Source organism: Aeromonas sp. sia0103 (assembly GCF_963895295.1).
In the GTDB taxonomy this organism is placed as follows: domain Bacteria; phylum Pseudomonadota; class Gammaproteobacteria; order Enterobacterales; family Aeromonadaceae; genus Aeromonas; species Aeromonas encheleia.
In genome coordinates this window covers 1-113,904 of the sequence record NZ_CAWQKG010000063.1, presented here as the reverse complement: position 1 = coordinate 113,904, position 113,904 = coordinate 1, and the positions used below count along the sequence as shown (strand labels likewise).

Here is a 113,904-nt window from a genome sequence, read left to right as displayed (position 1 = left end):
CTTCTCTCCATCAGGTGGCAGCTTGCGCTGCCACACACGCTTACCAGGTCTGGGTTGCCTTGAAGTCATCCAGCAACGCAGTCAGCTTGCCAACGATCGCGTCGTTGTAGTCGGCCTTGGCATTGATTTCAGCCATCAGCTCGGCATGCTGGGTATTGGCGTAAGAGAGCAGAGAGGCTTCGAAGTCGACGATCTTGCTCAGTTCGACATCGGCGAGGTAGCCCTTCTCGGCGGCGAACAGCACCAGAGACTGGTGAGCCACGCTCATCGGGGAGTACTGCTTCTGCTTCATCAGCTCGGTCACTTTCTGACCATGGTCCAGCTGCTTGCGAGTCGCATCGTCCAGATCGGAAGAGAACTGGGCGAATGCCGCCAGCTCACGATACTGGGCCAGCGCGGTACGGATACCACCGGACAGCTTCTTGACGATCTTGGTCTGAGCGGCACCGCCCACACGGGATACGGAGATACCCGGGTCAACTGCCGGACGAATACCGGAGTTGAACAACTGAGTGGTCAGGAAGATCTGGCCATCGGTGATGGAGATCACGTTGGTCGGAACGAACGCAGACACGTCGCCGGCCTGGGTTTCGATGATCGGCAGCGCGGTCAGAGAACCGGTCTGGCCAGTCACGGCACCCTTGGTGAACTTCTCGACGTACTCGACGTTGACGCGGGAAGCACGCTCCAGCAGACGGGAGTGCAGATAGAACACGTCGCCCGGGTAGGCTTCGCGTCCTGGCGGACGGCGCAGCAGCAGGGAGATCTGGCGATAGGCTACGGCCTGCTTGGACAGGTCATCATAGATGATCAGCGCGTCTTCACCGCGGTCACGGAAGTACTCACCCATGGAGCAGCCGGCATAAGGAGCCAGGTACTGCAGGGCGGCGGCTTCGGAAGCAGAGGCAACCACCACTATGGTGTTGGCCAGTGCGCCGTGCTCTTCCAGCTTGCGCACCACGTTGGCGATGGTGGAGGCCTTCTGGCCAATCGCAACGTAGACACACTTAATGCCGGAGTCTTTCTGGTTGATGATGGTGTCGATCGCGATGGCGGTCTTACCTACCTGACGGTCACCGATGATCAGCTCACGCTGGCCACGACCGATAGGGATCATGGAATCGATGGCTTTCAGACCGGTCTGGACTGGCTGGTCAACAGACTTACGCTCGATAACGCCCGGGGCAATGACTTCGATCGGCGAGTAGCCGTCGTTGTCTACCGGACCCTTACCGTCGATCGGCTGACCCAGGGTGTTGACCACCCGGCCCAACAGACCACGACCGACCGGCACTTCCAGAATACGGCCGGTACCTTTGACTTTCATCCCTTCCGCCAGGTTGGCATAGGGACCCATTACTACGGCACCAACGGAGTCACGCTCCAGGTTCAATGCCAGAGCGAAGCGGTTGCCCGGCAGCTCGATCATCTCACCCTGCATGGCATCGGCCAGGCCGTGGATACGAATGATACCGTCGCTCACAGAGACGATGGTACCTTCGTTACGCGCTTCGCTTTTGACATCAAACTGCGCAATGCGCTGCTTGATCAGCTCGGCGATTTCAGTGGAATTCAGTTGCATGCTCTAATACCCCAATCAAGATTGCAGCGCATCGGCCATGCGATCCAGCTTACCGCGGACAGTGCCGTCGATAACCAGATCACCGGCCTTGATGAGCACCCCGGCCATCAAGGACGCATCTGTGCTGCAATTCAGCTTCACTTTGCGCGCGAGACGTTGTCCCAGAGAAGCCTGAATATTGGCTTTCTGCTGGTCGGTCAGTTCGATCGCCGAAATCACGTCAGCCTGAACTTCTTTGTCCAGTTCAGCCTTGAGCGCTACAAATTCAGCAACGACAGCCGGCAGCACACCCAAGCGACCATTCTCGGCCATCACCCGGATCAGGTTCTGACCATGCTCGTTGAGCTGCTCACCGCAGACGCCCACAAACAGGTTTGCAAGCTCTTCGGCAGCCATGGAGCCGTTAACCAGAACGTGGATGGTCTCGTTCTCTGCAACTTGTGCAGCGAAGCCGAGCATCTCCAGCCATTGGTCAACCGCCTTGTGCTCAACGGCAAACTCGAAAGCAGCCTTGGCGTAGGGGCGAGCGATAGTAGTCAGTTCAGACATAGCCCCGTTCCCGTTACAGTTCTGCTACCAGTTTGTCGACGATGTCGCTGTTGGCAGCCTGGTCGATTTGGCGTGCCAGGATCTTCTCTGCACCCGCGATGGCAAGAGCAGCAACCTGCTTGCGCAGTTCTTCTTTGGCACGATGACGTTCAGCTTCGATCTCTGCACGGCCCTGAGCCAGGATTTTTTCCCGCTCTGCTTGAGCGCCGACAGCGGCCTCATCAATGATCTGGGCCTTGCGTTTGTTGGCCTGATCGATGATTTCGGCAGCCTGGTGCTTGGCTTCTTTCAGCTGATCGGTGGCGTTGGCCTTGGCCAAATCCAGATCTTTCTTGGCACGCTCGGCAGAAGAGAGACCATCAGCAATTTCTTTCTGACGGGCTTCGATGGCAGCGATCAACGGCGGCCATACGTACTTCATGCAAAACACTACGAAGATGAAAAAAGCAATTGCTTGGCCGAGGAGGGTGGCGTTGATATTCACAGCCGATGTCCTCTTAAGTTAGTTAATGGGTTATGCCTGGAGAGTCGCAACGACTTAGCCAGCAACCGCAAACATCACATACAGACCCAGACCAACGGCAATCATCGGGATCGCATCTACCAGACCCATAACGATGAAGAACTGGGTACGCAGAACAGGGATCAGGTCAGGTTGACGAGCCGCACCTTCCAGGAACTTGCCACCCAGGATACCGATACCGATGGAGGCGCCGATAGCCGCCAGACCCATCATCATTGCAGCAGCGATGTACAGCAGGTCCATGTTCAAGTTTTCCATGAGGATCTCCATTTATTTAGATGTAATTGATTGTATAAAAAGGATTATTTGAGTTGCATCATCAATGGTCTTCTTGTGCCATCGACAGATAGACGATGGTCAGAACCATGAAGATAAACGCCTGCAAAGTGATGATCAGGATGTGGAAAATTGCCCAAGGCACGGACAGGATCCACTGTGACCACCAGGGTAACAAACCCGCAATAAGGATAAAGATCAGTTCGCCAGCATACATGTTGCCGAACAGTCGCAGACCCAAAGAAACAGGCTTGGAAATCAACGTGACGGTTTCAAGGATGAAGTTAACCGGGATGGCAGCGGGGTGATTGAAAGGCTGAAGCGTCAGCTCCTTCACGAATCCGCTGATACCCTTGACCTTGATACTGTAATACAGGATCAAGAAGAACACGCCCAAAGCCATGGACATGGTGATGTTAACGTCAGCAGAGGGAACCACACGCAGATAGGGAACACCCATCAACTGTGCAGCGTGAGGGATAAAGTCAACGGGGATCAGATCCATCAGGTTCATCAGGAAGATCCACACAAACACCGTCAGGCCCAAAGGTGCGATGACCTTGTTGCGACCATGAAAGATGTCTTTGACGTTACCATTCACAAACTCGACCAGCATCTCCACAAAGCACTGCAGCTTACCGGGTACACCGCTGGTAGCCTTGACGGCCACGCGGCGGAACAACCAGATAAACAGGGCGCCTAGCAAGACGGAAAATATCATAGAGTCGATATTCACCGTCCAGAACCCGGACCCGACTTGCAGGTGGGTCAGGTGGTGGGAGATATATCCCTGAGGAGTCAGGACTTCTCCGGTTGCAGACATGAGTTTTCCTAATAGTGGTTGTTAAGCGTGAATGAAACTATCCACTGTACAACGAGGGCGAGGATATAAGTGGCGAAGAACGAGACGGTGTCGACCTCGATCCCGGAGCCAAACATCAGGGCGAAAAGTCCTGTTGTAGTAATGAGCTTAATCCCTGCCCCACCATAAAAGTCCCGCAAAACCAGGCCCACACTCTCCTTCGTCACCTTGCGGCGCAGAACCCAGAGTGTAAACAGGGCTTGAGGAACCCAGTACATTCCGCCCCCATAGAGGGAGGAACGTCCGGCGAACGCCCCCGCCTGATAAAACCAGACGGAACTGATCGCCAGGATCAGGATGAGCTGACAAACGAGCATAGCCAAGGCTAGCGTCAAACCTTCCAAGGCTATTTTCTGTTTCACCAACCTACCCCTGAACATTACAGAACTGTAAAAAATCGGGATCCGAAGACCCCAGGTTCACAGCTCTAAAAGCCGGTCAAATTATACCCGTGAAGACAGCTATTGCAACATGGCAAAAATCCTTAATTTTTGCGGCTTTCCGCGCGAAATTAAGGTTATGTTCATATCAAAAGGAATGGATGTTTTATTACTACAAAAAGCGTAAAAATCACGATTCTGACAGGCCAAAATAGCACAGTAAGCGGTCCAAATCCGCTAAGTTATCGTAACTTATTACTAACTTACCGCTATCCTGCTTGCCCGGTTGAAGTTGTACCTGATTGCCAATTTTTTCTGAAATCTGGCGCTCGATGTAACCGAATTGGGGATCGCGGACGGGTTCAACCTTGGTTTTTGCCGGATCCAGCGCTTTTTGCACCAGTTTCTCGGTATCTCGTACGGTCAGCCCCTTCTGGGCGACCAGCTTGGCCAGCTCGGATTGGGCCGGGCCGCTCAGGGCCAGCAGGGCACGGGCATGGCCCATGTCGAGGTCGCCGTGCTCGACGAACCGCTTCACGTCCTCGTTGAGCTGGTTGAGGCGCAGCAGGTTGGTCACAGTGGTGCGGGACTTTCCCACCGCCTCGGCCACCTGCTGGTGGGTCAGCTCGAATTCGGTCAGCAGCCGCTGCAAGGCGACCGCCTCTTCGATGGCGTTGAGATCTTCACGCTGGATATTCTCAATCAGCGCGATGGCCACCGCGGCCTCATCGGGCACGTCCTTGACGATGCAGGGCACCACCTCGAGCCGGGCCAGCTGGGAAGCGCGCCAGCGCCGCTCACCGGCGATGATCTCGAAACGGTTCTCGCCGATGGAGCGTACCACTATCGGCTGAATCACACCTTGCGCCCGGATCGAGTTGGCCAGGTCTTCCAGCGCATCCTGCGACATGTCCTTGCGCGGCTGATACTTGCCGGACTGCAGCCACTCCAGCGGCAGCTTGCGCAACTCGCCCTGGTTGGTGGGCGCCATGGCCTGCTCGGTACGCTGATCGCTCATCACCTGTTTCTGGCGGGCGGCCGTGCTGGTGCTGAGCAGGGCATCCAACCCCTTGCCCAGCCCACGTTTCTTCAGAGTCATATGCGCTCTCGGTCTGCGGTGATCGGCTGTGGTTCCTGCTCCTGACGACGCAGGATCTCGCCAGCCAGGGCCAGATAAGCCTTGGCCCCCACCGATGATTTGTCATAGTGCATGGCCGGGGCACCGAAGCTCGGGGCCTCCGCCAGTCTTACGTTGCGGGGGATGATGGTGCGATAGACCTTGTCCCCGAAGTGCTGTTTCAGCTGATCGGACACATCATTGGCCAGCCGGTTGCGGTGATCGAACATGGTGCGCAGCACCCCCTCGATCTTCAGCTCCGGGTTGACCACGGCCGCCAGCTTGCTGATGGTGTCGACCAGGGCGGTGAGCCCTTCCAGCGCGTAATACTCGCACTGCATGGGCACCAGCACGGAGTCGGCGGCGGCCATGGCGTTGACGGTCAGCATGTTGAGGGAAGGCGGGCAGTCGATGAAGACGTAGTCGTATTTGTCCCGCACCGAGGCCAGCGCATTGCGCAGGCGGAGCTCGCGGGCGAAGAATTCCATCAGACGGATTTCAGCCGCCGTCACGTCGGCATTGGCGGCGATGAGGTGATAGCCACCCGAGGTCTCGGTGATGATCACCTCGTTGATGGGGGCATCGTCGATCAGCAGTTCATAGGCGGTGCGTTCGACTTCGTACTTGTCGACACCGCTGCCCATGGTGGCATTGCCCTGCGGATCCAGATCGATCACCAGCACCTTGCGCCGGGTGGCGGCCATGGAGGCGGCCAGATTCACACAGGTGGTAGTTTTACCCACTCCACCCTTCTGGTTGGCTATGGCAATGACTTTTCCCACACTATCCCCTAAATGAATACGGCGGCCCTATTCGGGCTGGATGGCTTTAAACTCCAGCAGATGACGTTCACCTTCCAGTTCCGGCACCACCAGCTGATGGGTGGCGACCAGACGGATGCTGGCGGGCAACTGCGCCAGTTCCTGCTCGGGATATTGTCCCTTGAGTGCCAGGAAGCTGCCCTGAGGCGACGGCAGATGGTGACACCAGGTAAGCATGTCCTCCAGGGAGGCAAAGGCCCGACTGAGCACCCCATCGAACCCCACTTCCGGTTGATACTCTTCAACCCGGGATTTGACTGGCGTCACATTGGTCAGTCCCAGCTCCTGGATCACCTGGCGGATGAAGTTGATCCGCTTGCCCAGGCTATCGAGCAGCACGAACTGCTTGTCCGGGTTGATGATGGCCAGCGGCAGGCCGGGCAGGCCGGGGCCGGTGCCCACATCGATGAAACGCTCACCGTGCAGGTGCGGGCTCACCACCAGGCTGTCGAGGATATGCTTGACCAGCATGGCGTCCGGATCTCGCACCGAGGTGAGATTGTAAGCCTTGTTCCACTTGTGCAGCAACTCGACCAAGTGTACCAACTGGCTCTTTTGATGGTCGGTGATAACAATACCGGCCTGCATGAGCAGGCCGTTCAATCTTTCCAGCATGGGGATCCTCAGGCGGTTTTACGCAGCAGGCCGTGTTTCTTCAGGTGAACCAGCAGGATGGAGATGGCCGCCGGGGTGATGCCGGAGATGCGGGAGGCCTGACCTATGGTCTGCGGCCTGGCATCGCTCAGCTTGGCGATCACCTCGTTGGAGAGACCATTCACGTCGCGGTAGTTCATGTCCAGCGGCAGCAGAGTGTTCTCATTGCGCAGCTGCTTCTCCACCTCGTCGTGCTGACGCTCGATGTAGCCGGCGTACTTGATCTGGATCTCCACCTGATCCGCCGCCGCCGTATCTTCCAGCGCCGGGCCCACCCCTTCGATGGCCATCAGGGCGTCGTAGGTCACCTCTGGCCGACGCAGCAGCTCTTCCAGGCTCTGCTCGCGGGTCAAGGGGGTGTTCACCAGGGCGTTGACCGCCTCCAGTGACGGGTGTTGCGGGTGGATCCAGGTCGAGCGCATGCGCTGACGCTCCAGCTCAACCTGCTCCATCTTGGCGTTGAACTTGCTCCAGCGCTCGTCATCCACCAGACCCAGCTCGCGGCCGACGGCAGTCAGGCGCAGATCGGCGTTGTCTTCACGCAGCAGCAAGCGGTATTCGGCGCGGCTGGTGAACATGCGGTAGGGCTCGCGGGTCCCCAGGGTGGAGAGATCGTCCATCATCACGCCCATGTAGGCCTGATCCCGGCGGGGGTGCCAGGCTTCTTTGCCCTGGGCACGCAGACCGGCGTTCAAGCCGGCCATCAGCCCCTGGGCCGCCGCCTCTTCATAGCCCGTGGTGCCGTTGATCTGGCCGGCGAAGAACAGGTTGGCGATGCACTTGCTCTCCATGTTGGCCTTGAGATCCCGCGGATCGAAGAAGTCGTATTCGATGGCGTAGCCGGGACGGGTGATATGGGCATTCTCGAAGCCGCGGATCGAACGCACGATCTGCACCTGCACATCGAATGGCAGGCTGGTGGAGATCCCGTTCGGATAGAGTTCGTGGGTGGTCAGGCCTTCCGGCTCGACGAAGATCTGGTGCGCGGTCTTGTCCGCGAAACGGGTGATCTTGTCCTCGATCGACGGGCAGTAACGGGGGCCTATCCCCTCGATCACCCCGGCGTACATGGGGCTGCGATCCAGGTTATTGCGGATCACCTCGTGGGTCTGCTCGTTGGTGTGCGTGACGTAACAGGGCACCTGGCGTGGGTGTTGGCTGGCATCGCCGATAAACGAGAAGACCGGGCGGGGATCGTCACCGTGCTGCTGCTGCATCACGGAGAAATCGACGGTGCGGGCATCGATGCGCGGCGGCGTGCCTGTCTTGAGACGATCGATGCGCAGCGGCAGCTCACGCAGCCGCTGGGCCAAGGCGATCGAGGGAGGATCCCCGGCGCGGCCGCCCTTGTAGTTTTCCATGCCGATGTGGATCAGGCCGTTCAGGAAGGTGCCGACGGTCAGCACCACCGTCTTGCCGCTGATGCGGATCCCGCTCTGGGTGACGACACCGGCGACACGATCCCCGTCCATGATCAGATCATCACAGGCCTGCTGGAAGATCTTCAGGTTCGGGTAGTTCTCCAGAGTCTGGCGTACCACGGCCTTGTAGAGCAGACGATCTGCTTGGGCGCGAGTGGCTCGTACCGCCGGTCCCTTGGAGGAGTTGAGGGTACGGAACTGGATCCCGCCAAGATCGATGGCTCGCGCCATGATCCCGCCCAGGGCGTCGACTTCCTTGACCAGGTGTCCCTTGCCGATCCCGCCGATCGCCGGATTACAGGACATGTGCCCCAGCGTATCGATGTTGTGGGTCAGCAACAGGGTATTGAGACCCATGCGGGCGGCCGCTGTCGCTGCTTCGGTTCCTGCGTGACCGCCACCGACGACGATCACATCAAATTGTTCATGGTATTGCATTGGGGATCACCTTGATCTGCACGCCTGAAGATCTGTATTTGCCTGGGCTGAGGGCGGATCATTCTATCCGTTTCGCATCCTGAGGGGAACGTCTACTTCAGGATCAGTATGGATGAAGGATCCGGTAATTAGATCTTAAGGATCTTTAGATCGATCTTTTATTGGATCTTTTATTAGGATCCAGGGTTTCTGTTGATAAGCACTTTTTGATCATAAAGATCATCTGGTTAAAGACGATCCCAGCTTGTGGAAAAGCTTGGATCCTGGGACCGTGAACAGGGGGATAACCAGTGATTTTATACACAGGCGGCTGGCGGACTGGATCTCATACATGGGTAACTATAGGTTTTGCAGAGCTTTACACTGTAGTTATGCACATTACCCCCGAGTGTTGTGGGTAACAATGTAGAACAACTCGTTCGGATCAATCTGTTAATAACCTGGTGGATAGGGGTCTGGGGATAAACGGGGAGATCAAGGCTTTTCTGCCGGATCTCCCAGGCCCTGATCAGGCGATCATCTGCATCCAGTCCTGGATCCAGGCTTCGGCGGCATCTTCCGGGATCTCGTGCTGGGTGACATCGATGTCGAGACGATCCCCGATCCGGCTGGCGCCACACTCGGCCAGCAGCTGATCCAGCGTCCTGCCACCCTGGCAGAAGGTGTCATAACTGCTGTCACCGAGCGCGATCACGCCATATTTCAAGGCATTAAGATCCGGATGCTGGTCGGTAAGATCCTTGACGAAGGGCTGCAGGTTATCGGGAACATCACCTGCGCCATGGGTGGAGGTGACCACCAGCAGGATGGCATCAGGCTCTGCCAGCACCTCGGCGAGGCTGGCCGGGTTGTGGATCTTGGGCTGATGACCCGCCTGTTCCAGCAGGCTGGCGACATGATCTGCGACATATTCGGCGGCGCCCAGCATGGAGCCGACGATGAGATTGAGTTTGGCCATGGAATGGATCCTGAAAGAATGCGGAGAGTGCAGAACCGGATTCTACCGCCAAAGGATGTGGATAAATATGGATAAAGCTTGGGGATAAAGGATCCTTCCGGCTTTTTCATGCAGAGGCGGGTTTCACCGCTATTTTTGATCCTTCCCAGAATCCCGCCATCTGGCTCAATGCATGAATGAGTCCTTCTGCTCAAAATCCCGCCTCATTGATACGTTAAGTAACAATGCGGATGCAAATGATTAGCAATTAATGAATCGATTCGATCATGGCTCCTGTAGTAGCATGACGCTGCTTTATTCGCCTAAGGAACCGGGCTAACCGGCAGGATTGGGCGGTCATAATAAGAAACCAAAATAACTTATTGATATTTGAGACATTTAATATGATTGCGCAAGATAACAACTCAACTGCAACTATGCGGAAGAAGGGTGTTCAGCACCTGCTGCCGCTCTCCTTTTTACTAGCCAGTCTGCCGGTTCTGGCAGCGGAACAAGCCGATAAGGAATTACCCAAGGTCAGCGAGACCATGGTGGTGACAGGTACCGCCATGAAGATCGAAGTGCCGATGGCCGAGACGCCCCGTGCCGTCTCGGTGGTCAATCGCGAGGAGCTGGATCAGCACGCCGTGCTTCAGCTCGATGAGTCCGTGCGCTACCGCTCCGGCGTGCTCACCGGCCTGTATGGCTCGGACAACAACACCGACTGGTTCAAGATCCGTGGCTTCGATGCCGCCTCCTACCTGGATGGCAACCGCCAGTTCAGCACCGGCTACTATGTGTGGACGCCGGAGCCCTTCGGCCTGGAAAGCGTGGAAGTGCTGAAGGGACCGGCCTCCATCCTCTACGGCGAGGCCCCTCCCGGCGGCGTGATCAACTCCATCAGCAAGCGTCCGACCGCGACCCCGCAAGGATTGGTCAATCTGCAGCTGGGCAACCGGGATCTGCGCCAGGTTGGCGTCGACTTCTCCGACGAGCTGACCGACAACAGCCGCTATCGCATGGTTGCACTCTATAAAGAGCGTGACGGCGTGCTGGATGGCACCTACAACGAGCGCTCCTATCTGGCGCCAAGCGTCACCCTGGATATCTCGGATCGCACCAGCCTCACCCTGCTGGCCAGCTTCCTGCACGACGAAGGGGTGCCGACCAACGGCTTCTTCCCCGTCTATGGCACCCTCAACACCGAGGGCGGCCAGATCGATCCCAGCACCAACCTGAGTCAGCCGGATTACGATCGCAACCGCAACACCCAGATCTCCACCGGTTACGAGCTGGCCCACCAGTTCAACCAGACCTGGGAGTTCAAGCAGAACGTCCGCTTCAATTACAACGATCTGCTGCTGCGCCAGACCTACATCTTCCCGACCTACGAAGGCACCACCGCCTACCGTGGTCTGGTCTACCGCGATGGCGACACCAAGAGCGCCACCATGGACAACCAGCTGGTGGGTTACTGGAACACGGATCGCACCGAGCAGACTCTGCTGCTGGGGATCGATCTGCAGCGTCACGTGAACGAAGGGGTCGAGGCCGACAACTACGCCATGGGATCCATCGATACCATGAACCCGGATTACGGCAACTTCCCTGGCTTCGATGAATCCACCGCCACCTATCAGAAGAACACCAAGGGCCAGAGCGGCCTCTATGCCCAGCACCAGATCCGTTGGGACGATCGCTGGTTGTTGACCGCCGGCGGCCGCTTCGACTATGTGGAGACCCACAACATCAGCGAAGCGGCCAGCAAGAACGAGAAGCAGTACGATGACAACCTCTCGCTCTCCGGCAGCCTGATGTACCTGGCCGACAGCGGCCTCTCCCCTTACTTCGCCTATGCAGAGTCGTTCGAGGTGCTGCCGGGGATAGATCCCAACACCAAGAACTCCTACAAGCCGCTCGAGGGCAAGCTGTACGAGACCGGCATCAAGTACGCGCCGAGTTTCCTCGATGGCTACATCAACCTGGCGCTGTTCGATCTGGAGCAGACCAACTCCCTGGTCTCCACCGGTTCCGGCCAGCAGACTCAGGCAGGCAAGGTCAAGTCTCAAGGCGTAGAGGTTGAGGGGAGCGTGCAAGCCACCGAGGCACTGCGCCTGACCGCGGCTTATACCTACACCGATGCCAAGACCAACGACACCGGCAACGGTGATCGCCAGGCCAGCCTGATCCCGCGCCACCAGGCCTCCTTCTGGGGTAACTACAAGGTGCAGCAGGGTCCGGTCTCCGGGCTGGAAGTCGGCACCGGGGTGCGCTATATCGGCTCCAGCGTCGGCATAGGTGCGGTGGATGCCAACTACAACCCCATCTATGGTTCGGCAGAAGTGCCGGCCCAGACGGTGTGGGATGCGATGATCGGGTATGACTTTGCCAAGAACTGGCGGGCCCAGATCAACGTCAACAACCTGCTGGACGACACCTATGTGGCGAGCTGTGATTACTACTGCTACTACGGTGAACCGCGCAGCATAGTCGGATCTGTCAACTACCGCTGGTAAGATACAGGCCGGGCGGGGGCCTCAAGCTCCCGCCCTCCTTCTTTTTGTACACAGGCCTTTCATGGAACTCTTGTCACTGGTTTACCGCCAATATCGTTGGCCCTTCATCGCCATTGCCCTGCTCAGCCTGCTCAGTGCGGTGAGCGGGATAGGCGTCATCGCCTTCATCAATCACTCTCTCATCGAATCCGTAGGGGATCCGCTGTCGGTGCTCGGCCAGCTGATCGGCCTCATTCTGCTGTTGCTGGTGATCACACTCGGCTCTCAATTGGCCCTGACCACACTCGGTCATCATTTTGTCTATCGCCTGCGTGGCCGCCTGCTCAAGCAGCTGCTGGACACCGATGTCGCCCGCATTCGCCAGATAGGGCAGGGGCCGTTGCTGGCCTCCCTCTCCAGCGACATCGGCCAGATCACCATCGCCTTCGTGCGCCTGCCGGAGCTGGTGCAGGGGCTGGTGCTCACCATCGGCTCTGCACTCTACCTTGGCTGGTTGTCACCAGCCCTGCTCGGAGTCACCGCACTCTGGGTCACCCTCACCATGGTGGTGGGCTGGCTGCTGGTCAACCGGGTCTATCGCCACCTGTCCCACATGCGCCAGGCCGAAGACAGGCTCTATCAGAACTACCAGGCCATCATCGCCGGCAGCAAGGAGCTGGCGCTCAATCGCGAGCGGGCGCACTTCATCTATCACCGGCTCTATGAGCAGAACGCGCAGGACTATCGTCGCCACATCATCAGTGCCGACACCTATCACCTGAGCGCGGTGAACTGGTCGAACATCATGATGCTGGGGGCCATCGGCCTGGTGTTCTTCCTGGCCAACGGGCTGGGTTGGGCCAACACCAACGTGGCGGCCACCTTCGCCCTGACCCTGCTGTTCCTCCGTACCCCCTTGTTGCAAGGGATAGGGGCGCTGCCGACCCTGATCTCCGCCCAGGTGGCATTCGACAAGATAGCGAGCCTGACCCTGGCCGAGCCGGATCCCGCCTTCCCGCTGCCACCCGCCCCCCAGGCCTGGCAACGCATCCAGCTGGAGCAAGTGAGCTTTCACTATCAGGGGGAGGGCAGCTTCGCAGTGGGGCCCATCAGCCTCACCATAGAGAAGGGGGAGCAGATCTTCATCATCGGCGGCAATGGCTCCGGCAAGTCGACCCTGGCCATGCTGCTGACCGGGCTCTATCAGCCGGTCTCGGGCCGGATCCTGCTGGATGGTGAGCCGATCACCGATCGCAACGCCTACCTGGCGCTGTTCTCCGCCATCTTCACCGATTACCACCTGTTCCAGCATCTGCTGGGGCCAGAGCCGAAAGAGGCGCTGATCGCCGAGTGGCTGGCGCGGCTGCAGATGGGCAGCAAGCTCGTCATCGAGGACGATTTCATCGCCAACATCGAGCTCTCCCAGGGGCAGCGCAAGCGGGTCGCCCTGCTGCTGGCACTGGCCGAGCAGCGCGAGGTGATGCTGTTTGACGAGTGGGCGGCGGATCAGGATCCCCAGTTCCGCCGTATCTTCTACCAGGTGCTGTTGCCGCGCCTGAGAGAGATGGGCAAGACGGTGATCGCCATCAGCCACGACGATCTCTATTTCTCCCAGGCCGATCGCCTGCTGGAGATGCGCCAGGGCCAGCTCACCGAGCTGACCGGCGCGCGCCGTGAGCAGGTCAGCCAGGATGCCGTCGCCCATCTGGATAATGAAGTGCCGGTCTGACACCGGCACTGACAGGACTGGCACCAAGGCCAGCACAGGAATAGATCATGTTTGAGATGAAAGCCGCCAGCTTCACGATAAGCGACCGTAAGCTGCTGCAACCCACCAGCCTGCGCTTCGAGCAGGGCCAGGTCTATGGCCTCATCGGCCACAACGGCTCCGGTAAATCCACCTTGCTCAAGCTGCTGGCGCGCCAGCAACCCCTGAGCGATGGCGAGATCCTGTTCGACGACAAGCCGCTGTCCGAGTGGGGCAATCGGGACTTCGCCCGTCAGGTGGCTTATCTGCCACAGCACCTGCCGAGTGCCGAGAACCTGCTCGGCCGGGAGCTGGTGGAGATGGGTCGCTACCCCTGGCGCGGTCTGCTGGGGCGTATGCAGGAGGCCGATCACCGTCAGGTCGACAAGGCCATCGCCCTCACCCATACCGAACGCTTCGCCGACAGGCTGGTGGATACCCTGTCCGGTGGCGAGCGGGGCCGGGTCTGGCTGGCCATGCTGCTGGCCCAGGAGAGTCGCTTCATCCTGCTGGATGAGCCGCTGGCCGCGCTGGATGTGGCCCACCAGGTGGAGGTGCTGACCCTGGTGCAGCAGTTGAGTCGTCAGCTCAACCTCGGGGTCATCATCGTCATCCATGACATCAACATGGCGTCCCGCTTCTGCGATCGGCTGGTGGCGCTGCACAGCGGCCGCCTGCTGACCCACGGCGAGCCTTCGCTCATCATGACCAGCGAGACGCTGCACGCCATCTACGGCATCCCCATGGCCGTGATGCGCCATCCGGATCAGGCCCACAATATCGCCATCATCTAGTCGGGGATATCGATGCGTTTACTGAAAAAAACGGGCTGGATCTGCTGTCTGCTGGCTCCGCTGCTGTTGCAGGCCAAACCGGCAACTACCGAGCAGGGAGTGCAATCCATCCCCCGCATCGCGACCGTCGACTGGACGGTGGCTGAAACCCTGCTGGCCCTCGGCATCACGCCGCTGGCCATGGGGGATGTGGACTCCTATCGCGCCTGGGTGGGGGAGCCAGAGCTCCCCGCCGAGGTGGTGGACATAGGCCTGCGGATGCAGCCCAATCGCGAGCTGCTGGCGGAGCTCAAACCCGATCTGATCCTCATCTCGCCGCTGATGGCATCGCTGGAACCCACCCTGTCCCGCATTGCCCCGGTACTATCCATCGCCCTCTATGAACCCGATACCGATCTGTGGCAGCGGCTGCACGAGGCGACCCTGACCATAGCCGCCCTGGTGGGCAAGAGTGCCGAGGCCGAGCACCAGCTTGCCGCGCTGGACAGGGATCTGGCGCAGCTGAAGGCACAACTGCCCGCGGACCTGCCACCGCTGCTGCTGGTGCAGTTTATCGACGAGCGCCATGTGCGGGTGTTTGGCCGCCACAGCCTGTTCGAGGCGGTGATGGGGCGGCTGGGGCTGCGCAACGCCTGGCAGGGGGAGACCAATGCCTGGGGCTTCTCCGTGGTCAGTCTGGAGCAGTTCCTGACCCTGCCAGAAGCACGGCTGGTGGTGGTCGACCCCATCCCGGTGGGGGTGAGCGAGCGGCTGCAGGAGCCCGGGCTCTGGCAGCATCTGCCGCTGGTGAAGCAGGGCAAGGTGCTGCACCTGCCCGCCGTCTGGAGTTTCGGCGGTCTGCTGGCCGCCCGCCGCTTCGCCGAGCTGCTGAGCGAGGCCCTGCAGGAGGACGCGGCCTCCGATCTGGCAACCCATGTGTCCGCCGAGGGGGCCACCCAATGAATCAAATCCTTCCCGTCTCCCTGCTGCGCCCCGGCCTCGTCCTGCTGCTGTTGACCCTGTCGCTGGCCGGTTGGGATCTGGCCCATCAACTGCCGCAGGCGCTCTGGTGGCAGACCCTGTTCTCGCCGCAGCTGGATGATGCCCGCCAGGCGGTGATCCACTTCAGCTGGCTGCCCAGGCTGGCCATCTGCCTGCTGGCGGGCGCCGCCCTCGGCCTGGCCGGTACCCTGATGCAGCAGGTGCTGCGCAATCCGCTCGCCTCACCGACGACCCTGGGGGTCGCCTCCGGCGCCCAGCTGGCGCTGATGATGGTGACCCTGTTTGCCCCGAGCTGGTTGCTGATCGGGCGCGAGTGGATCGCCATGCTAGGGGGCAGCCTCGCCATGGGGCTGGTGTTTGCCCTGGCCTGGCGTCGTCAGCTCAACCCTGTGGTCATCGTATTCGCGGGCCTGGTGATCAACCTCTATCTCGCGGCCATCAGCCTGGGGCTGCTGCTGTTCTTCCAGGAGGAGCTCAAGGGCCTGCTAGTGTGGGGCAGTGGCTCATTGGCCCAGACCAGCTGGAGCGGTGTCGGCTACCTGCTGCCACGGTTGCTGGTGGCCGGCGTGCTGGCGGCGCTGCTGGCTCGCCCCCTGGCTGTGCTGGAGCTGGATGACGCCAGCGCTCGCAGCCTGGGGGTCTCACTCAAGCACCTGCGCTTCGCCGGCCTCGGCCTCGCGGTCTTCATCACCGCCTGTGTGGTGAGCGTGGTGGGGCTGATCGGCTTCATCGGACTGGCGGCCCCTGTGATGGTGCGGATGCTGGGGGTGAGGCGGCTAGGTTTGCGCCTGCTGTGGGCCCCGGTGCTGGGCGCCCTGCTGCTGGCGGCCACCGATCTGCTGCTGCAATCCCTGACCCGCTTCTGGCCCGTGTTGATCCCGACCGGCGCCATGACGGCCCTGCTGGGGGCGCCGCTGCTGCTCTGGCTGATCCCGCGCCTCAGCTTCAAGTCGACGACCCCGAAAGCGGCCATCGGGCTGGTGGTGGCGCGGCATCCGGCGCCGGCGCGTTTCATCGGTATCCTGGTGGCCGGGCTGGTGGTCGCCATGCTGGCCTCCCTGCTGTTTGGCCAGGGGATGAACGGCTGGGGCTGGCCGAGCTGGCTTAGGTGGCAGGCCCAGCTGGAGTGGCGCCTGCCGCGTACCCTGGCGGCCGGAGCTGCCGGTGTGCTGCTGGCGCTGGCGGGCACCCTGCTGCAGCGGGTCAGCAACAACCCCATGGCGAGCCCCGAGCTGTTGGGGGTGAGTGGCGGCACCTTCATGGGCGTGATCGTCATGGCCCTGCTGTTGCCGGCCCTGCCGCTGCCCCTGATGTTGCTGGGGGGCCTGCTGGGAGCCTTCGCCTGCCTGCTGCTGCTGGTGCTGATCAACCGCAAGAACGGCTTCCAGCCGGAGCGGATCCTGCTGTCTGGCATCGCCATCACGGCGCTGTTCGAGCCGCTGCAGGCCATCGCCCTGGCCAACGGCGACATGCGGGTGCAGCAGCTGCTCGCCTGGATGTCCGGCTCCACCTATTACGTCACCCAACCGGTGGCCAGTGCGCTGGCCCTGCTGGCGCTGTTGATGCTGGCGGTCTGCCTGCTGGTGAGCCGCTGGCTCGATCTGATGCCCATGGGACCGGCGGTGGCGACCGCGCTGGGGGTTCGCCTCAGCCGTGCCCAGCTCGTCATACTGCTGCTGGTGGCCGTGCTCACCGCCAGCGCGACCATGGTGATAGGGCCACTCTCCTTCGCCGGCCTGCTGGCACCCCACATGGCCAAGCTGATGGGGCTGGTGCGGGCCCGCTGGCACCTGCTCGGCGCGGCGGGCTGTGGCGCCCTGCTGATGGTGTCGGCCGACTGGATCGGCCAGCAGATCCTGTTCCCCCAGGAGCTGCCGGTCGGGTTGGTCTCCACCTTGTTAGGGGGCGCTTACTTCATGTGGTTCCTGCGCCGGCTCTAGGGTCCTGAATAAAAAACGCACAATAAAAAGCCCGGGACCATGCCCGGGCTTTTTGTGGGTGGCAGATGCCGGCTTACTTGCCGATGCAGAATGTAAAGAGTTCTTTTTCTTCAATAAGTTAGTGACTTATCGGGGGCGAGTCGGGGTAAAACTAACCAAATCAGCACATTGAGAGGTTGATCACAGTTACTGTCCTTATCGTGCAAGTTCCCAGGTGGCCCACCCTCAACTGTGCAGCGATCTCACATATGGCAATAGTATGGCGTTTTAATACCAGCCCATGGTCAGCCTTGCTGAACGGGCCTTTAGACCCTCTAAAATGGCGTTGCTGATGGTTGAAGGGAAGCTTGCCGGCAATTGCTGGGTCACGCGCTCAATAACAGCATCAACGGCGTCGGCCAGTTCTGTCAGGATCTCTTCCATAGCAGAACGCTCAAATCCCACAGCTTTCGCCGTTTGGAAGAAATGGCGCGGGAATATCTGCTCAATGGCGTACTTCTTACCCTTGCTGCTTGCTAGGCCCATAGCGAGCTTGGCGTCCCTTCGGTTGAGGCCTCTGCCGCCAAACACTGGATAGACAGATAGGATGTCGTAAAAAGGGGTCAGGCGAAAACGCCCTTCCGGTTCGATAAACACCGAGAAATTCTTGGCATGGCCATCGGTTGCCGCCAGCAACCAGAACAGCACCTGAGATTTCATGAACAGGTAGCGATCCTGTTCTGGCGTAGTAGAGCCCAGCAGGATTGTCATGATGTCAGTGATCCCCGGGCCTCCATGGCTCTCGTACTTCCGTGCTGACGGAACATTCAATACCTGACAGAAATCTTCTTGGGGAAGGCGCATGATCCAACTGCGATCTGCTGCGTAACGTCTGTCGAAGCGTTCCACAGCAAGAGCTTTGACTTGGCCAACCTGCATCATGAAGCAGTGAGGTACGGGTAGACCAAACTCCTTGGCAATCAGAGTGCAGAGATATTCGTTTTCTACGCTCTGGGAGAGGTCTATCGAGTAGGAGTGGCTTTCAATCTTGCCGATGGGGAGTTTGATAATGTGGGTTGTCGGTGTTGCGTTGAGTGGCAAGTACCAACGGCCATCGAGATAGAGCAGCGCTGTTTTTTCCTGTGCTCCGGCGATGGAGATCCGGAACTCCTCTTGCTCCCTGACCATACCCAAAGGGATTCCTGCTTTGTAGCTGGTCAGGATCTGTTCCAGTTCGTCATCGGAAAGGGCCTTGTAGTCGATTCGCCTGACATCTGGAACATCGTACCCTTCGGTAACCAGCTGTAATGCCCCTACGCTATCCTGGCCAATGCAACTGAGCAGATCAAAGGGCTGGGTTGATACCGCCTGATAGCGTGCAACAACCCTGTTCCTCACCTCCGGATTATCTGGCAGCAGGTTGTCGAAGAAGTTATAGGCTTCATCACCTCTATACGCTTGATGGCGCAATGGCATGGAGAGCGAGATAGGACGGCAACCCGGTTGTGCCAGCCATGACTCATGGTACTGAAAATGATGGGCACCGCTGGTTGCTTTGGCGAATGTGCCCACCCGATAGCCATTCATGTAGACAGCCAGATTGGCCATTACCACTCCTCCTTCCAGCCCGATGCCGGACTATCGGGTGACTGATTTCGGGGCTGGATATCGAGCGACAGCTCGAGCGCTGCGAGGATCTTGAACAGGGTCTCCAGCTTGGTGGACTCAGGGTTGAGCTCGAAGCTGGAGACTGTGTCTTGCCTAATCCCCACTTTCTCGGCCACTTTGCCTTGAGAGAGCTTTTGAGAAAGCCTGGCATCCTTGATACAGGCGCTCAGCTGCTTAGCGCTGGTTACTTTCATGATTCGACAACCTGGTAGCGTGCCTTCTTCCAATTTACACGCTATGGCAGGTATATCAATATTTACCTGCTATAGACGGTAAGTATCATTTACACGCCATAGGCGGTATCTAACATTTATCCCCTATAGCGGGTAAGAGAACAGCAAACGGGGGGAGATGATGTCGAAGTTTCAATCAATATGGGCAGCCAACCAGTCGAGACCTTGCTCTGCAAACGTAAATAGTTGGTCGCTATAGCCAGGAGTAATCACACTGAGAATTATCTCGGGGTCAATATTCAGATAGTCGTGCACCAGCGTATTGCGAAGGCCAATGAGCTTGCTCCAACAGATCAGAGTGTCGGGGCATAGCTCACCACGTAGGACAAGGAACTCGAATGCCTGATAGGCATCCTGTGGGGTATGGCCTGCCAGCGTTTTGGCCCAGTGTTTTGCCACGCCAATACTCGCTTCGATAGAAACCTGCAGGATTCGCTCGGCGGCGCGGTACTCCAGATTGGAAAGGGTGCGCAGCGCCAGAATTGCCCGGATCTCTGACAGCTCGGCCTGGTAGCGCGACAAGCTGGTGCGCAAAGCGCCGATATAAGCGTTATCGCTCATCTCTACTTCTCTACTTAATGCTTATTGATATCGATAACCGAGAGTTTCCCCCAGGACTCATTGCCACTACAGCGCCAGCAGTTCTTCAGTGCGGTACCCAGTAGTCCACTCTGTTTGATCGGATCAAAGGCCACCGCCAGATCCCAGTTAGTGCTAGGGCAAGCTGTCCCCTTGGTACGGTCATTTGGTAGTTTGAGACAGAATACTGGTTAGTATGGTGTCACATGGTTGGGCTTTTGTACGTAACGTCCAATAGCCTGCCGCGCTGCGCTTGGCTGCTGGCTTGTTCGGCGAGTCGAAAAGATGACTCACCTCAAAGCCCAGCTTCTGTAGATTTCCTCCTTTGGCATCCCATTCAGCAGATCAGGAATCGTGGGCAACGTCGCCTAAATACTCAAATACAACTCAAAAGCGACTTTGTGATGACGGATCACACTTAAAGTTTGTGCTGTCAGATCAAAAGGCTATCGAAAGGTCGTGTTTTGATCGTCATGCGGTGGTTTCAAAAAGGTATACCCCATAAAAACTATTCAATATCCTCTCGAAAACAACATTGAAACCACTTATATTGAACCAATAATTCAGAACCAGTTTAAACAGACCGATAGAGGTTTCAATGTTCATACGGGCGTACTTACGTGCATCGACAGTGGAGCAGGATGCCGAGCGGGCACGAGAGCTGCTGATTGGTTTTGCTGCGGAGCATGGCCATCAGATTGCCAGTTTCTATGTGGAGAATGAGTCTGGGGCGACGCTGGACAGGCCTGAGCTTATGCGGCTGATCCGCGACGCTGCAGATCGTGACATTGTGCTGGTAGAACAGATTGATCGTCTGGCTCGTCTCAATCAGACGGATTGGCAAACATTGAAGCAGTTGTTGGCTCAGAAACAGCTCTCCATCGTTTCTCCGGAGCTTCCGACTTCCTGGGTGGCGTTGCAGGGGGACAGCCGCTCCGAGTTCACCTGCGCCATCTTGCAGGCTGTAAATGGCATGCTGCTGGATATGCTGGCAGCCGTCGCTCGCAAAGACTACGAAGATCGCCGACGCAGGCAACAGCAGGGTATTGCCAAGGCCAGGGATGAGGGGAAATATCGCGGTCGCCAGAAAGATGAAAAGAAGCGTCAGCACATCGCACAGTTGCTGAGCACCGGACACAGCTACTCGGTGATCCAGGAAATGTTGGGCTGCTCCCGCCATCTGATTTCGTGCGTGGCAAAAGAGGTACGTTCAGCAAAATAGCGGGTCATTTATCCGAAGCACCCATACGACGCTTTTCGATATACAGCCATGCAGCAAAGGCGCCAAAGCCTATCAGGAATGCAAACAAGATGCTCAGGATGACGATGCTGTTCATGGTGATGACCTCGCAATCAGGTGATCGTGTGACAAAATTCCATGTCACCATGGACTCTGCTCAGGGAAAAATCAACAACGCACTGAAAGTATTGAAGTTTGTTCGCTCGTAACAAACATGGTTGCGTGGAATCACGCAGGATGTGTAGCCATGGAATGAACACTGTCATTCCCAACCAATTCCCGTCCAGTTTCTTTCCACATAACTATCTATCTGGAAAAGTGGTGCGAATTTTCCACATAGTGGAATGCCAGTTCAGAACGAGTTATGTGGAATCCTGATCGAAGACTTCCTATCTATCTGGAAATTTCGTGCCGTTTTTCTCTCTGGAATATTGGTCATCTTGTTTGAAGGGATGATGGACCTTGGTGTGCTGGAATTGATGGGGGCGGATTCCTATCTATCTGGAATTTTGCCCCTCATATTTCAGGATGTCAGCAGTCGGTGGGCCATCCCGTCGAGCAGCAGTTTGGTCTTCTCCCAGGTCGGCATCACCTGACTGAGCAAGCGCCAGAATCGCTCGCTGTGGTTGTGCTCGGCGAGGTGGCAAAGCTCGTGGAGGATGACGTAATCAATACACTCTCTGGGGGCTTTTACCAGATGAGGATTGAGTGTGATCCGGCCATTGGGTGAGCAGCTTCCCCATTGGGTTTGCATATTCAGCAGGCGTAGCGGAGGGCGATCCACAACCCACAAGGCTTGTTCCAGCATGGCATCGAGACGTTTGGCGAAAAGCTCTCTGGCGCGGGTTCTATACCACTGGGTCAGTTGAGCCTTCACTGTCTCGGGTCCTGGCTGCCTGACTGATACTTCCAGCTTGCCTCGCAGCAGTTTGACCCCTTGCACACTGCTTGGTGCAACGATGACCTTGAGCAAGTATTGCTTGCCGAGATAAAGGTGACTCTCGCCACTGACATAACGGCGTGGCGTCACATGTTCCAACTGCTGACGAAAGTCACGCAACTGTTCGTAGATCCAGCGGGCACGTTTTTTTACCGCCGCAAGCACCTCTTCATCTGGCGTTTGCGGCGGGGCCATCACCTCAACCCGGCAGTCAGGATGCACCTTGATCAGCAGTTTGCCGGCCTTGGGTCTGGTGAGCCGTTCGAACCGGATGAGCTCGCCGCCATAGGAAAAGTGCTGGAGCCTATTGGCTATGTTGCCGGAGGTACTCATCTGCAGTTACATCCCACTATGACCAACTCGGGTAATCTGCACGACCATTTCCACCATGCGCTTGGCTTGATCCATACCACAGCCGATGGCCTTGCACTCGGTGAACAGCAATGGCAGCAGCTTCTTGCGAATATCGGCTTCAATATTTTGCGGGTTGATAGAGTGTTCGGCGACCGAGGCATCAACCAACCGGTCGATCTCGAAAGCGAGTTTGACCCACTTTTCTTCAACCTGAGCATCCTGGCTGTCAAACAGTTGTGGAAGGTTCTTTTTGAATACACCGAAGTAGGCCTGAGCATGGCGGTTAGTGCCAAACGCATCAGGCATATCGTTCAGGCGGCGTTCCTGTACCTGCTCTTCAAACTCGCGGAACAGCATGTACTGCTTGAGAGGGTGATCAAACAGTTTTTCCGCCTCTTCAATGGCGAGGCGCAACAAGGTTGAGAAAGACTCCCGAGCATAAGGGTCATCCCTGAGATCCTGCTCAATCATGCGCGTGACGCGAGTCTTGATGATGTCAGTCTCGTTGCGGGTCTTCTCTTTGCTCCACTCTTCCGGCGGTTTTTGCAGTCCCATCTTGCCAACTTCATACACACCACCGGGCTCTTTGACCTCGACACCAACCACATGCTTGTCGAGCAGCTTTTTCACCTGCTGGGCATACTCGTCGTAGTCGACTCGTTCACCTGCATCCTGTTGCACGGTTTGCCGCAGGCTGGAGAACTGCTGCAGCGTCTCTTTGTAATGGCGGCGATCCGCTTCGGTAAAGGCGGTGTCCTCGAAGAACGAGGCCGACTGTAGAGCTACTTTCAGGCAACTGGCAAAGCGGGAGAGTGCCTCATAGAAGTCTTCACGCACCTTGAGATGCACATCTACCAGCTCTCCCTCTACCTCTTCCATTCGGGGTACCAGCACCTGGCGCAGTTGCTCTATGTCCTGCTTGTTCTTTACCCCGGCAAAGATGTTCCACAGGTCCTTGTAGAGCTGTGGCAGACGCTTGTATTCAGAGCTCATCTGGTTGTAGAGGCCGGCGATGTCGTCAAGGTCGTAGCCGCCCTGAGTGCGTGAGGCGAGATCCTGATACTTGGCGATAGTGGTATCTAGCTCCGAGAGAATGCCGCGGTAGTCGATGAGCAAGCCAAACTCTTTGTCCGGGTGCAACCGGTTAACCCGGGCGATGGCCTGGATCAGGTTGTGTTCCTTCAAGGGTTTGTCGATGTAAAGCACCGTATTCTTGGGCTCATCGAAACCGGTCAGTAACTTGTCTACCACGATCAAGAGCTTGAGCGGATCATCCTTGTCGGCGAAGCGTTCGATAATCTGCTTGGTGTAGAGCTGCTCATCCTGGCTACCCACGTTATCTTTCCACCACTGCACGACCAGAGGGAGGGTAGATTCATCAACATCGGTATTGCCCTCCCGGCTATCGGGGGAGCTGATAACAATGGAGGATTCGAACAATCCAACCTCATCGAGATATTGCTTGTACTTGATGGCGGAAGACTTGCTGTCGCAGGCGAGCTGACCTTTCAGCCCTTCCGGAATGTTTTTGTCGAAGTGTTCGGCTATGTCGCGAGCGATTAGCTGGAGCCGGTCATCGGCTTTGTAGAGCTCACCTTTGCGCGTGTATTTACGCTTCAGGTCAGCCTTTTGCTCCTCGGTTAGGTTGGTGGCGATGCGGTTAAAACCGGCATCAATCGCCCTTTCGTTCACATCGAGATCCGGGATGCGTTCTTCATATAGCAGGGGGGTGACAGCCTTGTCCTCAACGGCTCGCTGCATGGTGTAAGCGTGCAGGATGGGGCCAAACTTGTTGGTCGTCTTGTCGTTTTTCAGCAGCGGGGTGCCGGTAAAGGCCACAAAGGCGGCATTGGGCAGGGCCAGTTGCATGCGAATGTTGTTTTCGCCCCCTTGGCTACGGTGCCCCTCATCAATCAGCACGATGAGGTCCGGGCTCTTGTTGACGCACTCAGGCAATTTGGTGGCAGTGTTGAACTTCTGGATCAGCGAGAAAATGATGCGCTCGGTACCCTTGCCAATTTGCTCGGCAAGTCGCTTGCCGGAGGTGGCCATCGCCGCGTCCTTGTCCTTCTTGCCAGCCAGTTCACCACTGGATGAGAAGGTCTTGCTGAGCTGGCTTTCCAGATCCACCCGGTCGGTCACGACAATGATGCGGCAGGCTTTCAGCGCATCATGCAAGATCATCGCCTTGCTCAGGAAGACCATGGTGAACGACTTGCCTGATCCTGTGGTGTGCCAGATCACCCCGCCTTGGCGGCCGCCATCAGGGCGCTTGTGGCTGATCCGCTCGATCAGTCGCTTGATGCCAAATACCTGCTGATAGCGGGCCACTATCTTGCCGGCTTTCTTGTCAAACAGGGTAAACAGACGGGTCATCTCCAGCAGCCGATCAGGTGACAGCAGGCTGATAAGCAGCCGATCCTGGTCCGTCACCGCCAACTCGCCGGCGGCCAATAGGGTCTGGTACCAATCCAGTGTGGCCGGTGGGCGATGATCAAACAGTGTCGAGAGGGTATCTTGGGGAATCGGCCGATTCTTGATCTCGGCCATCTGCGCGTCGCTTATGTCCTCTTCACGCCAGGCTGCCCAGAATTTTTCCGGTGTGCCGCAGGTGCCATAGCGTCCTTCGATTCCGCTGATGGAGAGCAGCAACTGGCTATAGGCGAACAACAGCGGGATCTCACCGTGTAGCTGGTTGCGAATAGTCTGGGAGATCCCTTCTTTGACGGTTGGCCCCTTCTTGGCGTTGCTATCCGGGCGTTTCGCCTCGATCACCGCCAATGGCAGGCCATTGACGAAGCAGACTATATCGGGGCGACGAGACTCTATGCCACTGGCTCGGGTGACATGAAACTCTTCGGTAAAGGTGAAGCGGTTATTGTGCGGGTTATGCCAGTCGATCAGGGCAATGGTCGGGCTCACCTTCTTGCCGTCAATGAATTCGGTGACCGACATGCCGTAGAGCAAATGGTTATAGATCCGTTCATTGGCAGTCATCAGCCCTTCGTTAAGCGCTGGAGTACACAGCTCACTTACCAGATTGTCGACCGACTTGGCGGACAGCGGATACCTCTTGCCAGCATACACAAAGGCGCGCTTGCTCAGCTCCTCGCGCAGAATCTGGCTCAGCACGACCTGGTCATATTTATTGTTACGGGCTGCCAGTGCCTGCTTGGGGGGCAGAAAAGTCCAGCCCAGCTGGGCCAGCAGGGTCAGGGCCGGGATCTTGGCGCTGTACTCTTCCTGGAATTTTGGCACGGGGTGAGTCATGGCCTGTCCTTGTGTTGCTTACTCATACGCTCGGCGAGCTGTTCCAACTCACGCAGTTCTTTTTGATCTTCGGCTATGGCTTCTTGCTGCTTGCGCTGACGGTCAAATGCTTCGTATCGCTCATAGGCGATTTGTTCCATCTGCTTGCGGCTGACCTGACCAGCATTAGCCAGCAGCGGTTGCTCATTGAAGGTCATAAACTTGTCGAGGTAGTCACGCCACTCTTTGATGCGCAGGTGTTGTCTGCTTTTGGCCCGGAACTCGGCAAAGTCGAAGAACATGCTGACCAGCCTATTCAACTGCTCCAGCTCCTCTCCCTGCAGGTAGTTTTTAGCTATGACGACATCGGCCTTACGTACCCGTTTCCCGGCAAAACTGCGGAGATTCATATTGGGTTGCCCCGGATCGGCGCGCAGAACGATCAGCTCGGCGGCGGTGTGGCCCGTGACGGCATAAAACAGCTTGTTTTGGACCTCGGCAAACAGCAACTGGGTCTCTTGCTCGCTGGCTCGATAATCTTCTGCCAAGGTGAACAGGTCGCGAACCTTCTGATAGAAGCGCTTCTCCGATGAACGTATGTCGCGGATGCGCTCGAGCAGTTCATCGAAGTAATCCCACTTGGGATCCTTAAGGCGCTCATCATCCATGGCGAACCCCTTGGTGAGGTATTCACCAAGTGTCCGTGTAGCCCATTGGCGGAATTGGGTGCCTCTAGTCGAGCGTACCCTATAGCCGATAGCGACGATCATCGGCAGGGCATAGAGTTGCAGCCGCCGCCTGACTTGACGCGCCCCCTCAGTTTTAACTGTCAAGTCTTCCTTGACGGTTAGATTTTGAACAAGTTCACCCTCATCCAGAATGTTCTGAACATGCAAACTGATATTTTGTTTGGTGGTCTGATAGAGCTCGGCGATCTCCTGCTGGGTTAGCCATACCTGACCCCCTAGCTCACGTAGTACAAGTTGGGACTCGCCATCGTCGGTGGTATAGAGGATCAGATCATTGCTGCTATTCATCCCGGGCTCCTAGTTAATGCAAACAGCACTGCTTGAATTTTTTGCCGCTGCCACAGGGGCAGGGGTCATTGCGCCCGATCTTGGGGGCCGCTCTAACCGACAGGGTTGCTGGTGTGAGTGCAGGTGCGGCTATCGGCGCTGTGTTTGGCCCCCGTTGGGCCAGAAAATGGGCGTGCAGCCGCAAGGCGGCGGGGCCCACCTCGGCCACGCTCTGTTGATGCTCCGGTAGCGACAGGCTGGCAAGCTGTGGCAGCAGGTCATCGCTGCCATGCAGGCGGATCACCTCGAGCGAGCTATTCAGCTCCTCTGGCAAGGCAGGCCAGTTGCCCAGCGCCATGCCACGCAGATAGCCAAAGCACCAATCTTCGGTGTTGCAGATCTCCTGCCCTTCGACATAGTTGGCCATCAGCACCGGGATAAAGTGCTCGGGCTGATAACAGAGGGTATGGGCCAGAATATTCATATGGCCGAGGATCAAATCCAGCGCCCGTTTCATCTCCCGTTCGGACGACCACTCGGGGGGCGTGCCACCCCAGAGTACTGGCCACCACTGGCTCGGCGGTACCAGCTCGGGGCCGGAGAGCACTGCGGTCAGAAAGCCATCGAGTGTCGACAGACTCATCATCGCGTCATCGTTGCCATACTCCATCAACCGCTGCTCCAGCCACTCAACTTCGGCCTCGGTCATGGGGTGAATGGTCACTTTTTTCATGCAGCCTCCTCCACCTTGACCCGCCGCTTGCCGGTCAGCAGTTGTTGCATCAGCGCTTTTTTCTCCTGCTTTAGGGCGTCGAGCTTTTGTTGCAGGGCAGTAATTTCTTGATCGGCAGTGGAAAGCACTGTGGCGATTTTTTTTTGTTCTTCCATTTCGGGAAGATACAGAAGAAAGTCTTTAACCATCCCTGCATTTAGATTTGATTGAGTTCCCTGCTGGCCTTGAAGTTTTATTTCCTCCTTCAAGGAAGTTAAGAAGAAATACAAAAATTCAAAGTTAAGCTCTGATTTAGGTCTAATTCCTAAAATTGCTTGCGAAGAACTCAATGGCACTTGAGCTATGCTGCATTCTCCAATCGATGCGTACATAGCATAAAGAACACTATTTTTTGGATAGATACGTGCTGATGAATTCTCCAAGCCAAGTTCGGTAAGGTTTTTTTCAGTTGAGGAAATCCACTTACCTTGCTTCGTCATGTCAGCAATAGATACCCACGGAATATTTCCTCCGTAATATTCTTCGATGTTGGACTTTGGCGTGCCACCGCTATTCATATCGGCCACAGTGCCTAGCCTTACCTTCTTCCACTCCCCACTAAATCTCACACCATTTTTGTCAAGCAGGCGTTTTTTGCCGGTAAGCAGTTGCTGCATCAGCGCCTTTTTCTGCTGCTGGCTATTGGCCAGCAGTTGCTCGGTAATGCTGAACGCCCTATCCCATGAAGAGAGAATTTGGACGATTTTTTTCTGCTCATGGTGTGGGGGAAGTGGCAAAGCAATATCATTAAGTATTTGCTGACTTAAATTTGATATATTTGTTCCGCCACCATATTGAGATATCTGGCTTTTGAAAAATGAAGACCTCGCTACAAATGCGATATATTGTGGCAGTATGTTCTTCTTGTCTACACGACCGCGAATTGTAAACCCAGAAAACGACAACCTTTCTTTAACCTCGGGGAAAAACAGGCAGCGTCCAATCAGATCTTTGTTGCCATTTGAACGAACAAAGAGCAAATCACCATCGGTAAGAAGTTCGTCATCTTTTATGTTGCTGGCCACATTGACTGATTCGAGACGCTCGGTGCTTCTTAATTCAGAGAGGTCTTTGAAATCGGAAACCCCAACAATTTTTATCTCTTCACCGACATCTGCTTTGGTGAAGTTCAAGCCATTCTTGAATGCCATCACTTTACCAAGCGTTGTATGTGACCATCCCTTAGGCACCATATCCCAGCTCCTCCAGATACTTGGCCATTTCGGTTTCCAGCTCGGTCAGTTGGGCTTTGAGTTGCTCCCGCTCGGCACGCACCGCCAGCAGATCGATCTCTTCCTCTTCCTCGAAGGTTTCCACATAGCGGGGGATATTGAGGTTGTAGTCGTTCTCTTTAATCTCTTTAAGCGAGGCAAGATAGGCGTATTTCTCGACATTGCCGCCGTTGCGGTAGGTGGCGACGATCTTGGCGATATTCTCCGGACTCAGCACGTTCTGGTTCTTGCCCGGCTTGAAGTCGCGGCTGGCGTCGATAAACAGCACATTGTCGTCCACTTTCTCTTTTTTGAAGATCAGGATGGCGGCGGGGATGCCGGTGCCAAAGAACAGTTTCTCCGGCAGGCCGATCACCGCGTCGAGCAGGTTCTCGTCGATCAGCTGCTGGCGGATTTTACCCTCGCTGGAGCCCCTGAACAGCACGCCGTGGGGCACCACGACGCCCATACGGCCGCTCTTGGGTTTCAGGGTTTCGATCATATGGAGGATAAAGGCGTAATCCCCCTTGGTCTTGGGCGGAATGCCGCGCTTGAAGCGGCCATATTTATCAATCCCTGCCTCGTCATGACCCCACTTGTCCAGTGAGAACGGCGGGTTGGCGGTCACGATATCGAAGTGCATCAGATCGCCGTTGTTATCCAGCAGTTTGGGGTTGCGGATGGTATCGCCCCACTCGATTTTGTGGTTGTCTTCCCCGTGCAGGAACATGTTCATCTTGGCCAGTGACCAGGTGGAGCCGATGGCCTCCTGCCCGTAGAGGGCGTAACGTTTCTGGCCGTGGTTTTGCACCACCTTGCGGCCGCACTTCATCAAGAGCGACCCAGAACCACAGGCGGGATCGCAGATGGTATCGCCGAGCTGCGGATCCAGCAGTTCGGCCATCAGATCGGAGACCTCGGGCGGGGTGTAGTACTCGCCAGCCTTCTGGCCGCTGTTGGCGGCAAACTTGCCGATCAGGTACTCGTAGGCGTTGCCAATCACGTCGAGGTTACCGACCCGGCTTGGTTTCAGGTTGAGCTCCGGCTTGGCAAATGCCTCCAGTAGGTAGCGCAGTATGGTGTTTTTCTGCTTCTCTTCGCCCAGGCGATCGCTGTTGAAGCTGATGTCTTGGAACACGCTCTTGTTGCCATCTTTGAGCTTGGTGCCGTTGGCTTCTTCGATAGCGTGCAGGCAGACGTCGATGCGCTCGCCGTTACCGGGTTCGAATCGCTTCTCGTACAAGCTGTAAAAGTTAGCCTTGAAGGACTGAACTACCTTGTCATCCTGATCCTTGATTTCGGCGATGGGCAGCACAAAGCGCTCGCTCTTCATCATCTCTTCGATAAGCTCTGGCGCATCGCCGTACTGCTTCTTGTAGCTGTCGTAATGGTCCTGCCAGACATCAGAGATGTACTTCAGGAACAACATGGTGAGGATGAAATCCTTGTAAGTATCTGGGCTGATGGTGCCACGGAAGATATCGCAGGCACCCCAAACGGTGTTGTTGATAACGTCCTGATTGATCTGTTCGGTCATAAAGGGTGTTTCCTTGGCGTAATAACGGGTATGCGAGCCTCAAGAGGCATCTGTATCGGATTGTTCAAGTAGGCGAGTCGCGATGGCATGCATCATCTGCTCGCCATTGTGCTGGAGGCGCTGCATCAATTGGCGCTCCTCCAGCAGCGTGCGAGCCATTGCCAAAATGGTTTGTTGCTCTGTCAGTGATGGAAGCCCAATCAAGGCCTCTTCCAACACCTGGCGGCGAATACTCTTGGTCAGGGTGCCTTCTGCATGCAGTTCGAAGTAACGCTGGCAGGGCTGCTGATTGAGCTGCCAGGCGAGGAACTCCGGGATCAGTGCATCAGATTGTGGCCTTACCACATAAAAGTGGGGGGCCGCCACAGCTGGCAGTGGGGCATGCCGGGTATCAACCAGCACGGCATAGTTTTGGTTGCCCCGTGCTGCCACCAGAATATCTCCAGTTTGCAGCCAGTCCGGCGCTTTTTTGCCAGTTGCCTCACTGCGCACGCAGCTCATCCAGTCGACACCGAACTCTGACGAGGAGTCTTTCATCTGCACAACGGCCAGATTCCCCTCTGGATACTCGGGGATCTTGCCGCGAAATGGATAACCAGCGCTGATAGTGGCGATTTGGTACAGGTGTAATTTCACAAAAAATCTCGTCATCGCTAATGATGCTGGAGGCTAGTGTCTCTGATGAGACTTTGTTCCGTCAAGACAAAGTTCGATCTTTTTTTGCATCAATGGTAATGGAGTTTTTGCGAGATTTTCACATGTGAAATTTTTTTCTCCGAAAAATCGCTGTAAGTGCCCAAAATGGGCACTTACAGCGGTCTGTATTTTGTTAGGTCCCCGGTACGCTCTTGCATGCTGATGTTTGTAACTAGGGGACAATCTGCATGCGTGAGCAAAATTCGTCAGTTTATAGCGATCCGAATGGATCAATTTTGAAAGAGCTTTATGAGCTTAAACAGCTGGTACGCCAGCAAGGGCTGGCGCAGAAAGAAGTGATTTCTGCCGAGGAGTGCGCCGAGCTGCTGGGGGTGTCGGTTAGCTATGTATACCGACTGACCAGTGAAAAACGTCTGCCGCATTACAAGCCTCAAGGCAAAAAGATCTACTTTAAGCGGGCCGAGCTGTTGGACTGGCTGCTCTCCCACCGCATTTCACCGGACGCCGAGCTCACTGAGCATGTGACCAAGCGTGTGCGGCAAGCTAGTCATGGGCGATTGTGAGGCTGTTATGGAGCGAGATCTCATCGCATCTCATAGGCCCCAGGATCTCCGGTCGGCTTTTGTTGAACCTCCGAGACCCCTCGATTTTGTCCTCCCGGGGCTGCCTGTTGGCTGCGTTGGTGCTTTGGTGTCGCCGGGAGGAGTGGGCAAATCGATGTTGGCATTGCAACTGGCAATGCAGATATCCGGTGGGCCGGATTGGATTGGACTTGGCAATCTGGGCAGGGGGGCTGTGCTCTACCTACCTGCTGAGGACCCTTGGCCTGTACTGCACCAGCGCTTGTTTTCCTTGGGCGTATATCTTGACGCTGAACTTCGTGCCAACGTTGAACGAGACCTTCGTTTGATATCGCTTCAGGGTGCCAGTCCGAATGTGTTGGATAGCCACTGGTGGGAAGCGATTGCTATTTGGGCTAAAGGGGTGAGGTTGATTGTCATCGATACTCTGAGGCGCTTCCACGATGCTGACGAGAACGCGGCCTGTGCCATGACGCAGGTACTGGGTCAGTTGGAGCGGCTGGCCATGGGGCTGGGATGCGCTGTGCTGTTTGTACACCACACCAGTAAATCTGCGGCATTCCAAGAAGCTGGCGATCTGCAGCAGGCAAGCCGTGGTTCGTCGGTACTGGTGGACAACGTCCGCTGGCAGGCCTATCTCGCCACTATGACCAAGAAAGAGGCGCAGCAGCTGGGCGTATCGCCGGATCAGAGCCAGCACTATGTGCGGTTTGGGGTCAGTAAAAGCAACTATGTGCCGCCGTTACCAGAGCGCTGGCTGATGCGGGGAGAGGGCGGCGTGCTGCACCCCGCTAGGTTGGACGTAACACGCCGAGCGGGAGGCAAACGTGCCTTGCTTTGAATTGACCCATGCCCGGCACGACCATATGCACTGTCTGGCCCCAGGATTGTTCAGAGCCATCGCTCCTGGTCAGCGCCGCCGAGACAAGCTGGATGCGGTGTATCGGTTCGGTGGGGGCAATCAGATTGAGTTTTCCGGGCCAGAGCCGCTGGGTGCCGATGACCTTCGTGTGCTTCAGGGGCTGGTTGCCCTGGCTGGTGTTGAGGACTATAGCGCCATCATTGAGCCCATTGCCGCTACCGGGGAGGGCAACAACTTACGTACCCTGCTAGAGCCTCGCTGGGCAGCCAATCAGCAACGAGTCTTGGTAGTCAAAAGCAGCCTGCACAAACTGGCCAAGGAGATTGGCTACGCCAACCCTCGTGACACCAATACGGTGCGCCGCTGTGTCGAGCGGTTATGGAAGGTGTCGGTGATAGCGCAGGTAGCAGGCCAGCGCAGCGGTTTTCGTCTGTTGGCGAACTATGCCAGCGATGCCCTGACCGACGGGCTCTTTGTGGCGCTCAATCCTTTGCTGACCTCCGCCATTATGGGCTCTGGCCGCTATGTTCGTATCGACATGACAGAGGTGCGGCGCCTGAGTGGCAGCATCACCAGACTGTTGCATCAGCGGCTATGTGCCTGGGTCGATGTTGGCCAGAGTCGGACGGTGCAGCTAGACACCTTGGTTGCTTATGTTTTTCCTGAGGAAGCCAGCATGGCCACCCACCGCAAGCGGCAATCGCGAGTCCGCAAGGCACTGGATGAACTGGCTGAACTGGGTTGGTCAATCAGTGAACATGCCAAGAGGCGGTTCACCATAGGCCGGCCTGCGCTATCACGATAATGGTCACAAACCATCACGAAAGTGGTCACAAAGTTCACGATATTGGTCACAGGCCTAATCAGTTAAACCCAGGTGCTACTTGGGCTGCAGGGCGATCCTGAGATTCGATCTAGATTATCTAAGATCATCTACGCCAGCGCTGGGTGGCGCTGGCGTTTCTGTTGGCTCTTCCTGACTAGGATCCGCTTCCTGCTCTAACTGGTTAAGTATCAGCGCAGCCTGCCGGTTGGCGGCTGCGACTACTTCAGGCTTCTCACTGGCCAGGATCTCTTCAAGGGCGCGTCCCATCTTCTATCACTCCAATACGTTGGGAAAATCGAGCATGGCATCTCTACGCCGTGATTCAAGGATGTCTGCATAGATCTCGGTGGTTCTCAACTCGCTGTGCCCCAGTAAGCGGGAGAGCGCATAGATATCGACGCCACGGTTAAGCTGGATGACGGCGAAGCTATGGCGTGCGCTGTGGAAGGTGACCTTCTTGGTTATACCCGCCTGCAACGCCCACCGGGTGAGCTCCATATTGTGCCAGGCCGAGTATTTCAGGCCTTTGAAGATCCGCTCCGATGTCTTTCCTGAGCGCCCCATCAGCTGCATTGCCATGTCATTCAGATCCAGGTATTGCAGGCCACTGGTCTTCTTCTGGATGAAGACGATGCGGTAGTGACCATAGAAGGGCTCCAGCTCGGCCCAGGTCAGCTGATGAATGTCGGACCAGCGTAAGCCCGTGCAGCAGGAGAACAGAAAGGCGCGCTTAAGAACGTCGTAGCGGCACTCGGCCTGTGCAAGGGCCCGTACCTCGTCCTCGGTCAGGTAAACACGCTTGTTCTTCTCCCCCTGGATAGCTTTGACACGTCGTACCGGATTATCCGGTAGCAGCCGCTCCTGCTCTGCCTGGTTCAGGGCTGCCCTTAACTTGTTGAAATAGGCACTTTGGGTGTTGCGGCTCAGTGGCGTGGCGCTTTTGGTGCGGGCTTTGTGCATCAGGTAGTGCCGAAACCCCTCCAGGAACAGCTGATCTACTTCCTCGAAAGTCAGATCAGGCAGTTTATGGAACTGGCGCAAATGCTTAAGGGTAGACACCCAGATGGAATGGTTGCTCTTGCTGCCTGCCGCCTTTTGGTCGGTCACTTCCTGGAAGTACTCGAAGAAGCTGGCCTTGTGGGCATTTGAGAAATCTAGGTGGTGTTTGCCGGTCTCGTATTCGAATAGCCGCTTGGCGCGGATGGCTTCGGCTGCCCGCTGGGTTTCTTTGTTGTGGAGACGCTGTGCTGGGGTACGCGGCTTGTCGTACAGGAAGAGATCCAGGGTCTCTCTGCTGCGTTTGTGCTTGCGGATGCCCGTAACTGGATCAAGGTAGGAACCGGCGTAGTAGGTTAAGCGCAGAGCGCGCTTGCCTTCGGCGTCAGGTTCGCGGATTTCGATGCTGATCTTCATAAGTGTCCCCCGAGAGTACCCCGAGAGGTTACTTCGGGGTACTCTCGGGGTAAATTCTCACGAAACAAGATCAGGCAAGAACAGCCAATAAAAAACAAAGTCCAATATTTACAATGTGTTATGTTCTCACTGGCTGCTTTTTATTGCTGATTTTTCACCACATTACTTGCCGATGCAGAAGCTCGAGAAGATGCGGCCCAGCAGATCGTCCGAGCTGAACTCGCCGGTGATCTCGGACAGGGACTCCTGCGCCAGGCGCAGCTCCTCGGCCACCAGCTCGCCAGCCACATAGACTTCAAGCTGCTCCTTGGCCACCAGCAGCCGATCGGCGGCACGCTCCAGTGCATCCAGGTGACGACGGCGGGCCATGAAGCCCCCCTCGGTGTTGCCCTGAAAGCCCATGCAGGCCTTCAGGTGCTCGCGCAGGGCGGGCAGCCCCAGCTCTGTCTTGGCGGAGATGCGGTAGACCGCGTGACCCAGCTCACTGCGAGGAGCCAGATCCTCGCCGGTCAGATCGGCCTTGTTGCGTACCACGGTGAGACCGATGTTTTTTGGCAGGCGATCGACAAATTCCGGCCAGATCTCCCGCGGGTCTATCGCATCCGTGGTGGTGCCATCCACCATGAACAGCACCCGATCGGCCTGCTCAATCTCGGCCCAGGCGCGCTCGATGCCGATCTGCTCAACCTTGTCCTGGGTGTCGCGCAGGCCGGCGGTGTCGATGATGTGCAGCGGCATGCCATCCAGATGGATGTGCTCGCGCAGCACGTCGCGGGTGGTGCCGGCGATCTCGGTGACGATGGCGGACTCGCGCCCGGCCAGGGCATTGAGCAGGCTCGACTTGCCTGCGTTGGGACGGCCGGCGATCACCACCTTCATGCCTTCCCGCAGCAGGGCGCCCTGCTTGGCCTCGCCGCGTACGTCGTCCAGCTCGGCCATGATGCCGTACAGATCCCCCGCCACCTTGCCGTCGGATAGGAAATCGATCTCCTCGTCCGGGAAGTCGATGGCGGCCTCCACATAGATGCGCAGCCGGGTCAGGCTCTCCACCAGTTGCTGGATCTTGCCGGAGAACTGGCCCTGCAGGGAGTGCATGGCGCTGCGGGCGGCCTGCTCGCTGGAGGCCTCGATCAGATCGGCGATGGCCTCGGCCTGGGCCAGGTCCAGCTTGTCGTTGAGGAAGGCGCGTTCGCTGAACTCTCCGGGACGGGCGGGGCGGAGGCCTTCAATTTGCAGGATTCGGCGGATCAGCATGTCCAGGATGACGGGGCCGCCGTGACCCTGCAGCTCCAGCACGTCCTCGCCGGTGAAGCTGTTGGGGGCCTTGAACAGCAGGGCTATGCCCTGGTCCAGCGGCTGGCCCTGCTCATCCTTGAACGGCAGATATTCGGCATAACGCACCCTGGGCAGTCGACCGAGTACGATTTCGGCGACTCGTTCGGCGGCGGGGCCTGAGACGCGGACTATGCCGACGCCACCCCGGCCGGGGGCGGTGGCCTGGGCCACGATCGTATCTGTTGTCATCTTGCTTGGCTCATCTGTTCGGTAATAGGGTCGGTCATTGCGGACATTGTAATAAAAAAGGCGGCCCGAAGGCCGCCTCTTTTGTCATCAGGGGGAAGATCAGCTGCGGGTGTGCAGGCCTTTCTTCTCCAACTGACGGTAGATGATGGTCTGCTGGGTAATGGAGATGACGTTACTCACCAACCAGTACAGGGTCAGGCCAGCCGGGAACCAGAGGAACATGAAGGTGAAGATGATCGGCATGAACTGCATCACCTTCTGCTGCATGGGGTCCGTGATGGTGGTCGGGCTCATCTTCTGCAGGTACCACATGGAGGCACCCATGAGGATCGGCAGTACGAAGAAGGGGTCCTTCACCGACAGGTCGGTGATCCACAGGGCGAACGGCGCGTGACGCAGCTCGACAGACTCCATCAGTGCCCAGTACAGGGCGATGAAGATCGGCATCTGCACCAGGATCGGCAGACAGCCACCGAGCGGGTTGACCTTCTCCTTCTTGTACAGCTCCATCATGCCCTGGGACATCTTCTGGCGATCGTCACCGAAGCGTTCCTTGAGCGCAGCCAGCTTGGGTTGCAGCATGCGCATCTTGGCCATGGAGGTGTACTGGGCCTTGGTCAGCGGGAACATGATACCGCGTACCAGCAAGGTCAGCATGATGATGGCCAGACCCCAGTTCTGGACGAAGCCGTGGAACACGGTCAGCAGCCAGTGCAGCGGCTGAGCGATGAACCAGAGCCAGCCGTAGTCGACGGTCAGGTCGAGGTGGTTTGCCACCTTGGCCATCTGATCCTGCAGCTTGGGACCGACCCACAGCTTGCTGGTCACTTCGGCCTGCTGACCGGCAGCCACGTCAACCAGCGGCGCCTTGTAACCAATGATGGCCTGGTCTTTACCCGGGATCACGCGGCTGTAGAAGCTGTTGGTATCCTCGGCATTCGGTGCCCAGGCGGAGACGAAGTAGTGTTGCAGCATGGCGACCCAACCACCCTTGGTGGTCTTGTTCAGGTCGGCATCCTTCATCTCGTCGAAGGTGTACTTCTTGTAGCGGGTATCTTCGCTGGAGAAGGCACCACCACGGTAGGCGCTGGCCACCATGGCATGACCTTCCTGGTCCTTCGGCGTGGTCACTGTCTGCTTCAGCTGGCCGTAGAACTGTACCTGGACGGGTGCGGCAGACTTGTTGTCGATCTTGTAATCGACGCCAATGGCGTAGTCACCGCGCTTGAGCACGAACTCCTTGGTGAAGACCACGCCCTTGCTGTCGGTCCAGGTCATGGGGACCACGACCTGATCCTGACCGTCGGCCAGCTGGTAGCTGGTCTGGGCGGCTTCGTAGGTGGGACGACCCTGAGCCTGGCTGTCCGGGCCATCACGACCAACCAGACCGCTCTGGGCAACGTAGAGGTGCGCAGGTTGACTGGTCAGCAGGGTGAACGGCTGCTCCTTGCCTTCTTCCAGCTTGTGGGCCAGCAGTTCGGCAGAGACGATGTCACCGCCCTGGGTATCCAGGGTCAGCTTGAGCACGTCGGAAGAGACGGTGATCAGCTTGCGTGCGGTGGTGGCGTTGGCTTGCTCGGAAACCTGAGGAATATCACCGGTCTGACCGGCTTCAGGTACGAAATGTTCGGTTTGGGCCACGGTAGTCGGGGCCGGCTTCGGAGCCTTGTCGGACTCCCACTGTTGCCAGAGCAAAAAGCTCACGAACAGCAAACCGATCAGGAGTAAATTGCGTTGTGATTCCATAGTCTTCAGTTTCTTCGCTTTGGTTGCGGAACCGGGTCATAACCACCCTCGGATAAGGGATGGCATTTTAATAGACGTTTGCTAGCTAACCAAACGCCTTTTATGAAACCGTGAAGTCGGATGGCTTCTATCGCAAATTGGGAACAAGTCGGAGTGAAACGGCAGCGTGGCCCGAGCAGGGGACTAATGATTAGCTGATACAGGCGTATCAGTTTGATAGCTACCCATTGCAACGGCGTGACAGAGTGCGCCATAGCTTTTCCAGTAACTTGAACAACTCTTCGTTATCCATCTCTTTGACGCCGCCTTTGGCTATGACGACGATGTCGATAGCGGGCAGGTTGGCCTGATTGAGACGGAAGCTTTCCCGTACCACTCGTTTGACACGGTTACGCCAGACGGCACGCTTGAGTGCTTTTTTGGGCACGGCGAGGCCAAGACGGGGATGTTCGAGAGTATTGGGGCAAGCAAGAAGTGTAATTTGCGGAGAAGCGGCCCGGACAGGCTCGGCGAAAACGCGTTTGAAGTGTTCGGGAGTTAACAGACGTAACTCCCGAGAGAAGGTGTGCTGGGTAGGCATTAGACTACCAGGCGGGCACGACCCTTGGCACGACGAGCGGCCAGAACCTTGCGACCATTGGCAGTAGCCATGCGGGCGCGGAAACCGTGAGAGCGCTTGCGCTTCAGGTTGGACGGCTGAAAAGTACGTTTACTCATGATTAGATTCCGTATTTCTGTACAGTTTTGATTGTCACACTGAGCCGACGCGCCAGCTATAGCGTGTGACGACTAGCAAAAGAGGCCGAATTCTAAACAGAGTTCGGCTTCCAGTCAATCCGCCGTACCCCCTCATCTTGCTCTAACTCGTGAAGAGGCAGCGAAAGTTGACAGGATCCGAAGGATCAAGGGCCCGAATTATACTGGCAACCCGGGGTTAAACAAGGATCCTCCAAGAAAAAAGGCGGCCAGGCCGCCAAAGAGAGAGCTATTTAAGTACTTTGCGCAGGAACTCCCGGGTACGGGGATCCTGCGGATCGACCAATATCTGATCCGGCGGGCCCTGTTCCACGATCCGGCCCCCCTCCATGAAGATCACCCGATCGGCGACATCACGGGCAAACTCGATCTCGTGGGTCACCACCACCATGGTCTGGTGCTGGCTGGCGAGTTGTTTCATCAGCCCGAGCACCTCGTCGACCCACTCGGGATCGAGCGCCGAGGTGGGCTCATCGAACAGGATCACCTTGGAGTGTGCCGCCATGGCTCGGCCGATGCCGACCCGCTGCTGCTGGCCGCCGGACAGCGACGCCGGGTAGGCATCCCGCTTCTCGGCGAGGCCTATGTCCTTGAGGATGCCGAGCGCGGTGGCACGCGCCTCCGCCTTGGGCCGCTTCCAGACGGTGATCAGCCCCTCGGCGATGTTGTCTAGCGCCGTCTTGTTGGCAAACAGGGCGTAGTTCTGGAACACGAAGGAGGCACGCTTGCGCAGCTCTATGGCCTGCTGCTCGCTGGCGTTGGCCAGGTCCAGTTGCAGGTCATCGATGGCCAGCCGGCCCGCATCCGGGGTCTCCAGCAGGTTGAGGCAGCGCAGCAGGGTCGATTTACCGGTCCCAGAGGGGCCGATGATGACTACTATGTCTCCCTTCTTGACCTCAAGGTCGATGCCGTTCAGCACCTGATTACCGTCAAACGCCTTGGAGAGGCCCGTTAATTTAATCATGACAGACCTCCTTTAATAGGCACGGTTCAGGTGCACTTCCAGCAGGTGCTGCAAGCGGGTGAAGATGATGACGACGACCCAGTAGACCAGGGCGACCGCCATGAAGCTCTCGAAGAACTTGAAGGAGGAGGAGGCTTCCATCTGCGCCTTGCCCATGATCTCCGCCACCCCCAGGGTGAAAGCCAGGGAGGTGCTCTTGATCATGTCGATGAAGTAGTTCATCAGCGATGGGGTCGCGATGCGGGCCGCCTGCGGCAATATGATCCGCTGCATCGCCTGATAGCGACTCATGCCGATGCTGAGGGCTGCCTCCATCTGGCTCTTGTGGATACCCAGAATGGCGGCGCGGATCGACTCGGCCATGTAGGCGGCAAAGTGCAGGGTCAGGCCGACGATGGCGGCGGTAAAGGCATCCATTCCCACGAAGATGGGGAACAGTTGTGGCAGGCCGTAGTAGAGCAGGAACAGCTGGACGAGCAGGGGGGTACCCCGGAAGAACGAGATGTAGAGCATCGCCAGCCAGTGGATCGCGGGGACGCGAAACACCCGTACTATCGCCAGGGTCAGCGATAGTACGAGTGCCAATGCGAATCCCCACAGGGCCATTTCCATCGTGGTGCCCAAGTATTTGAGCAAGATGGGAAACAGCCCCAGTGTGTACTCGAGATCGAATTCCATCATTTATTTGTTAGTGATGTCCGCTGCGAACCATTTTTCCGAGATCTTGGTCAGGGAGCCGTCTTTGCGCATGGCGGTGAGGGCGTCGTCGACTTTCTTCAGCACTGCCTGCTTCTCCGGGGTCTTCAGGAAGGGCAGGGCGTTCTCTATGGTCTCGAACGGCTTGCCAGCCTGTTGCAGCGGCAGCTTGGATTCCTTGATCAGCTGTGCGGTGGAGACGCGGTCCATCACGAAGGCATCGATGCGGCCCAGGGCGACATCCTGCTCGAAGCTGGAGTCATAGGTACGGATATCGATCTTCTTCTCTGGATCATTTTTGCGCAGCAGCTCTTCGAAGTTGGAGCCGAGGTTCACGGCGACTGTCTTGCCGGCCAGATCCTTGAAGCCCTGGATAGTGCTGTTGCCCTTGCGCACCACGATCTGGGCGCCGTCATAGACATAGGGTTGGGAGAAGGCGTATTTGGCCTTGCGCTCGTCGGTGATGGTGATCTGGTTGGAGATGGTATCGACGCGACCGGTTTCCAGCATGCCAAACAGGCCGGAGAAGCTGGCGGTGACGAATTCCACCTTGTAGCCGGTGCGCTCACCGATCTGGTTCCACATGTCCACCTCGAAGCCCTGCAGCTTGTCCTGCTTGACGAAGGTAAACGGGAAATATTTGCCGGACATGCCGACCTTGATGGTTTCCTGGGCGATGGCCTGGCCGGACAGGCTGGCCAGCAGAATGGCGGCGCCGGAGATCAGCTTGATGGTGGATGTCATGGGGATTCCTCTCTCTGTTGTTCTGTATTTTTAGTTGTAATCACGGGTTGGCGCTGATGTTATTGGAATAAAATATAAAGAATAAATGATATTTGGTTATATAAAATAACCGCGGCAGCATCGAATCATTCTGTCCACACCCCAGTCGGGGGCTGTGGGTAACTTTGGGGATGAAATCAGATCCTGAGGCGCTGGATCCTTGAAAGTCAAGGATCTTATTTGCTGGATCCGGGTGGCGGCAACTAGAGATCCAGCCGCTAAAAACGTAGAATAGCCGGTCTTTAGTTAATCAATTGACGGGAGTCTAGAGTGACTGCTTCGCTATGGCAGCAGTGCCTAAACCGGCTGCAAGATGAGTTGCCCTCGGCAGAATTCAGCATGTGGATCCGGCCGCTTCAAGCGGAGTTGAGTGACAATACTCTGACCCTGTATGCACCGAATCGCTTCGTTCTGGATTGGGTACGCGACAAGTACCTGCTCCGGGTCAACGGCATCATCAACGAGCTCTGCGGAGTCGATGGTCCCACCCTGCGTTTTGACATAGGTAATCGTCCCCATCCCGTCGCGGTCGCCAGAGCGCCGGCGCGGGGTGCTGCGCCTGTGAATAACTTGCAGAAGAGCTGGGAAAGCAAGACGGAAACCAAGCCCGAGCCGAACCACAAGAGCAACACCAACGTGAACTATACCTTCGAGAACTTCGTCGAAGGTAAGTCCAACCAGTTGGCTCGTGCGGCGGCCCGTCAGGTAGCCGACAATCCGGGTGGCGCTTATAACCCGCTGTTCCTCTACGGTGGCACCGGTCTGGGCAAGACCCACCTGCTGCACGCCGTCGGCAATGCCATCAAGGAGCGCAAGAAAGACGCCAAAGTCATCTACATGCACTCCGAGCGCTTCGTCCAGGACATGGTGAAGGCGCTGCAGAATAACGCCATTGAAGAGTTCAAGCGTTATTACCGTAGCGTCGATGCCCTGCTCATCGATGACATTCAGTTCTTCGCCAACAAGGAGCGCTCCCAGGAGGAGTTCTTCCATACCTTCAATGCGCTGCTCGAGGGTAACCAGCAGATCATCCTGACCTCGGATCGCTATCCGAAGGAGATCAACGGCGTCGAGGATCGTCTCAAGTCCCGCTTCGGCTGGGGCCTGACCGTGGCGATCGAACCGCCCGAGCTGGAGACCCGCGTCGCGATCCTTATGCGCAAGGCGGACGAGAACCAGATCCACCTGCCGGACGAAGTCGCCTTCTTCATCGCCAAGCGCCTGAGATCCAACGTCCGTGAACTGGAAGGGGCCCTCAACCGGGTCATCGCCAACGCCAACTTCACCGGCCGCGCCATCAACATCGATTTCGTACGTGAAGCGCTGCGCGACTTGCTGGCCTTGCAGGAGAAACTGGTCACCATCGACAACATCCAGAAGACGGTGGCGGAGTACTACAAGATCAAGCTGGCGGATCTGTTGTCCAAACGCCGCTCACGCTCCGTTGCCCGTCCGCGCCAGCTGGCGATGGCACTGGCCAAGGAGCTGACCAACCACAGTTTGCCGGAGATAGGTGATGCCTTTGGTGGCCGTGACCACACGACCGTTCTTCATGCCTGCCGCAAGATCGAGCAGCTGAAGGAGGAGAGTCACGACATCAAGGAAGACTATTCCAACCTGATCCGTACCCTTTCCTCCTGATAACAACGGTGAGTGGACAGATGCAGCGCGAATATTCCAACCTGATTCGAATCCTTTCGTCCCGATAACAACGGAGAGCACAGATGCAGCTCGAAATTAGCCGTGAGGCCCTGTTACGTCCTCTGCAACTGGTGTCCGGTGCCCTCGGTGGCCGGCCGACCCTGCCGATCCTCGGCAATGTCCTGCTCGATGTCAGCAACGGTCTGTTATCCCTGACCGGTACCGACCTCGAGGTGGAGATGATCGGTCAGGTCTATCTCAACAGCGACAGCCAGGATGGCCGCACCACAGTGCCGGCCCGCAAGTTGCTGGACATCTGCCGTGGCCTGCCGGAAGGGGCGGACATCCGCCTCAGCACCGAAGGCGAACGGTTGATCATCCGCTCCGGTCGTTCCCGCTTCAACCTCTCGACCCTGCCAGCTACCGAGTACCCGAATATCGAGGACTGGGAGTCCGTGCTCGAATTTGACATCGGTCAGCTGGAACTGAAGAGGCTGATCGATGCGACCCAGTTCTCCATGGCCAGCCAGGACGTGCGCTACTACCTGAACGGCATGCTGTTTGAGAGCGAGGGCCACGGCCTGCGCACCGTCGCCACCGATGGTCACCGTCTCGCTACCTGCCGCCGTGAGGTGGTACAGGAATCGCTGCCCGATCATCAGGTCATCCTGCCCCGTAAAGGGGTGCTGGAACTGGTGCGCCTGCTGGAAGCGGAAGACAAGCCGGTACGGCTGCAGATCGGCCGCAGCAACCTGCGCGCCGCGCTGGATGGCTTCATCTTCACCTCCAAGCTGGTGGACGGTCGCTTCCCGGACTGGCGCCGAGTCATTCCGCGCAACAGCGACAAGGCCCTGATCGCCGGTCGTGAGGATCTGCGCCAGGCGTTCGCCCGCGCTGCCATTCTTTCCAACGAAAAATTCCGTGGGGTGCGTCTCAATTTGCAGCAACATCTGCTGCGCATCACCGCCAATAACCCGGAACAGGAAGAAGCGGAAGAGCTGCTTGACGTACAATACGAGGCCAGCGAGATGGAGATCGGCTTCAACGTCTCCTATGTGCTGGACGTGTTGAATACGTTAAAATGTGACCAGATCCGGATCAGCCTGAGCGATTCCATCAGCAGTGCCATTATTGAGGACTTTGACAGTCAAGATGCTCAATACGTGGTGATGCCGATGCGGATCTAGTCGTGTCCCTGGTCAAGCTCCAGCTCAGTGATTTTCGCAATATCCAGCAGGCCAGTCTCAAGCTGTCCCCCGGTCTCAATATCCTGGTCGGGTGCAATGGCAGCGGCAAGACCAGCGTGCTGGAAGCCATTCACTACCTCGGTCTCGGTCGTTCCTTTCGCACTCACCTGACCGGGCGGGTCATCCGCCAGGGGGAGCGGGCCTTCACCCTGTTTGCCCAGTGCGAGCTGGAGGGGCGTCAGGTGCCCATCGGGCTCGCCAAGGACAAGAGTGGCGAGACCCAGCTCAAGATCGCCGGGGCCCAGGCCCAGCGGCTGGCCGAGCTGGCGGAGTTGCTGCCGGTCCAGTTGATCCATCCCGATGGTTTCAACCTGCTGACCGGCGGGCCCCAGGCGCGCCGGGCCTGGCTGGATTGGGGCGTATTCCATCAGGAGCCGACCTTCTTCTCTCTGTGGGGACGAGTGCGGCGGCTGCTGAAGCAGCGTAACGCCTTGCTGCGCCAGAGCAGCCAGTATCGCCAATTGGCGTTCTGGGATCAGGAACTGGTACGGCTGGGGAGTGAACTGGCAGAGTTTCGCGCCAGTTATTGTCAGGCCATTACGCCCCTGATCAAGGAGATGACGGCGGATTTTCTGCCGGAATTCGACATCAGTCTCGGTTTCTATCGGGGCTGGGAGAAAGACCGCCCCCTCGGCGAATTGCTGGAGGCGGGGTTTGAGCGGGATCGCTCGCTGGGGTACACAGGGGTAGGCCCGCAGAAGGCCGATGTGCGACTCAAGGCGAACGGGGTGCCCGCTCAGGATATTTTGTCCAGGGGTCAGCTGAAGTTGTTGGTCTGTGCCATGCGACTGGCCCAAGGGCTCTATTTGAATCAACATAGCAGCCGCGGCTGTATATTTTTAATTGACGATTTTGCCTCTGAACTGGATGTCGACAAGCGCCGCTTGCTGGCCGCAAGGCTGAAGCAGTGTGCGTCCCAGGTGTTTATCACCGCCATCGACACCGGTCAGCTCGCAGACATGATGGATGCGAATGACTGCAAGTTGTTCCACGTGGAACAAGGCAAGATCTCCGAAACGTTAGAGAAGGCAGAGAGTAAGCTATGAGTGAAAATACTTACGACTCCTCGAATATCAAGGTGCTGAAGGGCCTGGATGCGGTCCGCAAGCGCCCGGGGATGTACATCGGCGATACGGATGATGGCTCGGGTCTGCACCACATGGTGTTTGAGGTCGTCGATAACTCCATTGACGAGGCTCTGGCTGGCTACTGCTCCGATATTCTGGTCAAGATCCATTCAGACGGTTCCGTCTCAGTGCGTGACAACGGTCGGGGCATCCCGGTCGACATCCACGAGGAGGAGGGCCGTTCCGCCGCAGAGGTCATCATGACAGTGCTGCACGCCGGCGGTAAGTTCGATGACAACTCCTACAAGGTGTCCGGTGGCCTGCACGGCGTGGGCGTCTCCGTAGTAAACGCCCTGTCCGACAAGCTGTTGCTGACCATCCGTCGTAACGGCCATGTCTACGAGCAGACCTATCACCTGGGTGAGCCGCAGGCGCCGCTCAAGCAGATCGGCGACAGCAGCAGTGGCACTGGTACCGAGGTGCGCTTCTGGCCGAGCCCGACCATCTTCACCGATACCCTGTATCACTACGAGATCCTGGCTAAGCGCCTGCGCGAGCTCTCCTTCCTCAACTCCGGCGTGTCCATCCGCCTCGAGGATGAGCGTGATGGCCGCGAGATGCATTTCTGCTACGAGGGCGGCATCAAGGCCTTCGTCGAATACCTGAACCAGAACAAGACGCCGATCCACCCCAAGGTGTTCCATTTCTCCACCGAGCAGGACGGCATCGGCGTCGAAGTCGCCATGCAGTGGAACGATGCCTATCAGGAAGGGGTGTACTGCTTCACCAACAACATCCCGCAGCGGGATGGGGGTACTCACCTGGTGGGCTTCCGTACCGCGCTGACCCGTACCCTCAACACCTATATGGATAAAGAGGACTACAGCAAGAAGGCCAAGTCGGCCGCCAGCGGCGACGACGTGCGTGAAGGCCTGATCGCGGTCATCTCGGTCAAGGTGCCGGATCCCAAGTTCTCCTCCCAGACCAAGGACAAGCTGGTCTCGTCCGAAGTGAAGACCGCCGTTGAACAGGCGATGGGTGAGAAGCTGGGTGAATTCCTGCTGGAAAACCCGAGCGATGCCAAGATCGTGGTCAACAAGATCATCGATGCGGCCCGTGCCCGCGAGGCCGCCCGCAAGGCGCGTGAGCTGACCCGCCGCAAGGGCGCGCTGGACATCGCCGGCCTGCCCGGCAAGCTGGCGGACTGCCAGGAAAAAGACCCGGCCCTGTCCGAACTCTACATAGTGGAAGGGGACTCTGCTGGCGGCTCCGCCAAGCAGGGTCGCAACCGCAAGAACCAGGCCATACTGCCGCTCAAGGGCAAGATCCTGAACGTGGAGAAGGCCCGTTTCGACAAGATGATCTCCTCGCAAGAGGTGGGCACCCTGATCACCGCCCTGGGCTGTGGCATCGGTCGTGACGAGTACAACCCGGACAAGCTGCGCTACCACAACATCATCATCATGACCGATGCGGACGTCGATGGTGCTCACATCCGGACCCTGCTGCTGACCTTCTTCTACCGCCAGATGCCGGAAATCATCGAGCGTGGCTACGTCTTCATCGCCCAGCCGCCGCTGTACAAGGTCAAGAAGGGCAAGCAGGAGCAGTATCTGAAAGATGAAGATGCGCTGCTGCAGTACCAGACCTCCATGGCGCTGGATGGTGCGACCCTGCACGTCAACGAATCTGCCCCGGCCATCGGTGGCGAGGCGCTGGAGCGTCTGGTCAACCAGCACCGCGCCGTCTCCCACCTGATCACCCGCATGTCTCGCCGTGCGCCGGATGCCGTGCTGACCCAGCTGATCTATCAGCCTGAGTTGAACGAGACCCTGCTGGCCAGCGAGAGCGACCTGCAGGCCTGGTGTCAGAGCATGGAAGCCGTGCTCAACGAGAGCAACCACGGCATCCAGTACCAGATGCAGGTGCGTCGCGACGAAGAGCGCAGCCTGTTCGTGCCGCACGCCGTGGTGCGTCAGCACGGTGTGGATCGTGAATACGCGATCAGCTACGACTTCCTGCAGTCCGGTGAATACCGTCAGCTGGTCTCCCTGGGCAAGGAGATCGCCAACCTGATCGAGGACGGCGGTTTCATCAAGCGGGGCGAGAAGGTCAAACCGGTCGCGAACTTCGTGGAAGCCGTCGACTGGCTGATGAGCGAAGGCAAGCGCGGCATCTACATCCAGCGCTATAAAGGGCTGGGTGAGATGAACCCGGAGCAGCTGTGGGAAACCACCATGGATCCGGAAGCGCGCCGCATGCTGCGGGTCACCATCGACGATGCCGTCGGTGCCGACCAGCTGTTCTCCACCCTGATGGGGGATGCCGTCGAGCCGCGTCGTGACTTCATCGAGACCAATGCCCTGCGGGTAGCGAACCTCGACGTCTAATTGACGCCGTCAGGCAGACAGTAAAAAGCCGGTCACAAGGACCGGCTTTTTTATATCGGTAATCTGCGGGATTTGAGCCGTTTGCTTGGGATGGCCCGCTTCCGGATGGGCTTGGATCTTGATGGATGTTCCACGTGAAACACCGCACCTGATGACTATTTCCAGTCTATCACTAGCCCACCACCTCTCGTCAGGCCAGCAGCTCGGCGGCCAGGCAGTAGAAGCGCAGACGATGGCCGTCCGGATCGAGCGCCATGCAGCTGTAGCCAAACTCCATTCGGGTTGGTGGCTGGGCTATGGTCAGGCCATGTGACTGCCATTTTGCAAACACGGCATCGACGCTGGCATCGTCAGGCAGAGGGAAAGCCAGCTCCATGGCGCCGGCCTCTTGCGTGACCTTGGGCTCGACCGTGGCACTGGACCAGAGTGCCAGCCTGGCGCCCGACTCGAAGACGAACATGGCGAAGGTGGGGGACTCTTCGACCGGAGGGCGACCGAACCGTTCGTGATAGAAGAGGGCGCTGCGGGCCGGGTTGGCGACGTAGAGGATGGTGAACTGGGGGACAAGCATGATGACACTCCTTCTCACTGGGGAATGGCGCATCGGCGCCGACCCCGTCAGCATGAGGGTCCCGACTGTCAGTTTCTGTCAGCAATGAATCTTGGCTGCGGGATCTGCTGGGTTGCTCGCCACTCCTTGAGCAGCAACACCCGACTCTTGGGGTAGCCGCACTCCTCCATGTGCATCTGGCTGATGCGATCCACCCGGAAGTGGCGAAAGCCCTGCCGCAGTTCGCACCAGGCCACCAGGACCCGCACCCGATCGAAGTAGCCAAGAGCGAATGGCCAGACGGTGCGCTCGGAGCTCGCCTCTTTCAGATCGTGATAATGCAGGGTGACCTTGCGCTGCTGGCGAATGGCACCGCGCAGGGGGGCCTCGTCCGTGCGTGCATGGCTGCGGGATGACCCTACCAGCAGGGCGTTGGCATGGAGTTGTTGGCGGTACTCGGCAGGCAGTATGGCCTCTATCTTGGCCAGCGCACTGCTGGCTCCGATGCTCAGAGCGCTGTCGGCATGGGCCACTACCCAGCGGGAGCCCAGAACCAGGGCTTCCAGCTCCTCTTCGCTGAACATCAGCGGAGGCAGCATGAAGCCGGGACGCAGCACATAGCCGATCCCCGGTTCTCCCTCGATATGCGCACCCTGGGCTTGCAGGGTCGCGATATCTCTATAGAGGGTGCGAAGGCTGATACCAAGCTGGCTGGCCAGTTCGGTGCCTGTGATGGCGTAACGGTGGCCGCGCAGCAACTGGAGCAGGGCCAGCAGGCGTTCGGAACGGGACATTGGGTGGCTCCTCGGGATCTATGGTCAGGGTGCCATGTTTGGGAGAGCCGGGACAGGGAGAGGAGTACCTCTCACTCCCTGCCGCCACGAAAGGCACGTCGCCATTCGCTCGGCACTACCTTGAAGCGGGCACGAAAGTGTTGCCTCAGGGAGATCGCGGTCTTCAATCCTACCAGTTCGGCGATGCGCTCCACCGAGTGGTTGCTGGTCTCCAGCAGCTCCTGGCTGCGCCTGAGCCGCTCTGCCAGCAGCCATTCCCCGACGGAGAGGCCGGTCGCCTGATGAAAGCGGCGGGTGAAGGTGCGGCGGCTCATCAGGACCCGATCGGCCAGACTATCCAGGGTATGGGGCTGCGCCAGCTGAGCGCGCAGATGATCGAGCAGCTGGTTTATCCTGGCATCCTGGGTGGAGGCGGGCACAGGTTGCTCGATGAACTGGGCCTGGCCCCCTTCCCGGTAGGGAGGGATCACCAGTCTGCGTGCCAGCTTGTTGGCAATCGCACTGCCATGACGCTGGCGTACCAGATAGAGACAGCAGTCCAGCCCGGCGGCCGTGCCGGCCGAGGTGACCAGCCCATCGTCATCCACATAGAGGGCGTTGGTATCGAGCAATACACGGGGGAAGCGGCGGATGAAATCCTGCTCATACTCCCAGTGGGTCGATGCCCTGCGCCCCTCGAGCAGCCCCGCATAGGCGAGCACATAGGTACCGAGACAGAGCCCCACTACCTGTGCGCCTCGGGCGTGGGCCGCCACCAGCGCATCGAGCAGCGGCTGGGCGGGTCGCTCGGCCGGATCGCGCCAGAAGGGAAGTATGATGATGTCCGCCTCGGCCAACCCTGCCAGGCCGTGAGTGACCTCGATACGAAAGCCCTGGGATGAGCCGGGTTGGCTGGTGCCGTCGCCGGCGCAGAGCCTGAGCTCGAACAGTGAGTGGCCCGGCATCATGCTATCCCCGAAGATGAGGCAGGGCACCGAGCAGTGGAAGGGGCTGAAATCATCGAAGGTCACGACGGCGACTATCGGGGTGGACATGACGGCGGACTCCTCTGCTCGTGGAATGACGATGATAATCCCTGGATGAACAAAGTCGAAGGGCCATACTCGGCCCTTCGACTCATCACAGCGAGAGGGTCTCGCCGTCGGCTGGCACCAGCACCCGCGCCGTCATACCGTGTTCATCTAGGAAGCCGCGCAGCTCATCCCGTGACAACACCGCATGATTGACGGCTTCCATGTGGCTGGCAATCAGGGTGGCCTGCGGCGCGGCCAGGTAGACGGCTCTTACATCCTCCTTGCCCATGATGATGGAGCCGAGCCCCGGCACCCGGGCGTCGCCGCAGTTCAGGATGACCACCTCGGGTCTGTGCTGTCGCAGGCTATGTTCGACCATCTTGTTCCAGACGGTATCACCCGCCAGATAGAGGCGCTTCTCGTCAGGATGGGAGAAGACCACGCCGCACACCTCTCCCAGCCGTTCACCCAGCACGGCCATGACATCGTCGCTGCCGTGCTGGCCTTCGGTCCGTTGCAGCCGGATACCGGCAAACTCTGCCGACTCGTCCAGCAGACGCACATCATGGAAACCGCAGGCCCGGATGCTGTCTGCATCCTTCTGGTGTTGCACGAACAGCGGGAGGTGTTTGGGGATCTGCTGCTGTGCGGCCAGGTCCCAGTGGTCAGGATGATCGTGGGTGACGATCACCGCATCCACATCGATGAGTTCCGCCAAGGGCAGTGGCAGCTCGACCAGGGGGTTGCGAAAGTGGCTGTTGGCCGTCCCCTCAAAGCCCGGGAGGCTGTCCTTGGCAGACAACATGGGATCGATCAGAAAGCGGGTACCGGCATAGTCGATCAGCAGGGTGGCGTTACGAACCTGGGTAATGTGCATGGCATTGCATCCTTGGTGGCGAGTGAGTGTGCCACCAGTATGACGAGGGATGCGGGGAGCGATGAGTGGCCCACGGGTCGATTATCGATCCTATCGGGCCAGCTGAACGATACGATTGTGTGCTGGACAAACTCGAAAAATTTCTTTGATTCTCGCCCTTGAAAGCAAAAAGCCGGACCCTATATAGGTAACAAGGCCGGAACGCTCGACAGAGGTTTCGACCAGCCGCCCGTCCGACAGGAGGGCAAACCATCCGTTATCGCTCACAAGAGGGTAATACTATGCGTTCTATCGACTTTTCTCCGCTCTATCGTTCTGCCATCGGTTTCGATCGTCTGGCCAATCTCATCGAATCTGCGGCCAGCAATGGCAATGCCGGTTATCCCCCCTACAACATCGAGCAGCTGGGTGACAACGACTACCGCATCAGCATGGCGGTGGCTGGCTTTACCCAGGAAGAGCTGGAGTTGAGCTTTCAGGAAAACCTGCTGACGGTGAAGGGCAGCAAGCAGGCCGAGACCGACCGTAACTACCTGTATCAGGGCATAGCCGAGCGGGGTTTCGAGCGTCGCTTCCAGCTGGCCGACTATGTGCGGGTGAAGGGGGCCGATCTGAAGAATGGCTTGCTGCACATCGAGTTGGCGCGTGAGGTGCCTGAGGCCATGAAGCCGCGCAAGATAGAGATCAATGGCTAATACCCTTATTTGACCAAGCTTCCTGGCGCCGATGACGGGCCTGTGAAGATCCAACCTGTTGCTTATTAGAAGGATAGGATTATGCGTAACCTCGATTTTTCTCATCTCTATTCCAATGCCGTCGGCTTCGAGCGGATGGCCCGTGAGCTGGAAGGCCTGTTTGACCAGAAGACGGCGGCCTATCCCCCTTACAACATCGAGAAGCGGGAGCACGACAGCTACCGCATCACCCTGGCGGTGGCGGGTTTCGAGCGTGAAGAGCTGGAGCTGGAGACCGAGAATGGCACCCTCAAGGTGAAGGGTCGCAAGGCGACTCCCGCCGGGGAGCGCCAGTTCCTCCACCAGGGTATCGCCGAGCGTGACTTTGAGCTCGCCTTCAAGCTGAGCCAGCATGTCGAGGTGCGGGATGCCCGGCTGGAGCATGGTCTGCTGACCATAGATCTGGCCCGCGAGCTGCCCGAGGCGCTCAAGCCCCGTGCCATCCCCATCGGACAAAGCGAGCAGTTGGCCCTGTCCAACTGATCCCGGAATGAAAAAAAGGCCTGCAATTGCAGGCCTTTTTTATTTTTATTTGATGCCATGCAGGGCATTTTCTGCAGGTAAATCGAGAGGGGAGAATCGGCCTTCACGCAGCTCGCTCAGTGCGTAAAGCAATCTTCCCATTCGACCATTTCCATCGGTAAAGCCATGAAAACCAATCACGGCCGCAAACAATTTCTTGCCTAGCTGGGGCTCCTTGCTATCCAAGGTTGCCAGATGTTTGTCCAGCATGGCTGCTCCACCGATACTGGATGGCAGGCTGCCTCCGCTGATAGCTGGTCCACGATAGTCTCGGGTGAGATTAGGGACGAGCTGGCGGTGCAGTTCTTGAAGTACCGATTCGTTAGTCAGATCCTGAGAGCCTTGGCTATATTCCCTGAGCAGGGCAGTGAAATTACTCCACTCGTTGCCACCGGATGTTGAAGCTTTAAGAATCCAAGCCGCTGCACGATCAACATTCTCGGTAAAACCGGTTGGGTTGTAGAACGACTCTTCGAGGGTGCCGGCAAAGACTCCTTGGCCAAGATCCTGACTGAGGAGTGATTGTTGGTGCTGATGGGCTACCTGCAGGTTCTTCTCTTCAATCATCAGCAGGGGCTCAAGCGTGTTGATCGCCTGTGCTGAAGATGGCTGCCGGTACAGTTGCTCCAGACTGGTCATGGACTGTTTTGGATCGGTCAGTCTGTTGGATAGCTGAGTCAGAGCCTGATCTCCGACAAGAGCGAGCAGGTTTTGTCCGGCTGGCGTCTGCTTGAGAGCCTCTGACATGGCCCGTTGAAACAGCACTGCATACTCATTGTCAGATGTAGCTGGGTGCCGGGTCCTCAATTGCTCGAGAACGTCTTCCGGCGTTGTAATACGGCTGTCTTTAAACAGCATGCGGGCATGTGAAACAGCATCAGCACTTTGCAGCCGTTGTTGCTGGGCTCCAGGGGTAGAGAAAATCTGCTGAGTTGCAGCCTTGGCAATGGAAGTTGATGACCCCTGGCTAAACAGTGTGCCGACCCCTTCAACAAAGCGGGCAATTTTGCTGCTCTGGGGGTGAGTGCGCAAAACCTGTTGCAAGTCGGAGTCGATGCGATACTCCCTGCCTGCGATCTTCAGGGAACCTTCCTCTTTTAGCTGTGCTTGCTGCTGTGGCGTTGCATGCTGCAGGGCAGCTACGCTTTTAAATTCGATCATGAATACCTCTCTTGGTGTCGGATGGACTGGGTTGCGGTAGAGACGTCACGAAAGTTCGCGTCCACTCGATGAAGTCGCCCAGATGCAGGGCTAACTGACCGGCTGTCATCCCATCCAGGGCATGGCGCCGGTAGGCAATCAACTCGAGTGCAGGGTGCCAGCCAATGCCGGGTTCTTTATCGAAAGCGGGATTCAGCGCGACAGTGAGCATGTGGCGATGCAACTCGGCATTGTCGAAAGGTGATGCGGGGAGTACTAAAGGAGCCATGATGAGCAAGGCACATGGCTCCTGGTGCAAGACAAGTGGAAGTTCACCGTCGATAAGAAGTGGGCAATTGCCATTCTCATCGAAGGCAAGCGAAGAGAGCTGTAACTGCATGGCCAGTTCGGCCAGCAGGATTTCAACACTATCCATGAGCAACCCTTCAATATGATGATATTGAAGGGAATTCTAATGAGCCTCCTAGTATACCTCTGTCTAATTCAGTCCGACTTTTTTAGAGCCAGGTGAATAAACGTGGTTACTGTTCCGCATAGAGAGCGTTGATCTCCTCGGCCAGGATGGCGATGCCACGGCGCACCAGATCCTCGCTCTGGGAGTAGTTGAGGCGAATGCACTCCTGGCTGTGGCGCCACTCGGGATCATCGATGCCGGGGAAGAAGTAGTGACCCGGCACGATCAACAGGTTCTTCTCCTTCAGGCGCTCATAGAGTGTCTGGCTGTGGATTGGCAAATCCTCAAACCAGAGCCAGAGGAAGAGGGCGCCTTCCGGCTTGTGGATGTGGAAGCGGGGATCCGGGATGGCCTCGCGCAACAGCTGCACCGCCAGCTCTGCCTTCTGCCGGTAGAAAGGCTTCACCACCTGCTCGCTCAGGGTGATGATCTCGCCGCTCTCGATCATCGGAATGGTGAGTGCCGGCCCCAGGCTGCCCGGTGCCAGGTTGATGATGCCGCTCAGGTTGGTGATGGCCTGGATGATCTTCTCGTCGGCGATGACGATGCCGCAGCGGGTACCCGGCAGACCCAGCTTGGAGAGGCTCATGCAGAGGATGGTGTTGGCATTCCAGAACGGCTTGGCCTCGCTGAAGATGATGCCGGGGAAGGGCACCCCGTAGGCGTTGTCGAGCAGCAGCGGAATACCCTTGTCACGGGCGATCTGATCGAGATGCTCGATCTCCTCGTCGGTCAGCACATTGCCGGTGGGATTGGTCGGGCGGGAGACGCAGATCACCCCGATGTCGTCGCCAACCTGCAGGCTCTCGAAATCCACGTGGTACTTGAACTGGCCGTCTGGCAACTTCTCTATGGTGGGCTTGTAGGCGACGAAATGGTCGTCGGCCAGCGCCGAGTCGGCATAGCCGATGTATTCGGGGGCCAGGGGGAACAGCACCTTCTTCTTGCGGCCATCGGCGAACTCACCGGCCAGCAGGTTGAACAGATAGAAGAAGGCATTCTGGCTGCCGTTGGTCAGGGCGATGTTGCGAGCCGAGATGTCCCAGCCTAGCTCTCTCTTGAGCAGGGCGGCCAGCGCCTTGGTGAACCTGTCCTTGCCTTGCGGGCCATCGTAGTTGGCCATGGCTTTCACCAGCTCGCCATTGTCGAGCAGGGTCTTGGCTTCGGCTTGAAAGCGTTCCAGCATGGCGGGGATCGGGGCTGGATTGCCGCCACCCAGCATGATGGCGTCCGGATTGGTCAGCCCCTGATTGAGGTCATCCATGAGTTGAGTAATGCCAGCGTGGCGAGTGAACTTCTCGCCGAACAAGGAAAATTCCATTCGGTGACGGATCCAGATTGGGTTACGGGGATGTAGCACCATAGCTCAGTTTAAAAGCGGGTGTCGATCAAAATAACCGGACGTTCCACGTGGAACATGGACCAAAAATCAAGCGTGGTAAAAAACACCACTTATAGGTTTAAAAATGACCAGCCAGATCGGTGCACATGCTTGATTAGGTACTCAAAATACAATTAATTTAAACAAAATCATGGTGTTGTAAATTTGGCACGACTCTTGGAATAGCTATCTGGTCATCTCAACCATACCGGAGAACACCAGATGAAAACCCTGATCGCCGTCCTGATGCTGAGCACCCTGAGCCTGAACGTCATGGCCAACGAGATCCCCAGACCCGAGCTGGATACCGTCAAACTGGGGCAGGAGATGCTGGCCCAGCAGCAGGCGGCATCCCACGCCGTGGTGCAAGAGGCCCTCGGCAATCTCAAGCCGCTGGCACTGGATACCCTGGTGGTGGAGGCGAGCTCGGCCGATGAGACTCACCCAGAGAGTTGAGATGGCGCAGCGGGGTCTGCCCCGTGTGCTGCTTGAAGAAGCCGATGAAGGCGCTGTCGCTGGAGAACTCCAGCTGCGCCGCGACCCGGCTGATGGGCACGGCCTCGGCCAACAGCTCCATGGCGCGCAACAGGCGCCACTGCTGGCGCCAGGCCTGATAGCTCATGCCGGTATCCCGCATGAAGATACGACCAATGGTCTTGTCACTGGCACCCACCCGCTCGGCCAGCCGGTTGAGCCGAGCGGGCAGGGTGTCACCCCCTGTTATCTCCCCTAACCAGGCTGCCAGACGCGGATCGGACGGCAGCGGCAGTTGCCAGGATTCCTGCGGTGCTTGCGCCAACTCCTCCATGAAGAGTGCCAGCGTCCGGTGCTGCTCCCGCTCGGGTTTGTCCCATGGCCAGAATGCCATCCGCTCGATGATCTCCCGCAGCAGCGGGTTGACTGCCATCACCTGCACACTGGTGGGCAGCTCTGGCAGTAACGTGAAATAGAGGGAGCGGTAGGCCACCACCCCGCGCATCAGCACCCTGTGAGGGCTGCCCGCTGGTAGCCAGGCAGCCCGACTGGGCGGCAGCAGGCAGAGCCGATTATCCAGCTCGATGCTCATGCAGCCAGCCTGGGCAAACAGCAGCTGGTGGCGTTGATGCCGGTGCAGACCCGAGTCATGCCAGCCCAGCGCGGAGGCGATGCCGATCACGCCGCCAGCCAGCCGATCCGGGTCAAAAGGGTGATCGGGAAGAATAAAGGCCATGTGTCCGATTATTGATGTTTATAGTCCTGGATATTGTAATCAGACATCTCGCATCTCTCTAGACTGGCAGCCTCTCGTTGAGGAGGTTTGTCATGAACAACAAGTTGCCGCCGCGCTGGCTGATGGTCGGACTGATGATGTTTCCCCAGATGGTAGAGACCATCTACAGCCCGGCGCTGACCCATATCGCCAGCCAGTTCCGGGTGAGTGATGGCCAGGCGTCCCAGACCCTGTCGGTCTATTTCCTGGCGTTTGCGCTGGGGGTTGTCTGCTGGGGGCGGCTATGCGATCTGATCGGGCGGCGCCCGGCCATGCTGGCCGGTCTGCTGACCTACGGGTTTGGCACCCTGCTGGCGCTGCTGGCAGGACAGTTTGAAACCTTGCTGCTGGCCAGGGTCATCTCGGCCTTTGGTGCCGCCGTGGGATCCGTGGTGACCCAGACCATGCTGCGCGACAGCTATCAAGGCGGCGAGCTGGCCCGCATCTTCTCGGTGATGGGGGTGGCGCTCTCCCTCAGCCCCGTGCTGGGGCTGGTGAGCGGTGGCCTGCTGGCCGAGCGGTTTGGCTATCTCGGCGTCTTCGGTGGCTTGTTGCTGCTGGCCCTGGTGCTGGGGCTGGCTGCCAGCTGGCGGTTGCCGGAGACCCGCCCATCGACCATGACCCGAGTCGCACTGTGGCCACTGGCCTGCCGTATGGCGCGGGATGCCGGACTCTGGCGCAGCACCCTGCTGGTCGCCCTGTTCAACTGCATGCTGTTCGGCTACTACAGCCTGGCGCCATTTCTGTTTGCCGAGCAGGGCAGGCAGAGCATCGAGTTTGGTTACTCCGGCCTGGTGTTGGCGCTGGCGACCCTGCTCGGCAGCCTGCTGAACCGCTACCTGCTGGGCAGGGGGTGGTCGCCGGCGTTGCTCATCCGGCTGGCGACCTCCCTGGCACTGGGGGCTGGGCTCGCGGTATGGGTGAGTCAGGCGACCCTCTGGTTCCTGCTGCCCATGATGGGGGTGGTGGTGGCCTTCGGGATCGCGATCCCGAACGTGCTGAGTCAGGCCTTGCTGGCCTATCGGGAGGTGGCGGGCAGCGCCGGTGCCCTGTTCGGGCTGAGCTATTATCTGCTGCTCAGCCTGGGGCTGGCGGTGGCGGCGGCCGTGCAGGATCTCGGTCTCTTGCTCAGCGGCTGTGGCTTGCTGGCGCTGCTGTGCGGTTGGCGGCGTTCCACGTGAAACATCAGCTGCCGATAAAACGGTAGCCGATGCCGGATTCGGTTTCGATCAGGTTGGGTTGCTGGGGCTGTTGCCGCCCAGCTTCTTGCTGAAACATCAGCTACCGATAAAACGGTAGCCGATACCGGACTCGGTTTCGATCCGGTTGGGCTGCTGGGAATGTTGTCGCCCAGCTTCTTGCTGAAACATCAGCTGCCGATAAAACGGTAGCCGATACCGGACTCGGTTTCGATCAGGCTAGGCTGCTGGGGATTATCCCCCAGCTTCTTGCGCAGGCTGGCGATGACGATGCGCAGGTAGTGGGTATCCTCCTTGTGGCTAGGTCCCCAGATGTCGTTGAGCAGCTGGGTCTGCATCACCAGCTTGCCGGGGTGGCACACCAGCGCCTGCAGCAGGGCGAACTCCTTGCGCGACAGGGGGATCTCCTCGTCGTGTAGGCTCACCTTGTGGCTGCTGGCGTCCAGGCTCAGGCCACAGTGGGGGAAGTGGCGGCACTCGCCACTGCTGACGCCGGCCCGTTGCCGCAACAGGACCCGGATCCGCGCCATCATCTCCTGGATGCCGAACGGCTTGCTCATGTAGTCGTTGGCCCCCGCGTCCAGCAGCCGCACCTTCTCTTGCTCCGAATCCCGCGCCGACAACACCAGCACGGGGTGCTGGTGGTGCTCGCGGATCGCCTGCAAGATCTGGATGCCATCCCCATCGGGCAGACCGAGATCCAGGATCACCAGATCCGGGTTGAGGTGGCGATACTGCTCCAGCCCGTCGTTGACGCCGACCGCCTCGCTGACCTGATGGCCTTCGGCGATCAGGCTGATGCGCAGGAAGCGGCGGATCGCCATCTCATCATCAATGACCAGAATATGAGCCATCTGGCCTCCGGGCGAACAGGGGGGGATGGCACTGGCAAGGGAAGAGGACCGCCTCCATGGCGCCAGTACAACGAATGCAATCCATCACACCTCCGGTGAGTTGAGGGCGAGCGGCAGGGAGAGGCGCATGCAGGTGCCGTTGCCGTTGGGGCCGGAAAATGCCCAGATGCGGCCGCCATGAGCCTCTATCATAGCGCGGGAAATGGCGAGGCCAAGCCCGGTGCCACGGCTGCCGCAATCGCCGACCGGCTGGGTGTAGAACAGATTGAAGATCTTGTCCCGATCCGACTCGGCGATGCCGACCCCGATGTCGATGATGTCGATGATGAGATCCGGCGTGGCCAGCATCACCTTGAACTCGATGGGGGTGCCGGCCGGTGAGTAGCGGGAGGCGTTGTCGAGGATGTTGACCAGCACCTGCTCGATCAGGGCACCGTGCACATAGAGCTGGGGGATCTGCTGATCGAAGTGGATCAGCAGCTTGTGCTGGCGCCAGGAGGATTCGAGCCGCTTGCGGGCACTCTCCACCAGATCGGCCAGATCGACCCAGTCCCGCTTCAGCTGGAAGTCCGGCGAGCCGATGCGGGTCATGTCCAGCAGATTCTGCACATAGCCGTGCAGGCGACGGGCCTCGTCCTGCACCGAATGCAGCAGTTCGCTGCGATCCTCTGCGCTGATCCGGTCACCATATTCCAGCAGTGTGCTGCCGGCCCCCATGATGGTCGCGAGCGGCGTCTTCAGATCGTGAGAAACCGACGAGAGCAGGGCGGCACGCATCCTGTCGGTCTCCGCCTGCAGCTGGCTGTCGGCCAGCCGTTCGTTCAGGTCGATCCGGGCCAGGGCGGCGCGGATATCGGTGAGCAGCGCCTGTAACTGATGTTCGGCCGAGGAGGCGAGCGGGTTGCTCAGCCGGATGCCCAGCACCAGCTCGTCGGTGAGGTGGTGATACTGGGCCTCGGCCGCGTTGAGGGTCGCGGTGTGGGCCCCGGCGCTCAGCTTCTGGGCCAGACACCAGTCGATGGCCGCCTTGTCGGTCTGGCCCGGTGGCTTCTGCTCGTCTCCCGCCCGGTACTGGTAATCCTCATCGAGGGCGAAGACGGGCTGGCCCAGGGCCCGCGAGATGGCCTGGGCGCCTTGTCGCAGCACCTCTTCCGGGCTGCTGGCGGTGGCCAGCCCCTGGCTCAGCGATAGCAGGGCGTTGCCGAGCTGCTGGGTCTCGCGCAGGCCCACCAGCTGCTGGCGCTGGCGGGAGGCGAGCCGCCCGGCCGCCATGCCGACGATGAGCAGCACGAACAGGTTGAGCAGATCGCTGTGACTGGCCACGCTCAGGGAGAAGTGGGGGGCGGTGAACAACAGGTTGTGGGCGACGAAGCCCAGCACCGCCGCCAGTATGGCCGGCACCAGGCTGGTGGAGAGCGCCGTGGCCAGCACCCCCAGCACGAACAGCAGTGGCAGGGAGGCGGGGGGCAGCCAGTGGGAGAGGCCCCAGGCGGTGGCCGAGGTGATGCCCATGATCAGCAGGGCCAGCAGGCTCTGACGTATGTCCTTGGGATCCGAGGGATGCAGTCCCAGGCTCGGCCTGCGTTTCTCGGTGTCGACCAGGGTGATCTCGAGCCCCCGCGCCTGTTTCAGCAGATGCTGCACCAGGGAGCGGCGCCAGGGCGCCTTGTGGGGTTTGCCAAGCAGCAGTTGCGACACCTGCTGCTGTTCGGCTGTCTCCAGCAGGGTATCGGCGACCGCCGGGCTGGAGAGGGTCAGCACCTTGGCCCCCAGCTGGGAGGCCAGTGCCAGCGCCTGCTCCAGCTCGGCCGTGCGGCGCCCCTTGCTGTCCACGTGGACCACCAGCCAGGGCAGCTGGCGGCGCTGGGCGAAGCGGTGACCGTAGCGCACCAGGGATGAGCCGTGCTGATCGCCTAGGCAGACCATCAGCTTGCCCCGCAGCGGCTGGGTGGTCTTGCCCGCCGCCTGCCACTGCAGTTGCAGGTCCCCCTCCACGTGGCTGGCGGCCGTCTGCATCGCCAGCTCGCGCAGGGCGGTCAGGTTGTTGAGGGAGAAGAAGGATTGCAGGGCGGCCTTGGCCTGATGGGGCACATAGACCTTGCCCTCCTTGAGTCGGCCGAGCAGCTCCTTGGGGGGCAGGTCTATCAGTATGATGCTGTCCGCTTCCAGCAGCACCTGATCCGGCAGTGTCTCCTTGACCCTGACCCCGGTCAGTTGCCAGACCAGATCGTTGAGGCTCTCCAGGTGCTGCACGTTGAGGGTGGAGTAGACGTCGATACCGGCACCGAGCAACTCCTCCACATCCTGCCAGCGCTTCTCGTGACGGCTGCCCGGGGCGTTGCTGTGGGCCAGCTCATCCACCACTACTATGGCGGGTTTGCGTTCGAGCAGCGCATCCAGATCCATCTCCTCCAGCCGTTGCTGGCGGTGGAGATGGATCTTGCGCGGCTGGATGGCGAGCTTGTCGAGCAGGGCCAGGGTCTCCTGGCGGCCGTGGGTTTCCACCACCCCGATCAGGATATCGACCCCTTCCCTTGCCTGTTCCCGCACCGCCTGCAGCATGGCGTAGGTCTTGCCGACGCCGGGCGCGGCGCCGAGAAAGACCTTCAGCTTGCCCTTGTGTTCCTGCTCCAGGCTCGCCAGCAAGGCGTCGGCCCGTACCTCATCACGCATCCCCGTACTCCCGCTCCAGGCTTGCCAGCAAGGCACCAGCCTTTGCCTCATCACGCATCATTGTCCTTATCTAGCCAGAGATTCAGCTGGAGAATGTTGACCACCCGGGGGCCAAGGATACCAGCTTGCGCCCCGGACTGAACCCGCTCCGTCAAGGCGGCGGGATCCAGCCCCCGCTGTTTGGCGACGCGCTCCACCTGGGCCTGTACGGCATCCAGCGGCAGATGAGGATCCAGACCGGAGGCGGAGCGGGTCAGCAGGGTTGGCGAGGGGTCACCGCCCTGCACTCTGGCTTCTGCCTTGGCGAACTCGGCCCGCAGCGGTGAGCTCATGCCCAGATTGGATGCGCCACCGCCTAGGGTGGCGAAGTCGCTGGCGGAGGGGCGGGAGTGGAAGTACTCGGCTCGCTCGAATTTTTGCGCCAGCAGGGCACTGCCGATCAGCTGTTGTTTGCCGTTGGTCAGCTGGCTGCCGTTGGCCTGCCAGGGGAACATCAGCTGGGCCAGCCCGGTCACCGCCAGCGGGTAGCCGACGCCCAGCAGCAGGGTCAGGGTCAGCAGGGTTCTGATTGCTATCATGATTTTCTTGCTCCAAACAGATTGATGGGGTGCAGGCCAGGCTTGCACCCCGCTATGTCGTCGTTACACCAGCCCCAGGCCGATGATGATCAGGTCGATCAGCTTGATGCTGATTAATGGGGGGCACCAGCAGGCCATGGATGTCCTCGCTTCCACAACCTGCATCGCGTCCCCTTACACCAGACCCAGGCCTGTGATGACCAGATCGATCAGCTTGATGCCGATGAAGGGGACCAGCAGCCCACCGACGCCGTAGATCAGCAGGTTGCGGCGCAGCAGGCTGGCGGCGGATCCCTTCAGGCTGACACCGCGCAGGGCCAGCGGCACCAGCGCCACTATGATCAGGGCGTTGAAGATGATGGCCGACAGAATGGCGCTCTGCGGGCTGCCCAGCTGCATCAGGTTCAGCGCACCCAGCTGCGGATAGGCGGCGATGAACAGGGCCGGCAGTATGGCAAAGTACTTGGCCACGTCGTTGGCGATGGAGAAGGTGGTCAACGCCCCCCGGGTCACCAGCAGCTGCTTGCCCACCAGCACCACGTCCAGCAACTTGGTGGGGTTGGAGTCCAGATCTACCAGGTTGCCTGCCTCCTTGGCGGCCTGGGTCCCTTCGTTCATGGCCAGACCCACGTCGGCCTGGGCCAGCGCCGGAGCATCGTTGGCACCATCGCCGCACATGGCGACCAGGCGGCCATCGGCCTGCTCCTGGCGGATATAGGCCAGCTTCTTCTCGGGGGTGGCTTCGGCGATGAAGTCATCCACCCCGGCTTCGGCGGCGATGGCGGCGGCGGTCAGCGGGTTGTCGCCGGTGATCATCACGGTGCGGATCCCCATGTGACGCAGGATCTGGAAGCGGGCCTTGATGCCGGGCTTGATGATGTCCTTGAGGTACACCACCCCCAACAACTGCTCGTGGGTGCAGACCAGCAGCGGGGTGCCGCCCTGGCGGGCAATGTTGTCGACCGCCTTCAGGACCGGCTCCGGCACCGCCTTGCGCGCGAGGGAGAGGTAGTTGAGCACAGCATCCACAGCCCCCTTGCGATATTGATGACCGTTGCGATCCAGTCCGCTCAACCGGGTCTCGGCGCTGAACGGGATCAACTTGTCACTCTCCAGTTGGCTCGGCTTGGCCATGCTCTTGCCGGCCAGGGTCAGGATGGACTTGCCTTCCGGTGTATTGTCACCGAGGGAGGCCAGCATGGCCGCCTGGGCCAGCAGGGAGGGATCCACCCCGGGGGCCGGGATCAGCTCGTCGGCCATGCGATTGCCGAAGGTGATGGTGCCGGTCTTGTCCAGCAGCAGGGTTCGCACGTCACCGGCGGCCTCCACGGCACGACCCGACTTGGCGATCACATTCAGCTTCACCAGCCGGTCCATGCCGGCGATGCCGATGGCGGAGAGCAGGCCGCCTATGGTGGTCGGGATCAGGGTGATGAACAGGGCGATCAGGTAGAGCCTGGGCACCTGGGTACCGTTGTAGTCGAGGAACCAGGGCAGGGTGGCGACCACCAGCAGGAAGATCAGGGTCAGACCCACCAGCAGGGCATCGAGCGCCATCTCGTTCGGGGTCTTCTGGCGCTTGGCCCCTTCCACCAGCGCAATCATCCGATCCAGCGTGCTCTCCCCCGGATTGTTGCTGACCTTTACCCAGATCTCGTCGGAGACCACTGTGGTGTTGCCGGTCACGCCGCTGCGGTCGGTGCCGGACTCGCGGATGACGGGGGCGGATTCGCCGGTGATGGCGGCCTCGTTGACCGAGGCGATGCCGGCCACCACCTCACCGTCGGCCGGGATCATCTCGCCGCTGCGCACCAGCACCAGATCCCCTTTCAGCAGGCTGGTGGCCGGCACCCATTCCCCCTGTCCATCGCGAGGATCGCTGACCTTGCGGGCCCTGAGCTGGCTCATGCCCGCCTTCAGGCTGTCGGCGCGCGCCTTGCCACGGCCCTCGGCCAGGGTCTCGGCGAAGTTGGCAAACCAGAGGGTCAACCAGAGCCAGGCGGTCAGCTGCCAGGCCAGGCTGGGGGCCACTCCCGACAGGGGTTGGCCCAGCAGGGATTCCACGGTCGCCATCAGGGCGGCCAGCCAGAGGGTAAACAGGATTGGGCTGCCAAACAGTGCCTTTGGGTTGAAGCGATAGAGCGCCTCGATCATGGCCTGTATGACTTGCGAGCGCTGTTTCTTGGCCTTCACCTTGTCGGTGCGGGCTGTCATGGAGATGGACTTGCTCATTAGAAAGCTCCCTGTATCAGGCTCAGATGTTCGGCCACCGGTCCCAGTGCCAGCAGTGGCAGGAAGGAGAGGCCGCCAATCAGCAGTACTGTGATGATCAGCAAGGTAATAAACAGTGGCCCCCGGATCGGGAAGTCACCTTCACCCGTCTCCTGGCGCGGGGCGCGGGCGAGCTGGCCGGCGATGGCCAGCACAGGGATGATGTAACCGAAGCGACCGAGCAGCATGGCCAGGCCGATGGCGATGCACTGCCAGCTATCGGCGGCGGCAAAGCCGGCGAAGGCGGAGCCGTTGTTGCCGGCGGCCGAGGCGTAGGCATAGATCAGCCGTGACAGGCCGTGGGGGCCGTCGTGACCGATGATGGTGGCGGCATCCGGCATCAGCAGGGTCACACCACCGATCACCAATACCCCGACCGGCATCACCAGCATGCTGGCGACCACCCACTTCATCTCGGTGATGCCGAGGCGCTTGCCCAGATAGGTCGGGGTGCGACCCACCATGAGGCCACACAGGAACACGGTCAGTAGCACGAACAGCATCATGCCGTAGATACCGGCACCCACGCCGCCGAACACCACTTCACCCAGCAGCATGTTGACCATGCCGACCATGCCGCCGAGCGGGGCAAAGCTGTCGTGCATGGCGTTGACCGAGCCGTTGGAGGCGGCCGTGGTCGCCACTTCCCAGATGCTGGAGAGCACTGGGCCGAAGCGGCTCTCCTTGCCTTCCCAGTTGCCCATCTGAGTGGTGAGGTGAGCGAGGGCGGGATCCGGCTTTATCTCCTGGGAGAGGGAGAGGCAGAGCCCCAGCACCAGCATGATGGTCATGGCGATGAGGATGGCGCGACTGTGGGCCAGGTCCTTCACGTAGCGGCCCAGGGTGCAGACCATGGCGGCGGCTATGGTGAGCAGGGCGACCATCTCCAGCCAGTTGGTCAGGGCGGTCGGGTTCTCGAACGGGTGGGCCGAGTTGATGCCGAAGAAGCCGCCGCCGTTGGAGCCGAGCTGCTTGATGGCGATCTGGGACGCGGCAGGGCCGAGCGGCAGCAGCTGTTCCTGACCTTCCAGGCTGTGGAACGGCAGATAGGCCGACAGCGTCTGGGGCACGCCCTGCCAGACCAGCAGCAGCGCCATGATCAGCGCCATCGGCAGCAGCACATAGAGGCAGAAGCGCACCAGATCCTGCCAGAAGTTGCCAAGGTGGGTGGTTTGCTGGCGGGCTATGCCGCGGAACAGGGCGATGGCGACGGCCGCGCCTGTGCCGGCGGAGACGAAGTTCTGGGTGGTGAGCCCCACCATCTGGCTGAAGTAGGAGAGGCTGGCCTCACCGGAATAGGCTTGCCAGTTGGTATTGGTCATGAAGCTGACCGCGGTGTTGAAGGCCATTTGCCAGCTCAGGCCGGGCAGTTGCTGCGGGTTGAGGGGCAGCAGGCCTTGCGCCATCAGGATCAGGAACAGCAGGCCGAAGCCGGCGCCGTTGAAGGCCAGCAGGCTGAGGGCGTAGGACTTCCAGTCCTGCTCCCGGCCATCGGTGCCGCAACAGGCCATAGTCGCTCGCTCGATGGGGGATAGCCAGCGACTCTGCCCCTCGAACACCTTGTACATGTAGTTGCCGAGCAGGGGTGCCGGCAGCAGCACCAGCAGCACGAAGGCCACCGGATAGATTATTTCTTGCCACATATTGGATCCCTCACTCGTGGTCACTGTGCATCAGTGCACGCATTGGATAGCCCGCGAGGCCCGGCTGCCCGCAGGCCACCGGATGGATAATTACTTGCCGCATCTTCAAGTCCCTCACTCGTGGCTGCGCGTTAACGCACGCAGCAGATAACCCAGCAGGGCGAGGACCAGCAGCAGATATAGCCAATTCATAACGACTCCGTTGAGATGATTAGCGCCGAAAGCCGATGTAAAACCACATCGCCCCCTTGGCTGTAATTGACGTCTCAAGGGTATGAAGAAGGGGCGTAAAGGCGCCATAAAGCGCCCGATGACGGGCGTAAAATCGGCGTAAAAAGCGGGGGTTACTGAGCGACAAGATAGAAAAAACCCGGCCTTGGCCGGGTTTTTGAGGGCGGGATGCCGCTAGCGCATGGTCACGAACTCTTCCGCTGGTGGGATGAGAGCGGCAACGCAGTGGTGGAGGCTGGCGACTGATGTGCAGCCAGCGTCCCCTTTCTTAGCGCATGGTGACAAATTCTTCCGCGCTGGTGGGATGAATGGCCACGCAGTTGTCGAAGTCCGCCTTGGTGGCACCCATCTTCATGGCCACGCCGAAGCCTTGCAGTATCTCGTCCATGGCGAAGCCGATGCCGTGCAGACCGACTACCTTCTCCTCCTGACCGACACAGACCAGCTTCATGCGGGTGGGCTGGCGGTGCTGGGTCAGCGCCGAATACATGGCGGTGAACTGGCTGCGGTAGACCTTGACCTGGCCCTCGCCGTACTCGGCGATGGCCTCCGGCTCGGTCAGCCCAATGGTGCCGATGGGCGGGTGGCTGAACACCACGGTCGGCACCAGATCGTAGTTGAGGTGCTCGCTGGGCTTGTTGTTGAACAGCCGCTCCGACAGGCGACGGCCGGCGGCGACGGCGACCGGCGTGAGCTGGATGCGACCCGTGTTGTCACCCACCGCATAGAGATTGGCCACCGACGTGTTCTGGAACTTGTCGGTCGGGATATAGCCCTTGGCATCGAGCGCTATGCCGGTGGCCGCCAGGTTCAGCCTGTCGGTCGCCGGTGCCCGGCCAATGGCCCAGATCAGGCAGTCGACGGTGAGGTGGCGGCCATCTTCCAGCTGCAGGGTCAGGCTGTCATCGGCGTTCTTGATCACCGCCTTGGGGATGGCGTGGGTGTGCAGCTTGGGCCCTTCCTGCGCCATGATCTCCACCAGGGTCTCCTGGATCATGGGGTCGAAGTTGCGCAGCGGCGCCTGCTTGCGCACCACCAGGTGGGTTTCGCTGCCGAGTGCCTGCATCACGCCGGCGATCTCGACGGCGATATAGCCTGCGCCCACCACGGCCACCCGCTTGGGTTGTGCCTGCAGCGCGAAGAACCCATCGGAATCGATACCCAGTTCGGCACCGGGAATGGTGGGCACCTCGGGATGACCGCCGGTGGCGATCAGTATGTGGTCGGCGCTGTAGTGCTCGCCATCCACCTCGACCGTGTTGCTGTTGACGAAGCGCGCGAAGCCCTTGATGACGGTGATCTGGTTCTTGCCCAGCACATTCTCATAGGACTGGTGAATGCGGCTGATATAGGCCTGGCGGGATTCGACCAGCTTGGCCCAGCTGAAGTGGTTGAGGGTGGTGTCGAAGCCGTAGTCGGCGCCGTATCTCAGGGCATCGGCGATCTGGCCGGCATACCACATGGCCTTCTTGGGCACACAACCGACGTTGACGCAGGTACCCCCCAATGCCTTGGCTTCGATCAGGGCGACTCTCTTGCCATACATGGCTGCCCGGTTGGCCGAGGCGATGCCGCCGCTGCCGCCGCCGATGGCGATATAGTCAAAATGCTGTGCCATTGCGAGGTTCTCCGCTCGTTAAGAATGCAATCACAGCATGATGGGGATAAAGCGGCTGGCTCACAAGAGCCAGGTAGGGTCTATCGAGGTTTCAGCGGCGGACGCCTACACCTCGACAGCCCCTCGGCATCAGTGATGCTGGGTGGGCAGGCGGATATGGAAGTGGGCTCCCTGGCCCAGCTCGCTGGCACAGTGAATGCGACCGCGCAGCAGCTGCACCACCAGGTTGTAGATGATGTGGGTGCCGAGGCCGCTGCCCCCCTGACCCCGCTTGGAGGTGACGAAGGGATCGAAGATGCGCGGCAGTATCTCGGGCGGGATGCCGCGGCCATTGTCGCTGTAGTCTATGGTCAGCTCGTCTTCCCGCTGCTCCACCCTGATGGTGATCTTCTTCGGCCTGTCCCAGTCATCGAAACCGTGGTGGATGGAGTTGAGGATGAGATTGGAATAGATCTGGGTGAAGCTGCCGGGGAAGGAGTAGATGGTCAGCTTGGGATCGCACTGGATGTCGACCTCGCACTGGGCCTTCTTCAGCTTGTGGCCAAGGGAGACCACCACCTGGTGCAGGTTGTCGGCCAGGCTGAAGTTGTAGCGCGCCTCGGAGGACTGATCGACCGCCACCTGCTTGAAGCTGGCGATGAGCTCGGAGGCGCGTCTCAGGTTGCCCTGCAGCAGCTGCATGGATTCATCCAGGTTGACCGTGAACTCGGTCAGGTAGGAGCGCGAGAGCTGCTTGGCCTCGATGTGCTGCTTGAAGTCGGCCACCCGCTCCTGCAGGTAGGAGGAGGCGGTGACGCTGATGCCGATGGGGGTGTTGATCTCGTGGGCGACCCCCGCGACCAGCGATCCCAGCGAGGCCATCTTCTCCGATTCCACCAGGGTCTGCTGGGCCCGCTTCAGCTCGTCATAGGCCTTGCCCAGCTGATCGTTGGCGTCGCTCAGGCTGCGGGTGCGCTCCACCACCTTGCCCTCCAGCTGTTCGTTGAGCGAGATGATCTCCCGCTCCACCTTTTTGAGGCGGGTGATGTCATAACCGAAGCCAATCAAATACTTGAGGTTGGGGCCTTCGTAGAAGGGGGCGAAGGTCCACTGCAGGACGAGCTCGTGGTCCTGCTGATCGTGCATGACTATCTCCCTGTCTTCGAGGGAGCCCTGGTTGGCCAGGATCTCTGCCAGTTCCGCCCGCTGCTCCTTGCTGACGAACAGATCCAGCCAGTTGTGCTGCAGTATCTCCTGATGGTGATAGCCGGTGAGCAGGATGGCCGCCGGATTGATGCTGGCGATGTTGAGATCCGGCTCCATGCAGCAGATGACCATGTTGGCCGAGTTGATCAGGGTGGCGGAGAAGTCCCGCTCCTGCTGCAGCTGCTCGACCGCCTGATGGCGGGCCGTGAACTCATCGTTCAGGCGGGTGCGCATCTGGTTGAGGGTGGCGGCGAGGGAGTCGAATTCGTCGGGGTTCTTGCGGGGCAGGCTGCGCCCTTCCAGGGTCAGCTCCACCGCCAGCCGATCCAGGCTCAGTTTCTGGGCGTAGCTGACGATGCGGTTGATATGACGGATCACCAGGTAGTAGATGATGATCAGGATGCAGAAAGAGACGACCAGGGTCTTGATGGTCTGGCTGACCATGATCAGCACGGATTTCTCGATCAGGCGCTGGTAGATCTGCTCCAGCGAGGCGGCGACGAACAGCTTGCCGACCACTTCCCCCTGATAGGTGAGGCTGAACTCGCGGGAGATGTCATATTGGTCCTTCTCCACTCCCTGGGTCAGCAGCGGCACCTCGGAGTTGCCCAGCATCTCCTTGACCATCACGAACTGCATGTTGGGCAGGTTCATGATGCCTTCGATCTGGACCTTGACCTGCTCCTCATCCAGGTTCCACAGGCTGGCGGAGATGGGTTGCAGGAAGGAGGCTTCGATCTGGTCGATGCTGTCCTCGATGACGGTCACATCCTTGTTGTAGTCCCAGGCGAGCTGCAACACCGTGATGATGAACGCCAGCGCTGTGCTGCAGATCAGAATGTAGGAGAGCAGGCGGTAGGAGAGCCCGTTGCGGCCGACGGCCTTGGAGAAGATCCCTGACATGGCATCCTTGCGGTCCGGAGAAAGTGCCGTTTAGTTTAACTGCTTCATAGACTTATGTCGTGCGTCATCAAACGGATAAAAATAAGGCCCCTCGCGGGGCCTTATGCATGCTGGCTGAGCCTTAATGACTCCCTTTCGCCTTGGACGGAATGGATTCATCGAATTCCGGCAGCGGTTTGTGTTCGGAGGCCAGATAGGTGTAGATCACCGGCAGCACGAACAGGGTGAACAGGGTGCCGATGGCCAGACCGGCCACTATCACTATGCCGATGCTGAAGCGCTGGGCGGCGCCGGCGCCGGCGGCGTAGAGCAGCGGGATGAGGCCCGCAATCATGGCCGCGGTGGTCATCAGGATCGGGCGCAGTCGCACCTTGGCGGCCTGCATCACGGCCTGCGTCCGGTTCATGCCGTGCAGCAGCTGTTCTTCCTTCGCCACCTCACAGATCAGGATGCCGTGCTTGGTAATCAAGCCAACGAGCGTGATGAGACCGACCTGTGAGTAGATGTTCATGGTGGCCAGTCCCCAGGCCAGCGCGATCAGGGCGCCGCTGATGGCGAGCGGGACCGAGACCATGATCACCAGGGGGTCACGCACGGATTCGAACTGGATCGCCAGCACCAGGAAGATGATGGCAAGGGCCAGGGCGAAGGTGGCGTAGAGCGCGTTGCCTTCGGTCACGAACTGGCGAGCCTCCCCCATGAAGTCGTAGCGATAGCCTTGCGGCAGCTTCTCTTCGGCGGTGGTCTTGAACCAGTTGATCGCATCACCCATGGCCACACCCGGTGCCGGTACGGCGCCTATGGTGGCCGAGTTCAGCTGGTTGAAGTGGGGCAGGGCACGGGGCTCACCCACCACTTCGATGCTGATCAGGCTGCCCAGCGGGATCGACTTGCCATCGGCGGCGCGCACGTAGTAACCCTTCATGGATTCAGGGTTCAGGCGGAACTTGCGCTCAACCTGCGGGATCACCTCGTAGGAGCGGCCATCCAGATCGATGCGGTTGACGTAGCCATCCGCCATCATGGTACCCATGGTGGTGCCTATGTCCTGCATGGTGATGCCGTAGGCACCCGCCTTGTCCTTGTCGATCTTGATCTTCATGGTGGCCGAGTCGTAGTTCAGATCGAGATCCGAATAGACGAACTGGCCATTGGCGTGGGTGGCCGCCAGCATCTCACCCGCGATCAGGAACAGGCTCTCGAAGCTGTTCGGGGTGGTGATGACGAACTGGATGGGCAGACCGCTCGAGGCACCCGGCAGCTCGGGGAACTGGAAGGTGGTGATGGCCATCCCTGGGATGTCCTTCACCAGACCGGCGACCCTATCCAGCACCTCTTTCTGGCTTGCCTCACGCTGGCTCCAGGGCACCATGGAGGCGATGCCGAAGGCCTGGTTGGCGTTGAACACCCCGGAGAAGACCTGGGAGTAGGCAATTTCCGGCTGGTCATCCAGGATCTTGTTCACGTCCTGCATGGTGTTCTCGATGTAGTCCAGGTTGGCATTGGACGGCGCCGTCCCCAGCACGGCCATAACGCCCTTATCCTCGGACGGGGCCAGCTCGCTCGGGATGAACTTGAACAGCAGCGGCAGGCTGCCGAACACGATGACGGCGAACAGTATGACCACGATGCGGTGCTGCATGACCGCATGCAGCATGCGATCGTAGCGGTCCGTCATCCGATCCAGCAGGTGATGCACAGTGCTCTCGAACTTGTTCGGCGTCTCGTTGGCCTTGAGCATCTTGGAGCACATCATGGGCGACAGGGTCAGGGCTATGATGCCGGAGACGAACACCGCCCCCGCCAGGGTGAGCGCGAACTCCTTGAACAGGGAGCCGGTGATGCCCCCCATCAGGGCGATAGGCGCGTACACCGCGGCCAGGGTCACCGTCATGGCGATGACCGGCACGGCTATCTCCCGGGTACCGATGATGGCGGCTCTGAACGGTTCTTCCCCCTCCTTGATGTGGCGGTCGACGTTCTCCAGCACCACTATGGCGTCATCCACCACCAGACCGATCGCCAGCACCATGGCCAGCAAGGTCATCAGGTTTATCGAGAAGCCGAACAGATCCATCATCATCACCACGCCGATCAGGCTCAGCGGGATGGTGATGATGGGGATGATGACGGCCCGGAACGAACCGAGGAACAGGGTGATCACCACCAGTACGATGGCGGCCGCCTCCAGTATGGTCTTGATTACCTCGTGGATGGACTCGTTGATGGCGATGGTGGAGTCATACAGGATGTTGACCTGCATGGTGCTCGGCATGTTGCTCTTCAGGCTCGGCAGCAGCTCCAGCACATCGTGGGCGATGTTGATGGGGTTGGCGGTCGGCGCCGCGTTGATGGCAAGTACCACGGCCTCGCGGCCGTTGGCGCTGGCGCGATAGATGTCGTGACTCTTCTCCAGCGACACCTTGGCGATGTCGGAGAGACGGATCACCTTGCTGTCGCGGGTCGCCACCACCAGACGCTTGAGCTCATCGGTGCCGCTGACCTGGGTCTCGGCGTTGCCGTTGAACAGGGTGAAATAACCAGTCGCCTGACCGGTGGCCGACTGATAGTTGTTGCTGTTGAGCACCGTCATCACGTCGCTGGAGGTCAGATCGAAGGCCGCCATCTTGGCCGGATCCAGCCATACCCGCAGGGCAAACTCGACCCCGCCATAGAGATCGATCTTGGAGACCCCGCCGACGGTGAACAGCTGGGGCTTGATGACCCGTTCCAGGTAGTCGGTGATCTGGCTGGAGTTGAGCTCTGGGCTGGTGAAGCCCATGTAGAGCACCGCCGTGGTGGAGCCGGTGGAGGAGGTGACCGAGGGGTCTTCCGCCTCTTTCGGCAGCTGGGAGCGCACCGAGTTGACCTTGGCCAGGATGTCGGACAAGGCGGCGTTGGGGTCGGTGTTCAGCTTCATGTAAGCCGTCACGGTGGAGCTGCCCAGCTGGCTGGAGGAGGTCATGAAGTCGATGTTGTCGGCTTGCGCGACCGCCTGCTCCAGCGGCTGGGTGATGAAGCCCTGGATCAGATCGGCACTGGCACCGTAGTAGCTGGTGCTGACCGTGATCACGGTGTTGATCACCTCAGGATATTCCCGCACCTGCATCTTGAAGATGGCCTGGAAGCCCAGCAGGGCTATCAGGAAGCTGAGCGAGATCGCCAGCACGGGCCTTTTTATAAATGTGTCAGTAAATCGCATCGCAGATCTCCGCGCTTACAGCATCGGGGTTTGTGCCGGAACGGCAAGGGCATCGTTGTCGACCACGCGCACCTTGGTATCGTTGCTCAGGCGAACCTGACCCGACAGCACGATTTCGTCGCCAGCCTTGATGCCTGACAACACATGGACGTCATTGCCGCGACGCTCACCCGCCTTGATCACCACCTGCTTGGCGCGTTTCGCACCGTCTGCTGCGTGAATGACATAGACGTTCTCGCCATACAGGGTGAAGGAGATGGCGGATTGCGGGATCACTATCTGATCTTTCACCGTGGGCAGGATGATGCTGGCACGGGCGAACATGCCGGAACGCAGCTGACCCTCGTTGTTCGGGATGTCTGCCTGCACCTGGATCAGGCCGCTCTGGTAGTTGACCGCCGGCTCGATGGCGGTGATCTGACCGTCAAACTGGGCCTGGGGATAGGCATCCACGTTGATCTTGATGACCTGGCCGAGGGAAATCTTGGAGATGTCGGTTTGGGGCACGGTGAAGCGCAGACGCATCACGCTGGTGTCTTCCAGTCGCACTATCTCGGAACCTGGCTCCAGATACTGACCGAGGAAGACGTTGCGCAGGCCCACGACACCACCGAAGGGGGCACGGAGCTCACGACGGGTGATGGTGGCCTTCAGGCTCTCGATGTCGGCTTCCAGCGAGCGGTAGCTGGCCTCGGCATCGTCCAGTTGATCCCTGGAGATGGAGTTCTTCTGGTACAGGTTCTGGTAGCGCTCGAACTTGGCCCGGGCCGCCGGCAACTTGGCTTGTGAAGATTGCAGATTGGCTTTCTCCACGCCGGAGTCCAGGCTCAGCAGCAGCTGATCCGCCTTGACCTGGGCGCCGGATTCGAAGCTGATCTTGTCGATGGTGCCCGCCAGCTCGCTGGAGAGGGTGACCCCCTGATAAGGCTCGATGAAACCGATCGCTTCTATGGTGGGTATCCAATCCTGCGCCTTGGTCACCGTGGCGGTCACCGGGAATTCGGGCTCGGGTCGGTTGGCCATGAACTCGGCAATCTTCTTCTGCTTGAACATATTGAAACCGATGACACTGCCAAACAGGGCGAGTGCTATCAGCAACATGATGGCCATCCACTTTTTCATGAACAGGCTCCTGTGATGGAAAAATTAGGGTTTAAAATGGCATTCCAGCTGGCCTTGACCACAGTCTCCAGCTGTTCCTGCGTCAATACAAAGGGATGGAACTGGCGTTGTAGAGCCATGTTTGCCACACAGTCCAGGCTCAGCACCTGCAGCGCCCGGACGGGTAAATCGATAAACAATCCTTGTTGGCGTCCCTGTTCGAAGAAGCGCTCAAGTGGCGCCCACGTCGCCATTATGACCGGATTCCGTTCCAGTTCAGCCCCCAATGGAGAACTTTCGTACTGTAATTTGCATTTGAGTGCATTGGGTTCATTGGCAAAAATGGCATTGATGTTGAGCCACAGGCGCCGGTACTGCCGATATGACACTTCCTCAATCTGCACCCCCTCCATGATCCGGGGATGACACTTGAGGATGGTGTGCTGATATAGCTGGCGGATCAGGTCATCCTTGTCACTGAAGTAACGGTAGATAGTGCCTGCTGCCACCCTGGCTTTCTTGGCGACCACGGCGATGGACAGGCCATAGAAGCCCTGCTCGCCGAGCACCTCGTAGGCCGCATCGAAGATGCGCTCTTTCTTATTCATGACCCTGTGACTATATCGGCTGAATGAACGTTCATTCATTCTAGGTAGGGAAGAAGCCAAGTCAAGTGACTGAACCCGTTTCCCCCCACAAAGGGTACAGAACCGTAACAGAGGGATGCCATTTCGGTCCCAGACGGCGAGAAGTGGCATAAAACTGTACGAAGTGATTGAAAAACAAGCGCTTGATTCATCGCAATAAAAAAAGAGTAGACAAGGTGGGCGCCATCATTAATAATGCGCCCCGTTCGACAGCGTAGCGCCCGTAGCTCAGCTGGATAGAGCGCTGCCCTCCGGAGGCAGAGGTCACAGGTTCGAATCCTGTCGGGCGCACCATCATAAGTGTGCCGGTTAAACGGGCGTTGTTGTGGAACGAAAACAGCTGTGGTGGCTGTAGCTCAGTTGGTAGAGTCCCGGATTGTGATTCCGGTTGTCGTGGGTTCGAGCCCCATCAGCCACCCCATTTTACAGCTTGTCAGGTATGCGAAGGTGGCGGAATTGGTAGACGCGCTAGCTTCAGGTGTTAGTGCCCCCCGGGTGTGAGGGTTCGAGTCCCTCTCTTCGCACCATACTTGCTGTATGACGAGGATGACCGTCTGGTCGTCTTTGTGTTTTAAGAAGTACCCCATCGGTGATTAGCGCAGCCCGGTAGCGCATCTGGTTTGGGACCAGAGGGTCAAAGGTTCGAATCCTTTATCACCGACCACATTATGAAAACCCCGCTTCGGCGGGGTTTTTGCTTTTCAGCCTTGCCTGCCAGCGTCCTGTCACGTCTTATTACATTTCTGTTGGCGCCTGCTCGCCTCGAGTCCGTTATGCTGGGCGTCAGAGCCACGAGACAGTGGACATCCTCGAACACATCCAGGCACAGGCGATATGCACCACCATACCTTTACCCTTCACTCCTGCGTGCTCGCCCTGGCGGCTCTGCTGCTCGGCGGTTGTGCGTTGCAACCCAAGCCGAAGGATCTCCTGATGGCCGCCGCGCCCAAGTCGTCCATGGCGGCAGCGCCGGCCACGATCGTGACCAGCGGCGGATTCTGCGTGACCCTGAGCGAGCAGGGGACGCTGCTGACCCAGCCCTGCGATCAGAGCCCAAGCCAGCAGTTCAGCTGGGATGTGGGGGCCCTGCAGCTGGCCCAGCGTTGCCTGATCGCCAACGGCGCTGATGAGCTCGCCATGGGGGACTGCCAGGATGGCAGCCGTCAATGGCAGTGGCAGGACGATCGGCTGTTCAATCGGCAGGCCTCCCTGTGTCTGGATGTGGCCGGCAGCCGCCACAAGCCCGCGGTGCCGCTGCGGCTGGCCGAGTGTTTTGGCGGTGCCAATCAGAGCTTCGAGTGGAAGCGATCCGGCAGCATGCTGGATCTCCTGAGTCTGGAAAATCTCGCCTGGTAACACCCGCCAGCGGCGTGTGACTGTGTCGCTTAGATTGGCGTGGCAGCTGCTTGGAGCTGGCTCTGGATGCCGATCTGTACCCCGAGCCGGCTGGCGGCCTCGCGGATCCGCCCTGCGAGTTGTCTATGCTGCTCGCCGCTGCCGTGGGAAAAGTTCAGCCGAAAGACGTTGACCCCGGCCAGGATCAGCTTCTCCACCATCTCGGTGCAGGCGCTGGTGGGGCCAAGGGTGGCGATGATCTTGGTTTTACGCATAGGGATGAATCCTCTCTGGTGGGTCTGGGAGACAAAAAAGGTGGTCAATTGACCACCTTTTTCACGCCTGTTTGTCGTCAGTAGTTCACGACTTTTTTGGCATTCCACACCGTCAGGGCGAGCAGCATGGAGACCACCGAGGCACCGAGCCAGAAGTACTGGGCGCTGCTGAAGTCGTAGTGGGTGACGCCATCGACCACGCTGGTCTCGATCAGGGCGGCGGAGACCAGCTCCTGGCCGGAGGCGGCGATGTAGGAGCACAGACCGATGAAGCCCTTCACCGCACCCACCGCCGTCTTGGGCATCAGGTCGCAGGCGGTCAGGCCGGCCAGGAACACCACCAGACCCCCGATGGAGTAGCCGATCAGGGAGAGGGCGACGGCATCCATCATGCGGCTCTGGGGACCCCAGAACATCAGGCACATACCGGCGATGTTGGCCAGGCCGTACAGCAGGGTCGGGATGTGGCGGTTGGAGTTGAATACCTTGTCGGAGATGACCCCGGCCAGGATGGCGCCGATGAAACCGGCGATGGGGTAGGCGGACATGGCGAAGCCGGCATCGATCAGGCTGTAGCCCTTCTGCTCCTGCAGATAGAGCACGGCCCAGGAGCTCATGGCGTAGCGGGACATGTACATGCAGGCGCAGGCGGCGGCGATGAGCCAGACGGTCGGCTGCTTGAGGATGAACAGCTGGGCGCGGCGGATCTCGGCCGGCTCGACCTTCTTGGCGATCTCGGGCGCCTCACCGAAGGCAACGGCAGGCTCGGGCAGGGCATAGGTCTGCGGGCGGTCTTTCAGGACCAGGAACATGAAGATGGCGGCGATCCCCGAGGCGATGCCGGCGCCGATGAAGCCGGCCTGCCAGCCGAAGTAGCTGACGACGGAGGCGGTCAGGATCCAGGAGATGCCTTCCCCTATGTTGCGCGAGCCGCCCCAGATGGAGTAGACGGAGCCACGCTGCTTGGGAGAGAACCACTGGAAGATGGAGACGCAGGAGGGCGCCGAGCCGATGGACTGGAACCAGCCGTTCAGACCCCACATCAGCACCAGGAAGAAGGTGGCTGTGTTCATGCCCATGAAGATGGTGCAGATCGCGGAGGCACCCAGAGCGACCGACATGAAGCGGCCTATGTTGGCGTAATCCGCCAGGAAGCCATTGGAGAACTTGCCGACCGCATAGGTGAACAGGAAGGCCGAGCCGATGACACCCAGCTCATCCAGGGTGACGATGCCGGCATCCAGCAGGGGCTTCTTGACCACGTTCAGGCTCATGCGAACCACGTAGAACATGGCGTAACCCAGCACCAGACCCAGGAAGACCTGCCACTGATACTTGCGATAGATGGATTTTATCTTGTCCGGCGAGGCGTCCATGACCGGCAGGTCGGCTCGCGTCTTGAAGAAGTTGAACATGCTGTGCTCCGTGAGTGTGGGTAGCGGAAGTGCAGAGAGGCTCTGACTGTCGGCGCCATCTTAGGGAGGCTGTTCTGGTCCTGACAAAACGCGCTTTTCGGGTCATTTGTGACTCAAGGTGCCGGGATCCTGAGTCAGAAATGGCCTGTTTCGTCTGGTTCGCTCCGGCGGGATCAAAGACAATAAGGCACAGGAATGAGGGGAATGAGTCAGATCCGGCCCATGGCCCCGGCCAGGCGTTTTTGACCGGATCCCGAATCTTTGATCGCTCGCACACATTCGATGACAACAGGGGCATCCAGCCGCCATGCAAACAGATTGCCGATTGCTCTCCATGTTGCTGCTGCTCTGTGGCGGGTTCAGCGCCGGGGCCGTGGCGGCCTCGCTGACGGTGCTGACCTCCTTCTCCGAGACCCCGGTCAAGGCCATGGTGGCGGGGTTCACCGAGGCCAATCCCGGGGTCAGGGTGGAGGTGATCTACAGGCGTACCTTGCCCGCCCTGCGGCTGTTGACCCAGGCCGATGGCGCTCCGGTCGACATAGTGCTCTCCTCGTCCCCCACCTTCTTTCACTCCCTCGACAAGGCGGGCCTGCTGACTGAGTTGCCGATCGAGAGCCGGGCCCCGGCCTGGTTGAGCCCGCATACCATGGGGCTGGAGGACAAGGTGGCGGTGGTCGGCTATTCCGGCATCGGCATCATGTACAACAGGCGCTACCTGGAGAAATACCGGCTGCCGGTACCGACCAGTTGGCAGAGCCTGACCGACCCCGTCTTCATGGGCCATGTGATGATGAGTTCCCCCTCCCAGTCCGGCACCACCCACATGATGGTGGAGAGCATACTGCAGCAATATGGCTGGCAGCGGGGCTGGGCCATGCTGATGCAGATAGGCGGCAACCTGTCCGCCATCACGGCCCGCAGCTTCGGGGTCAGCGACGGCATCAGCCGCGGGCTGGCGGGGGTCGGCCTGGTGATTGAGAGCTACGCCCGCACCAGCCAGGCCCGCTTCGATCACCTCGGCTTCACCCCTCTGCCGCAGGCGGCGATCCTGCCGACCTACCTGGCGGTGACCCGCAGCAGCCGGCAATCGGCGCTGGCCGGCCAGTTCATCGATTACCTGCTCTCGGCGCAGGGGCAGGCCATAGTCGGCACCTCGGAGATGGCCAAGGTGACGCTCACCGAGCCGAAGCTGGCGCAGCAGACCGAGTTCGTGATCGACAAGGAGCTGCTCTATCGCCGTGCCAGCCTGCTGAAGGGGTTGTTCGAGCAGACCATCACCCAGCAGTTGCCCAAGCTGCGGCTCACCTGGCAGGGCATCGCCGAGGTGGATGCCGGGCGGGCGGCCCTGCTGGCCGAGGCCAGGGCCCTGGCCAGTACACCGCCCCTGAGCGAGGCGCAGGCGCAGGATCCGGCCATTCAGGCGCTGTTCGATGCGCTCTACGAGCAGGACAGGCCCAATCCCCAGGCCGAGCATCTGCTGCATCAGTGGCGCCAGCTCACCCGAAACAATCTGGCGGCCGCCGTGGCGCTGGTAGAGCGGGCGGCCAAGCCATGAGGCGCTGGCGACTGCGCTGGCCCGGTACCCTGGGGCGGCGGCTCATGCTCTCCTTCGTGGCCATCACGGCCCTGGCGCTCGCCATGGGGGGCACCGCCTACGTGATGTGGGATCGGTTGGGCAGCCAGGTGGGGCTGATCGTCGAGGAGAGCCTGCCAGCCATCGACGAGGCCTACCGGCTGGAGCGGGCCAGCTCCCGCTTGCTGCTGCAGCTGGCCCAGCTCAGGGACGCGCGCACCCTTGGGGATCACCAGCGGCTCTCCCGTCAGGTGTCGGTGACCCTGCAGCAGATGCGCCAATCCTCCCTCTCCAGCAGCCCGGACAACAGGGAGACCCCCGGCCAGCGCCAGGCCTTCGCCGAGCTCGGCGAGCGGGTCGAGCGCCACGCCGGCTACCTGCGCCAGCAGCTGGATCACCAGGAGATGCTGAGCCAGATGCAGAAGCGCAGCAGCTGGCTGCATCAGGATCTGGTCGAGGAGGTGGCGCCCCTGTTGCAGGAGGTGGAGTGGCACCTGACCGGCATGGTCGAGAGCCATGCGCAGCAGGAGAACCTGGCGGAAGTCATCAAGGAGTTCTCCGCCCTGCAGGATCTCACCTTCAAGGAGAACGAGCTGCAGAGCCTAGTGGAGGAGGTAATGGCGCAGCGTTATCAGCAGGATCTGGAGAGTGCCTTCCTGTTTATCGGTTACAAGATCGACGAGATCGACGGCCTGACCGCTCGTCTCGCCGATTACCCCTCGACGGTGAGCTACCGCCAGATCCTCGAAGAGATAGTCACCCTGGTCAAACCCGGCGGCCAGCTGCAGCGGCTGCTGACCGCCGACGTGCAGACCCATCAACAGTTGCAGGCGCTGCGTCCCCAGCTGGATGAGTCCGTCTCCGGCTATCATGCCAGGGTGAGCCGGGTGGTGACCGAGGCCAACCAGGCGCTGCGCACCCTGGGCCATGACAGCCACCGCATGGTGGCCACCGGCAAGACGGTGATCCTGGTGGGCCTGAGCCTCTCGCTGCTGATCGGGGGTTTCGTGCTGGTGGTGCTGATCGGACGGCGGCTGATCCGGCGGCTGGACATCCTCGGCCAGGATCTGGCCAGGGTCGCCGCCGGCCAACTGGAGCAACCGATCAAGACTGCCGGGCGGGACGAGATCGGCCGCCTGGGGGAGAGCCTGCGCAGCTTCTGCGAGCAGCTGCAGCAGATGGAGAAGAGCAACGCCCTCAACCTCATCAACAACACCCAGGCCTCCCTCATCACCTGCCATCCGGACGGCACCATAGAGTCCGTCAACCTGAGCGCCCTGACCCTGTTCCAGCAGAGCGCCATCGCGCCTGAGCAGCCGCTGTGGCAGCTGTTTCCCGGTGAGGGCTACGCCATGCTGGCGGCCCAGTTCCTGCCCGATCAGCCGTTGCAGCGGCTCGGCAGCAGCGAATGCACCCTGGCCGCCGAGCTGGCGGGGCAGGTGCGCTACCTGCATTTCAACTTCCGCCGCTTCGAGCAGGCCAGACGCTCCAAGTTCATCATCACCATCACGGATGTGACCCGCCAGGAGCTGACCGCCAGGGAGCTGGGGCTGCTGGTGGCGGAGCGCACCCTTGAGCTGACCGAGAATAACCGGCGCCTGGCCGAGGAGGTGGAGCAGCGGGAGCAGGCCCAGCGCAACCTGCTGCAGACCCAGGACGAGCTGATCCAGGCGGCCAAGATGGCGGTGGTCGGCCAGGCCATGACCAGCCTGGCCCATGAGCTCAACCAGCCGCTGTCGGCCATGATGACCTACCTCTACACCAGCCGGCTGGCGCTGGCGAGCGGGGAGAGCCAGCGGCTAGCCCAAGAGCTGGACAAGATAGAGCGGCTCGGTCAGCGCATGAATCGCATCATCACGGCGCTGCGCAACTTTGCCCGCAAGTCGCCCCAGCTCGATGCCCTGGCTCGGCTTGACCTGCATGAGCTGGCGGAGCAGTCCCTACTGCTGGTGGAGAACCGCGCCAGGCGTGAGGGTTGCCAGCTGCACAACGAGCTGCCCCCCGCGCTCTGGATCCAGGCCGACCCCGGTCTGGTGGAGCAGGTGCTGGTCAACCTGCTGGTAAACGGTCTCGATGCCATCGCCGGGCGGGAGTCGCGCCGGCTGCGCCTGCTGCTGCTCGAGCGGGGGAGTGAGCGGGTGCGCATCGCCCTGTGTGACAGCGGCCCCGGCTTCGCCGAGGCGATTCTGCCCAGGCTGTTCATCCCCTTCACCAGCTCCAAGGAGGTGGGGCTCGGCCTGGGGTTGACCATCTGCCGCTCCCTGCTGGCGCGCTGCGCCGGCGAGATCTGGCTGGGCTCGGCCCTGGATGGCGGGGCCATGGTGGTGCTGGAGTTTGCCGTCGCCGCACCGAATCTGCCGATGAGCCATACCTATCATGACCCGCGGGAGTGAGAACCATGCTGTTGACCCCTAATCGCCCCACTGACGTGCTGCTGGTGGATGATGATGAGGACGTGCTGGAGTCCTATTGCCATCTGCTTGGCCTGTCAGGCTATAGGCCCAAGGGCACCGCCAACCCTGAGCAGGCGCTGGCCCAGCTCGACGAGCACTGGCCCGGCGTGCTGGTGTCGGACATCTATATGCCGGCGATGAATGGCCTGGATCTGCTGGCCAGGGTGCGCCAGATCGATGCCGAGCTCCCGGTGATCCTGATCACCGGGCACGGCGACATCCCCCTGGCGGTCAGGGCGGTCAAGCAGGGAGCCTTCGATTTTTTGGAGAAACCGCTGAATCCGGAGGCCCTGCTGGATCTGCTGGCGCGCGCCATGGCGCGCAGGCGCGAGGTGCTGGCCCGGCGCGGCGAGATCCAGACGGCTGTGGATCATCAGCTGATCGGTACCAGCCCGCAGATAGTCACCCTGCGCCATCAACTCAACCAGCTGGCCCAGACCGACAAGGATCTCCTGCTGGAGGGGGAGCCTGGCAGCGGCCGCCATACCCTGGCCGAGTTGTTGCACCGCATAGGCGCGCGCAAGGCGCAACCGCTGCAGTTGCACGACTGCGCCGCGGCCCCCGAGCTGGCGGCGCTGAAGGAGAGCCTGGCGCTCAGCAGCGGCGGCACCTTGGTGCTGCAGGCGCCGGCCCGCCTGACGCCTGAGTGCCAGCGCTGGTTGGGGGGGCTGCTGCTGGAGCAGGAGCGCAAGGGCAACAAGGAGCGGCGCACCCTGGCGTTGTTTGACGAGGCGCCCGAGCAGCTGGTGGAGCGCCACCTGCTGATGCCTGAGCTCTATTACTACCTCTCCCAGGTGCGGCTCAAGCTGCCCCGCCTGGCGGAGCGCAGCTGCGACATCATTCCCCTGTTTCGCGCCTTCCTGCACCAGGGCTGCAAGCGCATCGGCCGGCCTGCGCCCCAGGTGGATCGCGCCTATCTGGAGACGCTCAAGCGCCATCAATGGCCGGGCAACATCCGGGAGCTGCGCAACGTGGCCGAGCTCTATGCGGTGGGCATCATCAAGCTGGCCGGAGTCGAGCGCGCCATCCCAGCCGCCAATGCCAGGGAGCCCCTCGACGATCTGGTGGAGGAGTACGAGAAGCGGGTGATAGAGGACACCCTGTTCCTGTTCTCCGGGCGGGTGAGCGAGGCCGCCAGCTACCTCGGCATCCCGCGCAAGAAGCTCTACCTGCGCATGAAGAAGCACAATCTGGAGAAGGAGCGGTTCAAGCCCGGCAGCTGAGGCGTCGGACGCGGCTCGGCGTTTCCCAATTGGCGGGCTCTGGCCGATACTGAGGCAGTCTGGATGGCGAGGGAGAACGACATGAGATGCCCACACTGCATGAGCCTGGGAGTCGAGAAGGTAAGAGATGAACGGGTCGGTCGGGCCTGTGCATTGGGCTGTGGCGCGGCGGGAGGCTATGCCTGCGCGGCGACTTTCGCCAAGATCGGGGCCGGGCTGGGGGCTACTCTGGGGGGGATAGGAGTACCCATTGGCGCTATCGCGGGTGCCCTGAGCGGCGCCCTGGTCGGCGGTGCGACCGGTGGCGGGGTCGGGCTATGGCTCGGCCGCACCCTGGATCGCCAGATCTCCCAGCAATACTGGTGCAAGGAGTGCGACCACCGTTTCAGGCGATGAGTGCCTGCCGTTGAAACGATGGCCTTATGGCCATGGCGACCTGAGGGATCGCCAGGAGAGGGGCTATCAGGCGGTGCCGACGGTACTGAGGGCGAACAGCTGCTCCAGGTAGACGGCAACGCCATCTTCATCGGCAGTCAGGGTCTGCTCGTGGTCCGGCAGGGCCAGCTTGAGGCGATCGTGGGCGTTGCCCATCACCACACCGCGCCCCACCATGCTCAGCATCTCGAAGTCATTCATGCCATCCCCGAAGGCGATCGCCTGGGACATCTCCAGCCCGTTCTGCTCCAGCACGGCGCGCACGGCGTTACCCTTGTGCACCCCGGCGTGCATCACTTCCAGGCAATCCGGCAGGGAGAAGGTGACGTTGAGTCGATCACCATAATGCTGGTTGAGCTTGGCCTCGATCTGCAGCAGCTGCTCGTGCTCGCCGATGTAGAACACCTTGTTGATCTTGTCCGTCGGGTGAGTGCTGAAGTCGACCAGGCGGTAGGCGAAGCCGGACTCTTCATGGAACTGCAGCATCTTGGGCATCTCTTCTTCCACCAGCCACTCGTCGCCGTAGTAGACGTTGAGGTGGATGTCGGGGTCCCGCTCCAGCGCGATCAACTCGGCCGCGACTGTGCTCGGCAGCGTCTGGTTGAAGATGAGCCGATCCTGCTTGTCATGGACCACGGCGCCGTTGGAGGTGATGAGGTAGATGTCCAGCCCCAGCGCATCGCGAATGCTGCGCACATCCACATGGTGACGGCCGGTGGCCACCACGAACTTGATCCCCTGATCGACCAGACGGTGCAGGGTGTCACGGGTGCGGGGGGAGATCTGGTGCTGCTTGTTGAGCAGGGTGCCATCGAGATCGGATACAACTACCTTGAACATCATTACCTCGGCATCAATTGAACGCCGGGGCAGTGTACCCCAGCGTTTTGCGTCGCCCCATTTATTTAGGGATCCAAAAAATAACCAGACTTAGGGTCTGTTGGCGTTTCGGCGCAAACCGCGTTGCTGTGACAAATGACACCAGGCTAGGCGCGGGACGCTGGCAATGGTCATTCCCTTGGCAAGTCCTGCAACAACGCATGGCGTCATTTGCCGTGCAACCCGCAGGAACGGGTCAATTTTTTGCGCGTAACGTCGATACTCGACGACTCATTTGGGCGACCAAACTTCACATCTCGCGCCTAGCTACGCGCAAAAACTGACGCCGTCGCGGTCGTGACGAAATGTCAACAGACCCTAGAAGCGGGCGAAGAAGTCCAGGGTCGCGGTCAGTGCGGGCAGGCGCTGGGCGTCGGCCTCGATAAACAGCTCGTGCCAGCCCCCTTCGATGCGCAGCGGCTTGCCCCCTTCACACTGGAGTCGGGCACAGAAGCTGTCCTGGGCCAGGTTGTCGACTATGCCGTCTTCCCCCGCCTGGATCAGCAGCAGCGGCGTCTTGATCCTGTCTGCCTCCGCGATGGCGGCATCCCCGGCCTTGATGCCCTCGCGGATCCAGTGCGCCGTCACCCCGCCCAGCTTGATCTGCGGACGCTGCTCATAGAGCTGGCGGAACGCCTGGTAGCGGGGCTCGCTGTGGCTAAGGCCATTGTCGGCAAATTCATGAGAGACATAGCCGGATTGGCCCGGGCCATAGGGGGGCTCGCCCCACCAGCTGCCGACGGTATCCATGGTGGCCGCCAGCCCCTGGGCCAGCCATTTGGGCAGGCCGCCGAGGTTGATGCCCAGCATGGGGGAGGAGAGCACGGCCGCCTTGATGTCATCCGGCCAGCGTTCCAGATAGCGCGCCGAGATGGCGCCCCCCATGGAGTGGGCCAGCAGGAACAGCTTGGCGGGCTGGTCCGCGACTATGACCTCGTCGTGGAACTGCTTCAGATCCAGCACATAGTCGTCGAAGTCGGCGACATAGCCCTTCTCTGGATCGGCCAGCATGCGGCCGGACAGCCCCTGGCCGCGGTGATCGATGAGGTAGAGGCTGTAGCCCTGACGCCACAGATCCCAGGCCAGCTCCTGATACTTGAGGTAGCTCTCGACCCGGCCGTTGACGATGAGGATGGCTCTGTCCACCTTGGCCTGGCGCAGGGCGGCGTAGCGGATGGGGATCCCGTCCTTGCCCTTGAACTCCCCTTCGACCGCATGGTCGCGCCAGAAGTCGGGCAGGGTCTGCTGATACAGGGCCGGGACCTCGGCTTCCGTGGTGAGGTGATAGGGGTTGTTCACGGCGAGGGCTCCGGCAGAAAACAGGGTCAAGGCCAGCAGCGGCAGGCAGTTAACTTTCATCGGATGGATACTCCATGTCCATAGGGTCTTCCTGCTGTGCGGCCCAGCCTTTGCGGGTCAGTTGCATCTGTTGCCACCAGGCCTCGTCCGCCAGGATTTCGCCGGCCGGACCGAGCTGGGGATAGGGCATCTCTTTTTCTTTGCAGAGCTGGGCATAGATGGGATAGCCCCCCTCGAACAAGATGCTGTTCTGCTCCTCCAGGCTGAGCGGGCAGCCGCGCTGGTAGCAGCCGGCCAGCTCGCGCTGGCGCTGGGCCTCGTACAGGATGGCGGCGGCGGCCACCGAGACGTTGAGGGACTGCACCATGCCCACCATGGGGATGACGATATGGTGATCGGCCAGCGCCAGCGCCTCTTCCCCTATGCCGTGCTTCTCCTGGCCGACCAGGATAGCGGTGGGTCTGGTGTAGTCGATGGCACGAAAGTCCACCGAGCTGTCCGAGAGGTGGGTCGCCAGGATCTGCATGCCGGCGGCCTTCAGCTCGCCGACGGCGGTGCCTATGTCCGGGTGCAACTGCACATCCACCCAGTTCTGGCTGCCACGGGCGGTGCCCTTGCGGGGATGAATGGAGGTCTTGGGCCAGACTGCATGCACCCTGTGGATGCCGATGGCATCGGCGGTGCGCACTATGGCGGCCAGGTTGTGAGGCTTGTGGACCTCTTCCATGCAGACGGTCAGATCGAGCTGGCGCATGGCCAGCATGTCGGAGATCCGTTTAAAGCGTTCAGGTGTCATATCAGTTTCTATGCAGTGAGGCTTGTGCACTCTTCCCGTGCATGCAGACGGTCAGGTCGAGCTGGCGCATGGCCAGCATGTCGGAGATGCGTTTGAAGCGTTCGGGAGTCATGGGTTGTCTCTATAAAAGCAGCAGGCGGCTTGCGCCGCCTGTGTTCAGTTCTTCTGTCGGCTCACCCTGAGCACGTTGGGCATCACGCGGATCTTGCGCATGATGTTGGCCAGATGAATGCGGCTCTTGGTGGTGATGAGCAGGGTGACCAGATAGACCCGGCCATCCTTCTCTTCGGTGCTGATGGCATGGATGTTGGCACCGGTGGCGGCAATCACGTTGGCCAGCTCCGCCAGCGCACCCTGATGGTTGATGATCTCGATGCTGATGCCGGTGCGGAATTCCTGCTCCTGCTCCTGGTCCACCTCCCACTGTACCGGCAGGTACTTGTCCGGTTCGCGGCTGTAGCCCTTGATGTTGCGGCAGGACTCCTGGTGGATCACCAGCCCCTTGCCCGGACTGAGGTGAGCGATGATGGCATCCCCCGGGATCGGGCGGCAGCAGTTGGCGAAGGTGACCAGCATGCCGTCGGCCCCCTTGATCGGCATCTTCTTGCTGCTGGACTTCGGCTGTTCTTCCGGCGGCAGCTCATCCCCCAGCATGCGGCGCGCCACCATGACGCTCATGGCGTTGCCGAGACCGACGTCGGCCAGCAGGCCCTGCAGGTTCTCGTGCTTGGTGTCGGCCAGCACCTGCTTGATGCGCGGCTCCGGGATGTCTTCGATGTTCTTGACGCCGAGCGCATGGTTGAGCAGGCGGCGACCCAGCACCACCGACTCTTCGGTGCGCAGGTTCTTGAGGAACTGGCGGATCTTGGAGCGCGCCTTGGTGGTCACCACGAAGTTGAGCCAGGCCGCATTGGGACGAGCGCCCGGCGCCGTGATGATCTCCACCGTCTGACCCGAGTGCAGCGGGCTGCTCAGCGGATAGGGGTGTCTGTCGACCCGGGCGCCGACGCAGGCATGGCCGATGTCGGTGTGCACCGTGTAAGCGAAGTCCACCGGGGTGGCACCGGCGGGCAGCTCCATGATGCGGCCCTCCGGAGTGAAGACATAGATCTCGTCCGGGAACAGGTCGGTCTTGACCCCTTCGATGAACTCGAACGAGCTGCCGGCGCTCTGTTGCAACTCCAGCAGGCTCTGCATCCAGCGCTGGGCGCGGATCTGGGCCGTGGTGCCCGAGCTGTCGCCATCCTGCTTGTAGGCCCAGTGGGCGGCGACGCCCTTATCGGCCATCTGATCCATGAACTCGGTGCGGATCTGCACCTCGACCGGCACCCCGTGCGGCCCCACCAAGGAGGTGTGCAGCGACTGGTAGCCGTTGGTCTTGGGGATGGAGATGTAATCCTTGAAGCGGCCGGGGCGCGGCTTGTAGAGGCTGTGCATCTGCCCCAGCACCCGGTAACAGGTATCTATGTCCTTCACCCTGACGCGAAAGGCGTAGATATCCATTACCTCATGAAATTGCAGCTCTTTTTTCTCCATCTTGTTGTAGATGGAGAACAGATTCTTCTCGCGGCCGCTAACCTGGGCGTCGATGCCGGCCTCGCGCAGGCGACCCTCAATCTCACTCTGGATGGAGTCGATGATCTCGCGGCGATTGCCACGGGCGCGGCGTACCGATTCCCGCAGCACCCGGGAGCGCATGGGGTAGAGCGCCTCGAAGCCGAGCTCTTCCAGCTCGTTCTTCATGGTGTGGATGCCGAGCCGGTTGGCGATGGGGGCGAAGATCTCCAGCGTCTCGCGGGCGATGCGGCGGCGCTTGTCCGGGCGCAGTGAGCCCAGCGTGCGCATGTTGTGGGTGCGGTCGGCCAGCTTGATCAGGATGACCCGGATGTCCTGGGTCATGGCCATCATCATCTTGCGGAAGTTCTCGGCCTGGGCTTCCTTGCGATCGCGGAACTTCAGCTTGTCGAGTTTGGATACGCCCGAGACCAGCTCGGCGACGGCTTTGCCGAACAGTTCGGCCAGATCGTCCTTGGTGACCGGGGTGTCTTCGATGACGTCGTGCAGCACGGCCGCCATCAGGGTTTCATGATCGAGACGCATGTCGCCCAGGATACGGGCCACGGCAACCGGGTGGGTGATGTAGGGCTCGCCGCTGGAACGCATCTGTCCCTGGTGGGCATCACGGGCCACCACATAGGCTTGCCTGAGCTTCTCAACCTGCTCGGATGGCAGGTAGGAACTGGCTATTTCTTTAAGGTTTTCAAATAAATACAAGACAGTCCCCGCAGCGGTGAAACGGCAATCCGTGGAATTGAGGGTATGCCTCTGAGTTTGCGAGGTTTTCGAGCGGTTGTAAATGGGAAGAAGTCGGCACCCGGGCGGGTGCCAACCGGAAGAATTACTTAACCGCGGCCTTCGGCGATGGCAGCAACGGCAGCCAGCTCGGCGGCTTCCTGCTCTTGCTGCTCGTAGCGGTCCTGGGTGTCCATCACTTGATTGTTCACCAGACCCAGCTCGATCTCGCGCAGGGCGATCACGGTCGGCTTGTCGTTCTCTTCGTCGACCAGGGGATCTTTACCTTGTACCGCGATTTGACGGGCGCGGCGCGCGGCGACCAGCACCAGGTCAAAACGGTTACCTACCTGTTTTACAGCATCTTCTACAGTAACGCGTGCCATGCAGGACTCCAGTGTTTAGGCTTTCTATGGTTAGAAAAGCGGTGTTTAAAAATGACGCAAAAGTTTACTTGTTTTCGGCCTATTCTGCCAGTAACTGTTGCAGCAAGTTTTGTTGGGCCCGCTGTTGCTGGTGCATTTCCAGCCGCTGGCACTCGATGATGGCCCTGAGCTGGAACAGCGCCTGCTCAAAGTCGTCGTTGATAATGACATAGTCATATTCGTCATAGTGCACCATTTCGGCAATGGCTTTCGCCATCCGGCCGGCAATCACCTCGGCGCTGTCCTGGCCGCGCCCGATCAGACGCTGCTCCAGCTCCTGGCGGCTGGGGGGCAGGATGAAGATGGATTTGGTCGGCATCAGCTCGCGGATCTGGCGGGCACCCTGCCAGTCGATGTCGAGGAAGACGTCTATGCCCTGGGCCAGACAGGCTTCGATGGCGGCGCGGGAGGTGCCGTAGTAGTTGCCGAACACCTCGGCCCACTCCAGAAAGTCACCGCGGGCGATCAGCTCCTTGAAGGTTTCCACCTGCACGAAGTGGTAGTGCACCCCGTTCTCTTCACCGGGACGCATGGCGCGGGTGGTGTGGGAGACCGACAGCTGCATCTTGCCAGCATCGTTATGTTTGGTCAGCAAGGCATTGATCAGGCTGGATTTACCGGCCCCGCTCGGAGAAGAGATGATGTAGAGAGTGCCTTGTTGCGCCATGTCTGTACCTTTAAGCGATGACAGTGTTTTGGTTGTAGCAGAGACCGCCGTCTTGTGCCCAGAAGGGAGACAGTCGCTCGCAAAACACGGAAAAATCAGAATCAGGGGGATGTAAAGGCGGCAAATGTTAGCAGATGGCGGCGGATAAAAAAACGGCCGGAATCATATTCCAGCCGATCAAAGTATTCGTAGCTTGCTGCGGGAGCGTTACCCACAGCCCGCATTCTGCCTCGCCCGGGAGGGGAGGGCCATCAGATTATCCCAGCCTCATGGCTCGGAATTTCCGAGTTCCCCCTCAGCCGGGCAGCTGGCGATCCGTGCAGAGCCGATCGAAGGCGGCGATGACCCGCTCGCTCGTTATCTTGCTCATGGCGTCCGGATCCTTGAGGCGGGTGCGCCAGCTCAGCTCGGCCAGCGGCTTGCCGGTCTCCTGCTCGATCAGCTCCTGATAGACGCTGACCGCATAGTCGCGGCACAGATAGGGGCCGGTGCGCGCCGGATTGTGATGGGCATAGAGGCCGATGACCGGGGTACCCACCAGGGTAGCCATGTGGGTGGGGCCTGTGTCCGGCGCCAGCACCAGGCTGGCTTCGGCGATCAGCGCCAGCAGTTGCTTGAGGTTGGTCTGTCCCACCAGATCGACCGGCTGGCTCAGGCTCAGTCGCTGGATGTCGGCGGCCAGATCCCGCTCCAGTTTGGCGGGGCCGCCGCAGAGATAGACTTGAAAGCCCTTGCTGGCGGCGTGATCCGCGAGGGCGGCATAGCCTTCGGCGGTCCAGTTCTTGAACGCCTTGCTGGCGGCGGCGCAGATGAGCAGGGTCGGCTTGCCGCCAATCTTCTCCCGGGCCCAGGCTTGATGCTCGGCGCTAATGGGCAGTTGCCAGTCCGGGGTCAGATCCCGGATGCCCAGCTCTGCGGCGAAGGCGAGGAAGCCGTCGAGCACATGGGGGGAGGCGGGGGAATGCACCCTGTGGTTGGTGAACAGCCACTGACCGTCGTTGGCGCGTTCCTTATCGAAGCCGAGTTTTACTTTGGCCTTGATGCCGAGGGTGGCGATGCTGGCCCGCAGGGCGGCCTGCAGGTGGAGCAGGGCATCGAACTCGCGTCCCTTGAGGGTCTGCCACAGCGCGCGATAACCGCGCCAACCCTGGCTCTTGTCGAAGGCGATGACCTCCACCCCGGGCAGATCGGAGAAGAGCGTCGCCTCGATTTTCCCGGTGATCCAGGTGATGCGGGTCTCGGGCCATGCCCGCTGAATGACGCGCACCAGCGCCAGTGCGTGGCAGCAATCCCCGATGGCGGAGAGCCGCAGGATGCAGATGGAAGAGGGCGGCGTTTGGAACAACGGCATGATGTGGCGCAATGGTGGCAAAATGGATGGATGGCATTATGCAAACTCCCTTGTGGATTGTAAAATTGCGCCCATCTACCGATCGGAATTCTCATGATGTTGACACAGACCGCCCATAACCAGATCTGCTGGTATGCCGAAGGGGCCTTTCGTGACCCTTCCCCTGCGTTGTTCGACCCGGCCTGGTGGCAGACGCACCGCCAGGTGGTGGGCTCCTCCATCGGTCGCGGGGTGACCTGGTTTGTGAAGGATGAGTCCCGTCATCTGGTGCTGCGCCACTACTACCGCGGAGGCCTGGTGGGCAAGGTGGTGCGGGATCGCTTCTGGTTCGAAGGGGTGGAGACGAGCCGCGCCATGGCCGAATATCGCCTGCTGGCCCAGCTGAGCGAGCGGGGTCTGCCGGTGCCGCGTCCGTTTGCGGCCCGCATGGCCAAGCAGGGTCCCTTCTATCGGGCCGATATCCTGATCGAGCGCATCCGTGGTGCCAAGGATCTGGTGGCGCTGCTCAAGCAGGGCGCCATCGCCGGCGAGGTGTGGCACCGGGTGGGCCAGACGGTACGCCAGCTGCACGATGCCGGCGTCTATCACGCCGATCTCAACAGCCACAACCTGCTGCTCGATAAGGATGGCAAGGTGTGGGTGATCGATTTCGACAAGGGCGCCATCCGCTCCCCCGGCAGCTGGCAGCAGGCGAACCTGGAGCGGCTGCTGCGCTCCTTCAACAAAGAGTCCCAGCTGCACACCAGCTTCCACTTCGTGCCGGAGAACTGGCAGGCGCTGATGGCAGGTTATCAGGGGCACGCTGGTTAAGCCTCAATTGCATACAGGCTTTCACTCGGTGTAGACGTTGGTGGCGGGCCATCAGGGAAAAGCGGGCCCAGCCTGTTGCTCGGCACTGGCGCCAATGCTACTTATTGAGCTGCGATTCAAATCCGGTGTCGAGGCGTGTGATGGAAAGGTATGAGACTCCCTGGGTAGAGGCCGTGGCCCGGCTTGAGGTGGCCCTGGTGACGGAGGCCATGGCACTGCTGGAGGCCGGGATCTGGACCTGGTCGGTCGAGCAGGGGTTGAGGCGCGATCCCTCCTGCCTGCAACTGTTGGGGCTGGGTGAGTACGGGCTGGACGATCTCGGCTGGCTGGCACGGGTACACCCGGACGATGCCGCCCGGCTGGAGGAGGCCATCCGCGCCTGTCAGGCGGGCCACAGCAACGGGCTGCGGCTCGAGTACCGCATCCTGCACCATCAGGGCCATTATGTCCGGCTGGAGGAGCGGGTGCGCCGCGACGAGCAGGGTCATCTGCTGGGGGTGGTGCGTCACCTCGATCCGGCGGCACCCCCGCTGGGCGATCGCCACGATACGGATCCGCTCACCGGCCTGGAGAGCCGCGGTCACTTCGAGCTGCTGCTGGATGAGCGGCTGGCCGGCGAGAGTGGCAACTTCTGCCTGCTGCAGTTCACCGTGGATCACCGCAGCAAGATATTGCAGCTGTTTGGCGAGGCGGCCTGCGATGCCATGCTGGCGAAACTGGCCCGCATAGTGCGTCACGAGCTGCGACGGGAAGATCCCTTCGCCCGCTGGGACGAGGATGGCTTCATCCTGATGCTGTCACAGACCGATCGCCTGAGCGGCCTGGAGATCGCCGAGCGGCTGCGGATGGAGATTGCCGACGCCAGCCTGCTGCCGGAGCGGCCGGTGACCGTCAGCATCGGGCTGGTGCAGAGCCAGCCCGCCGAGCAGATCGATCACCTGCTGGCCCGGCTGGCCTCCTGCCACGGCCAGGCCAGACGGGAGCACAACACAGTCATAGGTTGATTTTTAGTCAGCGCTCACTCACCCGCTGACGCCAGTGGGCCCAAAGAGGGCCTGCATCAACAGGCCTGGCGGTCGGCTGATCATCAGTTCGCGCTACGCGCCGGCTGATGCCGGTTAGCCCAAAGAGGGCCTGTGTCAAGGGGCCTGGCGGTCGGCTGATCGTCAGTCCGCGTTACGCGCCGGCTGACGCTGGCAGACCCAGAGGGAGGCCAGCATCAGCAGGCCACCCAGGCTGAGCCTGAGCAGGTCGGTATCCTTGCCCCAGAGCACCAGATTGACCAGCAAGCCGGCCGGGATAAGGGCGTTGTTCATGATGGCCAGCACGCCGCTGCTGACCAGGGTGGCGCCCTTGTTCCACAGGAAGTAACCCAGCCCGGATGCCCCCACCCCTAGCCAGAGCAGTATGCCCCATTGCAGGTTGGTGCTCGGGTATTGGGGCTGACCCAGCATCAGCCAGGCGGGCAGGGCGACGGCCAGGGCGCCGAGGTAGAAGCAGCCGAACACCGCCAGCTGGGGCGGTTGCTGTGCCTCCCGTGCCAGCAGCACCTTGTAACCCACCTGCCCAAGGGCGAAGCAGAGGTTGGCCCCCTGCACCACCAGGAACCCCAGTACATAGTTCTCGGTCAGGCCATCGAAGCGGATGACGGCCGCGCCCAGCACGGCCAGCAGGGCCCCCCACAGATAGGTGGGCTTGAATCTGGACTCCAGCATGTCGTGGAGCAGGGTGACATAGATGGGGGTGAAGATGGTGAACACCAGCACTTCCGGCACCGTCAGCAGCAGGAAGGAGTGGTAATAGAACAGGTACATGATGCCGAGCTGGATGGCGCCGAGCGCCATCAGCTTGATGACCAGGGCGGGGCGCAGCCAGCGCCGGCGCAGGAAAGGCAGGAAGACCAGGCTGGCGAGGGCGATGCGGGTCAGCACGGAGAAGTAGGCATCCACCTGGCCAGCGAGGTAGACCCCGATCAGGCTGAAGGAGAAGGACCAGAGCAGGGTGACCCCTATCAAGTAGTTCATGTGATTGAATTGTCGTCAGTTGTCAATTTTGGAGGGCGCTATGATGGCCGAGTTGGAAGCCGCGATCCAGCGTTTATGGGAACAGTTGCCACAGATCGGAGCTTTTGCCTTCGAGGCGAGTAACGGGGCCGGTTCCGCGACCGACTGGAACGGCCGTGGCGAGGGGGAGGTGCGGGTGACCGATCATCAGGGAGGCTGGCTGTTTACGGAGCAGGGACGCTACACCACGCCCCATGGCCGGGTGCTCGCCATGCACAACAGCTTCTGGTGGCAACGCGGCGAGCGGGGGATCTCTCTCTCCCACCTGCGCCATGAGGCCCCCGTCCTGCTGTTCGAGCTGTTGCCCCAGCCGGACGGGCGCTGGCTCACCGCCGAGCCGCACCTCTGCGGTCAGGACCACTACAGCGCCGAGCTGATCCCCCGCCAGGAGGGAGGCTTCCTGCTCAGCTGGGAGATCCGGGGTCCACGCAAGAACGAGCGGCTCGACTACCGCTATGGCGTGCTGCCAGCTGTGCCGTCAGGATCATCGTCGCAGCCGGGTTGAGTTCATCCTGAGGGGCTGCCTGCTTGATCTGCAGGTCGCGGCCCACGCAGGCACGAGCCGAGCCATTGCCGTGCCTGGGGCCGCCATCAAAACGCGGCCATAAAAAAACCGGCGCAGAGCGCCGGTAGCGGGGACGAATCGGAGGTTTTTTAAAACGGTCCCAAAAAACAGGAGAGATACACTCTCGTCACACATTCAGAAACGGGTATTCAGGCACTCAGGGCATAGCTCAGCATGGCCTGCAGCTTGCTGTCGAAGAACCAAGGCAGGGTCAGCATCAGCAGACCGAGCACGCCGGCCAGCCGGTGGCGATACTGCCAGCCGGCAATCAGCACCAGACCGCCGCACAATGTGGTCAGGATGCCTGACATGGGGTCGCCTCCCGCTGGGTGCGGCGCTGTTGGGCCCACTGGTTGAGGGCCACTGAACCCAGGATCAGCGCCAGCGCCACACCGGTGGTGGACTGGATCTGCTCGCCGAGGAACAGGGCACCCAGCATGACGCCGAACAGCGGCACCAGGTAGTTGCTGAAGGAGGCGAAGGTCGGGCCCGCCTTCTGGATCAGCGCCATGTAGAGGAAGTAGACCAGGCCGGTACAGAACACGCCCAGCACGGCGACGGCGCCGATGGCATGCTGGCTCGGCAGGGTGAGGGCGCTCAGATCGGTCACGAAGGGCGCGGCCAGCAGCAGCTGCACGGCGGAGGAGATCAGGATGTTGCGGGCCACCACCACGGGGTGGTCCTTGGCGAAGCGCTTGATCATCAGCAGGCCGATGGCGAAGCAGCTGGCGCCGAACAGTATGCCGATGGAGCCGAGCAGGCCGGCATTCATGCCGTTGGCCAGTTTCGGCCAGAACAGCACCAGCACGCCGACGAAGCCGACGGCCACGGAGATCAGGCCGCCCTTGGTGATTTTTTCACCAGAAACCAACAGCGGTGCCATCAAGATGGTGACAAAGGGGATACAACCCATTACCACGGCGGCGATGGCGCTATCCACATACTGCTGGCCCCAGGCCACCATGATGAAGGGGATGGTAGCGTCGAGCAGGGCGATCATCATGTAGGTGCGCCACGGCGTGTGCTCGCTCTTGAGGCGCATGAACAGGCAGAGCAGACCCAGGGTCAGGCTGCCGCACACGGCACGTCCGGCGGCCACCATGATGGGGGGCAGCTCGGCGACGGCCTGATGCATGAAAATGAACTGGGAGCCCCACAACAGGCCGATCGCCAGCAACAACAGATAGCTACGCATTTTAATCTCCGATGTAATTTGCCCGCGCATTCTATGCAATCTGCTACTATGCCAAAAATGAATTGTAGTCATTCAACTATGGCCAATATCGATGGAACTCCCCCTCTCCCGCCTCGATCTCAATCTGCTCACCGTGTTCGACATGCTGATGCAGGAGCACAACGTCACCCGTGCCGCCGAGCGGCTGCACCTCTCCCAGTCCACCGTCAGCCATGCGCTGGGGCGGTTGCGCCAGGCGCTGGACGATCCGCTGTTCGTCATGAGCCGGCGGGAGATGATGCCGACCGAGCGCGCCAAGGCGCTGGCCGGGCCGGTGCGCCAGGCGCTGGCCATGCTGGAGCAGGGTCTGCGCCAGGCGAAGGGGTTCGATCCCGCCACGGCGCAGCGGGTGTTTCGCATCGCCACCCCGGGCTCGGTGGAGCACGGCCTGGTGCCGGTGCTGGTGGAGCGCATGGTGCAGCAGGCTCCCTCCTGCCGGCTGGAGGTGTGCGAGCTGGCAGACAGCGACTATGAGCGGGAGCTGGAGAAGGGGGAGCTGGATCTGGTAATCGGCTTTGCCGACGCCAATCATCTCTCCCCCCGGTTGTGGCGCGAATCCTGGTTCACCAATCCCCTGGTCTGCCTGTCACCGCTCGGCAGCGCGCTGCCGGATGCGCTGGGGCCTGCCGAGCTGGTGAGCCGCCCCCACATCCACACCTCCAGCTGGGGCCACAGCCAGGCCATGGTGGATCTCTGGCTGGCCAGGTTCGGGGTGGCGCGGGAACTGGGGGTGAGGCTGCCGAGCTTTATGGCGGTACCGCAGCTGATGGCGACCGGCCGTTACCTGGTGGTGGTGCCCGAGATGATAGGGCGCCACTTCTGCCGCCACTATCCGCTGCGGCTGCACCAGCTGGAGCCCGCCATCCCCATCGTCTATCTGATGGCGGGCCACCCCCTCAGCGCCCACGACGAGGCGATCGGCTGGTTCAAGGGCCTGCTGCATCGGCTCGCCTTCGAGCGTTATGGCGAGGCCGCGCTGGGCACCCCGGCTCAGCGCAACCCGGCGAAGTAATCCAGCCCCATGGCTCCCTTCACCTCCGCCAGCACCTCGTCGGTGAGGACGCGGGCCTGCAGCGTCCCTTGGTGCAGCAACGCCAGCAGCTGCCCCTTGTCGGCGCTGGCCGCCTGGCGCCGCGCCCGCATGGGGGCGAGCAGGCTCTGCAGGCAGTCATCCAGCACCTGCTTGCAACGCATGTCACCCAGCCCGCCACGCCGGTAGTGCGCCTTCATCTCGGCCACCAGCGCCTTGTCGGGGTGGAAGGCGTCCAGATAGGCGAACACCGTATTGCCTTCCACCTGACCCGGATCGCTCAGCCTGAGGTGGTTGGGGTCGGTATACATGGCATAGACAGCCCGCTTGATCTCGTCCGCCGACATGCCGAGCTCTATGGTGTTGCCGAGGGATTTGGACATCTTGGCCTTGCCGTCGATGCCGGGCAGGCGGCCGGTGTCGCTCAGGATGGGCTGGCACTCGGTCAGCACCTCCTTGCCCACGAGGCCGTTGAAGCGGCGCACTATCTCGTTGGTCTGCTCCAGCATGGGCAGTTGATCCTCGCCCACCGGCACATGGGTGGCGCGAAACGCCGTGATGTCGGCGGCCTGGCTGACCGGGTAGGTTAGAAAACCCGCTGGCAGGCTACGTTCGAACCCTTTCTGCTGGATCTCCGCCTTGACGGTGGGGTTGCGCTCCAGCCGGGCGACGCTGACCAGGTTGAGGTAGTAGCAGGTGAGCTCGGCGAGGGCGGGCAGGGCGCTCTGCAGGCAGAAGGTGGTCTTGGCGGGATCGAGACCGGCGGCCAGGTAGTCGGCCATCACCTCCAGCACGTTGTCGGTGACCTTGGTCGGGTTGTGGCCGTTGTCGGTCAGCGCCTGCAGATCGGCGATCATCACGAATTGGCGGTAGTGGTGCTGGGCCTCCACGCGCTGGCGCAGGGAGCCGACGTAGTGGCCTATGTGCAGTCTGCCGGTGGGACGGTCGCCGGTCAGTATGATGGGGTTGTGCATGTCACTCTCTCCAGTGGGGTGGGCCGGGAGGCGACAAAGGGATAAAAACAATGACCGCCTCTCGGCGGTCACGGTGTTTTCTTTGGGAAATCTTACATAGAAAAGCGGTGCCGCCTGTTTATGGGCAGCACCACCAGTAGTTGTGATTGAACGAGGTCATATTCATGGCCAATCAAGCTACGCTCGTTTGCTCACTTCTGCAAGGGCACGACCAGCAGATCGCAGGGCACGGTATTCATCAGCTGACGGGCGCTGGAGGTGAGCAGGCTCCAGAAGCTCTGGCGATGACCGCACACCAGCAGGTCTATCTGGTAATCCTTGACCGCCTGGTTGACCCGTTCGCTCAGATCGCCGCAGATCACCAGCTTCTTCTCGATGGGGTAGTCCACCGAGGCGAGGAAGGCCTCCAGCTTCTCCTTCGCCTCGGCGATCACCTGATCCTGCACGTTGTCGATGTCGATATCGATCATCTCGGTGTAGAGATCCTTGAGGTCCACGTCGACGTGGATCACCGACAACTTGGCGCCGTTGGAGCGGGCCCGGTCGACCGCCTTCTCGATCACCTTGCGGTTATCTTCCGACAGGTCGATCGCGGCCAGTACGTGTTTGTAATAGGTTCCACTCATGGGAGTTCTCCTCACTGATCCTGAGTTAACTATACCAATGTCTGATGAAACTAAAACGGCGGCGTCGCCACAGTTTCGGGATTTGAATGGATTTGTCGTACGCCTATGTTGCCGTCCTTTATGAAAAGTCGCGCATATATTGAGCAGGAATTTGAAGCCGGTCACAGCCGGCGAAGAGGGAGGGGAATAGGATGTGCCCGTGCTTTGCAATGAACACAAAACAATAAAAAGCATCTGAATACCGCTTTGGGGAGCCTGGTGCTCCCTCTTGTTTTTCTGCGCCCTTCTGTGCCCAATCCCCCCTGACATCAAGGTAATCTGCCGTCTCATGGCTATGCTGTAGCCAGTTCCCTCGGAGATCCACTCATGATCATTCAACCCCAGATCCAGGGCTGCGTCGCCCGCAATTGCCACCCCATCGGTTGTCGCGCCGCCGTCGTGCAGCAGATCGCCAGCGTCAAGGCGGCTGGCCCCTTCAACGGGCCCAAGCGGGTGCTGGTGCTGGGGGCCTCGTCCGGTTTCGGGCTGGCCTCCCGCATCGCGCTGGCCTTCGGTGCCGGCGCCGACACCATAGGCGTCTCGTTCGAGCGGGGGCCGTCCGACAAGGGGATCGGCAGCGCGGGCTGGTACAACAACATCTGGTTTCGTCAGGCGGCGGAGCAGGAGGGGCGCATCGCCGTCAACCTGATCGGGGATGCCTTCTCGGACGCCATGCGCCAGCAGGCCATCGCCAGCATCCGCCAGCAGCTGGGGCAGGTGGATCTGGTGGTCTATTCGCTGGCGAGCGGCATCCGGCTGCTGGCCGATGGCACCCAGGTGCGCTCCGTGCTCAAGACCACGGGCCAGCCATTCAGTGGCTGGGGGCTGGATCTGGAGCACGACGGTCTGGTGCAGCAATCCCTGGCGCCCGCCACCCCGGAGGAGATCCGCGATACCGTCACAGTGATGGGGGGCGAGGACTGGCAGCTCTGGCTGCAGGCGCTGCAGCAGGCCGATTGCCTCGCCCCCGGCGTCCAGACGGTGGCCTACTCCTACATAGGTCCGGAGTCCACCTATCCCCTCTACCGGGATGGCACCATCGGCTACGCCAAGGAGCACCTGCACGCCACCGCCGAGGCCATCAACCTGCAGCTGGCTGCGCTCGGCGGCCACGCCTGGGTGTCGGTGTGCAAGGCGCTGGTGACCAAGGCGAGCGCCTATATTCCGGTGCTGCCGGTCTACCTCGGTCTGCTGATGGGGGTGATGAAAGAGCGCGGAGTGCACGAGGGTTGCATCGAGCAGATGCAGCGGCTGTTCGCCAGCAAGATGTATGGGCCGCGGGGGGTGGTAGCCGATGGCAACCGGCTGATCCGGATGGATGACCACGAGCTGGATCCGGCCATTCAGGCGGCGGTCTCTGCGCTCTGGTCCAAGGTGACGCCGGACAACTTCCACGCCCTCGGGGATTTTGCCGGGCTGAAGCGGGACTTCATGCAGCTCAATGGCTTCGAGCTGGCGGAGGTCGACTACGGGGCACCGGTGAATGAGGCGTCACTGACCGAGCTGGTGCCCTGAGGGAGCGACGGGCGCTGATCTAGCCCCGTTTCATGCGACGCTGCTGGTCAGTTCGGACAGCAGGTTGGGGGCCGCCGCCAGTATGCTCTGGTTGCGGCCCTGGCGTTTGGCCTGATACATGGCCATGTCGGCCCTGTGGATCAGCTGATGCAGGCTGTCATCGGCGGGGGAGCGCTCCGCCACCCCTATGCTGATGGTCATGCGCGGGGCATCGAGCTGTTCTATCCTGTGGCGCAGCCGCTCGGCATGGTGCCGGCAGGTGGCACCGTCCTGCGACATGGCCACCAGAAACTCCTCACCTCCCCAGCGCCCGATCTGTTGCAGATCGGGCGCCCAGTGTTTCAGCTCCTGTGCCAGCCGCTGGATCGCCAGGTCACCGGTCTGGTGACCGTGGCGGTCGTTGATCTGCTTGAAGTGATCTATGTCGATGATGAGCAGGGTCAGCGGCTCGTTCAGTTGCCACTGCTGCGACAACCGCTCCAGCAGGGCGCGTCGATTTGGCAGCCCGGTCAGTTGATCGAAGGTGGCGAGCCGGTAGAGATGGCGTGAGTTGCGATGCAGCCGGTGGGTGGTCAACCCGAGCAGGATCAGGGCGCCGGCCAGCAGCGCGACCAGCAGCAGCTGGTAGTTGCGGGCGCTCTGTTGATACAGCAGTTGCTGGCGCCTGCGCTCGTTCTCCTGTTGCAGCGCCCGGTTGCTGGCCTCGCTGCGCGCCAGCTCCATCTCGGCCTGGAACGCGCTGGCATGCTGGCTCAGGGTCTGGTTGAAGTGCTGTTTGTAGTCGTGCATATATTCGCGCATCACCCTATAGGCCTCGGGATAGCGTCCCAGATCGGCCAGCAGCCTGGCCTGCAGTGCCTTGCCGTCTATGGTGATCGGGCTGGCCTGGGCCGTCAGCAGTTGCAATGCCAGCTGCTTCTCCCCACGGCCCTGCAGCGTCCTGGCCCGGGTCTCGGTCAGGCGGGAGCCCGCCTGCGGGTAGCCGAGCCGCTGATAGATGGCCTGCGCCTCGTCCAGGCTGCGCCAGGCGGCGTGCCATTTTTCCTGCGCATTGAGGGCCATGGCCTGATAGCCGAGCACAATGGCGCGATAGTCCGGCGCCAGATCCGGGGTCGCCAGCAGGCCGTCGAGCAATTGGCTCGCCTGGATGGGGCGATCCATGTCGATATAGAGCCGCGCCATGTTGGCCCTGATGATGGCTTGGCTGTTGGGCTCGTTCAGTTGCACCATCTGCTGCAGCGCATCCCGGTAATAGCCTTCGGCCTCCTGATAGAGGCTGAGGTCGGCATAGAGGTTGCCTAGGGTCATCATCAGCCGGGCGAATTGCAGCCCGGCAAGGGGGCTGGCGGGGATCTGCTGCTTGAGCCGGAAGGCGGTCTTGAGTTCGGCGATCGCCTCTTTCAGGCGCTGGGTGCGATAGAGGGCGAGTCCGTTCAGGGCATGCCACTCCGACTCCTGGGCCGGATGACCCCTGACACTGGACTGGAGTTGGCTCAGCAGGCGGAGGGCCTGCTGCGGCGCCTCTGTGTCCAGGGTGAGCGCCACCTGTTGCAGCCGGAAGTCCAGCAGGCGCCGCGTCTGCTGACGGGCGGTGGCCAGCCCACGGGCGCGGGCGTTGTCGAGCAGGGCCTCGGGATAGTACCCGAGGGCCGCCTTGGCCAGGGATCTCGCGTGAAACAGCTCCATGTCTGGCCGCGGCTTGGCATTGAGGCGCTGCAGATAGCCGGCGGGATCGCGCGCCGCCTGCAATTCAGCCTCTTCCAACAGGGGAGCGGCCTGCAACTGGGTCATCCAGAGCAGTGCCAGTGCCATCACCAATCTCATTGCATCTTCTTCCTGACCGTTGGCGCCATCATAGAGGCTGGGTCCGGGTACACCATCTTTCTTTGCTTATCCATGCCTGTATGGGGGTCAGGATGAGAGGGACTATGGTCACAACTGCGATACCCGACCCATGCGGATGGTTGATTCGTGGTACAACAGTGGCGACAATTGTGACCAAATCACCGTGGAGAATCATCATGTTGGCCCAAGCCATGATCGAGAAGTTGAACGAGCAGATAAATCTTGAATTCTATTCCTCCAATCTCTACCTGCAGATGAGCGCCTGGTGTGAGGACAAGGGCTTCGAAGGGGCGGCAAACTTCCTGCGCCAGCACGCCGTCGAGGAGCGCCAACACATGGAGCGCCTGTTCACCTACGTGAGCGAGACAGGTGCCATGCCGATACTGGGCGCGATCGAAGCGCCTCCCCACGAGTTCAACTCGCTCGGCGACATCTTCCGCACCACCCTGGAGCACGAATACCACATCACCAAGTGCATCAACGGCCTGGCCCACGTGGCCTTCACCACCCAGGACTACTCCACCTTCAACTTCCTGCAGTGGTATGTGGCCGAGCAGCACGAGGAAGAGAAGCTGTTCAAGAGCATCGTCGACCGCCTGTCACTGGTGGGCGAGGATGGCAAGGGCCTCTACTTCATCGACAAGGAGCTGTCCGAGCTGGCCAAGGGTGCACCCGCCAGCGTCATGGACGGCAACGCCTGATAGTCGTGGACACTTAGTGTTCAGCCAGTACAATAACGGCCCTTTTACGGGCCGTTTTCTATTGGTTCTGGCATGAGATTTCTGCCGGGCTGCCATGATGGCGCTTTTGTTGTGAGCCGTTTTCTATTGGTCTTGGCCGGAAACCACAGTCGTTTCCATCGGGTACCATGACGGCGCTTTTGTTGTGAGCCGTTTTCTATTGGTCTTGGCCGGAAACCACAGTCGTTTCCATCGGGTACCATGACGGCGCTTTTGTTGTGAGCCGTTTCTATTGGTTCAGGCAGGAAACCACAGTCGTTTCCGCCGGATACCATGACGGTTCTTTCTGTTTATGGGCCCTTTTGGCCGCCGAGCGAATAAGGCAGTGATGATGCAAGTGGATGTGGTGGTGATCGGGGCCGGTGCGGCCGGTTTGATGTGTGCGGCCCAGGCGGGATATCGGGGTCGCTCGGTGCTGCTGCTCGACAACGCCAAGAAACCGGGCCGCAAGATCCTGATCAGCGGCGGCGGCCGCTGCAACTTCACCAACCATCAGGCTGGCCCCCACGCCTTCCTCTCGGGTAACCCGCACTTCTGCAAGTCGGCGCTGGCGCGCTACACCCAGCAGGATTTCATCGAGCTGGTGGACAGGCACGGGGTGAATTACCACGAACGTACCCTGGGGCAGCTCTTCTGTCTCGAGAGCGCGAAAGAGATAGTCGATGCGCTGCTCACCGAGTGCGACTGGGCCGGGGTGACCCTGCAGTGCCAGACCGAGATCCTGAGCGTCAGCAAGAACGATGACGGCTTCCTGCTGGAGACCAGCAAGGGCGAGATCGGTTGCCAATCCCTGGTGGTGGCGACCGGTGGCCTCTCCATGCCCAAGCTCGGCGCCACTCCCTACGGCTTCAAGCTGGCGGAGCAGTTCGGCCTCAATGTGCTGCCCACCCGCGCCGGGCTGGTGCCCTTCACCCTGCACCAGGCCGAGAAGGAGGCGTTTGCCGACTTGGCCGGGGTCAGCCTGCCGGTGGCGGTGACCGCCGAGGATGGCACCTGTTTCAAGGAGGCCATGCTGTTCACCCACCGCGGCCTCTCCGGCCCGGCCATACTGCAGATCTCCTCCTTCTGGCTGGCGGGGGAGAAGATCCACATCAACCTGCTGCCTGAGCTGGATATCCCGGCGGCTCTCAAGGCCTGGGCGCTGGCCCACCCGGCTCAGGAGCTGAAAACCGTGCTCGGGCGCGAGCTGCCCAAGCGCTTCGTCGACAAGCTGGTGGAGCTGGGGCAACTCAGCAACAAACCGATGCGCCAGTACAACGAGCGGGAGCTGGAGGCCATCGCCAGCCTGCTGGGGGACTGGCAGATCCTGCCGAACGGCACCGAAGGCTATCGCACCGCCGAGGTGACCCTGGGTGGGGTCGACACCAACGAGCTCTCCTCCAAGACCATGGAGGCGCGCAAGGTGCCCGGTCTCTACTTCGTCGGCGAGGTGGTGGACGTGACCGGCTGGCTCGGTGGCTACAACTTCCAGTGGGCCTGGTCCTCCGGCTGGGTGGCCGGTCAGTACTGCTGACGAGCACGCCAGGTCGAAGCTCCGGCACCATAGTGCTGCATCGAATGGCCTGATGGTGTCGCCTTTGCACGCCTCAGGCCGTTTTCACACTGATGTCATCTTCGGAGCGGCCTGCTCCCCCCTGCCACGATGTGGCCCTCGAGCGCCATCCCGCACAGCAGACTCCTTCTCCCGCACCCATGATGGGTCGCATCTATCTTTCCGTTCGCGCTAGCCAGAGCGGACGCCAGCGGGCCGATCAGCCCTTCCTGATCGTCGGCAACAACACCGTCAGCAGCCCGATCAGCGGCAGGTAGGCGCACACCTGGTACACGGTTTCGATGCTGGTCGCGTCGGCCAGCTGGCCCAGCAGGGCGGCGCCTATGCCCCCCATGCCGAAGGCGAAGCCGAAGAACAGGCCGGAGATGGTGCCGACCTTGCCGGGGACCAGCTCCTGGGCATAGACCAGGATGGCGGAGAAGGCGGAGGCCAGGATCAGGCCGATGATCACCGAGAGAACCGAGGTCCAGAACAGGTCGACATGGGGCAGCAGCAGGGTGAAGGGGGCGACGCCGAGAATGGAGATCCAGATCACCCGCTTGCGGCCGATGCGGTCACCGACAGGCCCGCCGAGCACAGTGCCCGCCGCGACGGCGAAGAGGAAGGCGAACAGATGGAACTGCGCACTGTCCAGGGAGAGGCTGAACTTGTCCATCAGGTAGAAGGTGTAATAGCTGCTCAGACTGGTCATGTAGAAGAACTTGGAGAACATCAGCAGGCCGAGGATGGCCAGCGACCAGCCGATCTGGCGGCGGCTCAGGCCGTTGCCGGCATGGGCCTTCATCCGCTTGTGGAAGTTGGCGGCGTGATGGCTGGACCAGCGCCCGACGAAGCTGAGCACCACCACGCCGATCAGCGCGAACAGCGAGAACCAGGCCGCGCTGCCTTGTCCTTGCGGCACTATGATCAGCGCGGCGAGCAGCGGACCTATGGCCGACCCCAGGTTGCCGCCGATCTGGAACAGCGATTGGGCCAGCCCTGGCTGGCTGCCGGCCGCCATGCGGGCGACCCGCGAGGATTCCGGGTGGAAGACAGACGAGCCCATGCCGATCAGCATCGCCGACAGCAGCACGGCGCCAAAGCTGTCCGCCTGGGACAACGAGAGCAGGCCGAGCAGCGTGAAGCCCATGCCGAGCGGCAGCGAATAAGGCATGGGCCTGCGATCGGTGTAGAGGCCGATCAGCGGTTGCAGCAGCGAGCCCGTGAACTGGTAGGTGAGGGTGATGAAGCCTATCTGGGCGAACGACAGGTTGAGCCCTAGCTTCAACAGCGGGTAGATGGCCAGCAGCACCGACTGCATCATGTCGTTCAACAGGTGCGAGAAGCTGATCGCGGCAATCACCGGGTAAGTGGTGGTATTCAGGGCATCGGCCGAGGGCTGCGCGGTGAGAGGGGCATCGGTGCTGAGGGTCTTTTCCATGAGGTCGTATTTCTGCTGTCCTGGGTATCGCTCTAACATGCCCGATCCTGGTCCGTCTGGACATAGCAAAAATGAATGGAATGAACGCCCACCTCCACTTCGTCGGCGAGGGGGCGACAGCCTGGCTCGCGCCCATGGTGCGGCTGCCGGGCCTATGACCGATCATCACCCTGTTGTGGCGCACTTGTGCTTTGCTGGCGGAGGCTTAGTATAGGACGGTCGTACTTTAATCATCTGGGAAGGACCCCGGTTGACCGGGCCCCTTCGCGCATCGGGGGAGTATATGTTTGAAAGTCTTGGGGTTATCAACGTCTGGACCTATCTGATCGGGCTGTTCTTCATCATCATAGCGCCGGGCCCCAACTCCATTTATGTGCTGCGCACCGGCGCCACCCGTGGCATAGGCCCAGGTTATCGGGCGGCCCTCGGGGTCTTCGTCGGCGACGCCATCCTCATCTTCTGTGCCTATCTGGGGGTGGCCTCCCTCATTCGCACCACACCGCTGCTGTTTACCCTGGTGCGCTATCTCGGCGCCATCTACCTGCTCTATCTAGGGATCAAGATCCTCCATGCGAACTTCGTCGCCAAACAGGGCGCGGCCCACGGCGAGTCGGTGCAGGGGGAAAACTACTTCGGCAAGGCGCTGACCCTGAGCCTCACCAACCCCAAGGCGATCCTGTTCTACGTCTCCTTCTTCGTGCAGTTCATCGACTTCAACTATGCCCACACCTGGCTCTCCTACCTGGTACTGGCCGGCATGCTGGAGGCCATGAGCTTCGTCTATCTGACCCTGTTGATCTTCGGCGGCACCCTGATGGCGCGCTTCTTCGCACGCAAGGTACGCCTCGCCAGGCTGGGCAACGGTCTGATCGGCCTCTTCTTCATGGGCTTCGCCGCGCGCCTGGCGACCATCTCCTCCTGATCCCGTCCTGCGGCCGCGCTCATCTTGCAAGATGAGCGCGGCCGGCCATTCTGCATCCCTATGCTCCCTTGGGCGCCCGCCTGAGGTAAACTAGCGCGCCCCAGAGGGGAGGCCGGTGCGGGATGCCGCTCACCAGCCTGATAATGCCCCGGCCCGATCGGCGTCAGCCGCCCGGGGACTGATACATTTATAGTGCGCCCCTCGTGGCCATTGGTCGGAGGGCCCATGCTCGAAAATCAGATGATGTTGTTGGCGGTGTTTGAACGGGCGGCCCTGATGCTGATGACCCTGTTCTTCCTGACCCGCACCCGCCCGTTCCAGCGCCTGTTCCAGAAGCGGGATCACACCCCGGCCGAGCTGGTGCTGGTCGCGGCCATCTTCGGTCTGTTCGCGGTGTTCAGCACCTACACCGGCATCCAGGTGGAGGGGGCGCTGATCAACGTGCGGATCATCGCCATCATCTCGGGCGGCATCCTGTTCGGCCCCTGGGTCGGTATCCCGGCCGGGGTCATCTCCGGCCTGCATCGTTACCTCATCGACATGGATGGCAACACCTCAATCCCTTGCCTCATCGCCAGCATCATCGCCGGCCTGCTGGCCACCTGGATCCACCTCAACTGCCGCAAGTCCCGGCTCTGGCTGTACGGCATACTGGCGGGCATGTTGTGCGAGGGGCTGACCATGCTGCTGATCTGGCTGCTGACCGAACCCCATGAGGTGGGGGTGGAGATCGTCAGCCACATCGCCTACCCGATGATCGCCGGGGCGCTCTGCATCGGCCTCATCATCAAGCTGGTGCAGGATCTGGATGACGAGAAGGAGTTGATCGCCGCCAAGCAGGCCAAGCTGGCCCTCGACATCGCCAACAAGACGCTGCCGTTTTTCCAGAAGGTCGATCGTCACTCCCTCGGTCAGGTGTGTGGCGTCATCTGCAACGAGATCCATGCCGATGCGGTGGCCATCACCGACACCCGCGACGTGCTGGCCTATGTGGGGGTGGGCAAGGATTACTACGAGCTGGATGAGCACCACGCCATCAGTGACATGACCCAGCGGGCCGTGCTGCTGGATCAGATCATCATCAACAACGATCTGCGCCAGTATCACCTGTCCGACTTCCACTCGGTCATCATCATCCCGCTGCGGGAGAATGGCGCCGTCAGCGGCACCCTCAAGATCTATTACCGCCGCACCCACCGCATCACCAGCTCGTTGCGGGAGATGGCGGTGGGTCTCTCCCAGCTCATCTCCACCCAGATGGAGGTGTCGCGCATCGAGCAGCTCAAGGAGATGACCCGCAAGGCGGAGTTCACCGCGCTGCAGAGCAAGATCAATCCCCACTTCCTGTTCAACGCCCTCAATGCCATCTCGTCGCTGATCCGCATCCGCCCCCAGCAGGCGCGCCAGCTCATCGCCAACCTGGCGGACTACCTGCGCTACAACCTCAACAAGGGGGACGAGCTGATCGACATCCAGGAGGAGCTGCAGCAGGTGCGCGACTACGTGGCCATCGAGCAGGCCCGCTTCGGCGACAAGCTGGAGGTGGTGTTCGAGGTGGACGATGTACACATCCAGGTGCCCTGCCTGCTGCTGCAACCGCTGGTGGAGAACGCCATCCTGCACGGCATCCAGCCCCGCAGCGCCCCGGGGCGGGTCACCATAGAGGTGAGGCAACTGGCGGGCGGCATCCGGGTGGCGGTGCGTGACACCGGTTATGGCATCAGCCAGGCGGTGATCGACGGGGTGGCCGCCGGCCGGGTGGAGAGCCGCAGCATAGGCCTGATGAACGTGCATCAGCGCGTCAAACTCTTGTACGGGGACGGGTTGCAGCTCAGGCGGCTGGAACCCGGCACCGAAGTCTGTTTCTATCTGCCGGATCCGGAGGCAATGCCATGCTGAACGCCATCATAGTGAAAGACGAGTACTTGGCTCGAGAGGCGCCGGCCTGCCTGTCTCGTCATCCGGAGGCCATAACATGTTGAGAGCCATTATCGTTGAAGATGAATACCTGGCCCGGGAGGAGCTGATCTACCTGGTGAACCAGCACAGCCAGATAGAGATAGTGGCGAGTTTCGAGGATGGGCTGGAGGCGTTCAAATACCTGCAGGATCACGAGGTGGACGTGGTGTTTCTGGATATCCAGATCCCCTCCATCGACGGCCTGCTGCTGGCCAAGAACCTGCACAAGTCGAGCCACCCGCCCCACATAGTGTTCGTCACCGCCTACAAGGAGTTTGCGGTGGAGGCGTTCGAGCTGGAGGCGTTCGACTATATCCTCAAGCCCTACAACGAGCCGCGCATCATCAACCTGCTGCAAAAACTCGAGCACGCCGGCAAGCTGAAACCGAGCCAGGCCGCCGAGGCGGGCGAGGGGAGTGGCAGCCAGAACCGCACCGTCAATCTGGTGAAGGGGGAGCGCATCATAGTCACCCCCTGCGAGCAGATCTACTACGCGGAGGCGGACGAGAAGCTGACCTATGTCTACACCCGCACCGATCGTTACGTGATGGCCATGACCATCAGCGAGTTTGTCGGTCGGCTGCCGGCCGAGGGCTTCTTTCGCTGCCACCGATCCTACTGCGTCAACATCAACAAGATCCGCGAGATAGTGCCCTGGTTCAACAGCACCTACCTCATTCGGCTCCATGATCTGCCGTTCGAGGTGCCGGTCAGCCGCAGCAACATCAAGGCGTTCCGTCAGCTGATGCGGCTTTAATTGTCATTCATTCCCGCCGATCTGCATTTCATGCCTTAATCCGTCGGCACTGGGTGCGTCTTGCCTATAGTGGGCTCAATTTCCCGAGTCCACCGCCCGAGACACACCATGACCAAAGAGATGAACCGCACCCGGTACCTGACCCTGATAGGTACCATCATCACCCAGTTCGCCCTGGGGTCCGTCTATACCTGGAGCCTGTTCAACGCCCAGCTCTCCGACAAGCTGGATGAGCCGGTCAGCCAGGTGGCCTTCGCCTTCGGTCTGCTCAGCCTGTCGCTGGCGGTCGCCTCCTCCCTGGCGGGCAAGCTGCAGGAGCGGTTCGGGGTGCGCAACGTCACCCTCGGCGCCGGCGTGCTGCTCGGTATCGGCTTCTTCCTCACCGCCCATGCCAGCAACCTGGCCATGCTCTATCTCTGCGCCGGCATCCTGGTGGGCTTCGCCGACGGCACCGGCTACCTGATGACGCTCTCCAACTGCGTGAAGTGGTTCCCGGAGCGCAAGGGGCTGATCTCCGCCTGCTCCATCGGCGCCTATGGCCTCGGCAGCCTCGGCTTCAAATACATCAACCTGCTGCTGCTCTCCAGCTCGGGTCTGGAGGCGACCTTCCAGCTGTGGGGCCTGATCGCCATGTCCATGGTGCTGGTGGGCGGCATGCTGATGAAGGATGCCCCTCAACAGGCCGCGTCCTCCCAGCAGACCGAGAGCCGTGACTTCACCCTGGCCGAGGCCATGCGCAAGCCGCAGTACTGGATGCTGGCGCTGATGTTCCTCACCGCCTGCATGAGCGGCCTCTATGTCATCGGGGTGGCCAAGGACATCGGTGAGAACATGGTGGGTCTGTCTACCGCGGTGGCGGCCAATGCGGTGGCGGTGATCGCCATGGCCAACCTGGGCGGCCGGCTGGTGCTGGGGATACTGTCTGACAAGATGTCCCGCATCCGGGTCATCACCATAGCCCAGCTGATCACCCTGTGCGGTATGGGACTGCTGCTGTTCGTGCCGCTCAACGCCAACCTGTTCTTCGTGGCGGTGGCCTGCGTGGCCTTCAGTTTCGGCGGCACCATCACCGTCTACCCCTCCCTGGTGAGCGACTTCTTCGGGCTCAACAACCTGACCAAGAACTACGGCGTCATCTACCTGGGCTTCGGGCTGGGCAGCATCATCGGCTCCATCGTCGCCTCCCTGTTCGGCGGCTTCATGGCGACCTTCAACCTGATCCTGGTATTGCTGGTGGTGGCCCTGGTGCTCTCCCTCACCATCCGCCTGCCGGCACCCAAGGCCAGCTACGCTGACTGAGCCTGAAGCTATTGATAAATCTAACAAACCGGTGCCCATGGGCGCCGGTTTTTGTTTTTGCTAGCAAAAGACGTATGGATGGCTAAATCGCTATACTCTTACGTCCCCCTTTCCTATAATCCCCCCGCTTTGGCGCATCATGCTTAATAGGGAATCCGGTGAGAATCCGGAGCTGGCGCGCAGCGGTAAGGGGGAACGAAGCGACATCAGGGCACTGCCGTCAGGTGGGAAGCCGTCGCCGTAGGCCATCAGCCCCCCAGCCCGAAGACCTGCCAAAGTTCGTATTTCGGATCGAGAGAAACCGGTCACGGAGTAGATGCTTACGCGAACTTAAGGATCTGTAATGTCCAAGAAACTATTGGTGGCTGCCCTGTTGCCAACGGCGGCCTTCGCCCAGACTTCCCTGCCTGCCAATGAGACCATGGTGGTGACCGCCAACCGGGTGGAGCAACCCATCAGCTCGGTACTGGCGCCCATTGTGGTGATCGATCGCGCCGAGATCGACGCCCGCCAGGTGCAGAGCCTGCCGGATCTGCTGAAGACCCTGCCGGGGGTGCAGATCACCACCCTGGGTGGACGTGGGCACATGAGCAGCCTGTTCATCCGCGGTACCAACTCCAACCATTCTCTGGTGCTGGTCAATGGTCGCCCTATCGCCGCCATGGTGGCCGGTACGCCAGACCTCAGCCAGATCCCGCTCGGCAACATCGAACGCGTCGAGTATATCCGCGGCCCGCGAGCGGCGGTCTACGGCGCGGATGCCATAGGTGGGGTCATCAACCTCATCACCAAGACTTCCGCCAAGAATGGCAGCGAGACCCACCTGAAGGGGGGCGTTGGCAGCAACGGCTATGGCCAGGGCCAGCTGCGTACCGTGCAGGCGCTCGGCCAGCAGACCGACATGAATATGATGATCGGCTATGAGCGCGCCGATGGTTTCGACGTGGTGGCCGGTGCCCAACAGCCGGATCGGGACGGCTTCGACAGCCTGAACGGCCAGCTCGGGCTGAACCATGCCTTCAACGATGCCTGGAGCGCCGACTTCAACGCCCAGGGTTACGACAACCAGACCGAGATGGACGACCCCTATCAGGCGGCGGATCAGAGCCGGGTGCAGGCCTTTCAGTATGATGGTGCGCTCAAGTACCAGGCCGACCACTTCAATAGCCGGCTCGAGGCCAGTTATGGTGAGAACAAGCTGAAGAGCTGGCTGGAGAGCCAGGGGGAGTCGGGTGCCGAGCCCATTCATACCGGCCTGACCCGTTTCTCCTGGATCAACAGCTGGAGCGGCATCGAGGGGCTGCTGCTGACCGGGGGGGCCGACTGGCAGCAGGAGCAGCTGAAATCCGACTCGCGCAGCTACGGCAAGTCGTTCGATGCGCCGGATCGTGACAACACCGGGCTGTTTGCCGTCGGCAGCTATCGCTGGCAGGCGCTGCAGTTCGAGCTGTCCGGCCGTACCGATGACAACGAGCAGTATGGTCGTCACAACACCTGGTCTGCCGCCAGCGGCCTGGACATCGATGACAACCACAATGTCCGGCTGAGCTACGGCACCGGCTTCAAGGCGCCGACCTTCCTCGACCTCTATTACCCAGGTTACGAGAACCCGGATCTGAAGCCGGAAGAGAGCAAGAACCTGGAGCTGGACTTCTCCGGCCGCTACACCGCCTGGGACTGGTCCGTGAACCTGTATCGCAACCAGATCCAGAACCTGATCGCCTGCCAGAGCGCCTTCTCCACCTGCAAGCCGGACAACACGGATGCGGAGATCCGTGGCGTGGAGCTGGCGCTGGGTCTGGAAACCGGTCCACTCCATCATGACCTGAGCTTCGATTACACCAAGACCGAAGACAAGAATGACGGCGACCAGCCGCTGCTGCGCCGCGCCAAGCAGAAGGCCAGCTGGCTGACCCAGGTGCAGCTGGGCCCGGTGGATCTGTCGACCGAGCTGCTCTATGTGGGCAAGCGGGATGACAAGGACTTCAGCAGCTTCCCGGCAGAGCGGGTGGTGTTGAGCTCCTATACCCTGGTCAACCTGGGCGCCAGCTACGGGGTGACCCCTGCGCTCACCCTGGGCGGGCGCATCGACAACCTGTTCGATCGCGACTATGTCCCGGCCTATGGTTATGCCTCACCGGGCACCGAGTTCAAGCTGACGGCCGACTACCGTCTCTGATCCGCTGCTCTGCTTATATAGAGAGGAAAAAGCGAGGCCCCGCCATGTGCGGGGCCTTTTCTATTGGCCGCCGGCGGGAGTATGATCGCCGCCTCGCATCCAAGGGGGAGCTCAGGTGGCCAATATTCTAGTGTTCGATTCAGGCATGGGCGGCTTGACCGTCTATCGCGAGATCCGTCGCACCTTGCCGGCGCACAACTATTTCTACTGTTTCGACAATGCCAACTTCCCCTATGGCGAACTGAGCGAGCCGGATCTAATTGCGGCCTGTGGTCGCCTGATCACGCAGATGGTGGCCGAGCAGGCCATCGATCTGGTGGTGATCGCCTGCAACACCGCCAGCACCATAGCCCTGCCATCCTTGCGTGCCGCCCTGACCATTCCGGTGGTGGGCGTGGTACCGGCCATCAAGCCGGCTGCTGCCCTGACCCGCAATGGTTGCATCGGGCTGCTGGCCACCCCGGGCACCGTCAGTCGTGCGTACACCCATCAACTCATCGCCCAGTTTGCGCCGGACAAGCGGGTGCTGCTCAAGGGGGCGACCGAGCTGGTGATCGAGGCCGAGCACAAGCTGGCCGGCCGGCCGGTCAATATGGCGCTGTTGCGAGAGGTGTTGGCGGACTGGATAGAAGGGGAGCCGAAGCCGGATACGCTGGTGCTGGGCTGCACCCACTTCCCGCTGCTCGATGACGAGATCCGGCAACTGATGCCGGACTGCCAGCTGGTGGATTCGGGCAGCGCGGTGGCGAGGCGAGTGGCCAATCTGCTGGCAACCACCACTTTCGCCACATCTGCCAGCGTGCAGGCCAGAGCCTATTGCACCCGGCTGGACAGTGAGGCCCAAAAACTGACAGCCCCCTTGCAAGCATGGGGGCTGTCATCACTCGAAGAGGTAGAGTACTGAGTTATCAGGCGTCGACGTCGCTGCCTTCCCGCTCATCCCTGTCCCGCTTGTCGTTGGCTTCGCGTACCTTGAGGGTGCGTTGCTGATACTCCTTGTCATTGAGCGCGGTGATCGCCTTGGCCGCATCGGCGGCCGGCATCTCCACAAAGCCAAAGCCCCTGCGCTTGCCAGTGGCCTTGTCTTTCATCAGACGGACGGAAATGACCTGGCCCTGCTCGGCAAACAGTTCACGCACGGCGATCTCGTTGGCACGGTAGGGCAGGTTGCCTACATATAAGGTACAAGTCTCTTGGCCGGCGGTCTGCTCGACCGCAGCGGCTGGGGTCCGGTTAAGGAACAGCGGTACGACGAAACCGCCAATGGCCAGACCCACGGCAAAAATCACTTCGGCTTTCAAAGAAAACTGCAGGGCCTGGGCTACCAGATAACCGACCAGCGCCAACACCAGAGCGAGAACGGCCGCCTGCACGTAAACGGGAAACTTGGATAAATTCATCTTTAAAGACCTTTTGTAAATGAAAGCAAAAAAGGTGCAACACTCTATTCACCTCCATGGTAACCAGCTTTCCAGCCAGGCGCTACCACGGACCACTCGGGACACATTATCCGCTTCAGTATGGCATTCCTTAATGTAGGAAGACCTACTTAAATAACGAAAAAACAGCGCTGAAATCATCTGCTTGTGGATAACACTGTATATATACACTGGGTAAGCTGTTTCTAATTGGATAATTTGAAGTTTCCGTGACTTTCTTCAAAAAATGG

At 60.3% G+C, this 113,904-nt stretch carries 100 protein-coding genes, 4 tRNA genes, 1 pseudogene and 1 riboswitch; of the genes and pseudogenes, 39 read left to right on the top strand and 66 right to left on the bottom strand.

The window, feature by feature from the left end:
• Positions 1–40 precede the first annotated feature (40 nt).
• The 11 genes from atpA to mioC form a co-directional block, all read right to left on the bottom strand.
• Entirely contained in the window at positions 41–1,582 is a 1,542-nt protein-coding gene (gene atpA, locus AACW18_RS21375) for a F0F1 ATP synthase subunit alpha (RefSeq protein WP_042651589.1), read from the bottom strand.
• A 15-nt stretch (positions 1,583–1,597) separates the two neighbouring features.
• Positions 1,598–2,131: a F0F1 ATP synthase subunit delta gene (atpH, locus tag AACW18_RS21370; RefSeq protein WP_042651588.1), complete on the bottom strand. Its 534-nt coding sequence runs from the start codon at positions 2,129–2,131 to the stop codon at positions 1,598–1,600.
• A 13-nt stretch (positions 2,132–2,144) separates the two neighbouring features.
• Positions 2,145–2,615, bottom strand: coding sequence for a F0F1 ATP synthase subunit B (gene atpF / locus AACW18_RS21365; protein ID WP_042651587.1), 471 nt, complete (start codon positions 2,613–2,615; stop codon positions 2,145–2,147).
• A 54-nt stretch (positions 2,616–2,669) separates the two neighbouring features.
• Positions 2,670–2,912, bottom strand: coding sequence for a F0F1 ATP synthase subunit C (gene atpE / locus AACW18_RS21360; RefSeq protein WP_005307205.1), 243 nt, complete (start codon positions 2,910–2,912; stop codon positions 2,670–2,672).
• 61 nt (positions 2,913–2,973) lie between these two features.
• Positions 2,974–3,753, bottom strand: a complete 780-nt coding sequence (gene atpB, locus AACW18_RS21355) for a F0F1 ATP synthase subunit A (RefSeq protein ID WP_042651586.1) — start codon at positions 3,751–3,753, stop codon at positions 2,974–2,976.
• A gap of 8 nt (positions 3,754–3,761) precedes the next feature.
• Positions 3,762–4,172 carry an ATP synthase subunit I gene (locus AACW18_RS21350; protein WP_042651585.1) on the bottom strand — a complete coding sequence of 137 codons (411 nt, stop codon included), beginning with the start codon at positions 4,170–4,172 and terminating at the stop codon, positions 3,762–3,764.
• A 190-nt stretch (positions 4,173–4,362) separates the two neighbouring features.
• Complete coding sequence (locus AACW18_RS21345) at positions 4,363–5,271, bottom strand: ParB/RepB/Spo0J family partition protein (protein WP_218292549.1); 909 nt, start codon at positions 5,269–5,271, stop codon at positions 4,363–4,365.
• Positions 5,268–6,071 (bottom strand): ParA family protein, encoded by an 804-nt coding sequence (locus tag AACW18_RS21340; protein ID WP_042651583.1) that lies wholly within the window; start codon positions 6,069–6,071, stop codon positions 5,268–5,270. The genes AACW18_RS21345 and AACW18_RS21340 overlap by 4 nt, the downstream gene beginning before the upstream one ends.
• Before the next feature lie 27 nt (positions 6,072–6,098).
• Positions 6,099–6,725: a 16S rRNA (guanine(527)-N(7))-methyltransferase RsmG gene (rsmG, locus tag AACW18_RS21335; RefSeq protein WP_042651582.1), complete on the bottom strand. Its 627-nt coding sequence runs from the start codon at positions 6,723–6,725 to the stop codon at positions 6,099–6,101.
• A gap of 8 nt (positions 6,726–6,733) precedes the next feature.
• A complete protein-coding gene (gene mnmG / locus AACW18_RS21330) occupies positions 6,734–8,623 on the bottom strand; it encodes a tRNA uridine-5-carboxymethylaminomethyl(34) synthesis enzyme MnmG (RefSeq protein WP_042651581.1) in 1,890 nt (629 codons plus the stop codon).
• Positions 8,624–9,131: 508 nt separating this feature from the next.
• Positions 9,132–9,581, bottom strand: a complete 450-nt coding sequence (gene mioC, locus AACW18_RS21325) for an FMN-binding protein MioC (RefSeq protein ID WP_218389785.1) — start codon at positions 9,579–9,581, stop codon at positions 9,132–9,134.
• Positions 9,582–9,964: 383 nt separating this feature from the next.
• On the opposite strand from mioC, the gene AACW18_RS21320 reads away from it, so the two are divergent.
• The 5 genes from AACW18_RS21320 to fhuB all read left to right on the top strand — a co-directional run bounded on the left by AACW18_RS21320 (position 9,965) and on the right by fhuB (position 17,517).
• Entirely contained in the window at positions 9,965–12,076 is a 2,112-nt protein-coding gene (locus tag AACW18_RS21320) for a TonB-dependent siderophore receptor (RefSeq protein WP_218389784.1), read from the top strand.
• A gap of 61 nt (positions 12,077–12,137) precedes the next feature.
• Positions 12,138–13,784: a multidrug ABC transporter permease/ATP-binding protein gene (locus tag AACW18_RS21315; protein ID WP_218389783.1), complete on the top strand. Its 1,647-nt coding sequence runs from the start codon at positions 12,138–12,140 to the stop codon at positions 13,782–13,784.
• A 47-nt stretch (positions 13,785–13,831) separates the two neighbouring features.
• Positions 13,832–14,596 carry an ATP-binding cassette domain-containing protein gene (locus AACW18_RS21310; RefSeq protein WP_218389782.1) on the top strand — a complete coding sequence of 255 codons (765 nt, stop codon included), beginning with the start codon at positions 13,832–13,834 and terminating at the stop codon, positions 14,594–14,596.
• A gap of 12 nt (positions 14,597–14,608) precedes the next feature.
• Positions 14,609–15,538 (top strand): ABC transporter substrate-binding protein, encoded by a 930-nt coding sequence (locus AACW18_RS21305; protein WP_218389781.1) that lies wholly within the window; start codon positions 14,609–14,611, stop codon positions 15,536–15,538.
• Complete coding sequence (gene fhuB, locus AACW18_RS21300; RefSeq protein WP_218389780.1) at positions 15,535–17,517, top strand: Fe(3+)-hydroxamate ABC transporter permease FhuB; 1,983 nt, start codon at positions 15,535–15,537, stop codon at positions 17,515–17,517. The genes AACW18_RS21305 and fhuB overlap by 4 nt, the downstream gene beginning before the upstream one ends.
• A gap of 267 nt (positions 17,518–17,784) precedes the next feature.
• On the opposite strand, the gene AACW18_RS21295 is transcribed toward fhuB, so the two are convergent.
• The 3 genes from AACW18_RS21295 to hepT form a co-directional block, all read right to left on the bottom strand.
• Positions 17,785–19,104, bottom strand: a complete 1,320-nt coding sequence (locus tag AACW18_RS21295; protein ID WP_218389779.1) for a type II toxin-antitoxin system HipA family toxin — start codon at positions 19,102–19,104, stop codon at positions 17,785–17,787.
• Complete coding sequence (locus AACW18_RS21290) at positions 19,104–19,358, bottom strand: helix-turn-helix domain-containing protein (protein WP_128296259.1); 255 nt, start codon at positions 19,356–19,358, stop codon at positions 19,104–19,106. Before AACW18_RS21290 ends, AACW18_RS21295 begins: the two co-directional genes overlap by 1 nt.
• A 171-nt stretch (positions 19,359–19,529) precedes the next feature.
• Complete coding sequence (gene hepT, locus AACW18_RS21285) at positions 19,530–19,958, bottom strand: type VII toxin-antitoxin system HepT family RNase toxin (protein ID WP_218389778.1); 429 nt, start codon at positions 19,956–19,958, stop codon at positions 19,530–19,532.
• A gap of 616 nt (positions 19,959–20,574) precedes the next feature.
• Here hepT and AACW18_RS21280 point away from each other — a divergent pair.
• Positions 20,575–21,198: a recombinase family protein gene (locus tag AACW18_RS21280; RefSeq protein ID WP_218389777.1), complete on the top strand. Its 624-nt coding sequence runs from the start codon at positions 20,575–20,577 to the stop codon at positions 21,196–21,198.
• Positions 21,199–21,739: 541 nt separating this feature from the next.
• Here the strand turns inward: AACW18_RS21280 and AACW18_RS21275 are convergent.
• The 7 genes from AACW18_RS21275 to AACW18_RS21245 are packed head-to-tail and all read right to left on the bottom strand — an operon-like array spanning position 21,740 to position 30,931.
• Positions 21,740–22,489 (bottom strand): M48 family metallopeptidase, encoded by a 750-nt coding sequence (locus AACW18_RS21275; protein WP_256351977.1) that lies wholly within the window; start codon positions 22,487–22,489, stop codon positions 21,740–21,742.
• 6 nt (positions 22,490–22,495) lie between these two features.
• Complete coding sequence (locus AACW18_RS21270) at positions 22,496–25,780, bottom strand: type I restriction endonuclease subunit R (protein ID WP_218389776.1); 3,285 nt, start codon at positions 25,778–25,780, stop codon at positions 22,496–22,498.
• Positions 25,777–26,796, bottom strand: a complete 1,020-nt coding sequence (gene rhuM, locus AACW18_RS21265) for a virulence RhuM family protein (protein ID WP_042047690.1) — start codon at positions 26,794–26,796, stop codon at positions 25,777–25,779. The genes AACW18_RS21270 and rhuM overlap by 4 nt, the downstream gene beginning before the upstream one ends.
• A gap of 13 nt (positions 26,797–26,809) precedes the next feature.
• Positions 26,810–27,508, bottom strand: a complete 699-nt coding sequence (locus AACW18_RS21260; protein ID WP_218389775.1) for a UPF0149 family protein — start codon at positions 27,506–27,508, stop codon at positions 26,810–26,812.
• Positions 27,505–28,740 (bottom strand): restriction endonuclease subunit S, encoded by a 1,236-nt coding sequence (locus tag AACW18_RS21255; RefSeq protein WP_218389774.1) that lies wholly within the window; start codon positions 28,738–28,740, stop codon positions 27,505–27,507. Before AACW18_RS21255 ends, AACW18_RS21260 begins: the two co-directional genes overlap by 4 nt.
• On the bottom strand, positions 28,730–30,295 hold the full coding sequence (locus tag AACW18_RS21250; RefSeq protein ID WP_218389773.1) for a type I restriction-modification system subunit M: 1,566 nt from the start codon (positions 30,293–30,295) through the stop codon (positions 28,730–28,732). The genes AACW18_RS21255 and AACW18_RS21250 overlap by 11 nt, the downstream gene beginning before the upstream one ends.
• Before the next feature lie 39 nt (positions 30,296–30,334).
• Positions 30,335–30,931, bottom strand: a complete 597-nt coding sequence (locus AACW18_RS21245; RefSeq protein WP_339381614.1) for a restriction endonuclease subunit S — start codon at positions 30,929–30,931, stop codon at positions 30,335–30,337.
• A gap of 248 nt (positions 30,932–31,179) precedes the next feature.
• Here AACW18_RS21245 and AACW18_RS21240 point away from each other — a divergent pair, with 248 nt between their 5' ends.
• The 3 genes from AACW18_RS21240 to repC are packed head-to-tail and all read left to right on the top strand — an operon-like array spanning position 31,180 to position 33,200.
• Positions 31,180–31,515, top strand: coding sequence for a helix-turn-helix domain-containing protein (locus tag AACW18_RS21240; RefSeq protein ID WP_103243954.1), 336 nt, complete (start codon positions 31,180–31,182; stop codon positions 31,513–31,515).
• Positions 31,502–32,374, top strand: a complete 873-nt coding sequence (locus AACW18_RS21235; RefSeq protein ID WP_324761737.1) for a helicase RepA family protein — start codon at positions 31,502–31,504, stop codon at positions 32,372–32,374. Before AACW18_RS21240 ends, AACW18_RS21235 begins: the two co-directional genes overlap by 14 nt.
• 46 nt (positions 32,375–32,420) lie before the next feature.
• Positions 32,421–33,200: a replication protein C, IncQ-type gene (repC, locus tag AACW18_RS21230; protein ID WP_256351976.1), complete on the top strand. Its 780-nt coding sequence runs from the start codon at positions 32,421–32,423 to the stop codon at positions 33,198–33,200.
• Between the two features lie 294 nt (positions 33,201–33,494).
• Here the strand turns inward: repC and AACW18_RS21225 are convergent, their stop codons facing one another.
• From AACW18_RS21225 to AACW18_RS21185, 9 genes are all read right to left on the bottom strand, one after another.
• Positions 33,495–34,634: a site-specific integrase gene (locus AACW18_RS21225; RefSeq protein ID WP_218389770.1), complete on the bottom strand. Its 1,140-nt coding sequence runs from the start codon at positions 34,632–34,634 to the stop codon at positions 33,495–33,497.
• A gap of 162 nt (positions 34,635–34,796) precedes the next feature.
• Positions 34,797–36,158, bottom strand: coding sequence for a tRNA uridine-5-carboxymethylaminomethyl(34) synthesis GTPase MnmE (gene mnmE, locus AACW18_RS21220; protein WP_042651574.1), 1,362 nt, complete (start codon positions 36,156–36,158; stop codon positions 34,797–34,799).
• A 99-nt stretch (positions 36,159–36,257) separates the two neighbouring features.
• Positions 36,258–37,904: a membrane protein insertase YidC gene (gene yidC, locus AACW18_RS21215; RefSeq protein ID WP_042651573.1), complete on the bottom strand. Its 1,647-nt coding sequence runs from the start codon at positions 37,902–37,904 to the stop codon at positions 36,258–36,260.
• 5 nt (positions 37,905–37,909) lie between these two features.
• Positions 37,910–38,158 (bottom strand): membrane protein insertion efficiency factor YidD, encoded by a 249-nt coding sequence (gene yidD / locus AACW18_RS21210; RefSeq protein ID WP_010672280.1) that lies wholly within the window; start codon positions 38,156–38,158, stop codon positions 37,910–37,912.
• Positions 38,125–38,484: a ribonuclease P protein component gene (gene rnpA / locus AACW18_RS21205; protein ID WP_033129678.1), complete on the bottom strand. Its 360-nt coding sequence runs from the start codon at positions 38,482–38,484 to the stop codon at positions 38,125–38,127. Before rnpA ends, yidD begins: the two co-directional genes overlap by 34 nt.
• Positions 38,484–38,621: a 50S ribosomal protein L34 gene (gene rpmH / locus AACW18_RS21200; RefSeq protein ID WP_033129679.1), complete on the bottom strand. Its 138-nt coding sequence runs from the start codon at positions 38,619–38,621 to the stop codon at positions 38,484–38,486. The genes rnpA and rpmH overlap by 1 nt, the downstream gene beginning before the upstream one ends.
• Positions 38,622–38,889: 268 nt before the next feature.
• Positions 38,890–39,624, bottom strand: coding sequence for an amino acid ABC transporter ATP-binding protein (locus tag AACW18_RS21195; protein WP_042651572.1), 735 nt, complete (start codon positions 39,622–39,624; stop codon positions 38,890–38,892).
• 12 nt (positions 39,625–39,636) lie between these two features.
• Entirely contained in the window at positions 39,637–40,305 is a 669-nt protein-coding gene (locus tag AACW18_RS21190) for an amino acid ABC transporter permease (RefSeq protein ID WP_126623440.1), read from the bottom strand.
• Positions 40,306–41,064 (bottom strand): amino acid ABC transporter substrate-binding protein, encoded by a 759-nt coding sequence (locus AACW18_RS21185; protein WP_042651571.1) that lies wholly within the window; start codon positions 41,062–41,064, stop codon positions 40,306–40,308. It abuts the gene before it with no gap.
• Positions 41,065–41,373: 309 nt separating this feature from the next.
• On the opposite strand from AACW18_RS21185, the gene dnaA reads away from it, so the two are divergent.
• The 4 genes from dnaA (at position 41,374) to gyrB (ending at position 47,448) form a co-directional block, all read left to right on the top strand.
• Positions 41,374–42,744, top strand: a complete 1,371-nt coding sequence (gene dnaA, locus AACW18_RS21180; protein ID WP_042651570.1) for a chromosomal replication initiator protein DnaA — start codon at positions 41,374–41,376, stop codon at positions 42,742–42,744.
• 83 nt (positions 42,745–42,827) lie between these two features.
• Positions 42,828–43,931, top strand: a complete 1,104-nt coding sequence (gene dnaN / locus AACW18_RS21175; RefSeq protein ID WP_042651569.1) for a DNA polymerase III subunit beta — start codon at positions 42,828–42,830, stop codon at positions 43,929–43,931.
• A gap of 2 nt (positions 43,932–43,933) precedes the next feature.
• Positions 43,934–45,037, top strand: coding sequence for a DNA replication/repair protein RecF (gene recF / locus AACW18_RS21170; protein ID WP_218292557.1), 1,104 nt, complete (start codon positions 43,934–43,936; stop codon positions 45,035–45,037).
• Complete coding sequence (gene gyrB, locus AACW18_RS21165; RefSeq protein ID WP_218389769.1) at positions 45,034–47,448, top strand: DNA topoisomerase (ATP-hydrolyzing) subunit B; 2,415 nt, start codon at positions 45,034–45,036, stop codon at positions 47,446–47,448. Before recF ends, gyrB begins: the two co-directional genes overlap by 4 nt.
• 190 nt (positions 47,449–47,638) lie before the next feature.
• Here gyrB and AACW18_RS21160 read toward each other — a convergent pair whose 3' ends face one another.
• From AACW18_RS21160 to AACW18_RS21145, 4 genes are all read right to left on the bottom strand, one after another.
• Positions 47,639–48,019 carry a VOC family protein gene (locus AACW18_RS21160; RefSeq protein ID WP_218389768.1) on the bottom strand — a complete coding sequence of 127 codons (381 nt, stop codon included), beginning with the start codon at positions 48,017–48,019 and terminating at the stop codon, positions 47,639–47,641.
• A 68-nt stretch (positions 48,020–48,087) separates the two neighbouring features.
• The gene (locus AACW18_RS21155) at positions 48,088–48,792 is read right to left on the bottom strand and encodes a helix-turn-helix transcriptional regulator (protein ID WP_218329946.1); all 705 of its coding nucleotides are present in this window, start codon (positions 48,790–48,792) and stop codon (positions 48,088–48,090) included.
• A 71-nt stretch (positions 48,793–48,863) separates the two neighbouring features.
• The gene (locus AACW18_RS21150; protein ID WP_218389767.1) at positions 48,864–49,826 is read right to left on the bottom strand and encodes a GlxA family transcriptional regulator; all 963 of its coding nucleotides are present in this window, start codon (positions 49,824–49,826) and stop codon (positions 48,864–48,866) included.
• Positions 49,827–49,911: 85 nt separating this feature from the next.
• Positions 49,912–50,682, bottom strand: coding sequence for an MBL fold metallo-hydrolase (locus AACW18_RS21145; RefSeq protein WP_218389766.1), 771 nt, complete (start codon positions 50,680–50,682; stop codon positions 49,912–49,914).
• A 281-nt stretch (positions 50,683–50,963) separates the two neighbouring features.
• On the opposite strand from AACW18_RS21145, the gene AACW18_RS21140 reads away from it, so the two are divergent.
• Together AACW18_RS21140 and AACW18_RS21135 are read left to right on the top strand one after the other, a co-directional pair.
• Positions 50,964–51,377 carry an Hsp20 family protein gene (locus AACW18_RS21140; protein ID WP_218389765.1) on the top strand — a complete coding sequence of 138 codons (414 nt, stop codon included), beginning with the start codon at positions 50,964–50,966 and terminating at the stop codon, positions 51,375–51,377.
• An 81-nt stretch (positions 51,378–51,458) separates the two neighbouring features.
• On the top strand, positions 51,459–51,899 hold the full coding sequence (locus tag AACW18_RS21135; protein WP_218292562.1) for an Hsp20 family protein: 441 nt from the start codon (positions 51,459–51,461) through the stop codon (positions 51,897–51,899).
• A gap of 45 nt (positions 51,900–51,944) precedes the next feature.
• Here AACW18_RS21135 and AACW18_RS21130 read toward each other — a convergent pair whose 3' ends face one another.
• The 3 genes from AACW18_RS21130 to AACW18_RS21120 form a co-directional block, all read right to left on the bottom strand.
• Positions 51,945–53,099, bottom strand: coding sequence for a VopS family T3SS effector adenosine monophosphate-protein transferase (locus AACW18_RS21130; RefSeq protein ID WP_218389764.1), 1,155 nt, complete (start codon positions 53,097–53,099; stop codon positions 51,945–51,947).
• Positions 53,086–53,514: a CesT family type III secretion system chaperone gene (locus AACW18_RS21125; RefSeq protein WP_218389763.1), complete on the bottom strand. Its 429-nt coding sequence runs from the start codon at positions 53,512–53,514 to the stop codon at positions 53,086–53,088. The genes AACW18_RS21130 and AACW18_RS21125 overlap by 14 nt, the downstream gene beginning before the upstream one ends.
• 106 nt (positions 53,515–53,620) lie before the next feature.
• Positions 53,621–54,874, bottom strand: a complete 1,254-nt coding sequence (locus AACW18_RS21120; protein WP_218389762.1) for a valine--pyruvate transaminase — start codon at positions 54,872–54,874, stop codon at positions 53,621–53,623.
• Between the two features lie 282 nt (positions 54,875–55,156).
• Here AACW18_RS21120 and AACW18_RS21115 point away from each other — a divergent pair, with 282 nt between their 5' ends.
• Positions 55,157–55,390 carry a hypothetical protein gene (locus tag AACW18_RS21115; RefSeq protein ID WP_218389761.1) on the top strand — a complete coding sequence of 78 codons (234 nt, stop codon included), beginning with the start codon at positions 55,157–55,159 and terminating at the stop codon, positions 55,388–55,390.
• On the opposite strand, the gene AACW18_RS21110 is transcribed toward AACW18_RS21115, so the two are convergent.
• Positions 55,320–56,144 (bottom strand): AraC family transcriptional regulator, encoded by an 825-nt coding sequence (locus tag AACW18_RS21110; protein ID WP_218389760.1) that lies wholly within the window; start codon positions 56,142–56,144, stop codon positions 55,320–55,322. The two genes, AACW18_RS21115 and AACW18_RS21110, sit on opposite strands and share 71 nt — an antisense overlap.
• Before the next feature lie 92 nt (positions 56,145–56,236).
• Here AACW18_RS21110 and AACW18_RS21105 point away from each other — a divergent pair, with 92 nt between their 5' ends.
• Positions 56,237–57,364: a multidrug effflux MFS transporter gene (locus AACW18_RS21105; RefSeq protein ID WP_218389759.1), complete on the top strand. Its 1,128-nt coding sequence runs from the start codon at positions 56,237–56,239 to the stop codon at positions 57,362–57,364.
• A gap of 188 nt (positions 57,365–57,552) precedes the next feature.
• Here the strand turns inward: AACW18_RS21105 and AACW18_RS21100 are convergent, their stop codons facing one another.
• The 10 genes from AACW18_RS21100 to AACW18_RS21055 form a co-directional block, all read right to left on the bottom strand.
• Positions 57,553–58,236, bottom strand: coding sequence for a response regulator (locus tag AACW18_RS21100; protein WP_218389758.1), 684 nt, complete (start codon positions 58,234–58,236; stop codon positions 57,553–57,555).
• Between the two features lie 84 nt (positions 58,237–58,320).
• On the bottom strand, positions 58,321–60,909 hold the full coding sequence (locus AACW18_RS21095; RefSeq protein ID WP_042651555.1) for a sensor histidine kinase: 2,589 nt from the start codon (positions 60,907–60,909) through the stop codon (positions 58,321–58,323).
• A 50-nt stretch (positions 60,910–60,959) separates the two neighbouring features.
• Positions 60,960–61,487, bottom strand: a complete 528-nt coding sequence (locus tag AACW18_RS21090) for a potassium-transporting ATPase subunit C (RefSeq protein WP_218389757.1) — start codon at positions 61,485–61,487, stop codon at positions 60,960–60,962.
• Between the two features lie 174 nt (positions 61,488–61,661).
• The gene (kdpB, locus tag AACW18_RS21085) at positions 61,662–63,719 is read right to left on the bottom strand and encodes a potassium-transporting ATPase subunit KdpB (RefSeq protein ID WP_218389756.1); all 2,058 of its coding nucleotides are present in this window, start codon (positions 63,717–63,719) and stop codon (positions 61,662–61,664) included.
• A complete protein-coding gene (gene kdpA, locus AACW18_RS21080) occupies positions 63,719–65,401 on the bottom strand; it encodes a potassium-transporting ATPase subunit KdpA (protein ID WP_218389755.1) in 1,683 nt (560 codons plus the stop codon). Before kdpA ends, kdpB begins: the two co-directional genes overlap by 1 nt.
• A gap of 499 nt (positions 65,402–65,900) precedes the next feature.
• A complete protein-coding gene (gorA, locus tag AACW18_RS21075; RefSeq protein WP_218329937.1) occupies positions 65,901–67,250 on the bottom strand; it encodes a glutathione-disulfide reductase in 1,350 nt (449 codons plus the stop codon).
• Between the two features lie 129 nt (positions 67,251–67,379).
• The gene (locus tag AACW18_RS21070; RefSeq protein WP_218329936.1) at positions 67,380–69,338 is read right to left on the bottom strand and encodes an ATP-binding protein; all 1,959 of its coding nucleotides are present in this window, start codon (positions 69,336–69,338) and stop codon (positions 67,380–67,382) included.
• 121 nt (positions 69,339–69,459) lie between these two features.
• Positions 69,460–72,540, bottom strand: coding sequence for a multidrug efflux RND transporter permease subunit (locus AACW18_RS21065; protein WP_042651550.1), 3,081 nt, complete (start codon positions 72,538–72,540; stop codon positions 69,460–69,462).
• 15 nt (positions 72,541–72,555) lie between these two features.
• Positions 72,556–73,662, bottom strand: coding sequence for an efflux RND transporter periplasmic adaptor subunit (locus AACW18_RS21060; protein ID WP_218292574.1), 1,107 nt, complete (start codon positions 73,660–73,662; stop codon positions 72,556–72,558).
• Positions 73,659–74,249 carry a TetR/AcrR family transcriptional regulator gene (locus tag AACW18_RS21055; RefSeq protein ID WP_042651548.1) on the bottom strand — a complete coding sequence of 197 codons (591 nt, stop codon included), beginning with the start codon at positions 74,247–74,249 and terminating at the stop codon, positions 73,659–73,661. The genes AACW18_RS21060 and AACW18_RS21055 overlap by 4 nt, the downstream gene beginning before the upstream one ends.
• Before the next feature lie 256 nt (positions 74,250–74,505).
• On the opposite strand from AACW18_RS21055, the gene AACW18_RS21050 reads away from it, so the two are divergent.
• From AACW18_RS21050 to AACW18_RS21030, 5 genes are all read left to right on the top strand, one after another.
• Positions 74,506–74,582: transfer RNA gene (locus AACW18_RS21050), tRNA-Arg, on the top strand.
• A gap of 51 nt (positions 74,583–74,633) precedes the next feature.
• Positions 74,634–74,709, top strand: a tRNA-His gene (locus AACW18_RS21045).
• 20 nt (positions 74,710–74,729) lie between these two features.
• Positions 74,730–74,815 (top strand) — tRNA-Leu (locus tag AACW18_RS21040).
• A gap of 60 nt (positions 74,816–74,875) precedes the next feature.
• Positions 74,876–74,952: transfer RNA gene (locus AACW18_RS21035), tRNA-Pro, on the top strand.
• A gap of 170 nt (positions 74,953–75,122) precedes the next feature.
• Complete coding sequence (locus AACW18_RS21030; protein WP_218389754.1) at positions 75,123–75,644, top strand: RICIN domain-containing protein; 522 nt, start codon at positions 75,123–75,125, stop codon at positions 75,642–75,644.
• Positions 75,645–75,673: 29 nt separating this feature from the next.
• On the opposite strand, the gene AACW18_RS21025 is transcribed toward AACW18_RS21030, so the two are convergent.
• Positions 75,674–75,898, bottom strand: a complete 225-nt coding sequence (locus AACW18_RS21025) for a pyruvate kinase (protein ID WP_218389753.1) — start codon at positions 75,896–75,898, stop codon at positions 75,674–75,676.
• Positions 75,899–75,975: 77 nt separating this feature from the next.
• Entirely contained in the window at positions 75,976–77,313 is a 1,338-nt protein-coding gene (locus tag AACW18_RS21020; RefSeq protein ID WP_218389752.1) for an MFS transporter, read from the bottom strand.
• A gap of 307 nt (positions 77,314–77,620) precedes the next feature.
• Between AACW18_RS21020 and AACW18_RS21015 the strand changes: the two genes are divergently transcribed.
• From AACW18_RS21015 to AACW18_RS21000, 4 genes are all read left to right on the top strand, one after another.
• Entirely contained in the window at positions 77,621–78,868 is a 1,248-nt protein-coding gene (locus AACW18_RS21015; protein ID WP_218389751.1) for an ABC transporter substrate-binding protein, read from the top strand.
• A complete protein-coding gene (locus AACW18_RS21010) occupies positions 78,865–81,279 on the top strand; it encodes an ATP-binding protein (RefSeq protein ID WP_218389750.1) in 2,415 nt (804 codons plus the stop codon). Before AACW18_RS21015 ends, AACW18_RS21010 begins: the two co-directional genes overlap by 4 nt.
• A 5-nt stretch (positions 81,280–81,284) precedes the next feature.
• Positions 81,285–82,562, top strand: a complete 1,278-nt coding sequence (locus tag AACW18_RS21005; protein WP_218389749.1) for a sigma-54-dependent transcriptional regulator — start codon at positions 81,285–81,287, stop codon at positions 82,560–82,562.
• 81 nt (positions 82,563–82,643) lie between these two features.
• Positions 82,644–82,958: a hypothetical protein gene (locus AACW18_RS21000; protein WP_218389748.1), complete on the top strand. Its 315-nt coding sequence runs from the start codon at positions 82,644–82,646 to the stop codon at positions 82,956–82,958.
• Between the two features lie 66 nt (positions 82,959–83,024).
• On the opposite strand, the gene AACW18_RS20995 is transcribed toward AACW18_RS21000, so the two are convergent.
• From AACW18_RS20995 to AACW18_RS20965, 8 genes and pseudogenes are all read right to left on the bottom strand, one after another.
• A complete protein-coding gene (locus AACW18_RS20995; RefSeq protein ID WP_218292576.1) occupies positions 83,025–83,837 on the bottom strand; it encodes a Cof-type HAD-IIB family hydrolase in 813 nt (270 codons plus the stop codon).
• A gap of 357 nt (positions 83,838–84,194) precedes the next feature.
• Positions 84,195–85,235, bottom strand: coding sequence for an alpha/beta fold hydrolase (locus AACW18_RS20990; RefSeq protein WP_218389747.1), 1,041 nt, complete (start codon positions 85,233–85,235; stop codon positions 84,195–84,197).
• A complete protein-coding gene (trmH, locus tag AACW18_RS20985; RefSeq protein ID WP_218389746.1) occupies positions 85,225–85,971 on the bottom strand; it encodes a tRNA (guanosine(18)-2'-O)-methyltransferase TrmH in 747 nt (248 codons plus the stop codon). The genes AACW18_RS20990 and trmH overlap by 11 nt, the downstream gene beginning before the upstream one ends.
• A 40-nt stretch (positions 85,972–86,011) precedes the next feature.
• Positions 86,012–86,083: pseudogene (locus AACW18_RS21540) on the bottom strand (tRNA (guanosine(18)-2'-O)-methyltransferase TrmH); the annotation flags it as partial.
• Between the two features lie 44 nt (positions 86,084–86,127).
• A complete protein-coding gene (gene spoT / locus AACW18_RS20980; RefSeq protein WP_042651544.1) occupies positions 86,128–88,245 on the bottom strand; it encodes a bifunctional GTP diphosphokinase/guanosine-3',5'-bis pyrophosphate 3'-pyrophosphohydrolase in 2,118 nt (705 codons plus the stop codon).
• A gap of 128 nt (positions 88,246–88,373) precedes the next feature.
• Entirely contained in the window at positions 88,374–88,649 is a 276-nt protein-coding gene (gene rpoZ, locus AACW18_RS20975) for a DNA-directed RNA polymerase subunit omega (RefSeq protein ID WP_005307060.1), read from the bottom strand.
• 79 nt (positions 88,650–88,728) lie between these two features.
• A complete protein-coding gene (gmk, locus tag AACW18_RS20970; RefSeq protein WP_042651543.1) occupies positions 88,729–89,355 on the bottom strand; it encodes a guanylate kinase in 627 nt (208 codons plus the stop codon).
• Positions 89,356–89,650: 295 nt separating this feature from the next.
• Positions 89,651–90,706, bottom strand: a complete 1,056-nt coding sequence (locus AACW18_RS20965) for a glycosyltransferase family 9 protein (RefSeq protein WP_218389745.1) — start codon at positions 90,704–90,706, stop codon at positions 89,651–89,653.
• A 96-nt stretch (positions 90,707–90,802) separates the two neighbouring features.
• Here AACW18_RS20965 and AACW18_RS20960 point away from each other — a divergent pair, with 96 nt between their 5' ends.
• Together AACW18_RS20960 and AACW18_RS20955 are read left to right on the top strand one after the other, a co-directional pair.
• Entirely contained in the window at positions 90,803–91,516 is a 714-nt protein-coding gene (locus AACW18_RS20960; RefSeq protein ID WP_042651607.1) for a 3-deoxy-D-manno-octulosonic acid kinase, read from the top strand.
• Between the two features lie 140 nt (positions 91,517–91,656).
• A complete protein-coding gene (locus tag AACW18_RS20955) occupies positions 91,657–92,520 on the top strand; it encodes a sensor domain-containing diguanylate cyclase (protein WP_042651542.1) in 864 nt (287 codons plus the stop codon).
• Positions 92,521–92,682: 162 nt separating this feature from the next.
• Here AACW18_RS20955 and AACW18_RS20950 read toward each other — a convergent pair whose 3' ends face one another.
• Positions 92,683–93,540, bottom strand: coding sequence for a carboxylate/amino acid/amine transporter (locus AACW18_RS20950; protein WP_218389744.1), 858 nt, complete (start codon positions 93,538–93,540; stop codon positions 92,683–92,685).
• A gap of 43 nt (positions 93,541–93,583) precedes the next feature.
• On the opposite strand from AACW18_RS20950, the gene AACW18_RS20945 reads away from it, so the two are divergent.
• On the top strand, positions 93,584–94,084 hold the full coding sequence (locus AACW18_RS20945; RefSeq protein ID WP_218389795.1) for a DUF6314 family protein: 501 nt from the start codon (positions 93,584–93,586) through the stop codon (positions 94,082–94,084).
• A 209-nt stretch (positions 94,085–94,293) separates the two neighbouring features.
• Here the strand turns inward: AACW18_RS20945 and AACW18_RS20940 are convergent, their stop codons facing one another.
• Positions 94,294–94,455 (bottom strand): hypothetical protein, encoded by a 162-nt coding sequence (locus tag AACW18_RS20940; RefSeq protein ID WP_082030184.1) that lies wholly within the window; start codon positions 94,453–94,455, stop codon positions 94,294–94,296.
• Complete coding sequence (locus tag AACW18_RS20935; protein ID WP_218389743.1) at positions 94,440–95,339, bottom strand: DMT family transporter; 900 nt, start codon at positions 95,337–95,339, stop codon at positions 94,440–94,442. The genes AACW18_RS20940 and AACW18_RS20935 overlap by 16 nt, the downstream gene beginning before the upstream one ends.
• A gap of 91 nt (positions 95,340–95,430) precedes the next feature.
• On the opposite strand from AACW18_RS20935, the gene AACW18_RS20930 reads away from it, so the two are divergent.
• On the top strand, positions 95,431–96,390 hold the full coding sequence (locus AACW18_RS20930) for a LysR family transcriptional regulator (protein WP_218389742.1): 960 nt from the start codon (positions 95,431–95,433) through the stop codon (positions 96,388–96,390).
• On the opposite strand, the gene trpS is transcribed toward AACW18_RS20930, so the two are convergent.
• Positions 96,369–97,382: a tryptophan--tRNA ligase gene (gene trpS / locus AACW18_RS20925; protein ID WP_218389741.1), complete on the bottom strand. Its 1,014-nt coding sequence runs from the start codon at positions 97,380–97,382 to the stop codon at positions 96,369–96,371. The genes AACW18_RS20930 and trpS overlap by 22 nt on opposite strands.
• Positions 97,383–97,573: 191 nt before the next feature.
• A complete protein-coding gene (locus AACW18_RS20920) occupies positions 97,574–98,008 on the bottom strand; it encodes a universal stress protein (RefSeq protein ID WP_042651537.1) in 435 nt (144 codons plus the stop codon).
• A gap of 366 nt (positions 98,009–98,374) precedes the next feature.
• Here AACW18_RS20920 and fabV point away from each other — a divergent pair, with 366 nt between their 5' ends.
• Entirely contained in the window at positions 98,375–99,562 is a 1,188-nt protein-coding gene (gene fabV, locus AACW18_RS20915; RefSeq protein ID WP_218389740.1) for an enoyl-ACP reductase FabV, read from the top strand.
• Between the two features lie 30 nt (positions 99,563–99,592).
• On the opposite strand, the gene AACW18_RS20910 is transcribed toward fabV, so the two are convergent.
• On the bottom strand, positions 99,593–101,374 hold the full coding sequence (locus AACW18_RS20910) for a diguanylate cyclase domain-containing protein (RefSeq protein WP_218389794.1): 1,782 nt from the start codon (positions 101,372–101,374) through the stop codon (positions 99,593–99,595).
• A gap of 209 nt (positions 101,375–101,583) precedes the next feature.
• Here AACW18_RS20910 and ftnA point away from each other — a divergent pair, with 209 nt between their 5' ends.
• Together ftnA and AACW18_RS20900 are read left to right on the top strand one after the other, a co-directional pair.
• Entirely contained in the window at positions 101,584–102,108 is a 525-nt protein-coding gene (gene ftnA, locus AACW18_RS20905; RefSeq protein ID WP_042651533.1) for a non-heme ferritin, read from the top strand.
• 367 nt (positions 102,109–102,475) lie between these two features.
• A complete protein-coding gene (locus AACW18_RS20900) occupies positions 102,476–103,660 on the top strand; it encodes an NAD(P)/FAD-dependent oxidoreductase (protein ID WP_218292587.1) in 1,185 nt (394 codons plus the stop codon).
• 238 nt (positions 103,661–103,898) lie between these two features.
• Here AACW18_RS20900 and AACW18_RS20895 read toward each other — a convergent pair whose 3' ends face one another.
• Positions 103,899–105,119: an MFS transporter gene (locus AACW18_RS20895; RefSeq protein WP_218389739.1), complete on the bottom strand. Its 1,221-nt coding sequence runs from the start codon at positions 105,117–105,119 to the stop codon at positions 103,899–103,901.
• Between the two features lie 283 nt (positions 105,120–105,402).
• Between AACW18_RS20895 and leuE the strand changes: the two genes are divergently transcribed.
• The 6 genes from leuE (at position 105,403) to murI (ending at position 113,139) form a co-directional block, all read left to right on the top strand.
• A complete protein-coding gene (gene leuE, locus AACW18_RS20890) occupies positions 105,403–106,041 on the top strand; it encodes a leucine efflux protein LeuE (RefSeq protein WP_218389738.1) in 639 nt (212 codons plus the stop codon).
• A 225-nt stretch (positions 106,042–106,266) separates the two neighbouring features.
• Positions 106,267–107,940 (top strand): sensor histidine kinase, encoded by a 1,674-nt coding sequence (locus AACW18_RS20885; RefSeq protein ID WP_042651529.1) that lies wholly within the window; start codon positions 106,267–106,269, stop codon positions 107,938–107,940.
• Positions 107,941–108,016: 76 nt separating this feature from the next.
• Positions 108,017–108,757 carry a LytR/AlgR family response regulator transcription factor gene (locus AACW18_RS20880; protein WP_042651528.1) on the top strand — a complete coding sequence of 247 codons (741 nt, stop codon included), beginning with the start codon at positions 108,017–108,019 and terminating at the stop codon, positions 108,755–108,757.
• 108 nt (positions 108,758–108,865) lie between these two features.
• Positions 108,866–110,056, top strand: coding sequence for an L-lactate MFS transporter (locus tag AACW18_RS20875; protein ID WP_042651527.1), 1,191 nt, complete (start codon positions 108,866–108,868; stop codon positions 110,054–110,056).
• 113 nt (positions 110,057–110,169) lie between these two features.
• A riboswitch (cobalamin riboswitch) is annotated at positions 110,170–110,347 on the top strand.
• A gap of 52 nt (positions 110,348–110,399) precedes the next feature.
• Positions 110,400–112,235: a TonB-dependent receptor domain-containing protein gene (locus AACW18_RS20870; protein WP_218389737.1), complete on the top strand. Its 1,836-nt coding sequence runs from the start codon at positions 110,400–110,402 to the stop codon at positions 112,233–112,235.
• 115 nt (positions 112,236–112,350) lie between these two features.
• Entirely contained in the window at positions 112,351–113,139 is a 789-nt protein-coding gene (gene murI, locus AACW18_RS20865) for a glutamate racemase (RefSeq protein ID WP_218389736.1), read from the top strand.
• 4 nt (positions 113,140–113,143) lie between these two features.
• Here the strand turns inward: murI and AACW18_RS20860 are convergent, their stop codons facing one another.
• Complete coding sequence (locus AACW18_RS20860) at positions 113,144–113,635, bottom strand: RNA recognition motif domain-containing protein (RefSeq protein ID WP_042651524.1); 492 nt, start codon at positions 113,633–113,635, stop codon at positions 113,144–113,146.
• Positions 113,636–113,904 lie beyond the last annotated feature (269 nt).

Excerpts from the sequence above, each read along its gene's own strand:
- yidD (WP_010672280.1), bottom strand. The coding sequence starts at position 38,158 with ATGGCGCACTCTGTCACGCCGTTGCAATGGGTAGCTATCAAACTGATA.
- dnaN (WP_042651569.1), top strand. The coding sequence starts at position 42,828 with ATGCAGCTCGAAATTAGCCGTGAGGCCCTGTTACGTCCTCTGCAACTG.
- AACW18_RS21160 (WP_218389768.1), bottom strand. The coding sequence starts at position 48,019 with ATGCTTGTCCCCCAGTTCACCATCCTCTACGTCGCCAACCCGGCCCGC.
- AACW18_RS21155 (WP_218329946.1), bottom strand. The coding sequence starts at position 48,792 with ATGTCCCGTTCCGAACGCCTGCTGGCCCTGCTCCAGTTGCTGCGCGGC.
- AACW18_RS20965 (WP_218389745.1), bottom strand. The coding sequence starts at position 90,706 with ATGCCGTTGTTCCAAACGCCGCCCTCTTCCATCTGCATCCTGCGGCTC.
- fabV (WP_218389740.1), top strand. The coding sequence starts at position 98,375 with ATGATCATTCAACCCCAGATCCAGGGCTGCGTCGCCCGCAATTGCCAC.
- AACW18_RS20910 (WP_218389794.1), bottom strand. The coding sequence starts at position 101,374 with ATGGCACTGGCACTGCTCTGGATGACCCAGTTGCAGGCCGCTCCCCTG.
- mioC (WP_218389785.1), bottom strand. The coding sequence starts at position 9,581 with ATGGCCAAACTCAATCTCATCGTCGGCTCCATGCTGGGCGCCGCCGAA.
- AACW18_RS21320 (WP_218389784.1), top strand. The coding sequence starts at position 9,965 with ATGATTGCGCAAGATAACAACTCAACTGCAACTATGCGGAAGAAGGGT.
- AACW18_RS20875 (WP_042651527.1), top strand. The coding sequence starts at position 108,866 with ATGACCAAAGAGATGAACCGCACCCGGTACCTGACCCTGATAGGTACC.
- ftnA (WP_042651533.1), top strand. The coding sequence starts at position 101,584 with ATGTTGGCCCAAGCCATGATCGAGAAGTTGAACGAGCAGATAAATCTT.
- rsmG (WP_042651582.1), bottom strand. The coding sequence starts at position 6,725 with ATGCTGGAAAGATTGAACGGCCTGCTCATGCAGGCCGGTATTGTTATC.
- trpS (WP_218389741.1), bottom strand. The coding sequence starts at position 97,382 with ATGCACAACCCCATCATACTGACCGGCGACCGTCCCACCGGCAGACTG.
- gmk (WP_042651543.1), bottom strand. The coding sequence starts at position 89,355 with ATGGCGCAACAAGGCACTCTCTACATCATCTCTTCTCCGAGCGGGGCC.
- atpE (WP_005307205.1), bottom strand. The coding sequence starts at position 2,912 with ATGGAAAACTTGAACATGGACCTGCTGTACATCGCTGCTGCAATGATG.
- AACW18_RS20960 (WP_042651607.1), top strand. The coding sequence starts at position 90,803 with ATGTTGACACAGACCGCCCATAACCAGATCTGCTGGTATGCCGAAGGG.
- AACW18_RS21110 (WP_218389760.1), bottom strand. The coding sequence starts at position 56,144 with ATGGCCTTTATTCTTCCCGATCACCCTTTTGACCCGGATCGGCTGGCT.
- AACW18_RS21070 (WP_218329936.1), bottom strand. The coding sequence starts at position 69,338 with ATGTCAGGGATCTTCTCCAAGGCCGTCGGCCGCAACGGGCTCTCCTAC.
- AACW18_RS21105 (WP_218389759.1), top strand. The coding sequence starts at position 56,237 with ATGAACAACAAGTTGCCGCCGCGCTGGCTGATGGTCGGACTGATGATG.
- AACW18_RS21345 (WP_218292549.1), bottom strand. The coding sequence starts at position 5,271 with ATGACTCTGAAGAAACGTGGGCTGGGCAAGGGGTTGGATGCCCTGCTC.
- AACW18_RS20880 (WP_042651528.1), top strand. The coding sequence starts at position 108,017 with ATGTTGAGAGCCATTATCGTTGAAGATGAATACCTGGCCCGGGAGGAG.
- AACW18_RS21115 (WP_218389761.1), top strand. The coding sequence starts at position 55,157 with ATGAAAACCCTGATCGCCGTCCTGATGCTGAGCACCCTGAGCCTGAAC.
- AACW18_RS21095 (WP_042651555.1), bottom strand. The coding sequence starts at position 60,909 with ATGCGTGATGAGGTACGGGCCGACGCCTTGCTGGCGAGCCTGGAGCAG.
- AACW18_RS21135 (WP_218292562.1), top strand. The coding sequence starts at position 51,459 with ATGCGTAACCTCGATTTTTCTCATCTCTATTCCAATGCCGTCGGCTTC.
- mnmE (WP_042651574.1), bottom strand. The coding sequence starts at position 36,158 with ATGACAACAGATACGATCGTGGCCCAGGCCACCGCCCCCGGCCGGGGT.
- rnpA (WP_033129678.1), bottom strand. The coding sequence starts at position 38,484 with ATGCCTACCCAGCACACCTTCTCTCGGGAGTTACGTCTGTTAACTCCC.
- atpA (WP_042651589.1), bottom strand. The coding sequence starts at position 1,582 with ATGCAACTGAATTCCACTGAAATCGCCGAGCTGATCAAGCAGCGCATT.
- atpB (WP_042651586.1), bottom strand. The coding sequence starts at position 3,753 with ATGTCTGCAACCGGAGAAGTCCTGACTCCTCAGGGATATATCTCCCAC.
- kdpB (WP_218389756.1), bottom strand. The coding sequence starts at position 63,719 with ATGAGCAAGTCCATCTCCATGACAGCCCGCACCGACAAGGTGAAGGCC.
- rhuM (WP_042047690.1), bottom strand. The coding sequence starts at position 26,796 with ATGAATAGCAGCAATGATCTGATCCTCTATACCACCGACGATGGCGAG.
- AACW18_RS21120 (WP_218389762.1), bottom strand. The coding sequence starts at position 54,874 with ATGGAATTTTCCTTGTTCGGCGAGAAGTTCACTCGCCACGCTGGCATT.
- AACW18_RS20930 (WP_218389742.1), top strand. The coding sequence starts at position 95,431 with ATGGAACTCCCCCTCTCCCGCCTCGATCTCAATCTGCTCACCGTGTTC.
- AACW18_RS21145 (WP_218389766.1), bottom strand. The coding sequence starts at position 50,682 with ATGCACATTACCCAGGTTCGTAACGCCACCCTGCTGATCGACTATGCC.
- leuE (WP_218389738.1), top strand. The coding sequence starts at position 105,403 with ATGTTTGAAAGTCTTGGGGTTATCAACGTCTGGACCTATCTGATCGGG.
- AACW18_RS21090 (WP_218389757.1), bottom strand. The coding sequence starts at position 61,487 with ATGATAGCAATCAGAACCCTGCTGACCCTGACCCTGCTGCTGGGCGTC.
- AACW18_RS21190 (WP_126623440.1), bottom strand. The coding sequence starts at position 40,305 with ATGATGGAATTCGATCTCGAGTACACACTGGGGCTGTTTCCCATCTTG.
- AACW18_RS20900 (WP_218292587.1), top strand. The coding sequence starts at position 102,476 with ATGATGCAAGTGGATGTGGTGGTGATCGGGGCCGGTGCGGCCGGTTTG.
- mnmG (WP_042651581.1), bottom strand. The coding sequence starts at position 8,623 with ATGCAATACCATGAACAATTTGATGTGATCGTCGTCGGTGGCGGTCAC.
- AACW18_RS21260 (WP_218389775.1), bottom strand. The coding sequence starts at position 27,508 with ATGAAAAAAGTGACCATTCACCCCATGACCGAGGCCGAAGTTGAGTGG.
- fhuB (WP_218389780.1), top strand. The coding sequence starts at position 15,535 with ATGAATCAAATCCTTCCCGTCTCCCTGCTGCGCCCCGGCCTCGTCCTG.
- yidC (WP_042651573.1), bottom strand. The coding sequence starts at position 37,904 with ATGGAATCACAACGCAATTTACTCCTGATCGGTTTGCTGTTCGTGAGC.
- AACW18_RS21250 (WP_218389773.1), bottom strand. The coding sequence starts at position 30,295 with ATGACCGAACAGATCAATCAGGACGTTATCAACAACACCGTTTGGGGT.
- AACW18_RS21310 (WP_218389782.1), top strand. The coding sequence starts at position 13,832 with ATGTTTGAGATGAAAGCCGCCAGCTTCACGATAAGCGACCGTAAGCTG.
- AACW18_RS21280 (WP_218389777.1), top strand. The coding sequence starts at position 20,575 with ATGTTCATACGGGCGTACTTACGTGCATCGACAGTGGAGCAGGATGCC.
- AACW18_RS20990 (WP_218389747.1), bottom strand. The coding sequence starts at position 85,235 with ATGAAAGTTAACTGCCTGCCGCTGCTGGCCTTGACCCTGTTTTCTGCC.
- AACW18_RS21315 (WP_218389783.1), top strand. The coding sequence starts at position 12,138 with ATGGAACTCTTGTCACTGGTTTACCGCCAATATCGTTGGCCCTTCATC.
- AACW18_RS21275 (WP_256351977.1), bottom strand. The coding sequence starts at position 22,489 with ATGAGTACCTCCGGCAACATAGCCAATAGGCTCCAGCACTTTTCCTAT.
- AACW18_RS21125 (WP_218389763.1), bottom strand. The coding sequence starts at position 53,514 with ATGGATAGTGTTGAAATCCTGCTGGCCGAACTGGCCATGCAGTTACAG.
- AACW18_RS21150 (WP_218389767.1), bottom strand. The coding sequence starts at position 49,826 with ATGTCCACCCCGATAGTCGCCGTCGTGACCTTCGATGATTTCAGCCCC.
- rpmH (WP_033129679.1), bottom strand. The coding sequence starts at position 38,621 with ATGAGTAAACGTACTTTTCAGCCGTCCAACCTGAAGCGCAAGCGCTCT.
- AACW18_RS21295 (WP_218389779.1), bottom strand. The coding sequence starts at position 19,104 with ATGGCCAATCTGGCTGTCTACATGAATGGCTATCGGGTGGGCACATTC.
- AACW18_RS21185 (WP_042651571.1), bottom strand. The coding sequence starts at position 41,064 with ATGACATCCACCATCAAGCTGATCTCCGGCGCCGCCATTCTGCTGGCC.
- AACW18_RS21130 (WP_218389764.1), bottom strand. The coding sequence starts at position 53,099 with ATGATCGAATTTAAAAGCGTAGCTGCCCTGCAGCATGCAACGCCACAG.
- AACW18_RS21305 (WP_218389781.1), top strand. The coding sequence starts at position 14,609 with ATGCGTTTACTGAAAAAAACGGGCTGGATCTGCTGTCTGCTGGCTCCG.
- AACW18_RS21240 (WP_103243954.1), top strand. The coding sequence starts at position 31,180 with ATGCGTGAGCAAAATTCGTCAGTTTATAGCGATCCGAATGGATCAATT.
- AACW18_RS21225 (WP_218389770.1), bottom strand. The coding sequence starts at position 34,634 with ATGAAGATCAGCATCGAAATCCGCGAACCTGACGCCGAAGGCAAGCGC.
- hepT (WP_218389778.1), bottom strand. The coding sequence starts at position 19,958 with ATGAGCGATAACGCTTATATCGGCGCTTTGCGCACCAGCTTGTCGCGC.
- trmH (WP_218389746.1), bottom strand. The coding sequence starts at position 85,971 with ATGACACCTGAACGCTTTAAACGGATCTCCGACATGCTGGCCATGCGC.
- rpoZ (WP_005307060.1), bottom strand. The coding sequence starts at position 88,649 with ATGGCACGCGTTACTGTAGAAGATGCTGTAAAACAGGTAGGTAACCGT.
- AACW18_RS21000 (WP_218389748.1), top strand. The coding sequence starts at position 82,644 with ATGAGATGCCCACACTGCATGAGCCTGGGAGTCGAGAAGGTAAGAGAT.
- AACW18_RS21290 (WP_128296259.1), bottom strand. The coding sequence starts at position 19,358 with ATGAAAGTAACCAGCGCTAAGCAGCTGAGCGCCTGTATCAAGGATGCC.
- AACW18_RS21010 (WP_218389750.1), top strand. The coding sequence starts at position 78,865 with ATGAGGCGCTGGCGACTGCGCTGGCCCGGTACCCTGGGGCGGCGGCTC.
- AACW18_RS21060 (WP_218292574.1), bottom strand. The coding sequence starts at position 73,662 with ATGAAAAAGTGGATGGCCATCATGTTGCTGATAGCACTCGCCCTGTTT.
- AACW18_RS21025 (WP_218389753.1), bottom strand. The coding sequence starts at position 75,898 with ATGCGTAAAACCAAGATCATCGCCACCCTTGGCCCCACCAGCGCCTGC.
- AACW18_RS20860 (WP_042651524.1), bottom strand. The coding sequence starts at position 113,635 with ATGAATTTATCCAAGTTTCCCGTTTACGTGCAGGCGGCCGTTCTCGCT.
- AACW18_RS21255 (WP_218389774.1), bottom strand. The coding sequence starts at position 28,740 with ATGGTGCCTAAGGGATGGTCACATACAACGCTTGGTAAAGTGATGGCA.
- AACW18_RS20955 (WP_042651542.1), top strand. The coding sequence starts at position 91,657 with ATGGAAAGGTATGAGACTCCCTGGGTAGAGGCCGTGGCCCGGCTTGAG.
- AACW18_RS20945 (WP_218389795.1), top strand. The coding sequence starts at position 93,584 with ATGGCCGAGTTGGAAGCCGCGATCCAGCGTTTATGGGAACAGTTGCCA.
- AACW18_RS21055 (WP_042651548.1), bottom strand. The coding sequence starts at position 74,249 with ATGAATAAGAAAGAGCGCATCTTCGATGCGGCCTACGAGGTGCTCGGC.
- AACW18_RS21270 (WP_218389776.1), bottom strand. The coding sequence starts at position 25,780 with ATGACTCACCCCGTGCCAAAATTCCAGGAAGAGTACAGCGCCAAGATC.
- AACW18_RS21065 (WP_042651550.1), bottom strand. The coding sequence starts at position 72,540 with ATGCGATTTACTGACACATTTATAAAAAGGCCCGTGCTGGCGATCTCG.
- atpH (WP_042651588.1), bottom strand. The coding sequence starts at position 2,131 with ATGTCTGAACTGACTACTATCGCTCGCCCCTACGCCAAGGCTGCTTTC.
- AACW18_RS20895 (WP_218389739.1), bottom strand. The coding sequence starts at position 105,119 with ATGGAAAAGACCCTCAGCACCGATGCCCCTCTCACCGCGCAGCCCTCG.
- AACW18_RS21235 (WP_324761737.1), top strand. The coding sequence starts at position 31,502 with ATGGGCGATTGTGAGGCTGTTATGGAGCGAGATCTCATCGCATCTCAT.
- gorA (WP_218329937.1), bottom strand. The coding sequence starts at position 67,250 with ATGGCACAGCATTTTGACTATATCGCCATCGGCGGCGGCAGCGGCGGC.
- AACW18_RS20885 (WP_042651529.1), top strand. The coding sequence starts at position 106,267 with ATGCTCGAAAATCAGATGATGTTGTTGGCGGTGTTTGAACGGGCGGCC.
- AACW18_RS21195 (WP_042651572.1), bottom strand. The coding sequence starts at position 39,624 with ATGATTAAATTAACGGGCCTCTCCAAGGCGTTTGACGGTAATCAGGTG.
- AACW18_RS20870 (WP_218389737.1), top strand. The coding sequence starts at position 110,400 with ATGTCCAAGAAACTATTGGTGGCTGCCCTGTTGCCAACGGCGGCCTTC.
- AACW18_RS20935 (WP_218389743.1), bottom strand. The coding sequence starts at position 95,339 with ATGCGTAGCTATCTGTTGTTGCTGGCGATCGGCCTGTTGTGGGGCTCC.
- gyrB (WP_218389769.1), top strand. The coding sequence starts at position 45,034 with ATGAGTGAAAATACTTACGACTCCTCGAATATCAAGGTGCTGAAGGGC.
- AACW18_RS20940 (WP_082030184.1), bottom strand. The coding sequence starts at position 94,455 with ATGTCAGGCATCCTGACCACATTGTGCGGCGGTCTGGTGCTGATTGCC.
- AACW18_RS20995 (WP_218292576.1), bottom strand. The coding sequence starts at position 83,837 with ATGTTCAAGGTAGTTGTATCCGATCTCGATGGCACCCTGCTCAACAAG.
- AACW18_RS21100 (WP_218389758.1), bottom strand. The coding sequence starts at position 58,236 with ATGGCTCATATTCTGGTCATTGATGATGAGATGGCGATCCGCCGCTTC.
- kdpA (WP_218389755.1), bottom strand. The coding sequence starts at position 65,401 with ATGTGGCAAGAAATAATCTATCCGGTGGCCTTCGTGCTGCTGGTGCTG.
- AACW18_RS21350 (WP_042651585.1), bottom strand. The coding sequence starts at position 4,172 with ATGTTCAGGGGTAGGTTGGTGAAACAGAAAATAGCCTTGGAAGGTTTG.
- AACW18_RS21015 (WP_218389751.1), top strand. The coding sequence starts at position 77,621 with ATGCAAACAGATTGCCGATTGCTCTCCATGTTGCTGCTGCTCTGTGGC.
- AACW18_RS20920 (WP_042651537.1), bottom strand. The coding sequence starts at position 98,008 with ATGAGTGGAACCTATTACAAACACGTACTGGCCGCGATCGACCTGTCG.
- AACW18_RS20950 (WP_218389744.1), bottom strand. The coding sequence starts at position 93,540 with ATGAACTACTTGATAGGGGTCACCCTGCTCTGGTCCTTCTCCTTCAGC.
- AACW18_RS21030 (WP_218389754.1), top strand. The coding sequence starts at position 75,123 with ATGCACCACCATACCTTTACCCTTCACTCCTGCGTGCTCGCCCTGGCG.
- AACW18_RS21140 (WP_218389765.1), top strand. The coding sequence starts at position 50,964 with ATGCGTTCTATCGACTTTTCTCCGCTCTATCGTTCTGCCATCGGTTTC.
- AACW18_RS21005 (WP_218389749.1), top strand. The coding sequence starts at position 81,285 with ATGCTGTTGACCCCTAATCGCCCCACTGACGTGCTGCTGGTGGATGAT.
- AACW18_RS21020 (WP_218389752.1), bottom strand. The coding sequence starts at position 77,313 with ATGTTCAACTTCTTCAAGACGCGAGCCGACCTGCCGGTCATGGACGCC.